Origin of the sequence: Bradyrhizobium sp. LA6.1, assembly GCF_040547805.1 — a bacterium.
Taxonomy (GTDB): Bacteria; Pseudomonadota; Alphaproteobacteria; order Rhizobiales; family Xanthobacteraceae; genus Bradyrhizobium; species Bradyrhizobium barranii.
The window spans coordinates 1-113,156 of the sequence record NZ_JBEPQK010000018.1; the positions used below are offsets into that span (position 1 = coordinate 1).

Annotated in this window: 109 protein-coding genes and 1 pseudogene (1 of these 110 running past the window's edge); 55 read left to right on the forward strand and 55 right to left on the reverse strand. The window is 64.4% G+C overall.

Annotated elements, in window-relative coordinates:
* Positions 1-172 precede the first annotated feature (172 nt).
* A complete protein-coding gene (locus ABIB99_RS33495) occupies positions 173-1,123 on the reverse strand; it encodes a helix-turn-helix domain-containing protein (RefSeq protein ID WP_354179697.1) in 951 nt (316 codons plus the stop codon).
* Positions 1,124-1,360: 237 nt separating this feature from the next.
* Between ABIB99_RS33495 and ABIB99_RS33500 the strand changes: the two genes are divergently transcribed.
* The 3 genes from ABIB99_RS33500 to ABIB99_RS33510 all read left to right on the forward strand — a co-directional run bounded on the left by ABIB99_RS33500 (position 1,361) and on the right by ABIB99_RS33510 (position 5,419).
* Entirely contained in the window at positions 1,361-3,037 is a 1,677-nt protein-coding gene (locus tag ABIB99_RS33500; RefSeq protein ID WP_247311187.1) for a winged helix-turn-helix domain-containing tetratricopeptide repeat protein, read from the forward strand.
* A gap of 240 nt (positions 3,038-3,277) precedes the next feature.
* Complete coding sequence (locus ABIB99_RS33505) at positions 3,278-4,237, forward strand: MBL fold metallo-hydrolase (protein WP_354179910.1); 960 nt, start codon at positions 3,278-3,280, stop codon at positions 4,235-4,237.
* Positions 4,238-4,561: 324 nt separating this feature from the next.
* Positions 4,562-5,419: a hypothetical protein gene (locus ABIB99_RS33510; RefSeq protein ID WP_354179699.1), complete on the forward strand. Its 858-nt coding sequence runs from the start codon at positions 4,562-4,564 to the stop codon at positions 5,417-5,419.
* A gap of 118 nt (positions 5,420-5,537) precedes the next feature.
* Here ABIB99_RS33510 and ABIB99_RS33515 read toward each other — a convergent pair whose 3' ends face one another.
* Complete coding sequence (locus tag ABIB99_RS33515) at positions 5,538-6,242, reverse strand: hypothetical protein (protein WP_208086490.1); 705 nt, start codon at positions 6,240-6,242, stop codon at positions 5,538-5,540.
* 164 nt (positions 6,243-6,406) lie between these two features.
* Positions 6,407-9,913 carry an autotransporter domain-containing protein gene (locus ABIB99_RS33520; RefSeq protein ID WP_354179702.1) on the reverse strand — a complete coding sequence of 1,169 codons (3,507 nt, stop codon included), beginning with the start codon at positions 9,911-9,913 and terminating at the stop codon, positions 6,407-6,409.
* A gap of 718 nt (positions 9,914-10,631) precedes the next feature.
* On the opposite strand from ABIB99_RS33520, the gene ABIB99_RS33525 reads away from it, so the two are divergent.
* Positions 10,632-11,090 carry a hypothetical protein gene (locus ABIB99_RS33525; RefSeq protein WP_354075840.1) on the forward strand — a complete coding sequence of 153 codons (459 nt, stop codon included), beginning with the start codon at positions 10,632-10,634 and terminating at the stop codon, positions 11,088-11,090.
* 1 nt (position 11,091) lies between these two features.
* Here ABIB99_RS33525 and ABIB99_RS33530 read toward each other — a convergent pair whose 3' ends face one another.
* From ABIB99_RS33530 to ABIB99_RS33545, 4 genes are all read right to left on the reverse strand, one after another.
* Positions 11,092-11,913, reverse strand: a complete 822-nt coding sequence (locus ABIB99_RS33530; protein ID WP_354179704.1) for a tetratricopeptide repeat protein — start codon at positions 11,911-11,913, stop codon at positions 11,092-11,094.
* A 32-nt stretch (positions 11,914-11,945) separates the two neighbouring features.
* Complete coding sequence (locus ABIB99_RS33535) at positions 11,946-12,629, reverse strand: substrate-binding domain-containing protein (RefSeq protein ID WP_354179706.1); 684 nt, start codon at positions 12,627-12,629, stop codon at positions 11,946-11,948.
* 18 nt (positions 12,630-12,647) lie between these two features.
* Entirely contained in the window at positions 12,648-13,349 is a 702-nt protein-coding gene (locus ABIB99_RS33540; protein ID WP_354179708.1) for a GrlR family regulatory protein, read from the reverse strand.
* A gap of 197 nt (positions 13,350-13,546) precedes the next feature.
* Entirely contained in the window at positions 13,547-14,581 is a 1,035-nt protein-coding gene (locus ABIB99_RS33545) for a glutamine synthetase beta-grasp domain-containing protein (RefSeq protein WP_063983625.1), read from the reverse strand.
* A gap of 535 nt (positions 14,582-15,116) precedes the next feature.
* On the opposite strand from ABIB99_RS33545, the gene ABIB99_RS33550 reads away from it, so the two are divergent.
* Positions 15,117-15,320: a DUF2735 domain-containing protein gene (locus tag ABIB99_RS33550; RefSeq protein WP_028147811.1), complete on the forward strand. Its 204-nt coding sequence runs from the start codon at positions 15,117-15,119 to the stop codon at positions 15,318-15,320.
* 111 nt (positions 15,321-15,431) lie between these two features.
* On the opposite strand, the gene ABIB99_RS33555 is transcribed toward ABIB99_RS33550, so the two are convergent.
* Entirely contained in the window at positions 15,432-15,758 is a 327-nt protein-coding gene (locus tag ABIB99_RS33555) for an MliC family protein (RefSeq protein WP_063983627.1), read from the reverse strand.
* A gap of 68 nt (positions 15,759-15,826) precedes the next feature.
* Here ABIB99_RS33555 and ABIB99_RS33560 point away from each other — a divergent pair, with 68 nt between their 5' ends.
* Positions 15,827-16,570 carry a tyrosine-protein phosphatase gene (locus ABIB99_RS33560; protein ID WP_063983628.1) on the forward strand — a complete coding sequence of 248 codons (744 nt, stop codon included), beginning with the start codon at positions 15,827-15,829 and terminating at the stop codon, positions 16,568-16,570.
* Between the two features lie 23 nt (positions 16,571-16,593).
* Entirely contained in the window at positions 16,594-17,274 is a 681-nt protein-coding gene (locus ABIB99_RS33565) for an SDR family oxidoreductase (protein WP_063983629.1), read from the forward strand.
* Here ABIB99_RS33565 and ABIB99_RS33570 read toward each other — a convergent pair.
* On the reverse strand, positions 17,271-17,618 hold the full coding sequence (locus ABIB99_RS33570) for a GrlR family regulatory protein (protein WP_063983630.1): 348 nt from the start codon (positions 17,616-17,618) through the stop codon (positions 17,271-17,273). The genes ABIB99_RS33565 and ABIB99_RS33570 overlap by 4 nt on opposite strands.
* Positions 17,619-17,761: 143 nt before the next feature.
* Here ABIB99_RS33570 and ABIB99_RS33575 point away from each other — a divergent pair, with 143 nt between their 5' ends.
* From ABIB99_RS33575 to ABIB99_RS33585, 3 genes are all read left to right on the forward strand, one after another.
* Entirely contained in the window at positions 17,762-18,448 is a 687-nt protein-coding gene (locus ABIB99_RS33575) for a DUF2161 domain-containing phosphodiesterase (protein ID WP_354179713.1), read from the forward strand.
* Between the two features lie 25 nt (positions 18,449-18,473).
* On the forward strand, positions 18,474-18,773 hold the full coding sequence (locus ABIB99_RS33580; protein WP_208086480.1) for a putative quinol monooxygenase: 300 nt from the start codon (positions 18,474-18,476) through the stop codon (positions 18,771-18,773).
* A gap of 85 nt (positions 18,774-18,858) precedes the next feature.
* The gene (locus ABIB99_RS33585) at positions 18,859-19,164 is read left to right on the forward strand and encodes a hypothetical protein (RefSeq protein WP_135216870.1); all 306 of its coding nucleotides are present in this window, start codon (positions 18,859-18,861) and stop codon (positions 19,162-19,164) included.
* 78 nt (positions 19,165-19,242) lie between these two features.
* On the opposite strand, the gene ABIB99_RS33590 is transcribed toward ABIB99_RS33585, so the two are convergent.
* Positions 19,243-19,854, reverse strand: coding sequence for a GNAT family N-acetyltransferase (locus tag ABIB99_RS33590; protein ID WP_354179716.1), 612 nt, complete (start codon positions 19,852-19,854; stop codon positions 19,243-19,245).
* A gap of 150 nt (positions 19,855-20,004) precedes the next feature.
* Positions 20,005-20,406: a PaaI family thioesterase gene (locus tag ABIB99_RS33595; protein WP_028157491.1), complete on the reverse strand. Its 402-nt coding sequence runs from the start codon at positions 20,404-20,406 to the stop codon at positions 20,005-20,007.
* Between the two features lie 119 nt (positions 20,407-20,525).
* Between ABIB99_RS33595 and ABIB99_RS33600 the strand changes: the two genes are divergently transcribed.
* Positions 20,526-21,314: a cobalamin-binding protein gene (locus ABIB99_RS33600; RefSeq protein ID WP_354179718.1), complete on the forward strand. Its 789-nt coding sequence runs from the start codon at positions 20,526-20,528 to the stop codon at positions 21,312-21,314.
* A 180-nt stretch (positions 21,315-21,494) separates the two neighbouring features.
* Here the strand turns inward: ABIB99_RS33600 and kynU are convergent, their stop codons facing one another.
* The 5 genes from kynU to ABIB99_RS33625 form a co-directional block, all read right to left on the reverse strand.
* Positions 21,495-22,697, reverse strand: a complete 1,203-nt coding sequence (gene kynU, locus ABIB99_RS33605) for a kynureninase (protein WP_354179720.1) — start codon at positions 22,695-22,697, stop codon at positions 21,495-21,497.
* A gap of 7 nt (positions 22,698-22,704) precedes the next feature.
* Positions 22,705-23,544, reverse strand: coding sequence for a tryptophan 2,3-dioxygenase (gene kynA, locus ABIB99_RS33610; protein ID WP_014495717.1), 840 nt, complete (start codon positions 23,542-23,544; stop codon positions 22,705-22,707).
* A gap of 34 nt (positions 23,545-23,578) precedes the next feature.
* The gene (locus tag ABIB99_RS33615; protein WP_354179723.1) at positions 23,579-24,388 is read right to left on the reverse strand and encodes a hormone-sensitive lipase; all 810 of its coding nucleotides are present in this window, start codon (positions 24,386-24,388) and stop codon (positions 23,579-23,581) included.
* A 371-nt stretch (positions 24,389-24,759) separates the two neighbouring features.
* Positions 24,760-26,037 (reverse strand): ArgE/DapE family deacylase, encoded by a 1,278-nt coding sequence (locus tag ABIB99_RS33620; RefSeq protein WP_354179725.1) that lies wholly within the window; start codon positions 26,035-26,037, stop codon positions 24,760-24,762.
* A 52-nt stretch (positions 26,038-26,089) separates the two neighbouring features.
* Positions 26,090-26,815: a pyridoxamine 5'-phosphate oxidase family protein gene (locus ABIB99_RS33625; RefSeq protein WP_354179727.1), complete on the reverse strand. Its 726-nt coding sequence runs from the start codon at positions 26,813-26,815 to the stop codon at positions 26,090-26,092.
* A 75-nt stretch (positions 26,816-26,890) separates the two neighbouring features.
* Between ABIB99_RS33625 and pdxR the strand changes: the two genes are divergently transcribed.
* On the forward strand, positions 26,891-28,363 hold the full coding sequence (pdxR, locus tag ABIB99_RS33630; RefSeq protein WP_354179729.1) for a MocR-like pyridoxine biosynthesis transcription factor PdxR: 1,473 nt from the start codon (positions 26,891-26,893) through the stop codon (positions 28,361-28,363).
* A gap of 67 nt (positions 28,364-28,430) precedes the next feature.
* Positions 28,431-28,676 (forward strand): DUF6719 family protein, encoded by a 246-nt coding sequence (locus ABIB99_RS33635; RefSeq protein WP_071914551.1) that lies wholly within the window; start codon positions 28,431-28,433, stop codon positions 28,674-28,676.
* 3 nt (positions 28,677-28,679) lie between these two features.
* Here ABIB99_RS33635 and ABIB99_RS33640 read toward each other — a convergent pair whose 3' ends face one another.
* Complete coding sequence (locus ABIB99_RS33640; RefSeq protein ID WP_063983641.1) at positions 28,680-29,045, reverse strand: hypothetical protein; 366 nt, start codon at positions 29,043-29,045, stop codon at positions 28,680-28,682.
* Between the two features lie 59 nt (positions 29,046-29,104).
* On the reverse strand, positions 29,105-29,269 hold the full coding sequence (locus tag ABIB99_RS33645; protein ID WP_166096179.1) for a hypothetical protein: 165 nt from the start codon (positions 29,267-29,269) through the stop codon (positions 29,105-29,107).
* Between the two features lie 413 nt (positions 29,270-29,682).
* Between ABIB99_RS33645 and ABIB99_RS33650 the strand changes: the two genes are divergently transcribed.
* Positions 29,683-29,886, forward strand: coding sequence for a hypothetical protein (locus ABIB99_RS33650; protein WP_354179732.1), 204 nt, complete (start codon positions 29,683-29,685; stop codon positions 29,884-29,886).
* A 33-nt stretch (positions 29,887-29,919) separates the two neighbouring features.
* On the opposite strand, the gene ABIB99_RS33655 is transcribed toward ABIB99_RS33650, so the two are convergent.
* Complete coding sequence (locus ABIB99_RS33655; protein WP_028157500.1) at positions 29,920-30,468, reverse strand: CreA family protein; 549 nt, start codon at positions 30,466-30,468, stop codon at positions 29,920-29,922.
* A gap of 208 nt (positions 30,469-30,676) precedes the next feature.
* Between ABIB99_RS33655 and ABIB99_RS33660 the strand changes: the two genes are divergently transcribed.
* From ABIB99_RS33660 to ABIB99_RS33675, 4 genes are all read left to right on the forward strand, one after another.
* Positions 30,677-32,296, forward strand: a complete 1,620-nt coding sequence (locus tag ABIB99_RS33660) for a L,D-transpeptidase (protein ID WP_354179734.1) — start codon at positions 30,677-30,679, stop codon at positions 32,294-32,296.
* 110 nt (positions 32,297-32,406) lie between these two features.
* Complete coding sequence (locus ABIB99_RS33665; RefSeq protein ID WP_063983643.1) at positions 32,407-32,973, forward strand: glutathione peroxidase; 567 nt, start codon at positions 32,407-32,409, stop codon at positions 32,971-32,973.
* 166 nt (positions 32,974-33,139) lie between these two features.
* On the forward strand, positions 33,140-34,153 hold the full coding sequence (locus ABIB99_RS33670) for a polysaccharide deacetylase family protein (protein WP_028147793.1): 1,014 nt from the start codon (positions 33,140-33,142) through the stop codon (positions 34,151-34,153).
* Between the two features lie 7 nt (positions 34,154-34,160).
* Positions 34,161-34,712, forward strand: coding sequence for a dihydrofolate reductase family protein (locus ABIB99_RS33675; protein WP_063983644.1), 552 nt, complete (start codon positions 34,161-34,163; stop codon positions 34,710-34,712).
* 182 nt (positions 34,713-34,894) lie between these two features.
* Here ABIB99_RS33675 and ABIB99_RS33680 read toward each other — a convergent pair whose 3' ends face one another.
* Together ABIB99_RS33680 and ABIB99_RS33685 are read right to left on the reverse strand one after the other, a co-directional pair.
* Positions 34,895-35,347: a DoxX family protein gene (locus ABIB99_RS33680; protein ID WP_063983645.1), complete on the reverse strand. Its 453-nt coding sequence runs from the start codon at positions 35,345-35,347 to the stop codon at positions 34,895-34,897.
* Between the two features lie 347 nt (positions 35,348-35,694).
* Positions 35,695-38,004: an NADP-dependent malic enzyme gene (locus ABIB99_RS33685; RefSeq protein ID WP_063983646.1), complete on the reverse strand. Its 2,310-nt coding sequence runs from the start codon at positions 38,002-38,004 to the stop codon at positions 35,695-35,697.
* Positions 38,005-38,250: 246 nt separating this feature from the next.
* Between ABIB99_RS33685 and ABIB99_RS33690 the strand changes: the two genes are divergently transcribed.
* The gene (locus ABIB99_RS33690) at positions 38,251-40,221 is read left to right on the forward strand and encodes an aq_1923 C-terminal domain (protein ID WP_354179738.1); all 1,971 of its coding nucleotides are present in this window, start codon (positions 38,251-38,253) and stop codon (positions 40,219-40,221) included.
* 171 nt (positions 40,222-40,392) lie between these two features.
* Here the strand turns inward: ABIB99_RS33690 and aspS are convergent, their stop codons facing one another.
* Positions 40,393-42,165 (reverse strand): aspartate--tRNA ligase, encoded by a 1,773-nt coding sequence (aspS, locus tag ABIB99_RS33695; protein ID WP_354179740.1) that lies wholly within the window; start codon positions 42,163-42,165, stop codon positions 40,393-40,395.
* A gap of 197 nt (positions 42,166-42,362) precedes the next feature.
* On the opposite strand from aspS, the gene ABIB99_RS33700 reads away from it, so the two are divergent.
* Positions 42,363-43,841: a protein adenylyltransferase SelO gene (locus ABIB99_RS33700; RefSeq protein ID WP_354179742.1), complete on the forward strand. Its 1,479-nt coding sequence runs from the start codon at positions 42,363-42,365 to the stop codon at positions 43,839-43,841.
* Positions 43,842-43,950: 109 nt separating this feature from the next.
* Here ABIB99_RS33700 and ABIB99_RS33705 read toward each other — a convergent pair whose 3' ends face one another.
* The 3 genes from ABIB99_RS33705 to ABIB99_RS33715 form a co-directional block, all read right to left on the reverse strand.
* Positions 43,951-44,484, reverse strand: coding sequence for an REP-associated tyrosine transposase (locus ABIB99_RS33705; RefSeq protein WP_354179744.1), 534 nt, complete (start codon positions 44,482-44,484; stop codon positions 43,951-43,953).
* A gap of 77 nt (positions 44,485-44,561) precedes the next feature.
* Complete coding sequence (locus ABIB99_RS33710; RefSeq protein WP_354179746.1) at positions 44,562-45,173, reverse strand: M23 family metallopeptidase; 612 nt, start codon at positions 45,171-45,173, stop codon at positions 44,562-44,564.
* On the reverse strand, positions 45,103-45,570 hold the full coding sequence (locus ABIB99_RS33715) for a hypothetical protein (protein WP_354179748.1): 468 nt from the start codon (positions 45,568-45,570) through the stop codon (positions 45,103-45,105). The genes ABIB99_RS33710 and ABIB99_RS33715 overlap by 71 nt, the downstream gene beginning before the upstream one ends.
* A 260-nt stretch (positions 45,571-45,830) precedes the next feature.
* On the opposite strand from ABIB99_RS33715, the gene ABIB99_RS33720 reads away from it, so the two are divergent.
* Genes ABIB99_RS33720 through ABIB99_RS33735 form a run of 4 tightly spaced genes read left to right on the forward strand, consistent with a single transcriptional unit; the run spans position 45,831 to position 49,831 of the window.
* Positions 45,831-46,682: a phosphodiesterase gene (locus ABIB99_RS33720; protein ID WP_354179750.1), complete on the forward strand. Its 852-nt coding sequence runs from the start codon at positions 45,831-45,833 to the stop codon at positions 46,680-46,682.
* Between the two features lies 1 nt (position 46,683).
* A complete protein-coding gene (locus tag ABIB99_RS33725; protein ID WP_354179752.1) occupies positions 46,684-47,634 on the forward strand; it encodes a carbohydrate ABC transporter permease in 951 nt (316 codons plus the stop codon).
* Complete coding sequence (locus ABIB99_RS33730) at positions 47,631-48,500, forward strand: carbohydrate ABC transporter permease (RefSeq protein ID WP_085402888.1); 870 nt, start codon at positions 47,631-47,633, stop codon at positions 48,498-48,500. The genes ABIB99_RS33725 and ABIB99_RS33730 overlap by 4 nt, the downstream gene beginning before the upstream one ends.
* A gap of 11 nt (positions 48,501-48,511) precedes the next feature.
* Positions 48,512-49,831 (forward strand): ABC transporter substrate-binding protein, encoded by a 1,320-nt coding sequence (locus ABIB99_RS33735; protein ID WP_166352816.1) that lies wholly within the window; start codon positions 48,512-48,514, stop codon positions 49,829-49,831.
* A gap of 75 nt (positions 49,832-49,906) precedes the next feature.
* Here ABIB99_RS33735 and ABIB99_RS33740 read toward each other — a convergent pair whose 3' ends face one another.
* The 4 genes from ABIB99_RS33740 to ABIB99_RS33755 all read right to left on the reverse strand — a co-directional run bounded on the left by ABIB99_RS33740 (position 49,907) and on the right by ABIB99_RS33755 (position 53,905).
* Entirely contained in the window at positions 49,907-50,728 is an 822-nt protein-coding gene (locus ABIB99_RS33740) for an ABC transporter permease (RefSeq protein WP_014495741.1), read from the reverse strand.
* Positions 50,729-50,738: 10 nt separating this feature from the next.
* Complete coding sequence (locus tag ABIB99_RS33745; protein ID WP_354122119.1) at positions 50,739-51,623, reverse strand: ABC transporter permease; 885 nt, start codon at positions 51,621-51,623, stop codon at positions 50,739-50,741.
* Positions 51,624-51,634: 11 nt separating this feature from the next.
* Positions 51,635-52,699 carry an ABC transporter ATP-binding protein gene (locus ABIB99_RS33750; RefSeq protein ID WP_354179755.1) on the reverse strand — a complete coding sequence of 355 codons (1,065 nt, stop codon included), beginning with the start codon at positions 52,697-52,699 and terminating at the stop codon, positions 51,635-51,637.
* A 66-nt stretch (positions 52,700-52,765) separates the two neighbouring features.
* The gene (locus tag ABIB99_RS33755) at positions 52,766-53,905 is read right to left on the reverse strand and encodes an ABC transporter substrate-binding protein (RefSeq protein WP_354179757.1); all 1,140 of its coding nucleotides are present in this window, start codon (positions 53,903-53,905) and stop codon (positions 52,766-52,768) included.
* 193 nt (positions 53,906-54,098) lie between these two features.
* On the opposite strand from ABIB99_RS33755, the gene ABIB99_RS33760 reads away from it, so the two are divergent.
* On the forward strand, positions 54,099-54,833 hold the full coding sequence (locus tag ABIB99_RS33760) for a FadR/GntR family transcriptional regulator (RefSeq protein WP_199877100.1): 735 nt from the start codon (positions 54,099-54,101) through the stop codon (positions 54,831-54,833).
* 32 nt (positions 54,834-54,865) lie between these two features.
* Here the strand turns inward: ABIB99_RS33760 and ABIB99_RS33765 are convergent, their stop codons facing one another.
* A complete protein-coding gene (locus ABIB99_RS33765; protein WP_354179759.1) occupies positions 54,866-55,855 on the reverse strand; it encodes a zinc-dependent alcohol dehydrogenase family protein in 990 nt (329 codons plus the stop codon).
* A 102-nt stretch (positions 55,856-55,957) separates the two neighbouring features.
* Between ABIB99_RS33765 and ABIB99_RS33770 the strand changes: the two genes are divergently transcribed.
* Positions 55,958-56,857 carry a LysR family transcriptional regulator gene (locus ABIB99_RS33770; protein ID WP_354179761.1) on the forward strand — a complete coding sequence of 300 codons (900 nt, stop codon included), beginning with the start codon at positions 55,958-55,960 and terminating at the stop codon, positions 56,855-56,857.
* Positions 56,858-57,195: 338 nt separating this feature from the next.
* Positions 57,196-58,344 carry a ribonuclease D gene (gene rnd, locus ABIB99_RS33775; protein WP_071914589.1) on the forward strand — a complete coding sequence of 383 codons (1,149 nt, stop codon included), beginning with the start codon at positions 57,196-57,198 and terminating at the stop codon, positions 58,342-58,344.
* 165 nt (positions 58,345-58,509) lie between these two features.
* Here the strand turns inward: rnd and ABIB99_RS33780 are convergent, their stop codons facing one another.
* The 3 genes and pseudogenes from ABIB99_RS33780 to ABIB99_RS33790 form a co-directional block, all read right to left on the reverse strand.
* Complete coding sequence (locus ABIB99_RS33780) at positions 58,510-59,892, reverse strand: aspartate aminotransferase family protein (protein ID WP_354179764.1); 1,383 nt, start codon at positions 59,890-59,892, stop codon at positions 58,510-58,512.
* A gap of 197 nt (positions 59,893-60,089) precedes the next feature.
* Positions 60,090-60,629, reverse strand: coding sequence for an MFS transporter (locus ABIB99_RS33785; protein ID WP_354179766.1), 540 nt, complete (start codon positions 60,627-60,629; stop codon positions 60,090-60,092).
* Between the two features lie 166 nt (positions 60,630-60,795).
* Positions 60,796-61,422: pseudogene (locus tag ABIB99_RS33790) on the reverse strand (MFS transporter); the annotation flags it as partial.
* 191 nt (positions 61,423-61,613) lie between these two features.
* Between ABIB99_RS33790 and ABIB99_RS33795 the strand changes: the two are divergent.
* Both ABIB99_RS33795 and ABIB99_RS33800 read left to right on the forward strand, forming a co-directional pair.
* Positions 61,614-62,324 (forward strand): IclR family transcriptional regulator, encoded by a 711-nt coding sequence (locus ABIB99_RS33795; protein ID WP_354179768.1) that lies wholly within the window; start codon positions 61,614-61,616, stop codon positions 62,322-62,324.
* Positions 62,325-62,419: 95 nt separating this feature from the next.
* Positions 62,420-64,012 (forward strand): FAD-dependent monooxygenase, encoded by a 1,593-nt coding sequence (locus ABIB99_RS33800; RefSeq protein ID WP_354179770.1) that lies wholly within the window; start codon positions 62,420-62,422, stop codon positions 64,010-64,012.
* 30 nt (positions 64,013-64,042) lie between these two features.
* Here ABIB99_RS33800 and ABIB99_RS33805 read toward each other — a convergent pair whose 3' ends face one another.
* From ABIB99_RS33805 to ABIB99_RS33820, 4 genes are read right to left on the reverse strand one after another with little or no spacing between them, the layout of a single operon-like run.
* Positions 64,043-64,213 carry a hypothetical protein gene (locus tag ABIB99_RS33805; protein WP_354179772.1) on the reverse strand — a complete coding sequence of 57 codons (171 nt, stop codon included), beginning with the start codon at positions 64,211-64,213 and terminating at the stop codon, positions 64,043-64,045.
* A 34-nt stretch (positions 64,214-64,247) separates the two neighbouring features.
* A complete protein-coding gene (locus tag ABIB99_RS33810; protein ID WP_354179774.1) occupies positions 64,248-64,811 on the reverse strand; it encodes an isochorismatase family protein in 564 nt (187 codons plus the stop codon).
* A 25-nt stretch (positions 64,812-64,836) separates the two neighbouring features.
* Positions 64,837-65,457 (reverse strand): GNAT family N-acetyltransferase, encoded by a 621-nt coding sequence (locus ABIB99_RS33815; RefSeq protein ID WP_354179776.1) that lies wholly within the window; start codon positions 65,455-65,457, stop codon positions 64,837-64,839.
* Positions 65,444-66,061: a hypothetical protein gene (locus tag ABIB99_RS33820; RefSeq protein ID WP_354179778.1), complete on the reverse strand. Its 618-nt coding sequence runs from the start codon at positions 66,059-66,061 to the stop codon at positions 65,444-65,446. The genes ABIB99_RS33815 and ABIB99_RS33820 overlap by 14 nt, the downstream gene beginning before the upstream one ends.
* A 71-nt stretch (positions 66,062-66,132) precedes the next feature.
* Between ABIB99_RS33820 and ABIB99_RS33825 the strand changes: the two genes are divergently transcribed.
* A complete protein-coding gene (locus ABIB99_RS33825) occupies positions 66,133-67,173 on the forward strand; it encodes a LysR family transcriptional regulator (RefSeq protein ID WP_028147769.1) in 1,041 nt (346 codons plus the stop codon).
* A 20-nt stretch (positions 67,174-67,193) separates the two neighbouring features.
* On the opposite strand, the gene ABIB99_RS33830 is transcribed toward ABIB99_RS33825, so the two are convergent.
* Positions 67,194-68,348: an autotransporter outer membrane beta-barrel domain-containing protein gene (locus tag ABIB99_RS33830; RefSeq protein ID WP_354179780.1), complete on the reverse strand. Its 1,155-nt coding sequence runs from the start codon at positions 68,346-68,348 to the stop codon at positions 67,194-67,196.
* A 372-nt stretch (positions 68,349-68,720) separates the two neighbouring features.
* On the opposite strand from ABIB99_RS33830, the gene ABIB99_RS33835 reads away from it, so the two are divergent.
* A complete protein-coding gene (locus ABIB99_RS33835) occupies positions 68,721-68,927 on the forward strand; it encodes a cold-shock protein (protein ID WP_007591938.1) in 207 nt (68 codons plus the stop codon).
* Positions 68,928-69,021: 94 nt separating this feature from the next.
* Here the strand turns inward: ABIB99_RS33835 and purN are convergent, their stop codons facing one another.
* Together purN and purM are read right to left on the reverse strand one after the other, a co-directional pair.
* The gene (gene purN, locus ABIB99_RS33840) at positions 69,022-69,675 is read right to left on the reverse strand and encodes a phosphoribosylglycinamide formyltransferase (protein ID WP_354179912.1); all 654 of its coding nucleotides are present in this window, start codon (positions 69,673-69,675) and stop codon (positions 69,022-69,024) included.
* 14 nt (positions 69,676-69,689) lie between these two features.
* A complete protein-coding gene (gene purM / locus ABIB99_RS33845; protein WP_354179782.1) occupies positions 69,690-70,763 on the reverse strand; it encodes a phosphoribosylformylglycinamidine cyclo-ligase in 1,074 nt (357 codons plus the stop codon).
* 154 nt (positions 70,764-70,917) lie between these two features.
* Between purM and ABIB99_RS33850 the strand changes: the two genes are divergently transcribed.
* The 4 genes from ABIB99_RS33850 to ppx all read left to right on the forward strand — a co-directional run bounded on the left by ABIB99_RS33850 (position 70,918) and on the right by ppx (position 76,105).
* Positions 70,918-71,460: a CDP-alcohol phosphatidyltransferase family protein gene (locus ABIB99_RS33850; RefSeq protein WP_354179784.1), complete on the forward strand. Its 543-nt coding sequence runs from the start codon at positions 70,918-70,920 to the stop codon at positions 71,458-71,460.
* Between the two features lie 112 nt (positions 71,461-71,572).
* A complete protein-coding gene (locus ABIB99_RS33855) occupies positions 71,573-72,250 on the forward strand; it encodes a P-loop NTPase family protein (RefSeq protein ID WP_063986416.1) in 678 nt (225 codons plus the stop codon).
* 144 nt (positions 72,251-72,394) lie between these two features.
* Complete coding sequence (locus ABIB99_RS33860) at positions 72,395-74,587, forward strand: RNA degradosome polyphosphate kinase (protein WP_063983670.1); 2,193 nt, start codon at positions 72,395-72,397, stop codon at positions 74,585-74,587.
* 15 nt (positions 74,588-74,602) lie between these two features.
* Positions 74,603-76,105, forward strand: a complete 1,503-nt coding sequence (ppx, locus tag ABIB99_RS33865; RefSeq protein WP_041957841.1) for an exopolyphosphatase — start codon at positions 74,603-74,605, stop codon at positions 76,103-76,105.
* Here the strand turns inward: ppx and ABIB99_RS33870 are convergent.
* The 4 genes from ABIB99_RS33870 to ndk form a co-directional block, all read right to left on the reverse strand.
* The gene (locus ABIB99_RS33870; RefSeq protein ID WP_354076017.1) at positions 76,102-77,250 is read right to left on the reverse strand and encodes a PepSY-associated TM helix domain-containing protein; all 1,149 of its coding nucleotides are present in this window, start codon (positions 77,248-77,250) and stop codon (positions 76,102-76,104) included. The genes ppx and ABIB99_RS33870 overlap by 4 nt on opposite strands.
* Positions 77,251-77,280: 30 nt before the next feature.
* On the reverse strand, positions 77,281-79,326 hold the full coding sequence (locus ABIB99_RS33875; protein WP_354179787.1) for a TonB-dependent receptor: 2,046 nt from the start codon (positions 79,324-79,326) through the stop codon (positions 77,281-77,283).
* 623 nt (positions 79,327-79,949) lie between these two features.
* Positions 79,950-80,810, reverse strand: a complete 861-nt coding sequence (locus ABIB99_RS33880) for a TerC family protein (RefSeq protein WP_063983672.1) — start codon at positions 80,808-80,810, stop codon at positions 79,950-79,952.
* A 41-nt stretch (positions 80,811-80,851) separates the two neighbouring features.
* A complete protein-coding gene (gene ndk, locus ABIB99_RS33885) occupies positions 80,852-81,274 on the reverse strand; it encodes a nucleoside-diphosphate kinase (protein ID WP_027535388.1) in 423 nt (140 codons plus the stop codon).
* A gap of 310 nt (positions 81,275-81,584) precedes the next feature.
* Between ndk and ABIB99_RS33890 the strand changes: the two genes are divergently transcribed.
* The 3 genes from ABIB99_RS33890 (at position 81,585) to ABIB99_RS33900 (ending at position 84,149) form a co-directional block, all read left to right on the forward strand.
* Positions 81,585-81,839 (forward strand): hypothetical protein, encoded by a 255-nt coding sequence (locus tag ABIB99_RS33890; protein WP_038931848.1) that lies wholly within the window; start codon positions 81,585-81,587, stop codon positions 81,837-81,839.
* A 216-nt stretch (positions 81,840-82,055) separates the two neighbouring features.
* The gene (locus ABIB99_RS33895; protein ID WP_166096073.1) at positions 82,056-82,229 is read left to right on the forward strand and encodes a hypothetical protein; all 174 of its coding nucleotides are present in this window, start codon (positions 82,056-82,058) and stop codon (positions 82,227-82,229) included.
* Between the two features lie 57 nt (positions 82,230-82,286).
* On the forward strand, positions 82,287-84,149 hold the full coding sequence (locus ABIB99_RS33900; protein ID WP_063983674.1) for an ABC-F family ATP-binding cassette domain-containing protein: 1,863 nt from the start codon (positions 82,287-82,289) through the stop codon (positions 84,147-84,149).
* Between the two features lie 83 nt (positions 84,150-84,232).
* Here the strand turns inward: ABIB99_RS33900 and ABIB99_RS33905 are convergent, their stop codons facing one another.
* The 7 genes from ABIB99_RS33905 to ABIB99_RS33935 all read right to left on the reverse strand — a co-directional run bounded on the left by ABIB99_RS33905 (position 84,233) and on the right by ABIB99_RS33935 (position 94,947).
* Positions 84,233-85,198 (reverse strand): tripartite tricarboxylate transporter substrate-binding protein, encoded by a 966-nt coding sequence (locus ABIB99_RS33905; RefSeq protein ID WP_063986418.1) that lies wholly within the window; start codon positions 85,196-85,198, stop codon positions 84,233-84,235.
* Between the two features lie 177 nt (positions 85,199-85,375).
* Positions 85,376-86,824: an HlyD family type I secretion periplasmic adaptor subunit gene (locus ABIB99_RS33910; protein ID WP_354179791.1), complete on the reverse strand. Its 1,449-nt coding sequence runs from the start codon at positions 86,822-86,824 to the stop codon at positions 85,376-85,378.
* Entirely contained in the window at positions 86,811-88,943 is a 2,133-nt protein-coding gene (locus ABIB99_RS33915) for a type I secretion system permease/ATPase (protein WP_231144892.1), read from the reverse strand. Before ABIB99_RS33915 ends, ABIB99_RS33910 begins: the two co-directional genes overlap by 14 nt.
* Positions 88,944-88,970: 27 nt before the next feature.
* Positions 88,971-91,820 (reverse strand): beta strand repeat-containing protein, encoded by a 2,850-nt coding sequence (locus ABIB99_RS33920; RefSeq protein ID WP_354179794.1) that lies wholly within the window; start codon positions 91,818-91,820, stop codon positions 88,971-88,973.
* Positions 91,821-92,333: 513 nt separating this feature from the next.
* Positions 92,334-92,822, reverse strand: a complete 489-nt coding sequence (locus ABIB99_RS33925; RefSeq protein ID WP_028147753.1) for a hypothetical protein — start codon at positions 92,820-92,822, stop codon at positions 92,334-92,336.
* Between the two features lie 166 nt (positions 92,823-92,988).
* Positions 92,989-93,441 carry a DNA polymerase III subunit chi gene (locus tag ABIB99_RS33930; protein ID WP_014495779.1) on the reverse strand — a complete coding sequence of 151 codons (453 nt, stop codon included), beginning with the start codon at positions 93,439-93,441 and terminating at the stop codon, positions 92,989-92,991.
* Between the two features lie 6 nt (positions 93,442-93,447).
* Complete coding sequence (locus ABIB99_RS33935) at positions 93,448-94,947, reverse strand: leucyl aminopeptidase (RefSeq protein WP_063983678.1); 1,500 nt, start codon at positions 94,945-94,947, stop codon at positions 93,448-93,450.
* A 341-nt stretch (positions 94,948-95,288) separates the two neighbouring features.
* Between ABIB99_RS33935 and lptF the strand changes: the two genes are divergently transcribed.
* From lptF to ABIB99_RS34020, 17 genes are all read left to right on the forward strand, one after another.
* On the forward strand, positions 95,289-96,458 hold the full coding sequence (gene lptF, locus ABIB99_RS33940; RefSeq protein ID WP_354179796.1) for an LPS export ABC transporter permease LptF: 1,170 nt from the start codon (positions 95,289-95,291) through the stop codon (positions 96,456-96,458).
* Entirely contained in the window at positions 96,455-97,552 is a 1,098-nt protein-coding gene (lptG, locus tag ABIB99_RS33945; RefSeq protein WP_063983680.1) for an LPS export ABC transporter permease LptG, read from the forward strand. The genes lptF and lptG overlap by 4 nt, the downstream gene beginning before the upstream one ends.
* Positions 97,552-100,038 (forward strand): LPS-assembly protein LptD, encoded by a 2,487-nt coding sequence (locus ABIB99_RS33950; RefSeq protein WP_354179799.1) that lies wholly within the window; start codon positions 97,552-97,554, stop codon positions 100,036-100,038. Before lptG ends, ABIB99_RS33950 begins: the two co-directional genes overlap by 1 nt.
* Positions 100,039-100,106: 68 nt before the next feature.
* Entirely contained in the window at positions 100,107-101,042 is a 936-nt protein-coding gene (locus ABIB99_RS33955; RefSeq protein ID WP_071914642.1) for a peptidylprolyl isomerase family protein, read from the forward strand.
* On the forward strand, positions 101,042-102,076 hold the full coding sequence (gene pdxA / locus ABIB99_RS33960) for a 4-hydroxythreonine-4-phosphate dehydrogenase PdxA (RefSeq protein WP_354179801.1): 1,035 nt from the start codon (positions 101,042-101,044) through the stop codon (positions 102,074-102,076). Before ABIB99_RS33955 ends, pdxA begins: the two co-directional genes overlap by 1 nt.
* Positions 102,076-102,933: a 16S rRNA (adenine(1518)-N(6)/adenine(1519)-N(6))-dimethyltransferase RsmA gene (rsmA, locus tag ABIB99_RS33965; protein ID WP_135215288.1), complete on the forward strand. Its 858-nt coding sequence runs from the start codon at positions 102,076-102,078 to the stop codon at positions 102,931-102,933. Before pdxA ends, rsmA begins: the two co-directional genes overlap by 1 nt.
* Positions 102,934-102,955: 22 nt before the next feature.
* Positions 102,956-104,014: an alcohol dehydrogenase gene (locus tag ABIB99_RS33970; protein ID WP_135215287.1), complete on the forward strand. Its 1,059-nt coding sequence runs from the start codon at positions 102,956-102,958 to the stop codon at positions 104,012-104,014.
* A 168-nt stretch (positions 104,015-104,182) separates the two neighbouring features.
* Positions 104,183-104,344 carry a Flp family type IVb pilin gene (locus ABIB99_RS33975; protein WP_028147743.1) on the forward strand — a complete coding sequence of 54 codons (162 nt, stop codon included), beginning with the start codon at positions 104,183-104,185 and terminating at the stop codon, positions 104,342-104,344.
* Between the two features lie 72 nt (positions 104,345-104,416).
* Positions 104,417-104,653, forward strand: coding sequence for a hypothetical protein (locus tag ABIB99_RS33980; protein WP_028157550.1), 237 nt, complete (start codon positions 104,417-104,419; stop codon positions 104,651-104,653).
* Positions 104,654-104,895: 242 nt separating this feature from the next.
* On the forward strand, positions 104,896-105,606 hold the full coding sequence (locus ABIB99_RS33985; protein ID WP_071914649.1) for a Crp/Fnr family transcriptional regulator: 711 nt from the start codon (positions 104,896-104,898) through the stop codon (positions 105,604-105,606).
* Positions 105,607-105,654: 48 nt separating this feature from the next.
* Complete coding sequence (locus ABIB99_RS33990; RefSeq protein WP_063983687.1) at positions 105,655-105,870, forward strand: DUF6894 family protein; 216 nt, start codon at positions 105,655-105,657, stop codon at positions 105,868-105,870.
* Between the two features lie 106 nt (positions 105,871-105,976).
* On the forward strand, positions 105,977-106,168 hold the full coding sequence (locus tag ABIB99_RS33995) for a hypothetical protein (RefSeq protein ID WP_063983688.1): 192 nt from the start codon (positions 105,977-105,979) through the stop codon (positions 106,166-106,168).
* Between the two features lie 36 nt (positions 106,169-106,204).
* Positions 106,205-106,381, forward strand: coding sequence for a hypothetical protein (locus tag ABIB99_RS34000; RefSeq protein ID WP_223153591.1), 177 nt, complete (start codon positions 106,205-106,207; stop codon positions 106,379-106,381).
* 60 nt (positions 106,382-106,441) lie between these two features.
* On the forward strand, positions 106,442-106,660 hold the full coding sequence (locus ABIB99_RS34005) for a hypothetical protein (protein ID WP_071914651.1): 219 nt from the start codon (positions 106,442-106,444) through the stop codon (positions 106,658-106,660).
* A gap of 189 nt (positions 106,661-106,849) precedes the next feature.
* Entirely contained in the window at positions 106,850-108,196 is a 1,347-nt protein-coding gene (locus ABIB99_RS34010) for a caspase family protein (protein ID WP_071914653.1), read from the forward strand.
* 28 nt (positions 108,197-108,224) lie between these two features.
* A complete protein-coding gene (locus ABIB99_RS34015; RefSeq protein ID WP_071914655.1) occupies positions 108,225-108,737 on the forward strand; it encodes a hypothetical protein in 513 nt (170 codons plus the stop codon).
* A gap of 151 nt (positions 108,738-108,888) precedes the next feature.
* Positions 108,889-110,136 (forward strand): hypothetical protein, encoded by a 1,248-nt coding sequence (locus tag ABIB99_RS34020; protein WP_135215285.1) that lies wholly within the window; start codon positions 108,889-108,891, stop codon positions 110,134-110,136.
* Here the strand turns inward: ABIB99_RS34020 and gmk are convergent.
* The 4 genes from gmk to fabF form a co-directional block, all read right to left on the reverse strand.
* Positions 110,069-110,728 (reverse strand): guanylate kinase, encoded by a 660-nt coding sequence (gene gmk, locus ABIB99_RS34025; protein ID WP_063983694.1) that lies wholly within the window; start codon positions 110,726-110,728, stop codon positions 110,069-110,071. The genes ABIB99_RS34020 and gmk overlap by 68 nt on opposite strands.
* A gap of 3 nt (positions 110,729-110,731) precedes the next feature.
* Complete coding sequence (locus ABIB99_RS34030) at positions 110,732-111,619, reverse strand: YicC/YloC family endoribonuclease (RefSeq protein WP_063983695.1); 888 nt, start codon at positions 111,617-111,619, stop codon at positions 110,732-110,734.
* A 116-nt stretch (positions 111,620-111,735) separates the two neighbouring features.
* Positions 111,736-113,013, reverse strand: a complete 1,278-nt coding sequence (mltG, locus tag ABIB99_RS34035; protein ID WP_135215284.1) for an endolytic transglycosylase MltG — start codon at positions 113,011-113,013, stop codon at positions 111,736-111,738.
* Between the two features lie 125 nt (positions 113,014-113,138).
* Positions 113,139-113,156, reverse strand: the 3' end of a protein-coding gene (gene fabF / locus ABIB99_RS34040) for a beta-ketoacyl-ACP synthase II (protein WP_135215283.1). 1,248 nt of this gene lie beyond the right edge of the window; the window shows 18 of its 1,266 coding nt (coding positions 1,249-1,266); its start codon lies off the right edge, out of view — the gene reads right to left on this strand; its stop codon occupies positions 113,139-113,141.

The following is a 113,156-nucleotide window of genomic DNA, read 5'->3' on the forward strand; positions in this document are numbered from 1 at the left end:
ATCGCTGCGATCGCGGCCTGAAACGTCCTCGGCACCTAACTCTCAGAACCGACCTCCCGTGAAACTGCTTTTTACACGGCCAAGACCCATAGCGGTCATGGGACCTTCTTTTGCCCGCCTGCATCCGGGAGCCTTTCTCGCAATGATGCTGTTCCCAGCATAGGCAATGCTGTCAACGTGCACGCCGTCGCCAATTGCTCGGGGTGTCCCCGGTCAGCTTCCTGAAGGCGGCGGCGAACGCGGTCTGGGAAGAATAGCCGAGCGCGACCGCGATCGAGAGGACCGACGCGTCGGTGCCGCGCAGCATGTTTTTGGCCTCCTCGAGCCGTTGCTGGCGCCGCCAGGCATGTGGGGAAAGCCCGGTGCTTTCCTTGAAGGCGCGGCAGAAGTGGAATCGCGAAAGACCGGCATCAGAAGCGAGCGCCGCGAGCGATACGTCAGCGTCGATGTCCGAGTGCAGGCGCTCGATGGCGCGGCGCAATACGACCGGTGAGAGGCCGCCCCGCGTCGGCTGGAACGTGGACGGCGCGCCGACATGCGCCGCCAGCAGGCGCGTGGCCAAGAGGTCCATCAGTTGATGCCTGAACAGTGTATCCACGACGACATTGCCGACCACGGCGTCGGTCGCGGTCAGGAGCAATCGGGATGTAATGGGGTCGGGATGCGCCGTTCGCTCCAGCAGATCGGTCGAGGTGGCGCTGTCGACCTCGCCTGCAACCCGCTCGAGCATGGCGTGCGGAAGATAGAGTTGGATGACATCGACAGGTTTCGGAATATCCCACCGGGAGCTCGATCCTTCGGGGATGATGATCACGACTCCGGGACGAAACGTACCGATCGCAACCGCGCTTCCCATCCGCCGCTCCATGCGCTGCACCGTGCCGTTGTAAGCCATGATGACGTGATGGCTCATGGGCGCGACGACGTCGTGCAACGGGTCATGCTTCCAGTGGGCGATTCCGGCGCCGGAGGAATCCAAAGCCATTTGAAATGGCGTGGTCCCGAGCACCCGCGCCATTTCTGCACCGGCGGGAGGGCGCTCGGCATGAGCCGGAGTGACTTGGCACGCATCAGGCGCAACTGACGCGTCCTCCAGGGAAGCGCGCAAGATATGCTTGTTCATGAACGTATCCTCGCACTCGGGAGGCGATGCAGGTGGTAAGCCGTGCCTCGGCTCGGCCAGGTTTGTTGCGTTGATTGCGAACGTCAGTGCGCGTCGAGTGCAGGCGGGCCAACCATTTCTCGAACCCTCGTTCCCGAAGGGTGAGAAAATGTGTACTGTTTCGAACGGAAAAGACCTTGCAGCCGGCCTGAATTGCGATCGAGTTTTCCTTGGCTTCTTGTCCAGGAAGGATCACAAGTGTCGTTTCTATTCGAAGATTATTGTCTCGATGCCAACCGGCGCGAGCTCAAGCGAGGCTCCGAGCTCATCCCCATCGGACCGAAGGTGTTCGACCTGCTGCTCTTCCTGGTCCGAAACCGGGAACAGGTCGTGACAAGGGACGATCTTCTGAAGGCGGTGTGGGAAGGACGGATCGTGTCCGAATCCACGCTGACCAGCCACGTCAATGCCGTGCGCAAGGCAATCGGGGATACCGGCAAGGAGCAACGCCTGATCCGGACGGTTTCTCGCAGAGGCTTCCGGTTTGTTGGCGAGATCACCGAGGAAGAATTGCCCGCGCGAGCCTCGGTCACAGACCCAGGTACGGATCTTGGCGTTCAACATGTAAAGAACATTCAGGAGCCAATCAGGGCCTTTGAGGTCGATGCGCCGACGGAAACGCGAGAGGCTGCGCCAGTTTTTGCTGCTGAGGCCGGGAGTCCGCCTCCGCTGCCCGACAGGCCTTCCATTGCGGTGCTTCCGTTTCAGAATATGTCTGGCGATGTCGAACAGGAATACTTTGCCGATGGAATGGCCGAGGACATCATCACGGCGCTGTCCCGTTTCAAGGCGCCATTTGTCATCGCCCGAAACTCCAGCTTCACCTACAAGGCGCGCGCTGTCGACGTGAAGCAGGTGGGGCGCGAGCTTGGGGTGCGCTACGTGTTGGAAGGGAGCGTTCGCAAGGCGGCAAACCGAGTGCGCATTACGGGACAACTCGTCGATACCGCTACTGGAGCACATATTTGGGCCGATCGGTTTGATGGCGAGCTCGGCGACATCTTCGATTTGCAGGACCAGGTGACTGAAAGCGTTGTCGGGGCGATCGCGCCTGCGGTGGAGAAAGCTGAGATCGAGCGCGCCAAACGCAAGCCGACCGCTAGTCTCGACGCCTATGCCCACTATTTGCGCGGTCTGGCCCGGCTTCATCAGTTTGGTAACCGGCAAGCGAACGACGAGGCATTGCGTCTGTTCAACCGCGCGATAGAGCTCGACCCGGAATTTGCCACCGCCTACGGTCGCGCAGCCTTTTGCTACCTCATTGCCAGGATCAATGGCTGGATTCCGGACACGGCGAACGCGATTGCCGAAGTGAAGAAGCTCACCCAACGGGCAGTTGAGTTGGGCAAGGATGACGCGAACGCGCTCTCCGCTGGCGGGAATGCGTTAGCGTTTGTTGTTGGGGATCTCGGGGTAGGTGCCGGCTTAGTTGATCGCGCGATCGCGCTTAATTCCAATTTGGCTGAAGCATGGAATTTCGGCGGCTGGGTAAAACTCTGGCTCGGCGAGCCGGAATCGGCGATCGAGCGCTTCGCACGAGCCATTCGCCTGAGCCCACTTGATCCGTGGCTGATGGGCATGCGAGCCGGGACCGCGTATGCACATTTCTTTTTGGACCGCTATGACGAAGCGGCATCATGGGCGGCAATGGCATTGCAGTGCAGTCCGGACTATCGACCTGGATTACGTATCACCGCCGCAAGCAACGCAATGGCCGGTCGGCCGGAGCAAGCACACAAGGCCGTGGCTCGGCTGCGAGAACTGAGCCCCACGCTGCGCCTCTCCAATCTCAAAGATGTGCTTGGCCCTTATCGACGTGCTGAGGACGTCGCGCGATATGAGGAAGGATTGCGGCAAGCAGGGCTGCCCGAATGACCATCTCGGCCAAGGTACTCGCCTTGGCAACGAGGTGATCGAATAAGCGCAACTTCCGCTAATGGCCCAAAGCGGACGCTTTGTAGTCTTTGCTCAGATGTCGACTTGTGACCCGGGGCAGACGTCGATCCCTAGCGATCATGACTTGCCGCAGTTACCCCCGTTGACTAGCTTAGCTGCTGGCAAAATGCCCTGTCGTGAAATTTGCAAGACCGATTTGATAGACTCTGTTTGAACAACATGGGTGTCTTCATGGTTCGGCTTCCGGTTATTTTCTTGCTGGGAATTTTCTGTGCGTCACTGAGCAGTTTGAGCGCTTTCGGACAGAGTTGCGGTACAACGCCGCTCGACGTGCAAATCCTCGGTTCTGGTGGCCCCAGAATGAATCCCACTCGGGCATCGACGAGTTATCTGGTCTGGATCGAGGGGCGCGCAAGAATACTCATCGACATGGGCGGTGGTGCTCAACACCGCTTTGGTGAATCGCAAGCCAAACTCGAAGACTTGTGGATGGTCGGAATAAGCCATCTTCATCCAGATCACGTTTCCGACTTGCCAGCGTTCCTTTGGCTGAGCCACGAGGTCCGCAAGGAACCTCTCAAGGTTTTCGGTCCTACAGGCAACGATGCGGCCCCTGACTTTGCGATTTTCCTCAAGAGGCTTTTTGACGAGAAGAGTGGCGCATTTCCAGTGCTCGGATCGGCGTTAGGCGGCTCATACGGGGGCAGCGGCGTGCGGCCCGATATGGGGCGCGTTGTGGCGGGTGGCGTTCGACTTGATGTCGGAGTGATTGACGCTGTCAAAAGCGATCCATCCGTGGTTTTGCAGCGCGAGGGAACGACAGTCACGGCACGGAAAATCCCGCATGGAAATATGCCAACCTTGGCCTATCGCGTGCAGACCGGAAATGTGTCGATCGTGTTTAGCTCCGACCAAAACGGCACCGATCCAGGCTTCGTCGAATTCGCAAAGGGCGCGAACCTCCTGATCATGCATCTTGCAATCGCGCCCGGTGCGAATGTTCCCTTGCACGCAACACCGGCAGTCGTCGGACGCGTTGCCCAAGAGGCTGCGGTCAAGCAGCTCATCGTCAGTCATTTCGGTCTGTTTGAACTCGATGCGGCCTTCGCTGATTTGCGAACTGCCTACAACGGGCCGCTCATCGTCGGAGCAGACATGCAGTGTACGCCAGTGCTGTGAGACCCACGGTCCTTCGCTGGTTGATGTCCGGTTATGGCCCACAGCGGACCTGCCGCTGCCACCCGTCAGGCGTCAGCCTGTGCCCCCTTGGTTGACCTTGCTCAGTGTGTTTCCCGCACCGGCAACTGCCCCCTTGAGCAAAACCAGCTGTAGCTCTTCCACCGGTTGTTGAAAATCGCGGGAGCAACCAATTTACGGATTGTTAGTAGATTCTATCGTAAATGGTTCAAGAAGATAACAACAACCATACCGGGTTCCATTACCCGACCAAATCCATGAATGCATCTGCCCTCCTGATCGCGACGGCCTTTGGCGCAGCATTCCTTGCTGCCCGACATGTTCAATCCGGATGTCGCGCTCAGCATCTTCTCTAACGAGCACATGAAAGCTCGCGCAGCAGTTCGGCACGTGCTGATCGATCCGGACTCGGCCAAATTCAGCGCATTGCGTTCAGTCGAGGCCGACGCGGCGCGATATGTCTGCGGCGCCGTCAACGCGAGAGACAAATCCGGCCAATCCATCGATGCCGCTTTCGTCTACACTGTGGCCGTTGACTTTGCCCGCATCGACGACGACGGCCGGATCACGCAGCTGCGCTCGGGATTTCGGCCTTGCCCCACTGAAAATGACAAGGTCGCGCAGCAGAAGCCTGCTCTTTCGCCTGGCATGCTGTCCGTTGCGCAAACCGTTCAGAAGGTTGCTCCGCAGGCCGGCACCTCAACTGTGTCAGGTCTGACGACGCGTGCACCTGCGGCAGGCGCAACGGCGTCCGGCGGGACCATGGAGCAGCAGCTCCGCGAGCTGGGCGCACGGACTGTCCCGCCTCAATCGGCCAATGGAGCCCAGGCAAACTTGCCGGGAGAGCGTGGGACCGGCAAGGAGAGTGAGTGGCAAGCCGATCAGCCTCCCGTCGCATGGCCCAAATTCCCTCCGGATCACCCTTTGGCGAGGTCAACCCGGAAACGGAGCCCCTCCGAAGCACTCGCCTTGGCGAACGGCGTCGAGGAACGCTGGAACCAAGCCAAGTTGTCCGGAAACGTCGCGATGCGTCCCTCGTCGGAAGAAATCAAAGAGGCGTGTCGCACCTTGCTTGGGATCGATCCCACAGACAGCGAATATCGAAAAGCCTGGGCGACTTTCGTGCACCTGCAAGACATCGACCGCGATGTTGCAATGAAGTGAAGCGGGAGCGGTAGAAGAACTGGCCTTCCCACCTCTCGCCCAAGGACGACGTTCGTCCAGCCCCGCTTCGATGTCACTCTTTTGGCGTAAGCCGACGCGGCTTCTATGAGTGCACGTCCTAGGCCCGCCGCATCAGCTTGAGCGAGGCTGCAAGGCGCAGGCTGCGCTTGCCGGCGAGCGCGATGCCTTCGATCTCGCCGCTCTCCGCCGTGCAGGTCCCGGAGAAGCCGATCCCGACCTCATAGCCGCCAAACACGGGGTTTTCGCCCTTCGCCGGCGTATGCTCCTGGTTCAGCATCTCGCCCTTCCAGCGGCCGTCCGCCGAGGAATAGGAGCCGAGATAGTAGAAGAACGCATCGCCGCCGAGGATGCGGCCGTCGATCAGGAGCATCACGCCCGATAATCCGGCATCGACACCGTCAAGCGCGCGCAGGCTCATCCCATAGAGTCCGTTGGCGATGCCGCCCGGACCGACCGCACCACTCGGAGGCAACCCCTCGTCGTCGAGCCGGGTGAGATTGGCCCAGAATTTGGCGCCCGGCATGGTGTCCGCGCCACCCTCGAGACGGATCTGGTTACCGTGCAGCCGCCCGCGCGCACCGATCGAGGCGATATCGGCTCCCATCAGCGGCTTGTGATTGGGATCCTCGTTGTGCCGTTCGGTGATCACCTCGGCGACGATCTCGCCGTCGCGCTCGACATAGGTTCCAAGGTGCGCGAAGGCCGAATTGCCGCCCAGCATCTTACCGTCATGCAGGCACATGATGCTGCGGCCGAACGCATCGTTGACGCCGTATTCAACCTTGTAGAGTCCGTCCAGCAATTCAATAAGCCCACAAAATCAGAAAAGAATCGCGGGCTACCTAGGCCGTGATCCCATAAATCAGCCGATCGGTCGGCTTGCCAGAGTCCGCTATGCCCCCGATAGCTACCAAATTCCGCAGCACAGCGAAATGATGCGAAGGGCCAAAACCGGAAATCGTCAACTTACCAGGAATACCGCACCACGCCCTTGCCGGCGTAGCTGGTGGTGACGTCGGAGAACTCGCCTTCGAAGGTGGCGGCGGCGGACCAGCCGTTCAGCCATTTCTTCTCGACGGAGGCGGTGACGAGCGCGGAGTCGCTGGCTTGCGCGGCGCCGCCAACGACAAAGGATGCGCCCGGCAATGTCTGGAACGTCGCACCGATATTGCGGCCGGGGTTGAAATCATGCGCCCATGCCAGGCGCCCTCGCAGCGTGAAGATTCCGTCCGCCATCGCATATGATTTGTCGCTGCGAAGGCCGAGCTCGCTGCGCGTATCAGTGACACTCTTCGAGGCGTAGGCGAGCGCAAAGGTGTTGACGCCGGTTACCGCCTGCTCGGCATAGGCAGGCAGGTCGAAGGTGGTGAACTGTCCTGCGGCATAAGGCGTGATGCCCACCCCGCCCATCCATGGGCTGACAAAACGATAGCCGCCTTCGACGCGACCGGACCACGCATTGGCGTTGAACTGCGCGCGCAACTGGTCGATGCCGGCCACCGTCACGGTGCGGTTGGTGGTGATGTCCTGCCAGCCATAGGCCAGTGCGCCGGAGAGATACGCCGCACCGGCATTGTGCCGGATGAAGGCGCCGGCCTGGAACATATCGGATCGGCCAGAGCCGCTATTGACGACGCTGAAGTTCGTACCACCGCCGGCGAGCGCAAAGCCCGCCAGCGTATTCGGCGAGATACGGTAATCGGCGCCGACCGCGATGCCTGCGATGCGGCTGGTCGTGTTGTTGGAGCCGAGTGTCGTGTTGCCGTCCGTGGTCTGCGAGCCGCCATAGCCTGCCGCCCACACGCTCCAGCGCTGCGCGAACGGATCGGCCATGACGGGCGCCTTGGTGAACATCGCATTGGCGTCCCGCGCCGCACCGGAACGCGGTCTGTCCGGCGAGGCGTAGGCCGACGCGCCCGCGGATGATCCCGCTGAAACGCCATCGCCGCGACCGTCGATGAAGGGATCGGTCAGCACCCCCATGAACTGGTTCATTGCGTTGAAGGTCGTCTGCTGCGAGCCGGTCGCGGTCTCGCCGGAGGTTTGCGACAGCGCGGCTGAAAGATTGCTGCCGGTGAGACCAAACAGCGCGACAAAGCCCGGCGGCAGCGCGCCGCCATTGTTGAAGAAGTTGTTGAGCGTGGATGTGACGGTCTGCCCATTGCCCGGCAGCGAGGTGCCGGCGCCGAGCGAGGCCGTGAGGTTCAGCAACACATCGGACAGCGTGTAGCTCAGGCCGACAGTGAAACCGGGCAGGCTGCTGCTCACGCCGCTGAAGGTGGTGCCGCCGAGGCCGCCGGCCGCCGACAGGATGGTGTAGCTCTTGCGGACATAGGTTCCGGGCAGGAAGCTCGTCTGCACGGTGCCGCCGGTCAGGCTCGCGATGCCCGTGACATTGGCGCGGTCGGCGGCCGATGGCGAGACCTCGACGCGGTAGATGCTGCCGGCGCCGAACGCCAGATCGCCGCCGACCGTCAGCGTGCCGATCGAGTTGCCGGGCGCGAGCACGCCGCCGGCGTTGACGGTGGTATTGCCGACGGTGCCGTTGCCGCCGAGCGTGCCACCGGCATTGACCGTCACCGCCGAATTGGCGATGGAGCCGTTGACCGCCAGCGTGCCGCCATTGACCGTGGTCGGCCCGCTATAGGTGTTGGTCGCGGTCAGGATGGTGGTGCCGTTCTCCACCGTCACCGACCCCGCGCCAGAAATGACCGGGGCGAATGTGTAGTTCGAGGCGGTGTGGTTGAAGACGATGCTGCCGGTGCCTGCCCCGAACACGACCGAGGGCGTGGTCAGCGTGCCCGGCGCGGCCGCGGCCTGACCGGAGGCGGCGCCGATATTGAGCGTGCCGGTCGAGCCGAGGTTAAGGGCGATTTGCATGCCCGAAGCCGCCGAGACGGCGCCGCCATTGGCGATCGTCAGCGTGCCGGTGCCGGAATAGCCAACAAAGAGCGAGCCGGAATTGGTCCAGGACGAGCCGGCGCCATCAACCGTCACGGTGCCGGTGCCGGCAAAGAGCCCGAGATAGACGATGTTGGCGTTGCTCACCTTGCCGCCGTTCCGGATCGTCAGCTTGCCGATACCGGAACCGCCGACCCAGAGGTCGCCGGAATTGGTCCAGGACGAGCCGGCGCCATCAACCGTCACGGTGCCGGTCGAATAGTAGCCGAGGAAGCCGTAGTTGTTGCTCACCGTGCCGCCGTTCTGGATCGTCAGCGTGCCGGCGCCGGAATAGCCAACAAAGAGCGAGCCGGAATTGGTCCAGGCCGAGCCGACGCCATCAACCGTCGCTGCGCCGGTCGAGCCGGCATTGAAGCCGAGAACGCCGGTGACGTTGCTCACCTTGCCGCCGTTCCGGATCGCCAGCGTGCCGGTGCCGGACCCGCCGACCACGAGGCCGGAATTGGTCCAGGAGGAGCCGGCACCGTCAACCGTCACGGTTCCGGTCGAGCCGACATTGTTGCCGAGATAGCCGGTGTTGCTGCTCACCGTGCCGCCGTTCCGGATCGTCAGCGTGCCGGTGCCGGAATTGCCGACAGAAAGATCGCCGGAATTGGTCCAGGACGAGCCGACGCCATCGACCGTCACGGTGCCGGTCGAGCCGGTATTGATGCCGAGACCGCCGGTGACGTTGCTCACCTTGCCGCCGTTCCGGATCGTCAGCGTGCCGGCGCCGACATAGCCGACCTCGAGGTCGCTGGAATTGGTCCAGGACGAGCCGGCGCCATCCACCGTTACGGTACCGGTCGAACCGAAATTTTGGCCGAGAACGCCGGAGGCGCTGCTCACCGTGCCGCCGTTCCGGATCGTCAGCGTGCCGGTGCCGGAATTGCCGACAGCGAGGTTGGTGGAATTGGTCCAGGCCGAGCCAGCGCCATCGACCGTCACGGTACCGGTCGAGCCGACATTGGACCCGATCAAGCCGATGTTGGTGTTGCTTACCGTGCCGCCGTTCTGGATCGTCAGCGTGCCGGTGCCGTAATAGCCGACAGCGAACAAGTTGGAAGCGGTCCAGGCCGAGCCGGCGCCATCAATCGTCGCGGTGCCGGTCGAGCCGGCATTGAAGCCGACATAGCCGTTGAAGTCGCTCAAGTTGCCGCCGCTCTGGATTGTCAGCGTGCCGGTGCCGGAAATGCCGACAAAGACAGTGTTCGCTTGCGCGCCGGCCGCTCCGACCACTGTGGCATTGGGCGCGACCGTGTCGATATTCACGTCGACCGCGCTGGTTGGAACGCCGGCCGACCAGTTGCCGGCGGTGAACCAGTCGGTTGAGGTGGCGCCGGTCCAGTCGGTGGCGCGCGATGGCGTCGATGTCGCCAGGACCAGTCCGAGCGCCACCGTGGAGCTGGTGCCCAGCAGGCGACGGGACAACGCGGCCAAGGTCAGCGCCGCAAAGCGGCTAATCGATCGCTTGCGCCCAACAACGGCCGCGCCGGTTTCCAGCGCGCCTTCAGACGCTACAAAATAAGACAACCCAAATCTCCCCGCAGCCCAGATAGCGACGTTTGAAATTCCGTTGCGCCTTTGCGGCGCCCGTCGCGCATGGACCCGTTAAGCGGGGCTCTGCGGTATCAGGTTTAGCGGGGGAACATCGCGGAGTCCGACCAATATCGGTCATCCGACAAAGCGCGCGCCATATTTGGCCGATTGCGTCATTAATATCACAGGAGGAACGCGGACAGGATATGAACGTCACCAGTTGCCTAAGAGGCGAGGTCCGTTGCGGGTCATTCGCGACCGGGTCGAACCAGTTGCAAGTCCGGCCATGTCCGCTATGCCACCGAAAGCGGAGGTAGATTCAGAGCATTAGCGGCGCCTCGCAGGGCCAATGCGGCTTGATGGTATCACCGCGGACATGATTCAAGCTCCGAAACTGGAGCCTCGAATCATGCGCTACGAACTCAGACGCACCGAGGTCATCCGGCTTTTCAGCGCAGGGCCGGGAGCGGAGCCCACTCGCCGCATGATGCCATCATGCCCCTGTTTTGCCCGACGGGTCAATTGATTTTCGTAAAATACGAACTTAGTGATTTCGACGACTTGGCTACTGTGCATGGGGTTGTTTTTGACTTTTTTGTTTCGTGCGATCCCGGGCGGCCCTCCTCATGTTGTGATTCAACGGCCCGTGCCGGAGCTGGTTCATCCTTGAGGCCCCTTCGAACCCGCCGGAGTGAGCGCACGACAAAGCGGCATGAACCAGACAGAGCCTTCAGCCGAAGCGCAGATCGCAGCGATCATCGCCAGCGCTGCAAAGCAGCCGCTGCTCGATGCGGCCTTCGAGCTCTGGTGCCGGCGCTACCGGCTCGACTCACTCGACGGACGCCCGAGCGACGAAGAGGTTCGCGTCAATCGCACGCTCACGCCGGAGCAGTTCCGCGCGAAGTACCGCTACGACCGCGACCACGCCCATGAAGGGCCGATGTTCGGTTATGTGAAGCGCGCCCATCCACGCGCCGATGACGCAGCAATCCGGCAGGCCATCATCATCGCCGTGAAGTTCGAAGATGCCACCTTCGAGCACTTCAACTGGAACGGCGATTTCTGGGAGTGCGTCGTGCGCGCCGTCGCGCGCGCGGCCGCTCAATATCCGGACTTTCTCGAGACGACTTATCGCGACGCCCGCAACAACGTCGCCTACTACTACAAGTGAGCTAGAAGCACAGCGTGGTGACGAGCTTGCCCTGCTTGTCCTTGATCGCATAGGGGCAGCGCAGCCGCTCCAGCGCCTTCTTGGCGTCCTCGTCGCCGAGCGCGGCGGCACGTTCGTAGTAGGTCTTTGCGGCGTCCTTGTCCTTGGCACCGCCGCGGCCTTCCTGCGCGAAGGCGCCCATCCGCTCCAGCGCGCCGGGATGGTTTTGCGCCGCCGCCTTCTCGAACATCGCGCGCGCCGCGACGTCGTCCCTCTCGCCGCCGTTGCCGTTGGAGAGCATCAGGCCGAGCTGGTACTGCGCCTCCGCATTGGTCTCTGCCGCCCTGCCGAGCAGCGCGCGCGCCTGTGCGGGGTCGGCCGGCGCAGCACCGCCGGCGCCGCCGAGCGCGGCAAGATTGCTGACACCGCGAGGATTGCCGGCCTGCGCCGCCCGCTCGAACAGCTTGCGCGCTTGTGCTTCGTCTTTCGCAACACCGGAGCCGGTACCGTAGGCGACGCCGAGCTCGACCATCGCCGCGCTCGATCCCTTGTCGGCCGCCTTGCGCCAGGCGGCGATCGCCTCCGCCGTCTGCCGGTTGGCGGCATAGGCGCGGCCAAGCGCGAACATCGCCCGCCGCGACGACGGTGCGGCCTGCTTGCAGAATTTGACGGCGGTCGCAATGTCGGATGCAGCAAGCTCCGTCACGCCCTTCACATCCGCCGGCTTGTCGGGATCGCTGGGATCGGCGGCCAGCCGGTCGCACAGGACGAGATCGGCCGATTGGGCATGCGCCGATAACGGCGCTGCAAGCGAGAGGAGAATGGCAAGGAGACAAGTCCGCATGGGCGCCACGTTGCGTCTCTGCTCCGGCAAATTCAAGGCTCGAGTCCCGATCGGCGCAGCACCGGGACGACCTCCGGCGATGCCAGATAGCGCAGCAGCCGATCGGCCGCTTCGGCATGTCTGGCGTTGGCCATGCGGCCCGCGGAAAACACGGCCGGTGTCTGCAAATCGTGCGGGATCGGGCCGACGACCTCGATGCCCTCGACCTGCTTCAGCTCACTGATCTGCTGCACGGCGAGGTCAGCCTCGCCGCTGACGAGCCGCTCCGCCGTAAAGCCCTGCTCGACGATGGTGGCCTTGGCGTTGATCTCGGCTGCGATGCCCCATCGCTGGATCAACTGGGCGAAATAGACACCGCTCGCGCCCAGCCGCGAATAGGCGACGGATCGCGCCGCGAGCAGCGTTTTGCGCAATGCAGCTTCGCTGGAGATGTCGGGATGCACGCGCCCTGCCCGCACGGCCATGCCGACGAAGGAGCGCGCCAGATCGGCCGCGCTACCCGCGGCCACGCGGCCCTCGCCGATCATCTCGTCGAGCCCCTCACGGGTCAGGATCACGAGATCGGCGGCCTCGCCGTCGCGTAGCCGTTTCAGCAATGCCAGGGTTGGCGCGAAGTCGGCATCGACATGGATGCCATGAGCGGCCTCGAAGGCGGAGGACAGGCTGCGCATCGCGCCCATCAGGCCGAGCGTCGAGAGCATGCGAATGTTTTCCATGGGCTATTCCTGTCGCGATCAGGCGCGGTGCATCAGCTTGAGCGCGGCGGTCAGGCGCAGGCTGCGCTTGCCGGCGAGCGCCGTTGCCTCCAGCACCGCCTGCTCCGCGTCATAGGTGCCGGAGAAACCGATGCCGACCTCGTGGCCGCCGAAGATCGGATCGTCCTTGGCCGGCGTGTGCTCCTGATTGAGGATCTGGCCCTTCCAGCGGCCATTCGCAGCAGTATAGCTGCCGAGATAGTAGAACGAGGCATCGCCGCCGAGGATGCGGCCCTGATTGAGCAGCATCACGCCGGTGAGCCCGCCATCGACGCCGTCGAGCATGCGAAGGTGGATCGAGTAGAGACCATCGGCGATGCCTGCCTCGCCGACGCCGCCCGCGATCGGCACCTCGTCTTCGGTGATCGGCGTCATCACCGACTGGAACGGCACGCCGGGCAGCTCTTTCAGCTCGCCCTTGAAGCGATAGAGATCGCCGTCGGCCCAGCCTTTCGCAAGCAAGGTCGCATCGTCGGTGCCGGCCATGGCGCGGTAGTTGGGGTCCGGGTTGTGGCGGACCGTCTTGATGACGATGTCGACGCCGGCTTCGGTCCTCTCATAGGTGCCGATATGAGCGAAGGCCGAATTGCCACCAAGCATCTTGCCATTGCCGGCATGCATCACGCTCCGGCCGACCGCGTCGCCGAGCTGAAATCGCACCTTGTAGAAGCCTTCAAACACCAGCCGTGTCCCCGGCCCCGCGCATCCCGGGGCATTCTATCCCGGTTTCGCCGGCGATGGACAGACTTCAAGCCGGCATGGCCGGCAGACCCACAACAACGGCTGTCATCGGAATGCAAAAATCCGCCGGAGCCTTTTCGGCTCCGGCGGATTGAAGAGCAACCCGGGCCAGCCCCCCGGCCCGGGCCGGGAGGATCTTAGGCCGCGGCCTTCTTGTCGGCCGGCACGGACGCGATCGTCTTCAGGATCTGCGAAGCGATCTGGTATGGGTCGCCCTGCGAGTTCGGACGGCGGTCTTCCAGATAGCCCTTGTAGCCGTTGTTGGCGAACGAGTGCGGAACGCGGATCGACGCGCCGCGATCGGCAACGCCGTAGCTGAACTTGTTCCACGGCGCGGTCTCGTGCTTGCCGGTCAGACGCTTGTCGTTGTCCGGGCCGTAGACGGCGATGTGGTCCATCAGGTTCTTGTCGAAGGCCGCCATCAGCGCCTCGAAGTACTCCTTGCCGCCGACCGTACGCATGTACTCGGTCGAGAAGTTGGCGTGCATGCCGGAGCCGTTCCAGTCGGTGTCGCCGAGCGGCTTGCAGTGGAACTCGATGTCGATGCCGTACTTCTCGGTCAGGCGCAGCATCAGGTAGCGGGCCATCCACATTTCGTCAGCGGCCTTCTTGGAGCCCTTGCCGAAGATCTGGAATTCCCACTGGCCCTTCGCGACTTCCGCGTTGATGCCTTCATGGTTGATGCCGGCAGCCAGGCAGAGGTCGAGATGCTCTTCGACGATCTTGCGGGCAACGTCGCCGACGTTCGAGAAGCCGACGCCGGTGTAGTACGGACCCTGCGGGGCCGGATAGCCGGAGGCCGGGAAGCCGAGCGGACGGCCGTCCTTGTAGAAGAAGTATTCCTGCTCGAAGCCGAACCATGCGCCGGCGTCATCGAGGATGGTGGCGCGCTTGTTGGACGCGTGCGGGGTCTTGCCATCGGGCATCATGACTTCGCACATCACGAGCACGCCGTTGGTGCGCGCGGCGTCCGGGAACACGGCGACCGGCTTCAGCACGCAATCGGAGCTGTGGCCTTCGGCCTGCTGCGTGGAGGAGCCATCGAAGCCCCAGAGCGGAAGCTGCTCGAGCGTCGGGAACGACGCGAATTCCTTGATCTGTGTTTTGCCGCGCAAGTTCGGAGTCGGCGTATATCCGTCGAGCCAAATGTACTCGAGCTTATACTTGGTCATTGAGCCTCTCTGTAGATGATGCGAAAGGTGGGGTTGAGAGCCCCCGCACGTTTGTACCCGGCCATCATCGGCCGACCCTCTACAAGCATTTTGCGTGCCAAAAGGCCGCAGCGCGGGAGGTTTTCCACCGCTGCCGGGGTCGGCCCGCCGACGGCAAACCATCCCCGGCGGCGTGCGTCATAGCCGCGCACCTTCGCGTGAAGCTGCACCGCAAAAATCCTGCGGAAAACGCCTGATTCTGGAGCAGACGCACCGTTGCCGGAGGTTGCCGATGAAACGCGCATCAACGTCCGGCAACTTTCGCAAAGTCCTGCGCCCTGCCTAGCAACCTTTGGAATGGCCCAGGCGTTAGCCACCGACACGGTGCCTTAGGGGATGCAGAGGGTCACATGCCTACAGATTAGGCAGCAACTGATTTCCTTTTCAGCACTTTCCAATTCGGGATGCGCGGCCGATATGGAGAATCCAGTAACCACAATCGAACGAGTCGGGCGCACCATGGAGGCCAAGGCGCTTCGACCCAGGAGCAATCGCAATGATGAATAATGGTCTGAATCACGGATCTGCAACGATCTACCAATTCCCTGTCGGGGGCCGCGCGGCTCTCGCCGGACGCCGCTATGGCGACACCCGCCTTCCCGCCGATCATGCTTCGCTTCCCGCGAACGTCTCGATCTGCAGCGACAGCTGGTACCACCAGGATGCGGTCGACGAAGCAAAGCCCAAATGGGAACGCTAATGTTTGTGTTTGGTATGATACCGCCGCGCGCGCGCAAGCGTCCGACGGAAGTTTGAAAAAGGGTCGAAACAACGAGGTTTCGGCCCTTTTTGATTCCTGCTGGACTCCCGGCTAGAGGGCGGGCTTTTCGATCACCGTGCAGGAAGTGACCGGCCGCTTCAGATGCTGGACCGTGGTCGCTCCGGTCTTGCCGATCCTCAGCGTGATCCCTGCCCCCGAATAGCGGGTGCCAGAAAGCGCCAGCCGCTTCTTCAGCGTGACAGGTTCGCCGTCGATTTGGAGGAAGGCGCGTTTGTCATCGTCATAAAATCCCACGATGAACTGCGTACCATCGGCACAGCGATAGGTCCGGAACGTCTGCGCATCCGCCTGTCCCGCACCGATAATTCCGCCCGACAGCATGGTGATCGCCAAAACAATGGCCTTGTGCCGGCCCATGATTGCCCCCTGAATGCACTCAAAGACGCCGCAGTGCGTCCAGTGGAAACATAACCCAAGCTGATCTCATGCCAGATTCCCCTGCCCGCCACCTCGCCCTGCAAGGCGCCAGCAATTTTCGCGACCTCGGCGGCTATCCGACTTCGGATGGCCGCGCCACGCGCTGGCGCCACATCTTCCGCTCCAACCATCTCGGCCAGCTCACGGCCGCCGACGTCGAAATCGTCCGCGCGCTGGGCGTGCGCAGCGCCTTCGATTTTCGCGGCGTCGAGGAGCGCGCGGCCGGCGTCTGCGTCGTGAACGAGATCACGGTGCATTCGCTGCCGATCGAGCCGACCGTGGTGGCCGCGCTGCGCGCCGAGCTTGCCGAGGGCAGGCTCACCGCGCCGGTCGCGCTCGAACTCATGCGGGAGTCCTACCGCAACTATGTCCGCCACAACACGCACAGCTTTCGCGCGCTGTTCGGCCATCTCCTGGAAGACCGCGCGCCGCTGGTGATCCACTGCACCGCCGGCAAGGACCGCACTGGCTTTGCAAGCGCGCTGATCTTGCATGCGCTCGGCGTGGCCGACGAGGTCATTGCCGAGGACTACCTGTTGACCAACCAACACTACAGGCGCGACGCATCGAACGCTTCCGATCTTCCCGCCGACGTCCTTGATGCGATCGGCGGCGTCGAAGCCTCATATCTTGGTGCTGCCTTCGAGGCCGTCTCCAACGAATATGGCGGTCTCGAAACCTACTTGCGCGACGGCCTCAAGCTCGGCACACCGGAGCAAACCGCGCTGAAGGCGCGTTATCTGCAATCGTAAGCGGCCGTGCCGGGAGAACGACGATGCAAGGCAAGGTTCTGATCGTGACGGGCGCGCTCGGCGCCCTTGGCAAGGTTGTCGCCGAGACAGCGTTGGCGCGCGGCGCGCGTGTGGCCGGCATCGATCACGCGCCCTCGCAGATGTCGGCAACGCCCGAACGCATCGAGATCGGCGGCGTTGATCTGTCCGACCCAGCACAAGCGAAGACGGCGGTCGAGGCGGCGGCAAAGCACTTCGGCAGGCTGGATGCGCTGATCAACATCGCCGGCGGCTTCGCGTTCGAGACCGTGGGCGACGGCGACATCAAGACGTGGCAGCGCATGCATGCGCTCAACGTGCTGACGGCCCTCAACACCTCGCACGCGGCGCTGCCGCATCTCGCCGCGTCCGGGGCTGGCCGCATCGTCAATATCGGCGCCATGGGCGCGCTTCAGGCAGGTTCCGGCATGGGCCCCTATGCGGCGTCGAAAGCCGGCGTGCATCGCCTCACCGAGGCGCTTGCCAACGAGTGGAAGGGCAAGGTGACCGTGAACGCGGTGCTGCCATCGATCATCGACACCAAGGCCAACCGCGCCGACATGCCGAAGGCGGATTTTTCCAAATGGGTGACGCCGCAGGAACTCGCCGAAGTGATCCTGTTCCTCGTCAGCGATGCCGCGAGCGGCGTCACCGGCGCGCTGATCCCGGTGAGCGGCCGGGTTTAGTCCGGCACCAATAGCCGCAGATCGCCTTTGAAGCGGATGCTCTGCTTGCCGGCGAGCGCGATGCCTTCGCCATAGGCGGTCTCGCCTGTGTAGGTGCCGCTGAAGCCGATAGTCACGACCTTGCGGCCCCACACCGGGCGCTCGTCGAACGAGGGCGAATGCTCCTCGTTGGTCAACTCGCCCTTCCACTTGCCGTCGGCCGAGGTGTAGCTGCCATAGGCGAAGAAGAATGAATCGCCGCCTCGCATGGTGCCGTCGCGCAGCACCATGACGCCCTGATTGCCGCCCTGGACGGCATCCAGCATCTCGATGCGAATGTGATAGAGGCCATTCCTGATCGTCATCTTCGTAAAGCGCCCGACTGTCCCGGTCGCAGGATAACCGCACCATCGGTTCCCGATCAAATGGCGCAGAGCCACAACTGCGTTCCGGGCTAAACTGGCCGCAACTGATTCTCGGATCGGAACGCAAGACCCGGACGCTTTCCTTGGAAACCGCGCTTTATCTGCCCGTCAAACGCTTCCTCGAAGAGCTCGGCTTCACGGTCAAGGGCGAGATCGGCGGCTGCGACCTCGTCGGCCTCAGCGCGGGCGATCCGCCTGTCGTGGTGATTGGTGAGCTCAAGCTCGCCTTCAATCTCGAGCTGATCCTCCAGGCGGTTGACCGCGCACCGGCCGGCGACGACGTCTGGATCGCTGCAAAGATGTCGATCCGCGGCAAGGGACGCGAGAGCGATGCGCGTTATCGCAATCTGTGCCGCCGCCTCGGCTTCGGTATGCTTGGGGTGACTGAGCGTGGCCAGGTCGAGGTGCTGGTGAAGCCACCGACGGCAGCGCCGCGCCGCGAGCCGAAAAAGCGCTCTCGCCTCGTCGCCGAACATCAGCGCCGCCAGGGCGATCCCGTGCTCGGTGGCAGCACCCGCGCGCCGATCATGACGGCCTATCGCCAGCAGGCGCTGGCCTGTGCGTCGGAACTCGTCGGTGGGCCACGAAAGGTGCGCGAATTGCGCAAGCGCTGTCCCGATGCCGGCAAGATCTTGCTGAACAATGTGTATGGCTGGTTCGAACGTGCGGACCGGGGAATCTACGGGCTCACCGAGGCCGGACACGCGGCGCTGAAACGCTGGCCGCAGGCACCGATGAAAGAAGCGCCCCGCGAGGCATCGCCCCCCTAGCGGAAATCACGTCGGGAGACATCGCATGATCGTTGTGACTGGCAGCGTAACGGTCCGCACCGAGACGTTCGAGGAGGCACGCCGCCTGAGCCTCGAGCATGTTCATCGGTCACGACAGGAGCCCGGCTGCATCTCACATGCAGTGCACGTCGACTGCGAGAACCCGCTCAGGCTGGTGTTCTTCGAGCAATGGGCCGACCGCGCCGCGCTCGTCGCTCACTTTGCGGTACCTGCATCCGGCGAGTTCGTGCGCACCTTGCGCTCGCTGGCCACGGGGCCGACCACGCTCGACCTCTATGAGGCCGACAGGCTCGAAAAGCTGTGAGCGCATAGCTGTGATGCCACACCAAATTCATATTGCAATGCAACATCTCCGGCACTAGGTATCCCGGCATCAAACCGAGGCCGTTATGAGCGCAGACTGGAACACCAAATATGGCACGCGGCGCGTGCGCCACGATCCGCCGACCCTGGACGAGGCGATCTTCGCCGCCGTCGGCATCACCGATGATCATGAGCAGCAGGCCGAGATCGCGGCAGCGCTGATGGGGATGCCGCTCGAAATCGTGCAGGCCGAGGTGAAGAAGCAGGCCCGCACCAACGGCCGCATCACCGCCACGCGCGTGATCGCAGGCGAACAGGGTGCGCAGCGCTCGGTGGTGGTCGAACGCCGTGTCGTCCGCCGCTTCGGCAACGACAAGCGCACCGGTACCTGAGCGCTCAATTTCCTATCCCCAATACGAAAGCGGACCGGTTTTGCCGGTCCGCTTTTTGATTCCAGCCCGCTTTTGGATTTAGGCGGCGCGATTGCCGTACATGCTGGAGATGATCTTCCAGCAGGTCGAGTTGAAGCTGAGAAGCGCGCGGCCAGCCGTGAAGGGCGAGGCCGCGAGTTCAGCGAGCTCGGCCTCGGGCGTCTTGGCGAGATCGATCGTGCCGGTCGATTCGCCATGACGGAATTGCAGATTCGCCCCGAACTTCCTGGCGAGCGCCCGCATGGCGTGATTCTCGGCGCCGGTGGTGATGCGCAGGCGCTTGTAGCCTTTCCAGCGCGCTTCCGCGATCAGCCGGCTGAACAAGATGGTGCCGACGTTCTGGCGCCGCGCCGAGGCTTCCACGCTGAAGGCGACCTCGGGCAGCGAATCGTCCTCCGGCGGATGCAGCTCGGCCGCACCGCGGACCACGCCGTCGACGATGTAGGCGACAATCACGGTGCCGTCCTCGGCGCAGCGGGCGGCGTATCGCTCGATGAAGCTGTCGTTGAGAAAGCCGTTGAAACGGTCGTGCCGACTTGCGGAATCAAGCCGCAGGAGGTGATCGCGCAGAAGCGGCAATTCTTCCTGCTGGCTCAAGGTCCGCACATAGCCCGGAACGGGCGTCGTGCGGGTCGTGTCTTCAAGTACCACGTCAAAACTCCTCTTGGTGTCCCTCGAGGAGGCGTTCGAATCCCTAGGCCCCCAATATTGTGCGTCGCAGCATATTTTTCAAGACGGGAACCTGCCCAAGTTTCAGGCATCGAAGGCGACCAATTCGTTAACAAAATCAAGCCCCCGTAGTCATACGAGGACCAGCTGGGTCTGGGTCACCACGGCAACCAGCTTGCCGTCCTCGGTCTCCAGCCGGGTGCTCCAGACCTGGGTCCGCCGTCCCCGATGGACCGGTGTAGCCGTGGCGATAACCGTGGTTCCCTCCTTCGCCCCGCCGATGAAGTTGGTCTTGCTCTCGAGCGTCGTGGTGCCCTTGGCATCCTCCGGCAGATTGATCACGGTCGCGGCGGCACCGACGGAATCGGCGAGCGCCATCACCGCGCCGCCGTGGATGGTGTGGTGGAGTGTGCAGAGGTCGGGCCTGACCGTCATCCGCGCCACCACGCGGTCCTTCTCGGCCTCGACGAACTCGACGCCCTTGAGCTCGGCAAACGGCATCTTCATCGCTTTAAGTTTCTCGAGCGGCGTCATCGGATCTCCTCCCAATTCATTGTTGTTTCAGCGTGAATTGCTTCGGGCGGCAAAGCAATGACGTCCGAGGTAATGGCCCTGCTGACATCGGCGACGGCATTTGCGCATATGCTCTTCCCATGCGCCACTTCCCGCCCCGCCGCATCGTCTGCCTGACCGAAGAGACCGTCGAAACGCTGTACCTGCTCGGCGAGCAGGACCGCATCGTCGGCGTCTCCGGCTACGCCGTCCGCCCGCCTCAGGTGCGGCGGGAGAAGCCGCGGGTGTCCGCCTTCGTCTCCGCGGACATTCCGAAGATCCTGGCGCTGGAACCGGATCTGGTGCTGGCCTTCTCCGACCTCCAGGCCGGCATCGTCGCCGATCTCGTGCGCGCGGGCGTGGACGTCCATGTTTTCAATCAGCGCGACATCGCCGGGATTTTGGCGATGGTCCGGACACTTGGTGCGCTGGTGGGCGCCGCTGAACGCGCCGAAGGCCTTGCCCGTGATCTCGAACGGCGCCTCGCAGAGATAGCGGCAACACCTCGCCCCTCGGCGCGGCCAAAGGTCTATTTCGAGGAATGGGACGATCCGTTGATCTCGGGCATCGGCTGGGTGTCCGAGTTGATCGAGATCGCCGGCGGTGAGGATGTGTTTCCGGAGCTGCGACATCGGCAGGCGGCAAAGGATCGCATCGTCTCGGCGGAGGCGGTGCGCGAGGCAGCGCCCGACGTGATCCTTGCCTCCTGGTGCGGCAAGAAGGTCGTCCCTGCCCGCATCCGCGCGCGCGATTGCTGGAACGAGATCCCCGCCGTGCGGGATGGTCGCATCGTCGAGATCAAGTCGCCGATCATCTTGCAGCCGGGGCCGGCGGCGCTGACGGATGGGCTAGATGCGATCGTGACGGCGTTGTGGGGTGGACTCAAATAGCTTGATCGCAGCTTTCGTGTCCCGGACGCGCTGCAACGCGTCAGCGTTGCTGCGCAGAGCCGGGACCCATCTCGATACGGAGTTCAGTGCAGCGTGGGCCCCGGCTCTCCGGCGCACCGCACCGGACGATGCTTCGCATCGCCGGGGGCGCTGCGCCGCGTCCGGGGCACGAGACCTTCTTCAGGTCACCGCGTTCACGACCTGATATTCCGGCCGACGCCAGACCTCGCCTGCGATCACCTCCTCGATGATCTCGGCTGCTCGCATGATCTCGCTCTCCCCAATGTAGAGCGGTGTAATCCCGAACCTCATGATGTCAGGCGCGCGGAAATCGCCGATGAGGCCACGGGCGATCAGGGCCTGCATGGCGGCGTAGCCGCCGGCGAAGGCGAAGGAGACTTGTGAGCCGCGGTGCTCGTGCGCGCGCGGGGTGACGAGCTTGAGCTCGGGGCAGCGGCGTTCGACCTCGGCGATCAGGAGATCGCCAAGCGCCAGCGAACGCGCACGGACCTCACGAATGTCGACCCTGTCCCAGATGTCGAGCGAGGCCTCCAGCGCCGCCATTGCAAGCACCGGCGGGGTACCGACGCGCATGCGCTCGACGCCGCCGGCCGCCGCGTAGGCAAGCTCGAACGCAAACGGCTTGGCGTGGCCCATCCACCCCGACAGCGCGGCGCGCACTCCGTCGGCGTGGCGCGGCGCGACGTAGAGGAAGGCCGGCGCCCCGGGGCCGGCGTTGACGTATTTATAGGTGCAGCCGGCGGCGAAATCGGCACCGCAGCCAGCGAGATCGACCGGCAGCGCGCCGGCCGAATGCGCGAGGTCCCAGACCGTGACGATGCCGAGCGCATGCGCCTTCGCGGTCAGCGTCGCCATGTCATGGCGCCGTCCGGTGCGGTAGTCGACCTCGGTGATGTAGAGGACAGCGATCTCCTCCGACAACGCGGCCTCGATCTCTTCCGGCGCCACCAGGCGCAATTGATGGCCGCGGCCGAGCGTCGCGATCAGCCCCTCGGCCATGTAGAGATCGGTCGGAAAGTTTCCGGTGTCCGATAGCACGACCTTGCGCGCGGCGTTCATGTCGAGCGCGGCGGCGAGTGCCTGGTAGACCTTGAGCGACAGCGTGTCTCCGACCATCACGGAGCCGGCTTCCGCACCGACCAATCGCGCGATGCGATCGCCGACACGGCGCGGCTGGGCATACCAGCCAGCCGTGTTCCAGGCGCGGATCAGCTCGTTGCCCCACTCGGCCGTGATGACGTTGCCGACGCGCTCGGCAACGCCCAGCGGCAGCGCGCCGAGCGAATTGCCGTCGAGATAGATCACGCCCTCAGGCAAATGGAACAAGGCCCTGGTGTCGTCGTAGACGCGGAGCTTGGTCATGGGATCTCTACAGAATCGTGCGGACGCGCCAGAGCTCGGGGAACAGCTCGACCTCCAACATGCGCTTGAGATAGCTGACGCCGCCGGTGCCGCCGGTGCCGCGCTTGAAGCCGATGACGCGCTCGACCGTCGTGACGTGGTTGAAGCGCCAGCGCCGGAAGTAGTCCTCGAAGTCGACCAGCTTCTCGGCAAGCTCGTAGAGCATCCAATGCGTCTCCGGCGCTTCATAGACGATACGCCAGGCCTGGAGCACGCCCTCGTTGAAGCTGTGGGTTTCGCGAACGTCGCGCGCCAGCACGGACGCGGGCATCTTGAGCCCGTTGCGGTCGGCGAGCCGCAGCACCTCGTCGTACAGGCTCGGCGTGGCAAGCTCGCCCTCGAGCAGCCTGGTCGTTTCCACATCGTGCGCGTGCGGCTTGAGCATGGCGTGGTTGCGGTTGCCGACCAGAAATTCGATCAGCCGGTACTGACGCGACTGGAAGCCCGAGGACTGGCCAAGCTGCGAGCGGAAACGCGTATACTCGCTGGGAGTCATGGTGCGCAGTACGTCCCAGGCGCCGTTGAGCTGCTCGAAGATGCGCGACATCCGCGCCAGCATCTTCATCGCGGGCTGCACTTCGTCCCTGGCGATGGCGCGGCGCGCGGCGCTGAGCTCGTGGATGGCGAGCCGCATCCACAGCTCCGTGGTCTGATGCTGGATGATGAACAGCATCTCGTCATGGGCCTCCGAGAGCGGATGCTGCGCGCCGAGGATCGCATCCAGCGCCAGATAGTCGCCGTAGGACATACGCCGGGCGAAATCGGTCTCGGCGCCTTCGCTCGTGGGATCGTAATCGCTGGACGTCATGGCAGGCCCTTTCGATCGATCGATCCTCGCCGCGTCAGTCGAGGCCGATCAGGCGCGCGGTGATCGGGGACGACGGATCCTTCAGTCCGTCGATCACCGTAAAATGGTTGAGCCCTGGATCGACGACGAGGCGCGTCGGCACGTCGAAGCCGGTCCAGACATTGGCGATCAGATCGGACTGCCGCATGAATTCGGGCCGCTCGCCGCCGCCGACCCAGGCCGTGACCGGCGAATGTCCCCGCGGCAGGTGCAGCGCCGCGCTTTCAAGCGTCGCCTCCTCCATGGTCATGCGCAGCGTCTCGTTCATCTTCGTCTTGAGCAGCGGTCGCAAATCATGCAGCCCGCTGATCGAGAGCGTGCCGGCGATGCGGTTGTAGACGGCGGGCTCGAGCCGGCTGTCGTTGCACAGCATGCGCGTGACGAGATGGCCGCCCGCGGAATGGCCGGCGAGCCGGATCGGGCCGGAAACGAGCGAAGCCGCCTTGGCGATCGCGGCGGTGATCTCTGTGGTGATGTCGGAGATGCGGGCGGCCGGCGTCAGCGTGTAGCTCGGCAGCGCCACTGTCCAGCCGTGATGCCGCGCGCCTTCGGCAAGATCGGTCCAGGTCGACTTGTCGAAGCGCATCCAGTAGCCGCCGTGCACGAAGACGACGAGGCCCTTGCTGTCGCCGTCTGGCAGGATCAGGTCGAGACGCTGGCGTTCGCCCGGGCCGTAGGCGACGTCCGCGCGGAAGTCTTTCAGGCCGGCGCGGTAAGCCGCCGCCCGCTCCGCCCATTGGGCCGGCATCTTGTCCGAGCCCGGGATATGGGCCGAATTGGCGTAAGCATCATCCCAATCGCGCATCGTGACACCCAAGGATTCGGCCGTCGAACTGGGCGCCAGTCTGCCACCAGTCAGGACGGCGTCCTAGTCTTTCTTTTAAGCTTAAAGTATTTGATCGCACCCGTGTTTCGGGCAGTGGGCGCTCCAACCGAGGTGCCGTAGGGTGGGCCAAGCGACTTGTCCGCCGTAGCTCGAAGAGCGAAGGCGGAAGCGTGCCCACCCCTTCGTTCGGAGTAGAAGAGAGTTGGTGGGCACGGCGCAAGAGCGCCTTTGCCCACCCTACAGAACCGTCCGCCCGCATTGCGAGCGCAGCGAAGCAATCCAGTCTGCTTCCGCAGCGACGGTCTGGATTGCTTCGTCGCAAGGGCTCCTCGCAATGACGGCGGAGAGACCTACGCCTTCTCCACCCCGCACCAATCCGCGATGAACAGGGCCATCGCCTTGGTCGACTTCTTCAGCGACTCCAGGTCGACGAACTCGTTGAAGCCGTGCATCTCGCCGCCGCTCGCGCCGAAGCAGAGGCTGGGGATACCGTGATTGAGACCGTAGAAGCGGGTGTCGGTGAGCGCGGTGAAGACGAGGTCTTGGATTTCGCTGCCATAGACGGTGTTGAAGGCCTTGCCGAACGCGGCCTCGGGCGCCGCGGCGTCGGTCAGTTCATACCCCTCCGACAGGAAACCCGACCATTCGACCTCCGGCGGATTGTTGGCAAGGAAGCGGTGGTTGCGCGCAGCAGCCGCAACGCAGGCCATGATCTCCTTCTGGTGATCGGCGATCGACCAGCCCGGCAGGACCGCGATACGGCAATCGACGTCGCACCATGCCGGCACGCTGGAGGCCCAGTCGCCGCCCTTGATGATGCCGGGGTTGAAGTTGATGGGATGGTTCAGCGTCTTGAAATGCCGATCGGCTTTCGCGCGCTCGTTCCATTCGATCTCGAGTTTTTGCAGCGCCTGGATCAAATGATAGGCCGCCATGATGGCGTTGGCGCCGGAGCCGGCGAAGGCAACGTGGGTCGGATGGCCCTTCACGCGCAGGCGAAACCAGATCACGCCGACCTGCGAGCGCACCATCTTGCCGCCGGTCGGCTCCGGGATGAAGCAGGCGTCGGCACGATAGCCGCGCTGCAATGTCGAGAGCGCGCCGACGCCGGTGCTCTCCTCCTCGATCACGGACTGGAAGTGGATCCGCGCCGTCGGCTTGAAACCCGCCGCCTTGATCGCGTCCAGCGCGTAGAGCGCGCCGATCGTGCCCGACTTCATGTCGCAGGCGCCGCGGCCGAACATCTTGCCGTCCTTGATGACGGGCGAGAATGGCGGCGTGTCCCACAGTTCCAGCGGCCCCGCGGGCACAACGTCGCAGTGCCCCTGGAGGATCAGCGATTTGCCGCCATTCGTTTGCGGGCGGTAGGTGCCCACCACCGTGCGCGCCTTGGAGAAATCGTGCTCGATCGGACCGAAACCACGCAGATCCTTGAGGTCATCGACATCGATGTGCCAGTCGTCGACCTCGTAGCCGCGTTCGCGCAGGAGGTCGCCGATCATGTCCTGGCACGGCCCCTCGGCCCCGCGGGTCGAAGGGATCGCAACGAAATCGCTTGTGGTCGCAAGCTGGGCTTCGAAGCCGACATCGACGGCGTCAAGAATCCTCTGCTGCGTTTCGGCATTCATCAGGCAACTCCAGGCATCCAATTGGTCAATGGTGCGCGCAAGCTAGCCGATTTCAGCCGTTCGGGTACTCCACAAAATAAGCATCCCGCAATGCATCTTCGAGCAGCCGGCCTTCCGAATAGCCATTCAGCGTCGCAGGCCGGGTTACACCATCCAGCAGGCGCGGGCACGGCTCCGGCGCGCCCAAGACGGTGCGCACGGGGATGCGCTCGGCATAGATCGGCAATTCGTAGTCCTCGTCGTCGTCAGCCACACCCTTGGCGCGGACTTTGGCCGAGGCCTCCTCGATCTCCATCGCAATGAAGGAGGTCGCCTTGATCTCCTGCGTGCTGCTCTGACGCAGGCTTGCGGTGCGGTCCGGGAAGAAGCGATCGACCATGGCAATCACCGCCCGCTCCTTCTCCTCGGAATCGGTGACGAGATAGGCAGTGCCGAACGCCATCACGGCGCGGTAGTCGGCGGAATGGTTGAAGCCGCAACGCGCCAGCACGAGGCTGTCGAGATGAGCGACCGTCAGGCAGACGCGCTCGCCCCTGGTCTGGTTGCGCAGCATGCGGCTGGCGCTCGAGCCATGCCAGTACAGCTTCGTTCCTTCGCGCCAGAAGAAGGTCGGCGTGCAATAGGGCTGGCCGTCGATCACATAGGAGACCTGGCAGAGCATCGAGGAATCCAGGATGCGGTGAACGGTGTCGTGGTCGTAGAAGCCGCGGTCGTGACGGCGCTTGACCTGATTGCGCGCTGACGTCGGATAGGAATTTTGGCTTTCAGCTTGGCTCACGGCCGCTCCTGTCGGGATTGGAACAATTCCAGGAGAGTTGTAGCCGCGGATTTGGTCTGCGATAGTGCCAATTCCATGCGAAAAATTCCGACCAATTTTGCCCCCTCGCCGGCCAAGGCCGAACTGCCGCTCGACCTCACCGGCCCGCATATCACCGCGGGCGCGTCATCGGCGCACCGGCTGTACCAGGCGTTGTGCGACATGATCGTCTCTGGCCTCGTCAAACCCGGTGAGCCGCTGCCGCCGTCGCGGACGCTGGCCAAGCAGACCGGCTTCCGCCGCAACGCCGTCGTCACGGCCTATGAACGGCTGATCGCTGACGGCTTTGCCGCTGCGACCGTCGGCTCCGGCACCTTCGTTGCAGCGCGGATACCGGCGCGCGCCGCCGAACCGAAGAAGCCGAAGGCCGTGGTCGAAGCGCCGCGACAGGGCGCATTCTCGCTCGGCTGTACCCATATCGACGAGCGCGCGCTGCAGCGCTTCCGTGCCTTCGTCGGGCGGCGCATGCGCGCGTTCGGGCCCGAGCATCTGCATTATGGCGATCCGCGCGGCAGCCGCGAGCTGCGCGCGGCGATCGCCGATCACCTGCTGTCGGCGCGTGGCCTGCGCTGCGACCCGGATCAGATCATGCTGACCTCGGGCACGCTGCACGCGCTGCGCATCGTGCTGAGCGCGATCCTGAAGCCCAACGACCAGGTCTGGTGCGAGGACCCGGGTTACCCCGCCGCGCGAAACACCATTTGGCATTGCGGTTATCGCGCCGTGCCCGTCCCCGTCGACGAGCACGGGATACGTGTCGCCAAGGGCCGCACCGCCGCATCGTCCGCACGCGCGGCCTATGTGACGCCGTCGCACCAGTTTCCGCTGGGCGTGCAGATGTCGATGCCGCGACGGCTGGAGCTGCTGGATTGGGCGAAGCAGGCCGGCGCCTTCGTGCTGGAGGACGATTACGACAGCGAGTTCCGCTATGACGGCGCGCCGTTGATGTCGCTTGCCGGCATCGATCATCTCCAGCGCGTGATCTATATGGGCACGTTCGCCAAGACGCTGTTTCCGGGCCTGCGCATCGGCTATTGCGCGCTGCCCGAGTGGCTGATCGCGGACGTCACGGCCGCGCGCGCCGCGCTCGACCGCTTTCCCGGCACGCTGATGGAGGGCGCGGTGGCCGACATGCTCAATTCCGGCGCGTTCGCCGCCAACCTGAAGCGGGTACGAAAGCTCTATCGCGAGGCGCGCGACGCGCTGGCTGAGACCCTGGAAACAGCATCCGACGGCGCGTTGTCGGTGCCTGTGCCGTCGCAAGGGCTGCACCTCGTCGCCCGGTTCGATCCATCGGTCGAGCTGTCGGCGGCGGCAGAAGCGAAGCAGGCGGCAGGCGCGGAAGGCTGGCTACTGGCCGACACCTATTCGCGCGCGCGTCCCCTGCCCGGGTTCGTGCTGGGATTTTCCGGCCACGCGGTTCCGCAACTCGTGGCCTCCGCCGAACGGCTCGCGCTGGAGTCGCGTGGCGCCTTGCGCGCGAGGAGCAAATCGGCCCGGCGGGCGTGACGAACGTTCACTATGAGAATCGCCTGCCGCTCCCTACATTGCGGCATCGATGCCGGGACCTCACATCATGCTGCTGCGCCGCGCGACCTGCCTCTCGCTGCTGATCTCGGTCGCCCTCGCGACGGCGGCGCATGCCGTCACTGTCGGACGTGAACAGGACATCACCGATCTCAAGCTCGGCCAGCGCGTGCAAGTGGATGACGGAACCTGCCCCGCCGGGCAGGTCAAGGAAGTGCGCGGTGCGAGAATGACCGACAAGGGCGTCGCGCGGACCATCGCCTGCGTTCCGCGCTTCGGTCCGAAATCGAAGTGATGGTTACGACTTCGCCGGGTCGAACATGCACTGCAAGGTCGGTTTGGCGATCTTGGTGAAGGTCGAGCCGATCTCGCCCTGCTTGGACGCGGGCACCCAATCAGTCTCGATCGTTGGCACGCCGGTCTCGCTGATGCCGCGCAACAGCGCCTCGCGCAGATCGCGGTCCTCGACGGCAGCAACGGCGTGATCATGCAGGCAGCCGCAGACCTCCTCGGGATGCTCCCAGCGCCCGAGCATCCGCGGCGCACACTGACGCATAAACTCGCTGCGGGGATCCGGTAGCCTCGAAGGAGCGCGAACCTGCGCGTGGGCAGCGCTGATCGTCAGAAGCGAAACGAACGCTGCGGCGCAGAATCGGACAATCATGATGGCCTTTATCGGCTGGTTTTTCTTGTGATTTTTCTTTTGATTTTCTTGGCTGTCGATCAGAAACGCGCAGCGACCACGATCGGTTGCGGCGCCGTGGTGGTGACCGGCGAGCCGCTGTACTGGAAGGTGCCGACACCCGGGAGATTGCCGTCCGGCGCCCCCGCGAACGAAGAGCCGGCGAGCACGAAAGCGAAGGCAAGGATGAAGCTGAGCGTGCGCATGATCTCGTGTCCCAATTCCTTGGCCGGCGGTGCGTCGTCGTTGTGAAGCTGATAACCATGCGTCGTTTCGCGCGTGATGCGCCAAAAGCGGAAAATGGTTTCGTCTTTGTGAGAATTGTTTCGTCACGCGCCAGGCGACGAAACATTCAGCGGAAAATCCCAGTCTTTTCAAATGGGTCGCGCCGCGCCTGAAAGTGGCCTTGCAGGCTCTGTCCCTGCTTGGAAGCAGACCCACACTGCGCGCCGTCACACGCACGCCTTCCGCACTTCACATGCATTTTACGTTTTTCTGCTGAAGAGAAGCCCGAACGGGGGCTGGGTTCCGTCGAACCGGGCGCGATTCGACTGCGACCCAAGCCATCGAAACCGAGAAGCCCGGAACCACCGGGCGCGTTCAGTTGAGGGATGCCATCATGACGGCGCAAGATCGCGCAACGCCGCGCGACGCGGACCTGCGGACGGACCGCGCCGACCAGCGACCCAGCCGCGTCGCTTCAATCGGGGCGATGTCGCTGCAGTCGGACCGCGGCCACGAGGCCGCGCCACAAGCATTCGTGCGGCTGACCGGCTCGCATCTCGCAAAACCGCGCGCCAGCCGCACTCTCGTCACCGGGTGAACGCAAGAGCGTCACTGAGTGAACGCACGCGCGTCACTGAGTGAAGAACTCGCCGCACTTCTGGACGTTGGCGTCAGCCGGTCCCCACGGCATGACCGGTACCGTCGAGGTCGAGTTCTTCGGCGAGCCTTCGATCAGCCGGTCCGAATAGACCATGTAGACCAGCACATTCCGCTTGGCGTCACAGCCGCGCACGATCTGCATCTTCTTGAAGAACAGTGAGCGGCGCTGGCGGAACATGTCGTCGCCCTGCTCCATCTTGTTCTTGAACTTGATCGGACCGACCTGGCGGCAGGCCAACGAGATATCCGAGACCTCCTCGGCAAGGCCGAGCCAGCCCTTGAAGCCGCCCTTCTCCGGCACCGTGAAATGACAGGCCACGCCCTCGACCTCGGGGTCGTCGAGGCCGTAGGTCGCGAGCTTGTCATTCGGGCTCATCCATTTGAATACCGTCGAGCGACGGAAGATCAGATCCGGCTCGTCGGCGGCGATTGCAGAACTCGCTGGGACAGCCAGCAACAGGAGGAATAAAGCAAGGCCTTTCAAGCGGATGCCGGAAAGACCGGGGAAACGAGATGACATGAAGTTCTCCGGTAACAAGTCCCGGCAATGTAGGCACGCGACAGCCGGTCAGGAAGACGACCGGCAGCCGTCGCGGCCGCCGTTTACCGCTCCGTGAGGCTTTTTTGCTACGTCATGGACAAAATTCGCTGATGGCAGAACTGCCGTGCTAGTGAACGCGTATCCCCTCTGCGAGACTAATTTCTGAGTTGGATTGTGGATTCGAGGAATGAATAGCGTGAACGGGGCCAGTTTTTCTGCCAGGCCGGCCCGGCTGTGGCAGGTCGCCATTTTGACGGCGGCGGGTGCGATTGGCTTGACCAGCCAGGCGGACGCGGCGTTCTACTACTGGAGCGACTACTCGGACGGGTCCTACGCCGCCCGGCAGGAGCGCTATCCCGACATTCCCCGGCAGAAGCCCCAGAAGCGCAGTACGGCTGGCAAGAAGGCGGTCGTCGCCGAGAAGGAAGCCGGCACCAAGCCGCAAGGTCCGCTCGTGATCGTCGTGTCGATCGATCGGCAGAAGGTGACGGTCTACGACACCAACGGCGTGTTCGCGGAATCCGCGGTGTCGACAGGCATGAAGGGCCACTCGACGCCGATGGGCGTCTTCAGCGTGATCCAGAAGCACAAATTCCACCAGTCCAACATCTATAGCGGCGCGCCGATGCCGTACATGCAGCGGATCACCTGGTCCGGCATCGCCATGCATGCCGGCGTGCTGCCGGGCTATCCGGCCTCGCACGGTTGCATCCGCATGCCGATGGCGTTCGCGGTGAAGATGTGGAATTGGACCAGGATGGGCGCGCGCGTGATCGTCTCGCCCGGCCAGATGTCGCCGCAAAGTTTCTCGCATCCCCTGCTCGCCTCGGTGCGCGTGCCGCCGCAGCCTGCCGTCAGCCTGGAGCCGCAAACCAATGTCGGCGACAAGGCCGACAAGGGCGCCCCACCAACCAAAGTCAGCGAAGCAATGCCTGTCGAGACGAAGACTGCCAGCGCCGAGAGCGCGCTCGAGCTGCGTTCGTCGCTCGGCCATACCGTGATGTCGGATGCGACCACCGGTAATGCACCGGCGCGCGAGGAAGCAGCCGCTCCAGCGGACAAGGTTGAGGCCAAGTCTGAAAGGAGCGCCGAGGCATCTGCCGCGGTCAAGCCGCAGTCGGAAGAAGCAGCCAAGCCCGCAAGCACCGACGCAAAGCCCGTTGGGGCCGCAGAAGCGCCCAAGACTGCAGAAGCGCCCAAGGCTGAAGCCGCCGAGCCCGCGAAGAAGTCCGATGCGCCCGCTGCCGCACCGGCGCTCGCCGCCTCGCCCGACGCAAAGAAGGACGAGACCCGCGTCGCTGATCCTGCGCCTGCGGCGAAGCCGGAGACGCCCAAACGGGCCGGCCAGATCGCGGTGTTCATCAGCCGCAAGGATTCCAAGCTCTACGTGCGGCAGAACTTTGCGCCGCTGTTCGAGGTTCCCGTCACGATCGCTGCGAGCGACCGGCCGCTCGGCACCCACGTGTTCACCGCCGAGGTCGACAAGACCGACACCAACGCGCTGCGTTGGTCGGTGGTGTCGCTGCCGGTCTCCGCCCGCGCCGCCGCGCGCGAAGATGACAGCCGCGTGACACTCCGCCAGCGTGGCGCCGCCGTGATCCCCGTCGCCGCCAAGCCCGTTACAGCCAAGCCCGTGGTCATGCCGGACAGCCCGGCCGAGGCGCTCGACCGTATCTCGATCCCTGCGGACACCATGGCGAAGATCAACGAGATGCTGACATCGGGCGGCTCGATCATCGTCTCCGACCAGGGCATCAACCAGGGCGAGACCGGCGAAGGCACCGACTTCATCGTCCGCCTCTACTAGAGCGCTTTCGAGCGAAGTGGCGCCTTGCCGCGTCCGATAACGCGGTGTTGACCAGGCGCGTCGCGCCGACGCAGTAAGGTGCGTCCCGGATCACGTCGGGGGACGTTGCCATGCTGAACCGCAGGACCATGCTCGCCGCGCTTGTCGCGACGACCGCGTCTGCTGGACGCAGCCGCGCCGATGGCGGCATGAGCCGGATCTCGGCCTATGCGTTCTCCTTCCCTGCATTATCAGGCGACGACATCCGCCTTGCCGCGTTCACTGGCAAGCCGCTGCTGGTGGTCAACACCGCTTCGCTCTGCGGCTACACTCCACAATACGCGGGCCTGCAAGAGCTCTGGAGCGAGTTTCGCGAGCGCGGGCTCACCGTGATCGGCGTACCCTCCAATGATTTCGGCGGCCAGGAGCCAGGCGGCACCAGCGAGATCACGGAGACCGCACACCACCAATACGGCGTTACCTTTCCGATCGCGGCCAAGGCCGTGGTGGTCGGCGCCAAGGCGCATCCGTTCTACAAATGGGCGGCCGAGGCGCGCCCCCGCGACGTTCCGCGCTGGAACTTCCACAAATACCTGATCGGGCGCGACGGCTACATTGCCGAGGTGTATCCGTCTGCGGTCGATCCGACGGACACGCGGGTCAAGACAGCGATTGCGAAGGCGCTGGCCGACAGCTGACACCCGCAAGCCCGCATCCGGTTGGGCACAATTGTGGCGGGGTGCCAAACAGCCGTTGCAATGACGAGGGCCCACCATCTAGGCTAGGACGATCAAGGGGCAGGATGGTTTTGCCAGAGGCGAAAAGCTGCGGCGGAACAACGGGATCAATCTCGAGGACAACACCATGCGTGTGGCGGCAGGACTGATTTTGGCAAGCGCGATGTCGGTTGCGATGGCAGGCGCAGCGTGGTCGCAGACCCCGGCCGCAAAGCCCGCAGCCGCCACCCAGGCGGCACCGGCTGCAGCCCCCGCCGCGGCACCGGCGCCCGCTCCCGCGGCGGCAGCCGCTGCGCCGACGCAAGCGGCCTTCCCGCCCCCGCCGAAACAGGCGCCCCAGCCCGCCCGCGCGGCCTGCAACACGCCCGGCGCGCTCGGCGTCGCCCGCACCGTCGAGATCGACACCACGGGTGGTCCGGGCTTCGGCTTCGAGCATTTCAAGGAGCTCGACTTCCTGCGCGACAAGGAGGTCGTGCTGACCTTCGACGACGGCCCCTGGCCGAAGAACACGCCCGCGGTGCTGAAGGCACTCGCCGACGAATGCACCACCGGCATCTTCTTCTCGATCGGCAAGCACGCGACCTATGAGCCGGAGATCCTGAAGCAGGTCTATGCGGCCGGCCACACTGTCGGCGCCCACACCTGGTCGCACGCCAACCTCAACAACAAGAAGCTCACGGAAGCGCAGCGCAAGGAAGAGATTGAGAAGGGTTTCTCGGCGGTGAAGTGGGCGCTCGGCGGCATCTCGCCCTCGCCGTTCTTCCGCTTCCCGGCGCTCCAGCACCCGCCGGAGATGGTCACCTATCTCGGCAACCGCAACGTCGCGATCTTCTCCTGCGACATCGACTCGTTCGACTTCAAGGCGTCGAAGCCCGAGAAGGTGATCGAGACCGTGATGAAGAAGCTCGACACCAAGGGCAAGGGCATCATCCTGATGCACGACTTCCAGAAGCACACGGCGGAAGCCCTGCCCGAGCTGCTCAAGCGCCTGAAGGCCGGCGGCTACAAGGTCGTGGCGATGCGCGCCAAGTTCCCGGCCTCGACGCTGCCCGAATACGACCAGGAGCTGCTCAAGGACGTCAAGCTGCCGACGGTGAGCACGCGCCCGGTCAATTCCGTCGTGACGACGGTCTCGGAATAGACCGCAATTGTCTTTCCGGTTTGAGGGTTACGTCATCATATCGGCGGACGGCATGCTTGCCGATCCGTCGCACATCATGCCCTCAACGTTGGTGTTCGAAGGCGACAAGCGCTTTTTCGAGCAAGCGCTCGATCGAGCCGCGGTCGTCGTGCACGGCGGACACTCGCACGAGCAGCAGCAGAATTCGCCGAAGCGCAAGCGGCTGATCCTCACCCGCAAGATCAAGGCACTCACCGTCGACCCGGAGATGCCGAACGCGACGCTGTGGAATCCCGAGCATGCGAGCTTCGAGGAGGCCTGCGCTTTCGCCGATGTCGCCTCCGGCACGGTCGCAATCATCGGCGGCCCCGTCGTGTTCGACATGTTCATGGACCGCTACGACACGTTCTGGCTGTCGGAAGCACCGCATGTGCGGTTGCCCGGCGGCGAAGGCTGCTTTGTCGGCGTGCCGGAGCGGACGCCGCATGAGGTGCTGGCGTCACACGGGATGAAGCCGGGGGCGCCGTATCTGCTCGACGCGGCGCATGACGTCACGGTGACGCCGTGGCGTCGAGTCTAGCGCAGGCGATCTGCGCTACGGCGTCGGAAGGTGATAGGCCAGCACGCCGCGCAGCGTGTGCACCGTGCCGCCCGCGCTCAGGCTGGTCATGAAATCAGACGCCAGATCGTCTCGCGCCCCGAGATGAGTGACGCGATATTCGGCGCGGGTGGAGATGCTGTCGGACGAGCCATCAACTCGCTTTACACGTCGCCGTAGGCCGTCTCGGCTGAGCGCGTAGCGCGGCCGTAGCCCATGATCATGAACAGCGCGCCGATGATCGAGAGATTCTTCAGCGCATCGACCACCATCCTGGCGTTGTCGGGCGCGGCCTGATTCCAGAAATCGGAGAACAGGACGGTCGAAACCGCGATGTAGATGATCATGAGCAATGCGAAAAAGCGCGCGCCGAAGTTCAGCGCAATCATCAGGCCTGCAATGATCTCAAGCCCGCCGCCCGCGATCGCCAGCAGTTGCGGCGTGGTCATGGCGGTCGCCGTCTCGATCTGCTTGGTGTAGGACTCTATGACTTCCGGCACCACCACCTTGGTGGCGATGAAATCGGCCGTCGCCTGGAGGGGAAAGAACTTGGTCGCGCCCGTGTAGATGAACAGCACGGCGAACAGGATTCGCCCGAAAGTCACGAACGCTGGCATGATCGGCCTCTTGGCTCAGGCTTTTTGAAAAAGGCGTCTTGACGAGAGCACCGGGCGATTATGAAGAGTCGTGCGCCGGTTTACAAACGGGGAAATGGCGAACTGCGAGCAATTCAAAGTTGGCGACGCGGGCGGTGCGCCTTCTCCCCTTGCGGGAGAAGGTGGCATAGGCGGCCTGCGGCCGCCGTTCTTAAGAACGCCGAAGCGAAGCTTCGGCTATGGCGCCGGATGAGGGGTATCTCCGCGAGCTCAATAGCGGTGGGACTCGTGGATAGAGCCCCTCACCCGTCTCGCCGCTAACGCCGCGATCCACCCTCTCCCACAGGGGGAGAGGGTAAGACGGCATCTTACGTAAACAACGTCGGCTGCTGCCGTGCAGCGCGCTCCTGCGCTTCCACGACCGCAACGGCCGTCATGTTTAGGATGCCGCGCGCGGTCACCGAGGGCGTGAGGATATGGGCGGGGCGCGCCGGGCCGATCAGGATCGGGCCGACGGGGAGCGCATCCGCCAGCGACTTGATCATCTGATAGGCGACGTTGGCGGTGTCGAGGCTCGGCATGATCATGATGTTGGCCTCGCCCTCCAGCTTGGAGTGCGGCAGCACCATTTTCCGCGCAGCAGCTGAAAGTGCCGTGTCGCCCTGCATCTCGCCGTCGGCCTCGATCTCCGGATGCTTCTCCTTCAACAGCTGGGTCGCTCGGCGCATCTTGCGCGAGGATTCGGTGTCGTAGCTGCCGAAATCCGAGTGCGAGACGAAGGCGATCTTCGGCTTGATGTTGAAGCGCTGGACGTGGACCGCCGCCAGCGAGGCGATCTCGGCGAGCTCCTCGGCGCTCGGATTGGGCCGAACTTGGGTGTCGGCGATGAAGAAGGCGCCCTTGCTGGTGATCAGCAGCGCCAGCGCCGCATAGTCGATGATCCCCGCGGAGAAGCCGATGATCTCGCGGACATGGCGGAGGTGGTGCATGTAGCGGCCTTCGACGCCGCAGAGCATGGCATCCGCCTCCCCGCGCATGACCGCGAGCGCGGCGATCACCGTGTTGTTGGTGCGCACCACCGTGCGCGCCGCATCCGGCGTCACGCCGCGGCGGCCGGCGACCTCGACATAGGATTGCACATAGGAGCGATAGCGCGGATCGTCTTCGGGATTGACGAGGTCGAAATCCTTGCCTGCCTTGATCGACAGGCCGAAGCGCTTGATGCGCGCCTCGACGACCGACGGACGCCCGACCAGGATCGGCGTCGCCAGCTTCTCCTCCAGCACCACTTGCGTGGCGCGCAGCACGCGCTCGTCCTCGCCTTCGGCGTAGATCACGCGCACCGGCTGGGTCTTGGCCTTGGCGAACATCGGCTTCATGACGAGGCCGGAGCGGAAGGCGAAGCGCTCGAGCAGCGCGGTGTATTCGTCAAAGTTGGTGATGGGGCGCGTCGCGACGCCCGACTCCATCGCCGCCTTGGCGACGGCGGGCGCGATGCGCAGAATCAACCTGGGATCAAAGGGGCTCGGGATCAGCGAGCCGGGGCCAAAGCCCTGCGTTTCGCCGGTGTCAAAGCCCTGCGCGACCGCATCCGACGGCGCCTCGCGCGCGAGCTGCGCGATGGCCTCGACGGCGGCGTGCTTCATCTCCTCGTTGATGGCGCTGGCGCCGACGTCGAGCGCGCCGCGGAAGATGAAGGGGAAGCAGAGGACGTTGTTGACCTGGTTCGGATAGTCGGAGCGGCCGGTGCAGATCATGGCGTCGGGGCGCACCTTCCGCGCCTCCTCCGGCATGATCTCCGGGGTCGGATTGGCGAGCGCCATAATCAGGGGCTTGTCGCCCATCGCCTTGGCCATCTCCGGCTTGAGCACCCCTGGTGCCGACAGCCCGATGAAGATGTCGGCGCCGCCGATGACGTCGCCCAGCGTGCGCTTGTCGGTCTTCTGCGCGTAGACCGCCTTCCAGCGGTCCATCGTGGTGTTGCGGCCTTCATGCACGAGACCGTCGATGTCGCAGACCCAGATGTTCTTGCGCTGCGCGCCCATCGACACCAGAAGGTTGAGCGTCGCGATCGCGGCGGCCCCTGCCCCCGACGCGACGATCTTGACGTCGGACAGCTTCTTGCCGTTCAGCCTGAGACCATTGGTGATGGCGGCGGCGACGATGATGGCGGTGCCGTGCTGGTCGTCATGAAAGACCGGGATCTTCATGCGCTCCTTCAGCTGCGCCTCGATCTCGAAGCATTCCGGTCCGCGGATGTCCTCGAGATTGATGCCGCCGAAGGTCGGCTCGAGCGCCGCCACGGTCTCGACCACGCGCTCGATGGTGTCGGCGGCGATCTCGATGTCGAACACGTCGATACCGGCGAACTTCTTGAACAGGACCGCCTTGCCCTCCATCACCGGCTTGGAGGCCAGCGGGCCGATATTGCCGAGGCCGAGCACCGCGGTGCCGTTGGAGACCACCGCGACCAGATTGGCGCGGGTGGTGAGCGTGGCGGCCTCCGCCGGGTTCTTGGCGATCTCGGTGCAGGCGGCAGCAACGCCCGGAGAATAGGCAAGCGCGAGGTCGCGCTGGTTGGCGAGCGGCTTGCTCGCCTGGATCTCGAGCTTTCCGGGGCGCGGCAGACGGTGATAGGCCAGCGCCGCCTGGTGGAGATCATCAGAATAAGACGACATGCGGTGTCTCGCCTCGCGTTACCGGCTTCAAAATGCCTCATCCGGAGCCGTCGCCCAAGCGGACGGTATTTCCGGGTCATGGAAACGGGATGAAGCACGGCGGGCGCCCCGGTGGCAACATCCGATTACGGCCCCATCAACAGGGCGCATGGTCAAATACCTGATAGCGCTAGCTTTCCCTAGACCGCGCGGCATTTCCCGAATATGGCAGGTTGCGCAGTGCAAAACGGGCAACTGGAGCTGGGAATGAAGCGGATCCTGATCGGCCTGATCGTGGCAGCCGTGCTTGCCGCGGGCGGATGGTTCGGCTTCAACTTCTATGCCCAGCACCGCGCGACCAGCGAGGTCGAGGCGGCGTTCGAGCAGATGCGCCAACAGGGCGGCAAGGCGAGCCACGGCAAGATCACGTTCGAGCTCGCGACCCGGACGCTGACGATCGAGGATATCGCGGTCACTCCCGGCAACCTGCCGCAGGCGCAGATCAAGATCGCCGGCATCAAAGGGACGGGCGTTCGCCTAGTCGACGATATCAGGTTTTCGGCCGACAGCATCGACATCACCGGTGTTGAGGTCGCACTGGACCAGGCTCCCCCGGCAAAACTGAAAGTCTCCTACAAGATCCCGCAATTGACGATGCGCGACTACGCCGGTCCCGTTCACGCCGCGGCTGCGCCAGCGGACAACTCCCTGATCGAGATGTACCGCTATGCGCTCAGCCAGTACACGGGCGTCACGGCCTCGTCGCTTACGGCCCCGACACTGACGATGAGCTTCGATTCCGGCAACGCTGCCGCCGGCAGCGGCGAGTTCACCTATTCCGGGCTGGCGATCCAGAACCTCAAGCACGGCAAGATCGATGCGATGAAGGCCGACCGCGCCGTCATCTCGGTCGAGGTGAAGCAGCCAGGCAAGCCGGACAAGCTGACAGGCGAGCTTTCGAACATCATCGTCAACGATTTCGATGCCACCGCGATCCTCGCGGCGCTCGATCCGCAGACGAGCGGCGACGACAACTATCGCCGGGTCTACCGGCAAGTCTCGGCAGGCCCGTACACGCTCAAATCGGCACAGGCGATGCGCGTCGATATCGACGGCTTCGCCATCGAGGACATCGCCGTGCAGCCGTCGAAATTCCGGCTGGCCGACGTGCTCGCCGCGCTGCCGCAGGATCAATCGGCGCCCCAGACGCCGGCGCAGGCGCGCGAGCTGCTGGAGAAGCTCGCCGGGGTCTACGAGGGTGTTCGCATCGGCAAGGCCGAGATGGGCAAGACGTCGATCGGGACGCCGCAGGGAACGGCCAAGATCAATGCGGTCAGGTACCGCGAGGGCGAGTTCGCCGTCGAGGGCGTCGATACGCCGTCGCCGCAAGGGCAGTTCAAGATGGAGCGCTTCGCGCTCAAATCGTTCAGCATTACGAACCTGATGCGCTGGGCCGCTGGCCTTAGCAATCCCGGGCAGGCGCCCTCGCCCGACCAGATGCTGGGCCTGTTCCGGGTGCTCGAAGGCGCCGAGATCAAGGGCGTGGTCTCGCCCTACAAGAACACGCGGCAGCTCATCACCATCGACACGATCAGCCTGAACTGGGGCCAGCTGGTCGGATCGATCCCGAGCAAGGCCAATCTCGTCGTGAAGATGGTCACGCCGACCGATCCCTCCAGTCCGGCGCAACGGCCGCTGATCATGGCGGGCGTGGACAAGCTCGCGATCGACCTCGATCTTGGTGCCGCCTGGACGGAGTCCTCGGGCGCTTTTGCGCTCGCGCCTGCCACGATCGATCTCGGCAACCTTGCGAAAGCTCAGGCCCGCTTCGCACTCGCCAACGTGCCGCGCGGCGTGTTCACGGCCGATCCGGTGCAGGCCGTGGAGCAGGCGGCGCAGGTCGAGACCGGTGCGATCGAGCTCTCCCTGCGTGACAGCGGCGTCGTCGATCTCGTCGTGGCGCAGTTCTCGCGCATGCAGAATGTCAGCCGCGACGCCGCCCGCAGCGCCATCGCCGAGATGATCCGGGCGCAGGGTGAGAAGGTCACAGCCGCCAATCTCGATGCCAAAGCGGCGGTCGATGCACTCGCCGGCTTCGTCGAGACCTCAGGTCAGACGCTCACCATCAAGCTCACGCCGCTCGGCAAGCTGCCGGTGCTTCAGCTCATGGACGCGCTGAACGGCGAGCCGATCGTCGCGCTGGCCCAGTTCAGGATCGAGGCGTCGACGGGGCTGTAGGGGCGAGCGGCGGTGCGCTCCCTCGCCCCGTTCTTACGGGGAGAGGGTTGGAGTGAGGGGCTGCTTCCGCGAAGAAGGTAACAAAGTGACTCGTGGAGAGTCCCCCTCACCCGCCTCGCATCTTCGATGCGATGCGGCCTCTCCCCGCACGCGGGGAGAGGCGAAGAGGGATCACTTCTGCGGCAGGTTCACCCGCACATGCAGCTCGCGGAGCTGCTTGGTGCTGGGTTCGGACGGTGCACCCATCAGCAGATCCATGGCCTGCTGGTTCATCGGGAACAGCGAGATCTCGCGCAGATTGTTGGTGCCGCACAGAAGCATCACGATGCGGTCGACGCCCGCGGCCATGCCGCCATGCGGCGGCGCGCCGTACTGGAAGGCGCGGTACATGCCGCCGAACCGGTCGACCACTTCCTGCTCGCCGTAACCTGCGATCTCGAACGCCTTCACCATCGCTTCCGGCACGTGGTTGCGGATGCCGCCCGAGGCGATCTCGTAGCCGTTACAGGTGATGTCGTACTGGAACGCCTTGATGGTCAGCGGGTCCTGGCCCTTCAGCGCGTCGAGACCACCCTGCGGCATCGAGAACGGGTTGTGCGAGAAGTCGACCTTCTTGTCGTCCTCGTTGTACTCGTACATCGGGAAGTCGACGATCCAGGCGAGCTCGAACCGCTCCTTGTCGGTGAGGTTCAATTCCTCGCCGACCTTGTTGCGGGCGAGACCTGAGAATTTCCAGAACTTGTCGGGGTCGCCGGCGACGAAGAAGGCGGCATCGCCTTCCTTGGTGCCGATCTGCGCGCGGATCGCAGCGGTGCGCTCAGGCCCGATGTTGTTGGCAAGCGGGCCAGCGCCCTCGCCGCCCTCGCGCCACATGATGTAGCCGAGACCGGGTTGGCCTTCACCCTGCGCCCACGAGTTCATGCGGTCGCAGAACGCGCGGCTGCCACCGCCCGGCGCCGGGATCGCCCAGACCTGGTTCTTGGGGTCTTCGAGCATGCGCGCAAAGACCTTGAAGCCGGAGCCGCGGAAATGCTCGGAGACGTCCTGCATCTCGATCGGGTTGCGCAGATCCGGCTTGTCGCTGCCGTATTTGCGCAGCGCTTCGGCGAACGGGATGCGGCGCCAGTTCTTGCTCACCGGCTTGCCCTTGGCGAACTCCTCGAACACGCCGGTGATCACGGGCTCCATCGCCGCGAAGACGTCTTCCTGCGTGACAAAGCTCATCTCGACGTCGAGCTGGTAGAACTCGCCCGGCAGGCGGTCGGCACGCGGGTCCTCGTCGCGGAAGCAGGGCGCGATCTGGAAGTAGCGGTCGAAGCCCGACATCATCAGCAGCTGCTTGTACTGCTGCGGCGCTTGCGGCAGCGCATAGAACTTGCCGGGATGGATGCGCGACGGCACCAGGAAGTCGCGCGCGCCTTCCGGCGAGGACGCAGTCAGGATCGGGGTGTTGAACTCGAAGAACCCCTGCCCCTCCATGCGCCGACGCATCGACTTGATAATTTCGACGCGCGTCATGATGTTCTGGTGCAGCTTCTCGCGGCGCAAATCGAGGAAGCGATACTTCAGGCGGATGTCTTCGGGATATTCCTGATCGCCGAACACCGGCAGCGGCAGGTCGCCGGCCGGACCGAGCACCTCGATCTCGCTGACATAGATCTCGATCTTGCCGGTCGGCAGATCGTCATTGTCGGTCCCCTCGGGGCGGCGGCGGACCTTGCCGTCCATCTTGACCACGAATTCCGAGCGGAGCTTTTCGGCCAGCGCGAACGCCGGCGAGTCCGGATCGACCACGCACTGGGTCAGGCCGTAATGGTCGCGCAGGTCGATGAACAGCACGCCGCCATGGTCGCGAACGCGATGGACCCAGCCCGAGAGGCGAACTGTTTCGCCGATGTTGCTCTCGCGGAGCGCGCCGCATGTATGTGACCGGTAGCGATGCATGGTCGTCCCAAAATCAATGTCGGAGGGGTCGAATCGGACGGCCTGAGACGACCGGTCCGAAGTTGCGGCAGGGTTTACCCGACGAGGCCGGAGGCGGCAACCAAGGGAACGGGCTGTTTTGGGGCCGAAGCTCCCATTTTTGGCCGATTGGGCCCCAAGCCTTTGCCATCAGGCGTTCCCCGCCTATCTTTACCTCCATGACCGTTCATTTCCCCTTCCAGAACTCGTATTCGGCACTGCCGGACAGCTTCTTTGCCCGGGTCGCGCCGACCCCTGTGGCCGCCCCCCGGCTGATTAAGCTGAACCGCCCGCTGGCGGTCCAGCTCGGGCTCGACCCTGACCTGCTGGAGACCCCTGAGGGTGCCGAAATCCTGGCCGGCAAGACGGTTCCCGTCGGCGCCGATCCCATTGCCATGGCCTATGCCGGCCACCAGTTCGGGCAATTCGTGCCCCAGCTCGGCGACGGCCGGGCGATCCTGCTCGGCGAGGTCATCGACAGAGACGGCGTCCGCCGCGACATCCAGCTCAAGGGCTCGGGTCCCACCCCGTTCTCCCGCCGCGGCGATGGCCGCGCCGCGCTCGGGCCGGTGCTGCGTGAATACATCGTCAGCGAAGCCATGTTTGCGCTCGGCATCCCGACCACGCGCTCGCTCGCCGCGGTCGTCACCGGCGAGCACGTCATCCGCGAGACCGCGCTGCCCGGCGCGGTGCTGACGCGTGTTGCCGCGAGCCACATCCGTGTCGGCACCTTCCAGTTCTTTGCCGTCCGCCGCGACACCGGCGCGATCCGCCGGCTCGCCGACCACGTCATCGCTCGTCACTATCCGGACCTGCTCCATGCAGAGCACCCCTATCACGCCCTGCTCGCCGGCGTCGTCGCGCGTCAGGCCGATCTCATCGCGCGCTGGCTGCTGGTCGGCTTCATCCACGGCGTGATGAACACCGACAACAGCTCCATCTCCGGCGAGACCATCGATTACGGCCCCTGCGCCTTCATGGATGCCTACAACCCCGCGCAGGTGTTTTCGTCGATCGACGAGATGGGCCGCTATGCCTATGCCAACCAGCCGCGCATCGCGCTGTGGAATCTGACCCGGCTCGCCGAATGCCTGCTGCCGCTGTTCTCCGACGACCAGGAAAAGGCAGTCGCCGAAGCCCAGGACATTCTCGGCGCCTTCTCAGAGACGTTCAGCAACGCCTATCAAGCAGGCCTGCGCAAGAAGGTCGGCCTGTTCACGGAACGCGACGGCGACGAGGCGCTGATCCAGGACCTGCTGGACGCCATGGCCAAGAACCAGGCCGACTTCACCCTCACCTTCCGCAAGCTCGGTGACGCCGCAGGCAACGAGGCGGGAATCGCCGACGTCCGCGCGCAGTTCATGGACCCCTCAACCTTCGACGACTGGGCCAAACGCTGGCGCGAGCGCACCGCGCTGGAGCCGCAGGCCGCAGCCGAGCGGCAGGCCGCCATGCACGCCGTCGACCCGATCTTCATCCCGCGCAACCACCGCGTCGAGGCCGTGATCCAGGCCGCGGTGAACAACGACGACTACGCGCCGTTCGAAGAGCTGGTGACGGTGCTGGCCAAGCCGTTCGAGGACCAGCCGGACTATGCCGCCTACGCCGATCCGCCGCTGCCGGACCAGCGGGTGCTGCAGACGTTCTGCGGGACGTAGGTGCGTAGGGTGGATTAGCCGAAGGCGTAATCCACCGCTTCTCTCAACCAGACGAGAGTACAGAGGTGGATTACGCTTCGCTAATCCACCCTACGAGCTAACGCGATCGTCACGCCCGCTCACCGAATTCGCCCGCGATCTTGGCGTCACCGCCCCAATCCTCGGGAAATAAGCCAGCCCGCACATCGCGGTGAAATGACGAGTACCGCCAATCGCAAGCCTTCGAGACATGACCGTGCTTGACGGGATTGTAATAGCAATACTCGACGTGGCGAGCGTAGTCGGCTTCGTCTCGGATCAGATGCTCCCAGAACCGGCGTTGCCAGATGCCGCGTTCGTTTCGCGCTGCACGGACAACGCTCAGCCGCTCATTCGCTGGGAGTGCTTCGGCAAATCGCGTCTTGATCAGCCTCCAGCGGACCGAAAAATTGGCATCGTCCGGTGGCAGCTTCCAGATCGCGTGGAGATGATCCGGTAAAACTACGAAAGCATCGATCTCGAAAGGATGGCTCCGGCGCGTTGCGGCGACCGCGTCCCGTAAGATTTCGATGTGGTGGGTCAAAAGAGCTTTCCGCCGATCGAGCAGGTTCACGGTGAAGAACCAGCCCCCTCCGGGGATGAATGCGCGGCGGTAGTCGGACATAGACCATCGATAACACAGCTTGAAGTTGGCTCACAGTGGTGGATTACGCCTTCGGCTAATCCACCCTACGCACCTTCTTACTTCGTCGCCTGCCTGATCCCGCCGAACGACGCCGCGTCGAACTTCTGCGGATCGACGGGATCGTAACGGGACCACTCCATGTCGGGCACGTTGGCATACCGCTCGGCCCAGGCCTTGTTCGTCGTCGTCGTGCCGGGCGCGACGGGGCGGATCTCGAAATGCAGCACTTTGTTCGGGCCGATCTCGCCGATCGTGTCCTTTGCCTTGACGCTCGCGCCCACCGCAAGCGCCTCTCCCTTCGGCCCGACGATGCGGCCAAGCTGGACGTAGCGCGTGTAGACGACGCCGCCATTGGGATAGGTGTGCTTGAGCACGACATAGCGGCCGCAACCGCCGATCACGGGCAGGTCGGCCGGCGCCTGCTCGCTGGTCTCGATCTTGACGACGACGCCGTCCGCCATCGCCGCCACCGGGCCGACTGCCTTGTCGGAGGTGAAATCGACACCGGGATGCTCGTCCTGGGTCCAGCATCCACAGGAGGTCATCGTCTTGTCTGCAGGCTTGTCGGCGCGCGGAAAGCTGCGCGGGGTGAGGAATTCATTGACCAGCAGTCCCGGCCCTTCGGGGGACGTGAAGGCATGGATCGCATAGAGCGAGCTTGTCCCCAACCGGCACCTCCGCCGGCAAGAAGCCGTAGACCACATCCTGGATGAAGACCTTCAGCTCGCGCCCCTTGGCGGAGCGGACCGTGATGCAGTTGGTCGCCTGCAAGGCGTCGGCGTCGGTCTTGGGCATGCCGCTCATGATCAGCGATCGCTTGAGCGCGCCACTTGCGCACGGCTCCCCGTGGGAGGCCAGCGTGACGTCGAGCTTCAGCGGCGACATCGGGTAGACGTCGAGGCCGGTGGCCGGTCGCCGCCGTGCCAGGAACTCGTCGAGATCGGTCTCCTTGTAACGGGCGAAATTGAATTCGGCGCGCGCCGCATCGGGGACGGCGGAGAGGACGACAAGCAGCAGGGAGACGGCAAGCAAACCCAGCTTGGGGAGGCCACGCGGCGGCAACATTTGGAGGTCTCGTGATGCAAATTCGGTGAGCAGTATGAGCAAACCACGACCGCATCTTCGCGGCAAGGTAGACCGCATCTTGCGCCTCAATCGTGAGAGGTCATTCGACCCCAGAGTACGCTCGCCCGGTCGTCCCAAGCATGTCCACACCTTCCACGCGCCGTAGGAACCGCTGTCATCAAACTGAAACACTGGCGCTCTAACGGCCTGTCAGGGACGTCCTGCCGGAGGCGCCCATCCTCCAACAGTCCTGACGCGCCATGCCCTTCAAATTCATCCACATCACCGATACGCATCTCGCGAACCCCGGCCTGAAGCTGTATGGCCTCGATCCGCGCGCCCGGCTGGACGCGGCGGTTGCCGACATCAACAAGCACCAGTCCGATGCTGCCTTCGCGGTCGTGACCGGCGACCTCACCCATTGGGGCGAGCCTGAATCCTACGCCAATTTCGCCGACGCGATGGCCGCGCTGAAAATTCCGTACATCGCCATGGTCGGCAATCACGACAAGCGCGTGGCCTGCCTCGACGGCCTGAAGGCCGCCCCGCGCGACCCGAACGGCTTCGTGCAGGGCACCCGCACCACCGAGCACGGCCTGTTCGTCTTCCTCGACACGCTGGACGAGACCAGCCACGCCGGCGAGATGTGCGCCAAGCGCCTCGGCTGGCTCGCAAGCACGCTGGCGGCCGCGCCCGCCGACATGCCGTTCGTCGTCTTCATGCATCATCCGCCCTTCCCGGTCGGCGTCCACGCGATGGACGAGATCGCACTGGCGCAGAGCGCCGAATTCGCCGAGGTGATCGCGCCCTATCGCTCGCGCATCCGTCACCTCTTCTTCGGCCACGTGCACCGGCCGATCTTCGGCAGCTACGGCAATATCCCGTTCTCGACGCTCCGCGGCACCAACCACCAGGTCTGGTTCGAGCTTGACGCTGCCGCGACCGACCATCTCGCCAGCCATGAGCCGCCGGCCTATGGCGTGGTGCTGATCGACGGCGAGAACCTGGTCGTGCACAGCCACGACTTCCTCGACACCAGTCTGCGCTTTCCATTCGCCGCACCGACGGGAATGAACGACCGCGACTATGCGCTCAATTTCCCGGCGCGATGAGATGAGCCTCGCTGAACCCGCGGCTCTCCCGGTCGCGACTTCGGCGGCACCGCGTCTGCACGTCCTGAAGCGGTTTGTAGGCCGCTTCAACGCCTCGCTGCCTGCCTATCTGTTGCTTCTGCCATCGCTGGTCTTCCTCGCACTGTTCACCTATGGCGCGATGGGTCGCGTGCTGATCGACGCGCTCTACCAGCGCGCGACGCCGAAGGCACCGGTCCGCTTCGTCGGCCTCGACAATGTCAGTGCCGTGCTTGCCGATCCCGCCTTCACCGGCGCGGTCGTCAACAATCTCGTCTACGCCATCGGCACGGCGATCCCGAGCATCGGACTTGCACTGCTGTTCGCGCTGGCGCTGTCGCGCACCAATGCGGTGAGCAGCGCGCTGCGCGCCGCGCTGTTCCTGCCGGTGCTGATCCCGATGGTCGCGGCCTCCGCGCTGTTCCTGTTTATCTTCCTGCCCAATGTCGGCCTGCTCGACTATTACATCGGCCGCCTGCTTCCGGTGGTGCCGAACTGGCTCGGCGACCCCGACATCGCACTTTATGCGATCATGGTGATCACCATCTGGAAGAACGCCGGCTACTACATGCTGTTCTTCCTCGCCGGCCTCCAGGCCGTGCCCGAGGATGTCATGGAAGCCGCGCATCTCGACGGTGCCGGCCCGTTCATGCGGCTGCGCTACATCATCCTGCCAGAGCTCAAGCCCACCTTCCTGTTCGTCATCGTCATCGCCACGCTCAACGCGGTCACGCAGGTCGACCACGTCTTCGTCATGACCAAGGGCGGACCGTCGAACTCGACCAATCTCGTGTTGTTCTACATCTACCAGCAGGCGGTCGAGCATTACGACATCGGCAAGGCCTCGGCGGCAACGCTGCTGACGCTTGCGGCGCTGATGGGCCTCACCGCGCTCTCCTTCCGGACGATGGCCAATCGTGAGGGCGGAGCATGACGCTGATCGACTGGCTGCTTAGGGACGCCCCGCTCGCCACGCGCCGCGAGATCACGCCAAAGCTCGGCTTTCTGCTGACCGTGCTGCTCGCGATCGTTTGGCTGATCCCGTTCCTGTGGATGGGCGTGGCGACGCTGCGCCCGGCGTCGGACGGCATCAACGTGATGGCCGAGCTGATCCCGAGCCTCAAGCCCACGCTCGACAATGTCAGGGATGCCTGGGAGATCGGCGATTTCCCGCGCTACACCCTCAACACCACGATCATCTGCACCGGCATCCTGCTGGTGCAGTTCGTCACGATCACGCTGGCCGGCTTTGCCTTTGCGCGGCTCGAATTCGCCGGCAAGACGCTGATCTTCTACCTGTTCCTGATGCAGCTGATGCTGGTGCCGGTGCTGCTGATCGTGCCGAATTTAAGCCTGGTGGCGCAGCTCGGGCTCTACGACACGCTCGCCGGCGTGATGATGCCGTTCTTCGCCTCGGCCTTCGGCACCTTCCTCATGCGGCAGGCTTTTGAAGCGATTCCGACCGAGCTGGAAGACGCCGCCCTGATCGACGGCGCCAGCCTTCTCCAGCGCATCCGCCACATCTACGTGCCGCTGTCGATGCCGAGCTTCTCGGCCTTCGCCATCATCTCCGTCACCAGCCACTGGAACGACTTCCTGTGGCCGCTGATGGTGATCAATTCGCCGGACAAGCGGCCGCTCACGGTCGGCCTGTCCGTCTTCACCGCAACGGCCGAAGGCACGCAGGCCTGGGGCACGATCGCCGCCGGCACGCTCATGGTGATCGCACCGCTGCTGATCACCTTCCTGATCTTCCAGAAACGCTTCATCAGTTCTTTCGTCACCTCAGGCATCAAATAGGAGATTTTTCGATGCTGTTTTCCCGCAGGCTCATGCTCGGCCTTGCTATGGCAGGCGCCCTCGCCTTCCCGGCAATGGCCGAAGGTCCGACCGAGATCGACCTGTTCTTCCCCGTTCCCGTCGACGGCAAGCTCGCCCGCGACATGGGCACCTTGATCAAGGAGTTCAACGAGACCCATCCGGCGATCAAGGCGACCGCGGTCTACACCGGCTCCTATGACGACACGCTGATCAAGACGCGCGCCGCCATCAAGGCCGGCAAGCCGCCGTCAGCCGTGATCATGTCCGCGAACTTCCTGCTCGACATGCAGATCGAGAACGAGCTCACCAATCTCGACAGCCTGATCGCCGCCGACGGCACCACCAAGGACCAGTTCCTCGGCCAGTTCTTCCCCGCGCTGCAAGGCAACGCGGTGATCAACCGCTCGGTCTACGGCGTGCCCTTCCACAATTCGACGCCGCTGCTCTACATCAACGCCGACAAGGCCAAGGAAGCCGGCCTCGATCCGAGCAAGCCGCCGCAGACCTGGGCCGAGCTCACCGACTGGGCCAAGAAGCTCACCAAGCGCGAAGGCGACAAGGTGACCCAATGGGGCATCGCGATCCCCTGCGCCTATGACTATTGCGGCTGGATGATGGAAACGCTCACCATGACCAATGGCGGGCGCTACTACAACGAGGAATTCGGCGGCGAGGTCTATTACGACACGCCCTCGATGCTGGGCGCGCTGACCTGGTGGAGCGACCTCGTCTACAAGCACAAGGTCCACGCCCCCGGCGCGACGCCCGGCCCGGCCGTCAGCACCTCCTTCATCTCCGGCAATGCCGCGATGATGATGCTCTCGACGGGCTCGCTGACCTATGTGCGCGACAACGCCAAGTTCAACTACAAGGTCGCGTTCATCCCGCGCAACGTCCGCAACGCCGTGCCGATCGGCGGCGCCTCGCTGATCGTTCCGGCCGGTCTCGAAGCCGACAAGCAGAAGGCCGCCTGGACCCTGATCAAGTGGATGACCTCGCCCGAGAAGAGCGCCTGGTGGAGCCGCGCCACCGGCTATTTCGCGCCCAACATGGCCGCCTACAAGACGCCCGACATGGTCGACTTCCTCAACAAGAACCCGGACGCCAAGACCGCCGTCGAACAGCTCGAGGTCGCCAAGCCGTGGTTTGCGACCTACAAGACTGTCCCCGTCCGCAAGACGCTCGAGGACGAGGTGATGCTGGTCCTCAACGGCAAGAAGCAGCCGAAGGAAGCCCTCGTCGCCGCCCAGAAGGCCGCCGACGAGACGCTGAAGCCGTACAATGCGGAGACCTCGCTGAAGCTACCGTAAGGCCAGCGATCAGCCAAACAAGCTCGGCGCTCCACGGTGTGGGGCGCCGAAATCATTTCAGGGGCCGTGATTGCGTCAGTTGCGCCTGCCGTCGAGCCTGAACACCATCTGCGTCGGACGCACGAACCGCAATGCAACCAGCAGCACGGCCATGACGGTGCACATGTAGATGACAGCCATCGCATCGATCGAATAGACCGGCCGCACACCGCCAGCGAAGACGTTGTAATACAGCGCGACGACCAGGGTCTGTGATCCCCCGCCCGCGAGCAGAAACGCCAGCTCGAAGTTCGAGATCGTATTCACGAGAACCAGCAGGCCCGCTGTCAAAATGCCGGGCAGCATCAGCGGCAACAGGATGCGGCGGAATATCTGCAGCCGGCTCGCGCCGAGCATCTGGGCCGACCATTCAAGGTTCAAGCTGATCTGCTCGAAGAACGGCAACAGGATGAAGACCGCAAGAGGAACCATGGGGACGAGCACGGCGAGAATGACGCCAATGACCGTCCCGCCGACACCAAACCCATAAAGCGTCGTGGCAAGCGGAATGCCGTAGGTCATCTGCGGGATCAGCAGCGGCAGGAAGTAGAGCAGCAGCAGGACCGGCTTGGCGTTGAAATTCCGCCGCGCCAGCACGTAGGCGGCCGGAAATCCGATCGCGAGCGCGATGAAGACCACGGCCAGCGCGATGAACAGCGTGATGAAGAGAACATGGGAGAGCTCGAACTCCCGCCAGGCGTAGGTAAACCAATCCGTCGTGAACGCCGGCGGCAACGGCTTGCCGAACCAGCGTTTGGCGAACGAGCTCACCACGACATGCGTCACGATGCCGAGCAGGTTCAGGATGAACCCCAGCAGGAACAGGTAGATCGCCAATTTCCACATCCGTCCGCGCATCTGCTTCCCCTCAGCGTTTGCCGACGCCCATGGTTGTTGCAATCGTCATCCGGCGGCGCACCAGCACGATGACCACCAGCGCCGCGAGCTGGCAGAGCCCCATGATGACCGCGATCGCGGATGCGTAGGACATGTCATATTGCTCGAAGGCCTGCTGGTAGGCCGCGATCGAGATCGTCCGCGTCGAACCGGCCGGCTGGCCAACCATCACCGCGGATGGAAACACGGCAAAGCTCATCACGAAGACGAGGGCAAACGCGATGATCAGGCCCGGTGCGATCAACGGGAACATGACGCGCCGGAAGATGGTCCAGGGCCCGGCGCCCAGCATGCGTGCGGAGCTTTCCAGGCTCGGGTCGATGCCGGAGATGTAACCGAGCAACATCAGGAAGCAGAACGGAAAGTTCTGCATGAACAGCGAGAAGGTGACGCCGATCGAATTATGCGTCAGCTCGAGCGGGTTCTGGATCAATCCGACCGCAAGCAGCAACTGGTTGAGCCAGCCATTGTGGCCGTAGAAGCCGAGGATCCCTTCCGACAGGAAGACGACACCGAGCGAGATCGGAAGCACGAGAATGGTCGTGATGGTGCGCTCGAACCAGATGCCACGCCGCATGCCGTATGCGAGGAACAGCGCAACCGACACGACCGCGACCGTCGTCGGCAACGCCAACATGAAGGTCGTCTTGATCGTATTGTACTGGTAGGCGTCGTTGAAGAACGCGACATAGTTCGAGAATATCCCGGCGTCGCGCTTCTTCGGCTGCAGGCTGATGTAGATCCCGTAGAGGAACGGGTAGACGAACATCGCGAGCACGTAGAGCAGCGACGGCGCAAGACAGAGGATCGCGACGAGGTCCAGTTCGCTGCGAGAATCAGAGCGGATGCGGGCCACGATCTGTCCCCTCACTCGCGACGCAGCAGGACGAATTTGTCCGCCGGCAAGGTCAGATCCAGCATCTCGCCCAATACGAGCTTCTCGTGCGAGCGGACCCAGAGCCTTGCGTCGCCATTGAGCGCGATCTCGGCCTCCTGCTCGCGTCCGAGATACTCGACCAGCTCGACCTTGCCGCGCAGCACATTGACGCCATCACCAGACTTGCCGAGACGCACATCTTCCGGCCGGATGGCCAGAACGGCGTGCTCGCCCGGGCGGAAGCTATCCCTGGCCCTGGCCTGCAGGATTTGTCCCTTGAAACCGGCTTCGATCATACCGCCCGCTTCCTTGCCGAGCGTCACATCGAGGAAATTTCGAAAGCCCATGAAATCCGCCACGAAGACGTTCTTGGGACGGTCGTGGATTTCCTGCGGCGTCCCGACCTGCATGAGCACACCTTCGCGCAGCACGACGATGCGGTCGGAGAGCGAGAGAGCTTCGGCCTGGTCGTGGGTGACGTAGATAGAGGTCAGGCCCAGCTGTGCGTGCAGCTGCTTGATCTCGGCGCGCATCTCGACGCGGAGCTTTGCGTCAAGGTTGGACAACGGCTCGTCGAACAGCATCAACCGAGGGTGCAGCACAAGAGCGCGCGCGATGGCGACACGCTGCTGCTGTCCGCCCGAGAGCTGACCGGGATAGCGGTCTTCATAACCGGCAAGACGCACCAGACCGAGCATGTCCCGCACGCGCTGCTCGATTTCCGCAGACGGCCGCTTCTGGAGAGAGAGGCCGAAGGCGACGTTGCCGAACACAGTCAGATGCGGAAACAGCGCGTAGTTCTGGAACACCATGCCGAACCCGCGCTTTTCGGGCGAGACATCGTCAATCCGTCGTCCGTTGAGATGGATCTCGCCGTCGCTCGGCGGCACCAGGCCTGCGATGATGCCGAGTGCCGTGGACTTTCCGCACCCGCTCGGCCCCAGGAAGGTGACGAACTCGCGGCCGCCGACCTCCAGCGGAAAGTGGTCGAGCACCACCTTGCCGCCATAACGCTTGGTGATCGACATCTGCAGCTTATCGATAGAGTCGGCCATTCCCCGCCCCGCATACGCGCGCGAGGGCCGCACCTGCGCGCCCTCGCATCTTGGTCCCGGTTGTTGTTATTTCTTGACCTGATCGGCGCCGACCTCACGGTCCCACCGTTCCATCGCGTAGCTCAGCTCGGTCACGCCCAGCGGAGGCGATACCTTCCATTTGGTCCCGATCTGATCATATTCAGGACGCCAGAACTCCTTCACCTCGTCCTGGATATCCTTGGGCGCCGATGCGAGGGCTGCGGCCTTCACGACCGGCCCGATGAAGGCCCTCCAGGTGAGCGCCTGCTGCTCCGGCTTCCACATGAACTTCATGAGGTCGACGATGACATCGACCTGTTCCTGCGGCACGCCCTTCGGGATGCACCAATAATGGCCGTCCACCACGAACGTCGTGTTCTCCAAAATTGCGATCTTCGAGTCCGGCGGGATCACGCTCTGCGCGCGCGGCTTCATGTCCCATTCCATGATCCCGGCGATCATCCAGCGTTGCCCCTGGGCGAATTCCTTCAACGTGATCGCGGTACCGGTCGGATAATATTCGACGGACTTGCCGAGCTCTTTCAGGAAATCCCAGCTCTTGTCCCAGCCCTTTTCGGGGTCGAGCGGCTTGGAGTCCCCAAGAATGAAGGCAAAGCCCTGGAGGATCGCGCGGCCCGGCCCGCTGTTCGCCGGACGCGCATACATGAATTTGCCCGGGTTCGCCTTCACCCAAGTCAGCAATTCCTGCGCGGTCTTCGGCGGGCTCGGCACCTTCGCCGGATTGTAGATCAGCACCGGTCCACCGGCATTGCCGACTGACGGAATCAGGACGCCCTTGCCCTCGTCGTAAAGCGCCTTGCCCGCATCGGTGAGGCCGTCGCGCGGAAAGCTCTTCTGATAATCGGGGATGGCGATGAGCTGGCCGTTCTGGGCCAGCAGTGCGCCGCCATCCTGCCCGGTCAGCACCAGATTGATATCGAGGCGTCCGGCGTCCTGCTGCGCCTTGATCTTGGCCGGAAGCTCCGGCGCGGGCGCGCGCTGGATTCTGATCTCGCTGACCTTGTCCGGATTCGCCTTCTTGTAGTTCTCGATGATGGTCTGCACCGAGGCCAGGTCACCGCCGGTATCGATGATCGAAAGACTGACCGGAGCGGCCAGGGCTCCGCTGCAAAGACACGCCCCCAACAGGGCGGCGACCATTGGGGTTGCTGACCTCGGTTTCATTCTCGCCTCCCACGCGCTTTATTTTTTGCGCAACTTGTTATTTATTTGTAAGGCAAGCATCGACGAAATCTTCGCTGGTTGTCAAGCGGTCTGTTCTTCAGCTGTTTCGAACTGCCGGCCGAGCGCCTTGTGCACGGACTGAAATGTCAAAAATTTGTTTGGAAGCCGAACGCAAAACCGGGCGGAGCCGGACTTGAAAAAGCCTGCGATGAAATCCGCGGAGTTGCCGCTGTCGTCCTCGACGGGACGATTGAGCGACCGGATCTACGACCATGTGCTCGGTCAGATCGCGATCGGCATCCTTCCCGTGAACTGCCGGCTACCGCCCGAGAATGGCCTTGCCGAACTCCTCGGCGTTTCGCGGCCCGTCGTTCGCGAGGCGCTGACGCGATTGCGCGACGACGGGCTGATCGCATCACGCCAGGGCGCGGGCTGGTTCGTGACGCGGCGCCCGGCCGCCAATGCCTTCGACTTCGCGCCTGTCAGCAGCATCCCCGACATCCAGCGCTGCTTCGTGTTCCGGATGGCCGTCGAGGGCGATGCCGCGGCCCTCGCCGCACGCAACCGGGACCGGCAAAGCCTGCGCCGCATTCAGCAGGTCCTGACCAGGCTGGATACGATGGTCGCCCAAGGGCGCGAGGGCGGCCTTGGTGTCGAGGAAGATCTCCTCTTCCACCGCACGATTGCGGAGGCGAGCGGCAACCGGTTCTTTGTCGAGACGCTGACGTCGTTGAGGGAGCAGATCGCCATTGGCGTCAATCTCAACCGCAACCTGTCGCTCATTCAGCCGCGCGGTCGCATTCTGAGGGGACAGCAGGAGCATCGCCGCGTGTTCGAGGCCATCGAGGCACAAGACGAGGACGGCGCCCGCCGCGCCATGCGCACGCATGTCGAAAATGCCCGCAAGAGAATATTCGAGGGAGGCTGATCGCCGCGACGTGAGCCACGCGCCGCGCGCGGTTAGATCGTCACCACGATCTTGCCGAACTGATTGTTCGACTCCAGGAAGCGATGCGCCTCGACGATCTCCTCGAACCGGAACGTCCTGGCGATCACCGGCTTCAAGCGGCCGTCTGTTAGGCCGTCGAGGATGAACGCCTTTGCCCGCGCAAGGCGCACGGGATCGCGGATGATCTCGTGCACGAGGTAGCCGCGCAGGACCAGACTCTTGGTCAACACGTTGAAGAGCGGGAACGGCGTCGGCGCGGGGCTCAGCCCGCCATACTCGATCAGGATACCGCCCGATGACATCGCCGCAGTCAGCGGCTCGAATGCCGGACCGCCGACGGCGTCAAACACCACGCGGACGCCGCTCGCACCGGCGATCTCCGCGAGCCGCGCTTCGATGTCCTCCTCCTGCGAGGCGATCACGTGGGCGGCGCCGGCACTGCGCAGGGCGCGCCGCTTGGCCGAGGTCCGCGTCAGGGCGACCGGGACAGCGCCGATCCGGTTCGCGATCTGGATGGCCGCAAGCCCGACGCTGCTCGACGCCGCCGTGATGGCGACGACATCCCCTCGCCCAAGTCCGGCGATGTCGACCAGCGCGCCGTAGGCCGTCAGATACTGCATCCACACCGCGGCCGCGACCTCGAAGCCAAGCTCGGGGGGATGCTTCACGACGAGCTCGGCCGGAAACGTCGCGAGCTCGGCATAGGCCGGCCATCGCACCATCGACAGCGGCGGCACAATGCTGACCGCCCCTCCCGGCGCAAAGCCGGCCACGCCTTCGCCGATGGCCTCGACGATACCCGCCGCCTCCAGGCCAAGGCCGGACGGAAATGTCGCGGTCTCGATATAGCTGCCCGTCCGCAACAGCGCCTCCGCACGGTTGAGACCGAGCGCCCTGACCCGGATCTGAACCTCGCCCTTCGCCGGCGGTGGAACGTCAACCGTCTCGATGCGCAGCACTTCGGGACCGCCATGCCGGTGAAAGCGAACGACGCGCGCCATGGAACACTCCAAAACAGTTGAACTGAATGGAGCTATGCCGATCCCACCGAAGTGGATAAATGGCCCAAATACGCGAACAGTCGAAACCAGGAGTTTTCAATCATGGACCGCCTGACCAGCATGGCCGTATTCGTCCGGGCCGTCGAACTCGGCTCGTTCGCGGCCGCGGCCGACGCCCTGGAGATGTCGGGGCCGATGGTCGGCAAGCATGTGCGCTTCCTCGAAGAACGCCTCGGAATCCGCCTCCTCAACCGCACCACGCGGCGCCAGAGCCTGACCGAGGCTGGCCAGGCCTATTACGAGCGCTGCCGCGCGGTGCTCAGCGAGGCCGAAGCCGCCGACGCCGTCGTGGCCGATGAACTCTCCGCGCCGCGTGGCAGGCTGCGCGTGACCATGCCTGCCCTGCTCGGACGGCACTGCATCGCCCCTCTGTTGATGAAGCTCGCGCGAAAATATCCGCATCTCGATCTCGACCTCTCCTTTGGCGATCCGATCGCTGACATCATCGAGGCCGGCTATGATCTTGCGATCCGGACCGGCGATCTCGACGACCAATCCGGTCTGATCACGCGGCGCATCGCAAGCCAGCGCATGGTGGTGTGCGGCGCGCGGTCCTATTTGCGCGCCAACGGCAAACCGAAATCGCTCGACGATCTCGCCGCGCATCAGGCGATCATCTATCGCCGCTCTGGACGCGTCCGGCCGTGGCTGTTTCCGCAAGCCGACCAGCCGGCACGCGAGATCATGCCTTCAGGCAGGCTGAGGCTCGACGATATGGAGGCGATCGCGGACGCCGCCGCACAGGGCATGGGACTCGCCTGGCTACCTTATTGGCTGGTCCGCGAGCGTCTCAACAGCGGCGCGCTGGTCGGCCTCCTCGAAGGCCAACCCGAATTCCTCTACGACTGCCACGCGCTGTGGCCCCGTTCGCCCCGGATTCCGCCAAAAGTCCGTGTCGCTGTGGACGCGCTCGCCGCCGCCTTGCCGAAGCTCATGGGGTGATCGTTAACCCCCTGTCCACCATCCGGCTTGCCGTGCGGCCGGTAACCACGAGCATTAACAGACCCTCAACGTACCCCCGACAAATCTATCAATGTTTCTGGAGATTTCGCCGTGGATCTGTTGGTTTTCGAGTTCCTGGGGCTGGCGCTGGTCGCCATGTGCGTGGTCGTGGTGGCGCTGCCCTGCGCGCGCAAATCCTCGCACCGGATCCGTTACGAATAGGAATTTCGTCGGAAACAGGCGATTCCGGCCCGATGCAAGGCTCGAATTCGCTTAGAGCCCCTTGACATCACAGCGCTTTCGGCAGAACGGCTGATACCAAGTGTCATGGGCCGTTCATGGATTTGATTACCACCACCGCTGACCTCGCGGCTGCCTGCAGCCGGCTGGCCAAGCACCCCGTTATTACAGTCGATACCGAGTTCCTGCGCGAAACCACCTACTACCCGCTGCTGTGCGTGGTGCAGATGGCCAGCCCCGAGGAAGCGATCGTCATCGACACCCTGGCCGAGGGGATCGACCTCAAGCCGTTCTTCGACCTGATGGGCAACGAGGGCGTGCTGAAGGTATTCCATGCCGCCCGCCAGGACATCGAGATCATCTGGCACCAGGCCAACATCATCCCGCACCCGGTGTTCGACACCCAGGTCGCGGCCATGGTGCTCGGCTACGGCGACAGCATCGCCTATGACGCGCTGGTCGAGAAGGTCACGGGCCACCGCCCGGACAAGACCCACCGCTTCACCGACTGGTCGCGCCGGCCGCTGACGAAAGAGCAGATGCACTACGCGGTGTCCGACGTCACGCACCTGCGCGACGTGTTCGCCGCGCTCGATGCCGACCTCAAGAAGCGGCGCCGCAGCGAATGGGTCTCCATCGAGATGGAGGTCCTCACCTCGCCCAGGACCTACGACTTCCATCCCGAGCGCGCCTGGGAACGGCTGAAGACGCGGGTCCGCAAGCCCAAGGACCTCGCGGTCTTGATGGAGGTCGCGGCCTGGCGCGAGCAGGAAGCGCAGAGCCGCGACGTGCCGCGCGGCCGCGTGCTGCGCGATGAAGCCATCAGCGACATCGCGACCCACGCGCCGAACACGCTGGAGAAGCTCGCCCATCTGCGCTCGGTGCCGAAGGGGTTCGAGAAATCCAAATGGGGCGCGGACATCGTCGCCGCGGTCGAGCGCGGGCTGGCGCGGGATTTCGCGACGCTGCCGAAGCTGGAGAAGCCGCGCAACAACAACAACGGCGCCGCCATCGTCGAGCTGTTGAAGGTGCTGCTGCGCATGACCGCGGAGCGCCACGCGGTCGCCAGCAAGGTGATCGCCACCGTCGACGATCTCGAAGAGATCGCAGCTGACGACGAGGCCGACGTCCCCGCCTTGCGCGGCTGGCGCCGCGAGCTGTTCGGCGATGCCGCGCTGAAATTGAAGCGCGGCGAGCTGGCGCTGGCGATCGAGAAGGGCCGCGTGATCGGGGTTCAGCGGACGTAGGCGGCCAGCGAGATCATCCCGAGCGCCGACGGAGCCAAACCCTCATCCTGAGGAGCGCGGAACGCGCGTCTCGAAGGATGAAGGCCCGGCCCTTGGCCTCGCCCTTCGAGACGCGCGCAAAGAGCGCGCTCCTCAGGGTGAGGGTCAGCTAACTCCGATGCCGCTCTACGCCGGCGTCAGCTTCGCCACTTCCGGCTTCATGTCGTTCAGCACGCCCGTGATCGCCGCGATCAGCTCGTCGATCTGGGCCTTGGTGACGATCAGCGGCGGGCAGATGGCGATGGCATCCAGCATGTTGCGCGAGATCACGCCGCGCTCCTGGAGCATGCGGCTGGCGATGCCGCCGACGGCGCCGGGCGTGCTGGCGGCGGTCTTGCGTCCCTTGTCGAGCACGAGCTCGATCGCCGCGATCATGCCGACGCCGCGGACCTCGCCGACCAGCGGATCGCTGGTGAGCTCGCGCAGCTTGCCCTGCATGTAGCCGCCGAGCTCGGCGGCGTGCGCGACCAGGCCGCGCTCCTCGATGATCTTGAGATTCTCCAGCGCAATGGCCGAACCGACGGGATGGCCGCCCGCAGTGAAACCGTGGCCGAGCACGCCGATCTTGTTGCTCTCGTCCGCGATCGGCTCGAACATGCGATCGTTCAGGATGATCGCCGACAGCGGGAAATAGCTCGAGGTGATCTGCTTGGAGACCACCATCACGTCCGGCTTGATGCCGTAGGTCTCGCAGCCGAACATCTTGCCGGTGCGGCCGAAGCCGCAGATGACCTCATCTGCGACCAGCAGGATGTCGTACTTCTTCAGGACGGCCTGGATCTTCTCCCAATAGGTCGCCGGCGGCACGACGACGCCGCCCGCGCCCATCACCGGCTCGCCGAAGAAGGCCGCGATCGTATCCGGGCCTTCCTTCTGGATCAGCGCGTCGAGTTCCTCGGCCCGGCGCGTCGCGAACGCCTCCTCGCTCTCACCGGGGGCGCCGTCCTTGTAGAAATGCGGCGAGCCCGTGTGCAGGATGTTGGGCAGCGGCAGATCGAACGAGCGGTGGTTGTTCGGCAGGCCGGTGAGGCTGGCGGACGCAATGGTGACGCCGTGATAGGCGCGCATCCGGCTGATGATCTTCTTGCGCTGCGGCTGGCCAAGCGAATTGGAGCGATAGGCGATCAGCTTGAGGACGGTGTCGTTCGCCTCCGAGCCGGAATTGGTGAAGAACACCTTGCTCATCGGCACCGGCGCGAGCGCCACCAGCTTCTCGGCGAGGTCGATCGAGGGCCCGTGCGATTTGGCGGAGAACGTATGGTAGAACGGCAGCGCCAGCATCTGCTTGTGCGCCGCCTCGACCAGCCGCTTCTCGTTGAAGCCGAGCCCGACGCTCCACAGGCCGGCCATGGCCTCGAAATAGCGCTTGCCCGACGCGTCGAACACGTAAGGACCCTCGCCGCGCTCGATCACCAGCGGACCGGCCTGCTGATGCGCGCGCGCGTTGGTATAGGAATGGAGTTGGTAGGCCACATCCCGGGCCTCTTGCGAATTGGGCAGCATGGACATTGCGGGATTCCTCAACGGTGCGTCATTGGAGGTCATGACGCAGACCTGTCCAAACGACGAGCTTGTCCAAAGAAAACGTCGACATCTTGGCTATTGCGGCAGGCCGCAACTTGCAACGTCATTTCGTTGGCAACAAGCGCACACGAGCGTTGCAGGAAAGCAGCGCTGGCACTTCGGCACAGGAGATATCGCCTCGGCTAGCCTCGCCGTGCCAGCACGAAGGCCGCCCCCGCGGCGATCAATGCCGGGACGGCCGCAGCGCCAAACAGCGGCTGCGGTCCCATGTCGCGGGCCAGCATGACGCCGCCGATCAGAGGCCCCACGATCGAGCCGATGCGGCCGATGCCCAGCGCCCAGCCCACGCCGGTCGATCTGATCGCCGTCGGATAGAAGGTCGCCGTCAGCGCGTTCGAGGCGATCTGTCCCCCGACGATGCAAAATCCCGACGCGAAGATCGCGATCGTGACCAGCACGATCGAATGGCTGGCCATGCCGACGGCCGCAACCGCGACCGCCGCCCCGAGATAGGTCAGCGACAACGCGCGAAACGAGAAGCGGTCGATGAACTGGCCGAGCGTGAACGTGCCGACCACGCCGCCGACCTGGAGCATCGCACCAATCGCGGCCGCCCCCGAAACCGACACGCCGAGATCGTTCAGCACGGTGGGCAGCCAGTTCGACAGCAAATACAGGTCGAGCAGGCTCATGAAGAACACGACCCAGAGCAGAACCGTCACCGATGCGCGGCCCTCTGCAAACAAATGCGCGACGGGCAATCCCGACAATTTGGGCTCCTGGACTACGAATTTGGCATTGCCGGCGAAGGATACCCCCCGGGGCCATCTTTTGCAGGAGGTTCGCCACCTCGCGGTCGCGGCCGCCCATCATCGCCAGGAACCGGATCGACTCGGGCAACGCCTTGAAGAGGAAAGGCAGAAGCAGCAGCGGCACGAGGCCGCCGACGAGGAACACCGAGCGCCAGCCGAAAGCGGGGATCATGGCGGCTGCCAGCAGCCCGCCCAGGGCCGCACCGATCGAAAAGCCTGCGAACATGATCATGACCATGGTGGCGCGGCGGCGATGCGGGCTGAACTCGGAGGTCAGCGCAATCGCATTGGGCATTGCACCGCCGAGACCAAGACCGGTCAGAACGCGCAACGCGATCAGCCAGGTCGTGTCCACCGCGAACACGGTGAGCAGCGTCCCGATGCCGAACACCAGCACGCTTGCGAGGATGATGCGGCGGCGACCGATCCTGTCGGCCATCGGACCGAAGATCAGGGCGCCGATCATGAGACCCAGAAGCCCCGCGCTGAACACCGGTCCGAGGCTCCCGCGTGCCAGCTTCCATTCCTGCGCGACTGCAGGCGCGACATAACCGATGGCCTGGGTGTCGAAGCCGTCGATGAACAGCACCGCGGCGCAGACGAGCAGAACCCGGATCTGAAAGGCGCCGACCCGCTGACGATCGACATAGGCGGGAACGTCGACCGTGCCCGACACGATCCCATCCGTAGCTGTGACGGCCATGCCCAACCCCTCCCCGGCAGCTCATGCACTATTATTCTTCTTAAAATCTCTTATAGTGAGATTATAACGAAGGCAAGCCACTGCCGTGCCGCCGTTTTGCGGCCGACGCGAATGCGGGTATCACGGCGAATACGCGAAGCTGGATCGAATCTCACTTGGTCAAAGCAAACAGTCAGGATCGGGTTCTTGCCGTGCTCGATCTCTTCACCGAGGCACGGCCGCAATGGTCGCCCGAAGAGCTCATGAAGGAGCTCGGCTACACAAGGCCGACGCTGTATCGCTATCTGAAGAGCTTGAAGGACAGCGGCTTCGTGATGCCGACGCGCGGCGGCCGGTTCGCGCTTGGCCCGCGCGTGGTGGAGATGGACTATCTCAGCCGCCGTTCCGATCCGCTGATCGCAGCGGCCACCCCGCATCTGGAGCGGCTGTCGGCCGCGCACCCCTGTACGGCCCTGGTCGTGCGCTGGTACGGCGAAAAGATGCTGTGCGTGGCTTCAATCGCCTCCGTCGTGAATCCCGTGAGCAGCTATCCGCGCGGCCGACCGATGGCGATGGGACGCGGCGCAATCGCGCGCTCGATCATGGCCTTTCTGCCCAAGCAGCGCGTGATGCCACTGGTGACGCGCTATGCCGCCGATCTGCGTAGTGTCGGCGTCGGCGACACCTCCGACGAAATCCTGGCAGCGCTGAAACGCGTGCGGCGCGCCGGCGTCGCCGTTGCCTTTGGCGAAGTGACACCGGGCGCGGTCGGGATCGCCGCGCCGATCCTCGATGCGGGCTACCCGATCGCAAGCCTCTGCATCACGATCGCCGGACCACATGCCAAGGGCGAGTTGATCGATCGCATCAGCGCGGAGGTCCGCGAAGCGGCCCGGCAGATCTCCGAGGCTTCGACAGAATAATCTCATTATTTGAGATTTCACTTGACGAGATCTGTGCGACATCTCATGAGGACGAGCGATCGCGCCTCGCGCGATGACAATCGTGGGGAAGCGATGTGAGGCAGGCTTCAGCGGATAGCAACGCGCCCGTCGTGATCGTCGGCGGCGGACCGGTCGGGATGGGTCTGGCGATCGGCCTTGGCCAGCGCGGCATCAAGACCATCGTCGTGGAACGCCACGAACAGCCGCAGCCGATCCCCAAGGGACAGAACCTCACGCAGCGGACGATGGAGCATTTCCATTTCTGGGGCGCGGAGGCAGCGCTGCGCGCGGCCCGCACCATTCCTCCCGACTACGGCATCGGCGGAATGACCAGCTACGAGACGCTGCTCAGCGGCTACAATTACAACTGGCTGCAGCGCGAGCTCGTCCGCCCCTTCTATTTCACCGACAACGAACGCCTGCCGCAATACGCGACCGAAGCCGTGTTGCGGCAACGGGCGGCACAGCTTCCCTCCATTGACCTGCAATACGGCTGGACCTGCCGGGATGTCCGGCCTGACGCCGAGGGCGTGGGCCTCGACATCGAAAATCGCGACGGGATGATGCAGAGCCTTCGCGCCGACTACGTGATCGGCTGCGATGGCAGCCGATCGATCGTGCGCGAGCGCGCCGGCATCACCCAGACCCGCTCCGACCACGATCGGCTGATGGTGCTGCTGGTGTTTCGCTCCGTCGAATTGCATCGACTGCTCGAGGCCTTTCCAGGCAAGTCGTTCTACAGCGTGTTGCATCCGGACCTCGAGGGCTATTGGAAGTTCTTCGGCCGGGTCGATCTCGGCAGCACCTGGTTCTTCCATGCCCCCGTTCCCGCGGACACCACCGCCGACAATTTCGATTTCCGACGCTTGCTGCACGATGCCGCCGGCGCACAATTCGACATCGAATTCGAGCACATCGGATTCTGGGATCTTCGCTTCACGGTCGCGGACAGCTACCGCGCCGGCCGCGTCTTCGTCGCCGGAGATGCCGCGCACAGCCATCCGCCCTACGGCGGCTATGGCATCAACACCGGCTTCGAGGACGCCGCAAATCTGGCGTGGAAGCTCGCCGCGACGCTGCAAGGCTGGGCGCCAGCCGGTCTGCTCGACAGCTACGATGCCGAGCGGCGTCCGGTGTTTGCGTCCACTGCGCGCGATTTCATCGAGACTCCGATCTTCCGCGACCGCGATTTTCTTCGCCGGCACGATCCGGCGCGCGATCGGGCGGATTTCGAGGCCGCCTGGCACGAGCGGCACTCCGGCGCGCGCGCCGAGGTCAACGCCTTCGAGCCGAATTACGAGGGGTCACCAATCGTCTTTGGTCCGGCCGGCGCTGTCTGCAGCGCGATCGGCTCGCACGCCTATCCGGCGCGCGCAGGTCATCATCTCACCCCGCAACCTCTGTCGTCAGGCAACAACGTGTTCGAGGAATTGGGCGACGGCTTCACCTTGATCGATCTGACGGACGGCGCCGCGGCAACAGCTCTCGAGCAAGCCGCCGCGCGGCTTGGCATCCCGCTGAGGGTGATCAGGGACACCGCATCAGGCGGACGCGAGAAATACGAGGCGCGGCTGATCCTGGTGCGGCCCGATCAATTCGTCGCCTACGCGGGCGACAGCGCTGATGACGCATCCGATATCCTGATGCGCGCCATCGGCCGATCCTGAGAGAAACGCTTTCGCCGCAGGCCCACAACCCTACGCCGCGCCGTCGTCATCCTCTTCGTCGGCAGCGCGAGCGGCTTCCCTCACCTCCACCAGCGCCATCGAGAGCAGATAGACGGTCGTGGGCAAGCCGACGCGGCGCGCCGTCTCCACGGCACGCGACAAATCGCTCGCCAGCTCCTTGAGCTCGTCCCCCCGTGACAATGTCCCACCCCATCCATCCGCCGACCACGGCCGCCTAGACCGCGATGGCGCCGCTGGTTCTGATCAGTTCGGCGCTGGCATGGACTGTAGCAAAATTCCCGATCACATTCACCACCGACTGTTTGTAGACGGCGGCATCGCCCGTGCCCGGCTGCCGGCAGGCCACGGCGTCAGTGACGATCTGGTAGCGATGGCTGCGGTGAAACCCGTCGACGGCGGTGGCCAGGATGGTTTCGTCCAGGGAAAAGCCGACCAGAATGCAGCGCACATTGCGGATATTGGACATGTAGTCCACGAACCGCGAAGAGCTGTAGGCCGACGGCAGCGGGTGCTCGAAAGTCATTTCGCCGGGTCGCGGCTTCGCCTCCGCGATCCAATCGGTCAGCCTGGATGCCGGATTGAACCACGCCGCCTGGGCGATGCGCTTCAGATGCATCACCGGCCAGAGATTGGTGCGCCACAGTGTCAGGAGCTCCAGGCAGTGCACGGTGGCGGCTTCGCCGTCGAGGATGACATGGCGACGCCCGGGGGTCAGATATTCGACCTGGAGATCCGCACAGACCAGGATCGACGGATCATCGGTAATGGAAGCCAGCATTGTCTTGCGCAGAGCTGCACCAATTTCAGTGATCGGCGAGTGCGAGGTCCCGTAGCGGCGAGGTCACCGCCCGCCCCGCGGATGCGTCGAGCACGCCGGGCCGGTCCCAATCGCCCTCGGGACGGATGATCACATAGGGATCGCTGTCCAGCGTGATGGCGTCCGGCCCCGGCTCGATCTCCAGCAGCATCTCCGTGTAGGAGAAATCCGAGAAGGTGATCTTGCGGTTGTGACCGAGCGGCTTGGCGCCGAAATGAGCCCAGAAATCGACCAGCCGGTCCTGCGCCTGGCCGTAGATCTTGCGAAAGCCCTTGCGCTTCACATAGTCGACGCTCGCCTGAACCAGCTTGAACGAGACGCGCGAGCGCCGATATTGATGACGCACCGCGAGCCGCTCCACCTTGGCGAAATCCCCGAAGAAGCGTACCCGCAGGCAACCCGCAGGCTCGTTGCCGACGTAGCCGATGAAGTGCGCTGCGACCATGTCGTTGCCGTCGAACTCCTCGTCGAACGGACAATCCTGCTCAGCGAGATAGACCGCCGCGCGAATGGCGGTGACCAGCATGAGGTCGTTGGGATCGCGCGCGAGGCGAATGGTGATGGCGCGGGAGTCGGGCTTGGCGAGGGGCATCCTAGTGCCGTGCATCTGCAAAACTCCTTGTTTGGATGATCGCGCCCGGCATCTGCATCGGTTGCCGATGCCAGGGCCGCTCGTAACACCAGAGATCGGGCTGGAAGCTCGGGACGGGGTCGAATCCCGTCGCCTTCATGATGTCGCGTCCGGCCACGGTTGACGGCTGCGCATAGCAATCCGCGCCGCGAAACCTTACCTGACGTAGATGAGCCGCGGCCTTGCCGAGACCAGCGATACCCCGGCCTGTCGCCGCGATCGCCCAGATGTAGATCGCTGCAACGTCTTCCTTCGCGGAAGCGAGATAGCGCGTCTCGGGTGCGGTCAGGCAGATCTCGTCGAGCAGCAGCGCATCGTGTCCGCGGTCGTTGAGGAACAAGAAGGCCATGCCGCCGACCAGATTGCCCTTGCGACTGAACGTCAGGATGCTCTGAGGATCGAACGTGAAATATCGCGCAAGCTCTGCCGTTCCGATCTGCACACCCGGTACCAGCCGGTGCGCCATTTCAGAAAGCGCAGCAATTTCGGAAGATTGCGCACATCGGACATCGACGTCCGGACTGAGCGGCAATGCATCGAAATCATGCCTTGCGGCAAAGGAGCCCCTTTCCATACTCATGTCACCCCTCTATCGTTCGAGGATTTAGTGCCCCGCTATGACGATGACCTTAGCGGTTGGGGATCTGGCGTATGCAGCAGTTATTGCACCGGGGTGCTGCTTTGATGCAGCACCGTGAAGAAGCCCTGGACGCGTCCTGGGACGATTTGAAACTCTTTTTAGCGTGCGCAAAATATAAAAGTTTCCGCAACGCGGCCGAAGAACTCGGCCTCACCTCCACCACGCTGATGCGCAGGATCGACCGGCTCGAAGAGAGCATCGACTGCAAGCTGTTCCTGCGCGACCAGAGCGGACTGACGCTCAGCGATGAAGGCGCTGCGATGATCGCCGACGTCGCGCATATGGAGCGTCATGCCTTCAACGTCTTCCGGCGTGCCTCGCGATCGTCGAACGACACGTCAGGCACCGTGCGTGTCGCGGTGACGGAAGGCCCCGGCAATTTCTGGATCCTGCCGCGGCTGATCGATTTCCAGAAGACCTATCGCAAGATCACCGTCGATCTGCGCTGCGCGATGGAGCAGGCCGACGTCGCCCGGCTTGAATCCGACATCGCGATCCAGCTCGAGCCGCCGACCAATCCCGACCTGATCGTCGCCAAGCTCGGCCGCCTGCACATCTATCCCTTCGTCTCCAGGGAATACGAGAGCCTCTACGGCGTGCCGGCGTCCCTCGCCGAGTTGAAGAACCATCGCATCATCAAGCAGAGCGCGCCGCAGGTCGACGACGGCGCCTACGCGCGCGTGCTTGGACTGAAGTCGCTCGAAGGCATCGTCGGGATCAAGACCAACTCTTCGGTCGGCGTGCTCTATGCGGTGGAGCGCGGCGCCGGCATCGGCTTCCTGCCGACCGTGTCGATCGCGCTCGGCGCACCGCTCGTTGCCGTCGATCTGGGCGTCAGCCACCACGCCGATCTCTGGCTCACCTATCACAAGGAATTCCGCAACTCCGAGCGCCACAAGATCGTGGTCGACTGGCTGAAGAAGATCTTCGATGCCAAGACCTATCCCTGCTTCCGCGACGAGTTCATCCATCCGAATGCGCTGGTGCCAATGATGACGGCCGCGCGCGAGGGCTTTGGGCTAACGGGTTATGTCGCGGCAACGCCGACGTAGACGCAGGGCGCGCTTCGCCCTCACCATCTGTATTCGAAGCCGACCGTGCCCTGATGCGACGTCAGCTCGTTGCGGAACTTGCCGTCATAGTTGATGTAGAGCCGCGCGACGCTGGTGAGGCTGAGCGAGGCCGAGGCGCCGGCATCCATGCCGTAACGGCTCTCCCCGATGCCGGGAACGACGATGCTCTGGGTTCCCAGGCTGACCTGCACCGATCCCAGGTTCTGGTAGAAATTGTCGACGAACTTGCCGTAGGCCGACAGGTCCAGGATCTTCTGGTCGTAGATGAAGTAGCGCCCGATCTCCGCGCCGATCATCACGCGTGCGCGAGAGAGTGCCGTGGAGCCGACGTTCAATGGATCGAGCCCTCCAGCCTCCTGGAACGCAGCGCTGGTGGCGCGCACATATTCGAGCGCGCCCTTGGGTACGACGCGCATCTGGTCCTGGGTCCAGTAGTAGCTGATCTCGGTCAGGCCACCGTCGATCGCAGCACGATAACCCGCGGTCGCAAGACCAACGCCGGTGTCCCTGCTGGAACGGACCTTGCCGAAACCGTGCACCACCGCGAATGCCCAGGTCCACGGTCCCTTGTCGACCGAGCCGTTGAAACCGATTTGCGTCAGGTCGAGCGTCGCCGACTGGAGCGCCAGCGGCACGTCGATGTCGGTATGGCTCTGGTCGACGGAGAAGCCGAGGTTGACGCCCGGCGCGACCCGCGCGCCGAAGCCGGCGACGCCGCCAAAGGTCTTGCGCTTGTCGCCGACGAAGTCGCCTTGCGCGTCGGTCCGGACCGAGATGCCATAGCCTTCGAACCAGGTGCGGTAGAGCGGATCCTCCGTGCTCGCCGAGGCGCCGCCCCCACCGGGATTGGTGCGCGATGCACGGTTGACGCCGCTAGAGGCCTGGTTGCCGAGCCGCTCCAGGAAATTGGAGCCAAGATTGAGCGCACTGTTGCCGGCCGACTGGTCGTAATTGGTCGCGGTCGGCATGGGGGTCGGTGACGCCGTGGGTGTCGGGGTCGGGGTCGGCGTGGGCGTCGGACTCTGCGCGAAGGCTGATGTCGCCGACATGGTCACGACGAGTCCAAGCGCCGTGACGAGCGCAGCCGCGATCCGGCGGACACGGCCCAGCCCAACCGTCTGCCGTGTCCCGGAGAGCTGCAGGGCGCAGCGCATGACGACTAATCCCGAAGCAAAGTGGCGGAGCGCAAAAATGCAACACGAACGGCGCGCGCTTGCGGCGATTTGTGCCGAACTGCCACGCAGGGTCAACCGGTTGGCGCGCTGGAGCGGGGCTATTGCCTCGATTGTGGTTCCCTTGCCACAGGTCGCAAATTGCAGAGAGCGACACCCGCCGCGATCTTGAAAGCCGTGCGCCGCTTGCTAACGCGCGAATTTCATGTTGCAATATTGGACACAATCGGAATTGGCCGCTCGGCTGTGCGTTTCGCGACATTGAGACTCGAACAGACTATCGGAAGCCCGTTTGTGGCGTGGCACGCGAAACTGCGGCCGCGTCTTTTTTGTATCTAGTGGAGGAGATGAGCGATGCCGCAAAAGGGCACCGTCAAATGGTTCAACCCGACCAAGGGCTATGGGTTCATCAAGCCGAACGGCAGCGATAAGGACGTGTTCGTCCATATCTCGGCCGTCGAGCGTGCCGGACTCTCGACCCTTAATGAGAACCAGGTGGTTGAATACGACCTCGTGGAGAACCGCGGCAAAGCATCCGCGGAGAACCTCAAGGTCTCCTGATTTCTCTCAAAGCTTCGCGCGAGAGATCATGACGATGCCCCCGGCTCTGCCGGGGGATTTTGTTTGCGAAGACGAAACACGGTGCGACGGCGCTTCAGCGCACCACTGGCGAAACCAGGAAGTTCTCCGACGGCCCGCTACCCGCCGTCTTGCACACATCGCCCTCGATCCGGACCTTGCCGGTCGCAAGCAGCCGCAGCGCTTCCGGATAGATGCGGTGCTCCACCTCGAGAATGCGCTCCGACAGCGTAGCGCCCGTGTCGTGGTCGCTGACGGGAACCGCGCCCTGCATCACGATCGGGCCTGCGTCGGTCTCGGGGATCACGAAGTGCACTGTCGCGCCAGACAGTTTGACGCCGGCGCGCAAAGCCTGACCATGCGGGTCCAAACCCGGGAACGACGGCAGCAGCGAGGGATGGATGTTGAGCATCCGCCCGTACCAGGCCTTGGTGAACTCGGCCGTGAACAGGCGCATGAAGCCGCCGAGACAGATCAGCTCGATGCCGTGCTCATCGAGCGCGGCCTGCAGCAGCCTTTCGAAGCCGGCCCGGTCCTTGCCGAACGGTTTGCTCTCGATCACCAGCGTGTTGACGCCGCTCGCCTTGGCGCGTTCGAGCCCCAGAGCGTCGGCCTTGTTCGAGATGACGAGCGAGATTTCCGCCGGAAAATCCGGTGCAGCAGCGGCCCTGATCAGCGCGGACATGTTGGAGCCGCGGCCGGAGATCAGGATGGCGACGCGCCGCTTCATCACAGCGCCAGTCATCACGGTGCCAGGTCGAGGTGGCCGTTATAGACGACGCGATGCTCGCCCTCGGCCGGAATCACGGTACCAAGCTGCGCCACCGTCTCACCGGCATCGCTGAAGACCTGCACGACCTGATCGACCTTGTCGGGCTCGACGATCGCGATCATGCCGATGCCGCAGTTGAAGGTGCGCAGCATCTCGAGCTCGGCGATGCCGGCTTGAGCGGCCAGCCATTTGAACACCGGCAGCACCGGCAGGCGCGCCAGATCGATGCCGACGCCGAGATCTTTCGGCAGCACGCGTGGAATGTTGTCGGTGAAACCGCCGCCGGTGATGTGGGCGAGCCCCTTTACCGCGCCGGTCTCGCGGATCGCGCGCAGGCAGGATTTGACGTAGAGCCGTGTCGGCGTCAGCAGCGCGCCGCCGAGCGTCATGACCGGCGCGAACGGGGCCGGCGCCTCGAAGCTGAGGCCGGACTGCTCGACGATCTTGCGCACCAGCGAGAAGCCGTTGGAGTGCACGCCGGACGAAGCAAGGCCGATCACGGCATCGCCCGCGGCGATGTCCTTGCGCGGCAACAAGGTACCGCGCTCGGCGGCGCCGACGGCAAAGCCGCCGAGGTCGTAGTCACCGTCCTTGTAGAGGCCGGGCATCTCGGCGGTCTCGCCCCCGATCAGGGCGCAGCCGGATTCGCGGCAGCCTTCGGCGACACCGGCGACGATCGAGGCGGTCGCCTCCGGGTCGAGCTTGCCGCAGGCGAAATAGTCGAGGAAGAACAACGGCTCGGCGCCCTGCACCACGAGGTCGTTGACGCTCATGGCGACGAGGTCGATGCCTATCCCGCCATGCAGGCCGGTCTCGATCGCGATCTTGACCTTGGTGCCGACGCCGTCGGTCGCGGCGACCAGGACGGGGTCCTTGAAACCGGCCGCCTTGAGGTCGAACAGGCCGCCGAATCCGCCGATCTCGGCGTCGGCGCCGGGCCGCGCGGTGGCGCGCACCATCGGCTTGATCAGATCGACTAGGCGGTTGCCCGCGTCGATATCGACGCCTGAATCGGCGTAAGTGAGGCCGTTTTTGCGGTCGGTCATGCCCGATTTCCAGTGGGTTTGCGGCTGGTTACGTCGAATTCCGGGGACGCGCAATGGCAAGCGTGGCGCCCCGCCCTATACTATGTAGATATCAACCGGTTCAGCCTTCAAACGGGCCGGATTCGAGGTCAGGCCGGGTGCCAGGAAGCGCCGCGTGAGTATTCCGAATATCATTACCCTGGGCCGCATCATGCTGGTCCCAATCATCGTCTGGGCCATCGTGTCGAGCCAAATGGAGGTTGCGTTCGCCGTCTTCCTCATTGCCGGCGTCAGCGACGCGGTCGACGGCTTCCTCGCCAAGCGCTTCAACATGACGAGCGAGCTCGGCGCCCTGCTCGATCCGCTCGCGGACAAGGCGCTGCTGGTCTCGATCTATCTGGCACTGGGGATCTGGGGCGACATCCCGCGCTGGATCGTGATCCTGGTGGTGTCGCGCGACATCATGATCGTCGCCGCCGTGATCGTGTCCTGGCTGTTCGACAAGCCGGTCGAGATGAAGCCGTCGAAGGTGTCGAAGCTCAACACCGCCGCCCAGGTGGCCTATGCGGCGCTGGTGCTGGCCTCCCTGGCCTTCGGCTTCAAACCGGCGCCTTATGATATGATCCTGATGGGCCTCGTCACGGTCTTCACGCTCTCTTCCGTGTCGCTCTATCTCGTCGAGTGGCTGCGGCACATGAGTACGATCGGAGCCAAGTAGCACGATCGAGGCCAAATGAGCCGGGATGCGGCCCCGCAAAAGGCCAACTCCCGCTCGATGACGTCGAATCTCTTCAAACGAAGCCGGCGTGCCGGCACGGAGCACAGCAAGCGTGGCAGGCCGCGTTCATCCCCGACAATTGGCATTCTCGCTTCCGCACGCGGAAAGCCTCAGCCGGGATAATTTCCTCGAAGGCCCCGCCAACGAAGCCGGTCTTGCCCTCATCGACGCCTGGCCTGAATGGCCGAACCGGATCATGTGGCTGGCCGGCCCGGAAGGAAGCGGCAAGAGCCATCTCGCCGCGATCTGGGCCGAGGCTTCCGGCGCCCGCTCGACCACAGCCAATGGGCTGACCGCCGAAAACGTCCCGGGCGCGCTCGCCACCGGCGCGCTGGTGGTCGAGGATCTCAGGGCAAAAGAGCTCGACGAGCGGGCCCTGTTTCATCTGATGAACCTCGCCCGCGAGGATGGGGCCTACCTGCTCTTCACCGGCCGCGAGGTACCGGCGTCGCTCGAGATCGAGCTGCGCGACCTGCGCTCGCGGCTGCGCGCGGTGCCTGTGATCTCGCTGCTGCCGCCCGACGACCAGCTCTTCCGCGGCCTGATCGTCAAGTTCTGCGCCGACCGCCAGCTCGCCGTGGATGAGAGCGTGGTCAGCTACCTCGCTACCCGCCTGGAGCGCTCTTCGGCGGCCGCACGGGAGGCCGTTGAGCTGCTCGACAGCGAGGCCCTGCGCCTCGGTCGCCCCGTCACGCGGGCGCTGGCCGCCGAGCTGCTTCGGGACGCCTGACCCTTCCGCCCTGGCTCCAAGGCCGCTTGACGCGGCGCAGCGGCGGAACATCAATGTCATCGAAACGTCATCGGACTAACACATGCTCCCGCCGGTTTTGCGCATAAGTCGCAAATTGGGGCGAACTGGATGGATCGACTTCTGATGGACTCTGCGCAAGCTGTTGAAATTAAAGAAAAAGCCCCGGAGACCGAGGGCCTGCCGGCGATTGCCTCAAGTCCCGAGCGCTTCATCAATCGCGAGCTCTCCTGGCTGCACTTCAACCGCCGCGTCCTCGAGGAAGCGGTCAATCCCAGCCACCCCATGCTGGAGCGGGTGCGATTCCTGTCGATTTCAGCGAATAACCTCGACGAGTTCTTCATGGTCCGCGTCGCCGGCATCAAGGCCCAGATCCGCGAGGGCATCGCCGAGCGCAGCCCCGACGGCCTGACGCCGTCCGAGCAGCTCGCGCTGATCAACCGCACCGTCTCGCAGCTTGCCTCCGACCAGCAGGCGATCTGGCGCGACCTGCGCGGCACGCTGGCCGACGTCGGCATCGTGCTGGTCGACGGCAAGGACGTCACCAAGGCGGAACGGACCTGGATCGAGGACTACTTCCTCAACAACGTGTTTCCGCTGCTGACCCCGCTCGCGATCGACCCGGCTCACCCCTTCCCGTTCATTCCGAGCCTCGGCTTCACCATCGCGCTCCAGCTGACGCGCGCCGCCGACGGCAAGCAGATGAACGCGCTGATTCGTATGCCCGGCAAGATCGACCGCTTCATCCGGTTGCCGGCCGAGGGCAAGGTCGTGCGGCTGATCTCGCTCGAGCAGGCGACCGGGCTGTTCATCAACCGCCTGTTCCCCGGCTACAATCTCCACGGCCAGGGCGCCTTCCGCATCATCCGCGACTCCGAGCTCGAAATCGAGGAAGAGGCCGAAGACCTCGTCCGCCTGTTCGAGACCGCTCTGAAGCGCCGCCGCCGCGGGTCGGTGATCCGGCTCGAGATCGACGGCAAGATGCCGGAGGAGCTGCGCAGCTTCGTGCAGCATGCGCTGTCGGCCGCCGACGACGAGGTCTTCCTGGTCGACGGCGTGCTCGCCATGAACGAGCTCTCGCAGCTCACCCGCCTCGACCGGCCCGATCTCGAATTCACCCCTTACGTACCGCGCCATCCCGAGCGCGTGCGCGAGCATGGCGGCGACATCTTTGCCGCGATCCGGCAGAAGGACCTCGTCGTCCATCATCCCTACGAATCCTTCGACGTGGTGGTGCAGTTCCTGCAGCAGGCCGCCCGCGATCCCGATGTCGTCGCGATCAAGCAGACGCTCTACCGCACCTCCAACAACTCCCCGATTGTGCGCACGCTGGCGGAAGCCGCCGAAGCCGGCAAGTCCGTCACCGCGCTGATCGAATTGAAGGCGCGCTTCGACGAGGAGGCCAACATCCGCTGGGCCCGCGACCTCGAACGCGCCGGCGTGCAGGTCGTCTACGGCTTCCTCGAACTGAAGACGCACGCGAAGCTCTCGATGGTGGTGCGCCGCGAGGGCGGCGGCCTCACCACCTACGTCCACACCGGCACCGGCAATTATCACCCCGTCACCGCACGTATCTACACCGACCTCTCCTACTTCACCTCGGATCCGACCATCGGCCGCGACGCCGCGCGCGTGTTCAATTTCATCACCGGTTATGCCGCGCCGAGCGATCTGGAAAAGATGGCGGTGTCGCCGCTGACGTTGCGCAAGCGCATCATCGAGCACATCCAAGGCGAGACCGCGCATGCGCGGCATGGCCGCCCCGGCGCGGTCTGGATGAAGATGAATGCGCTGGTCGACCCCGACATCATCGACGCGCTCTACGAGGCCTCACAAGCCGGCGTCCAGGTCGAGCTCGTCGTGCGCGGCATCTGCTGCCTCAGGCCCGGCATTCCAGGCCTGTCGGAGAACATCCGCGTCAAGTCGATCATCGGGCGCTTCCTGGAACACGGCCGAATCTACTGTTTCGGCATGGGCCAGGGCCTGCCGAGCGCGAAAGCGGCTGTGTATATCTCCTCGGCCGACATGATGCCACGCAACCTCGACCGCCGCGTCGAGGTGCTGTGTCCGCTGCAAAATCCCACGGTGCATCAGCAGGTTCTCGAACAGATCATGGTCGCGAATCTGAAGGACAATGAGCAGAGCTGGCAATTGTTGCCGGACGGGTCCTCGACGCGTATGAAGACCGCGAAGGGCGAGGAGCCTTTCAACGTCCACAACTACTTCATGACAAATCCGAGTCTATCTGGCCGTGGAAAGTCGCTCAAGGAATCCTCGCCGCGCCGTCTCACGCGCCGTAATGAACGTCATCAATCTTGATCCGGGATCGAGGACGTGAAGCGGCCGCGTAAGCGCGGCTCGAGCGTCGCGGTCATCGATATCGGTTCCAACTCTGTCCGTCTCGTCGTCTACGAGGGACTGACGCGGAGCCTCATTCCGATCTTCAACGAGAAGACGCTGTGCGGCCTCGGGCGCGAGGTGCAGAGCACGGGCCTGCTTGCTCCCGATGCCGTCGACAAGGCGCTGACCTCGCTGAAGCGGTTCCGGGCGCTGTGCCGCGTCATGCAGGTCGGTCGCGTGTTTGCGATTGCGACCGCAGCCTGCCGCGATGCCTCCAACGGCCCCGACTTCATCGCGAAAGCCGAGCGCATCTGCGCCGTGAAGATCGAGATCCTGTCGGGCCCGCGCGAGGCGCGGCTGTCGGCGCTCGGCGTGATCTCCGGCATCCATCATCCCGACGGCATCGTCGGCGATCTCGGCGGCGGCTCGCTCGAGCTGATCGACGTGCGCAAGAACAGCGTGCGCAGCGGCGTGACGCTGCCGCTCGGCGGCCTCGCGCTCCAGGACCTCGCGCACAAATCGCTCAAGCGCGCCGACCGTATCGTGCGCGAGGAGCTCGACGAGGTGCCGCAGCTCACCGCCGGCCGCGGCCGCACCTTCTACGCCGTCGGCGGCACCTGGCGCGCGCTCGCGCGCATCCACATCATCCAGAGCGGCTATCCGCTCCAGGTGATGCACGGCTACTCCATTTCCGCAGCTGAAGCGCTCGACTTTTCGCGTCGTCTCCGCCGGCTTGCGGCCGCCGACATGCTGGCCGACATCGAGATCGTCGCGGATGCCAGGCGCCCGCTCCTTACCTATGCGGCGCTGGTGCTCGAGCACATCATCCGCGTGGCGAAACCCAAGTCCATCGTGTTCTCGACCTTCGGCGTGCGCGAGGGCCTCTTGCACGAGAAGCTGTCGGAATCCGAGCGCAACAAGGACGGGCTGATCTGCGCCGCGGAAGAGCTCAATCAGCTGCTGTCGCGTTCGGCAAAGCACGCCCGCGAGCTGATCGCCTGGACCGACCGCCTCGCGCGCGTGGTGAAGCTGCGCGAGACCGAAGAGGACCGCCGCTTGCGCCACACCGCGTGCCTGCTCTCCGACATCGGCTGGCGCGTGCATCCCGACCATCGCGGCGAGCAGACGCTGAGCTTGGTCGTCAACGGCAATTTCGGCGCAATCACCCACACCGAGCGCGCCTTCGTCGGCCTGTCCGTGTTCTACCGCTATGCGGGCCTGAGCGAGGAGAACCAGCCGCCGGTGACCATGCAGGAGCTGCTGACACCTGCCCAGCTCGAACGCGCCCGTCTGCTGGGCGCGGCGTTCCGCGTCGCCCATCTGATCTCGGCGGCACGTCCGGGTGTGCTGCCGGCCACGCATTTCCGCAGCCAGGGCCGCAATCTGATGCTGGTGTTCGAGCACCGGCTCGTCGACCTCGTCGCCGACCGCGTCGGCAGCCGCTTCCGCGCCCTCGCCCGCCTGATCGGCCGCTCCGGCTCGATCGTGCGGCGCTAGACTCGCCAGCCGGTCCTAATCCTCCCTGGACGCTTCTTGAGCCACATGATCGCGCCGCTGATGAACAGGGCGAGAGGTGCGAAGCCGGTTGCGAACACGAACAGGCGCCCGATCAGCCCGAACGTCGCGCCGTTATGGATCCAGAGCTGTTCGGCCAGATAGCGATCCCCCATCGACATCGCGGCCGAAGTGCGATCGTGCACCACTGCGCCACTCCATGGATCGAGCCAGATCGCCCCCCGGGCACGTACCGCGGGATCAGCACCCGCGGCCCGGAACTGCACCCGCCACGTGTTGCGCGTTTCGGTGGGCGGGCTCAGCATGGCAACCGCCATGCCCGGCTTGGCCGCTTGCGCGCTCCGCATGATCGCATCGGGTGATAGCGGCGGTGTCCCCGTGGGGGGCGGCGCTTCGATCCGCGGCGACGGATCGGCTGTCGGTTGCGACACAAGGCCAACGATGGGACGCACGACGTCGGGAAAAATAATCCCGACGCCGGTCATCGAGATCACCGTGAGCGCGAGCAGCGCCCAAAAGCCGGCCGTGCCGTGGACGTCGAAAACAAATCGAAGCAGCGAAACGTCCTTCCGGACCGACACTGATCGCCAGAATCGACCCGGCCTCGGCCACCACAAGATGACGCCTGACATGGCCAGGCCGAGCAGCATGAACCCGACAACGCCGACCAGCTCTTTGCCCCACCACTCGTAGAGCAGCAGCGTGTAGTGCAGACGATAAACCTTGAGGGAGAACGCGTTGACGTAGTCACGCCGCCCGAGCACCTTCCCGTTCGAAGGATCGACCATGGTCGTCCAGCGATTCGGGTAGCGGCCTTTCGCAGTTTCATGCGCATGTATCACGACCCAGACCGGCCAGGTCCGATCCGGCGCGAGGATCGTGGCAATCGGCGCGGGATCCGCTGCCGCGGCCGCGCGCATCACCTCGCTCAACGTAGCCTCTCGTTCCCGACCTGCGGGAGTGTAAAGCGCCGGGTTCAGGGCGGCGTCGATTTCCCGATAGAAGACGATGAAGCTACCCGTGAGGCCGATCAGCACCACGACGATGCCGCCGAGCAATCCGAGCCATCGATGAGCCCACAGAAGCCCACGCCGTGCGCGTCCGGTGAGGTTCGGGGCCGGCAACATCGCCGTTGCACGCGTCAAAGCCGACCCGCCTCAGAAATCCGTCGACATCGACAATAGCAGGGTTCTGGGTACACCTTGCGACAATGCGGAGAAGCTCGCCACGCCAGCCCAGTAATTGGTATCGAACACGTTCTGAACCAGGGCCCGAAGCGTCACCGGCCGGTTGTTGATCCGCGTGTTGTAGCGGGCACCCAGGTCGAGCCTCGTCCAGGCCGGAACGACCTGCATGTTCGCCGCATCCAGATATTGGTGTCCCGTATAGATGGTGTTTGCGACCAGCGTCAGTCCGGGCGCGAACGGGGTGTCCCATTCAGCGGACAGGTTTGCCTGCACCTGAGGCACACCGATCGGCGTCTTGCCGAGATTGGTTGGCGTGCTTGTCTTTGTCAGCTCCGCATCGATCAACGTCACGCCGCCAAGGACCCGTATGCCCGGCTGCACCTCTCCGAATACGGTGAACTCCAGGCCGCGATTGCGCTGTTCGGCGTCCGCCCGGAAGATCTTGTCGACGCCCAATTGTCCCGACGGCTTGGTGATCTGGAACACGCTGATCGTGGTGGCCAGCATTCCGAAGTCGACCTTGACGCCTGCCTCGTGCTGCTTGCTGAAGTAAGGCGCAAGAACTTCCCCCTGATTGCTCGCGGTCGTCGGTGCGACGTCGCCCTTGCTGAGCCCTTCGATGTAGTTGGTGTAGAGCGAAACGTTGCTCCAGGGCTTGACGACGAGGCCGACCATCGGCGTGAGCGCCGTCTGGTCATAGGAGGACGTGACCGCTCCCGTGTTGGTATTGAAGTTGTTGGACTTCACCCCCTGCTGGCGCACGCCGACGGTCAGCTGAAGGCGCTCCTGAAAAACCGACAAAGTGTCAGCCAGCGCAAGGCCGGTCAATTCGGTATCCGAAAGCTTCGGAACAGTCGAAGGAGCAGCAACGAGCTGCTCAGGACGGGCGATCGGCGCATAGATGTTGGACAGAACCGGCGTCCCGGACACAGAGCCCCGTGAGATCTGATCCGTGTAGTAGCTGCCCTGGAAACTCACGGCGTGACTGATCGCGCCGGTTTCAAACCGGGCGCGCACACCGGCGTCAGCGACATTCCTGTCGATATCGAATTTGAAGCGTCCCGGTGTCGACGTGGTGTTGCCGGCCGCGTTCAGGATCGTCGGCGTGCCGAACAAGCGATCGACCTGGGTCCTGCCGCCACCGCCGTCGGCGAACACCGTCACGGAATCCGTCACATCGTATTCGGCGCGCGCCAGCAGCGAGTTGTCATGAACCTTAGCCCATTCCCAGGCCTGCGTGACATTGCGCCTCCCGACCGGCGCGGTCGGGACAGCTACGCCTGTTGCGACCAGAAACGGTCTCGTGGGCGCGTCGAACTTTTCTTCCTGATCGATGAAGTCGAGCGATGCTCTGAATTTCTCACCGCGATAATCGAATGCGGCGGCGCCGACATGCGCCTCCCGGTTCTGGTTGTCCAGCGGCGTATCACCATTGTGATAGCTGCCATTGACGCGAATTCCGAATTCGCGGTTCTCGCCGAACCGTCGGCTGACGTCGAGATGCGTGCCGAACTGGCTGTTCGTCGCGTAGTCGGTCGTAACCCGTGTGAGATCGACATCAGAGGCACGCTTCGGGACGATATTGATGGTGCCCCCGACGCTGCTGTTCGGGGCCATCCCGTAAAGCAGCGCGGTCGGGCCCTTGATGATCTCGATCCGTTCGACGTAGTCGGTGAAGACACGGTAGTTCGGCGCAACACCGTAGACACCGTTGAAGGCAATTTCTCCGACATTCCCCTCGCCGATCGGAAAGCCGCGGATGAAGAAGGAGTCGAGAATGCCGCCGGTCTGACCGGTGAAACGGACCGAAGGGTCGTTGCTGACGACGTCGGCTATCGTGCTGGCCTGTTGATCTTCGATTTTCTTCGCCGTGTAACTGGTGATGTTGAACGGCGTGTCCATGAAATCCCTGTTGCCCAGCAAGCCGATCTGGCCTCCGCGGGCGACCTGCCCGCCTGAGTAGGAGGGCGGGAGTGCGCCGGGCCTTGCGGCAGCGGGCTTCGCTTCCGCCTGCATCCTGGCCCGCTCATTCGCGGGCGCGCTTTGACGGCCCGCCCTTCGACTTGGGTTCAAACGCGGGCGTGCACGCTGCTTCGGCACGTCGGCAGTGACGGTCACCGCCGGCAAGGCTGTCGCCGTCTCCGGCGCAGCGCTTTGCGCGCTGGTGCGGTGAAGGAAGCCGTCGCCGAACAAGGCGATGGAGACCAGAGAGGCCGCGAAAGCCGTCGGTCTGGAGAACTTCGGATGGGATTTGACGGTAGCGGCAAGAATAGCAACAGGGCGGCAGGTGGCACTCGAAGACATTTCTCAACAGCTTCCGGTTTGACAGGAATAAATACCGGAGCGACGTGCCGCGGCACGAGCCGCCAAGTCAATAAAAACGCCTTTATTTTCAGTAGTTTATAATAAGTCAAAGTCTAAATCGCGCAGAGGTTGAGAGCGCTGTGGGTCACCCACGAAGTGCCGGACCGCACTGTGCGTGACCGCTTGACGCGCGAGTCCGCCATGAGGCGGCAATGCTCGCCGGCGTGCGGAGCTATGATGACCGGTTCAGTGGGGACGGCGACTGCCGGAATGATCGCGCGCAACACCTCTCCCCGCCGGGAAGAGGCAAGCAAAACCAGATCATGCCGCAGAGATTACTCTGCCGAAGCCTTGGCGTGGCGCTCGGAGGATTCCAGCGCGGCCGCGCTCAGGCTGCGCCGGCGCCAGATGCTGCCGACGACCAGCACGACGACGACGCCGAGAGCTGCGCAGAGATATTCGCCGCCTCCGCCGCCATGGGCGAATTGGGGCGGGATGCGAAGTGCGCCGAGCATGCTGTCCAGCGAGGCACCGAGCGGGCCGTCGAACAGCGTGTGCAGCTTCGGCGCGATGCCGGGATCGGTCGCGATCACCTCGCCCGAGATCCAGCCGAGCAGCGCTGCACCCGCCCAGACCAGGACCGGCAGCTTTGCGAGCAGCGCCATGATCAGCGCCGCACCGGCGACGATCAGCGGCACGCTGATGGCGAGACCGAGGATCAGCAGCGGCACGCTGCCATTGGCGGCGGCGGCCACCGCAATGACGTTGTCGAGACTCATGACGATGTCGGCGACGACGACGATCTGCACCGCTTGCCACAGATGCGAGGCGGACTCGACGCCGTCCTCGTCCTCGTTCTCCGGCACCAGGAGCTTCGCCGCGATCACGATCAGCGCGAGACCGCCGACGAGCTTGAGATACGGTAGCTCCATCAGGCTCGCGACGATGCCGGTGAAGATGATCCGCAGCAGCACGGCTGCGCCGGCGCCGAAGATCATGCCCCACAGCCGGTGCCGCGGCTTGAGGCCGCGGCAGGCGAGCGCGATCACCAGCGCGTTGTCGCCGGAGAGCAGGATGTTGATCCAGATGATCTTGGCGACCGCAACCCAGAAGGTCGGTTCGGCCATCTCGTTGCGAAACTGGGTGAAGAATGCCCCGATCGTTGCGGGATCGAAGATCTGCCAGAGCCAGTTCACAATACGTCCTTTCGCCCCGTCGATATTAACCTATCGGCTGATCAGCCGACGATCTCGTTGCCCGAGAAGAACTGCGCGATTTCGATCGCAGCGGTCTCCGGCGCATCCGAGCCGTGAGCGGAATTCTCGCCGATCGACTTTGCGTAGAGCTTGCGGATGGTGCCGTCGGCGGCCTTGGACGGATCGGTCGCACCCATCGCGTCGCGGTACTTGGCAATGGCGCCCTCGGCTTCCAGCACCTGGACCACCACGGGGCCCGAGGTCATGAACTCGACGAGCTCGCCGAAGAACGGGCGCGCCTTGTGCACGGCATAGAAGGTCTCGGCCTGTTCCTTGGTCATGCGGATGCGCTTCTGCGCGACGATGCGCAGGCCCGCCTTCTCGATCACGGCATTGACCGCACCGGTCAGGTTACGCGCGGTCGCATCGGGCTTGATGATCGAGAAAGTGCGTTCGATGGCCATAATCTTGTCCTTGAGAAGAAAGCGGTGGTTCGGAGTTGCCGGGCTTATATCGGCGCCATCGCCGGACGGCAAGCGACCGCAAAAACGGCCTCACAGGCGCTTCGCCGCAGGGCCCGCCCCGGATTCCAGCATGGATTACAACGATTTCATCCAGATGAACCCAATCTGAAACCCCCGTCAGGGTTCGGTTCAGCTTCGCCGGCGTAAGGTCGGGCCTATCGAAACCGAAGGCCCGATCATCAGGCAGACCGTTTCGGCGGCCTTTCCATCGACGCGATAGCCCCGCGCCGGCAGTCTTTAGGAGATCACCATGTTGAGGAAACTTTCGCTTGCCGCTGTCGCCGCGGTTGCGCTGGGTGCCGCGCTGGCGCCGACCTCCGCCTCCGCTCACTGGCATGGCGGCTGGGGCTGGCACGGCGGCGGCGGTGGCTGGCATCACGGCTGGGGTGGACCGCGCTTCTATGCCGGCGGCCCCGTCTCCTACGGTTATGGCGGCTGCTACGCGCGCCGGCTGGTCCCGACCCCCTGGGGACCCCGCTGGCGGCTGATCAACCGCTGCTACTGAGCCCGACAGCACCTTCCTGAGGTACCTAGGCCCCCCAGGTACCTTCCAAGCGAAGCCCCGGCGTTCCCCTGCGCCGGGGCTTTGTATTTCGGCGGATATTGCCCGGCTTCATGCAATTTTTACTAGAGTGCCGGGCAATGTCCGCGAGCGGCGAAACCATTTGGGGGGCCAAGGACTTGGTAACGTGTCATCACCTTGAGAAGACGGAACCCCACAATGGCTGGCCTTTTTGCCAATGACAGCGAACAGATCGACCGGCGCACCAGCCGCTCGATCTGCGATGCGGTGGGCGAACGGCTTCAGCAGAGCCTGCGCCCCGAACCACGGCTCCCGACGCATCTCGAACAGCTCCTCGACGAGTTGAAGCAGCGCGACCGCGATTCGCACTGACGTGAGGCTCACGCAAAAACGGGTTGCGTTCGACGCGCCTTGCGGTGACAAGGCCGCATGCTTGCTATCACCGACCTCTCCATCCGCCTTGCCGGACGCCTTCTGATTGACCAGAGTTCCGTGCAGATCACGCCCGGCGCGCGCGTCGGCATGGTCGGGCGCAACGGCACCGGCAAGTCGACCCTGTTCAAGGTGATCCGCGGCGAGCTGGCGGCCGAGCACGGCACGGTCACCCTGCCGCCACGCTGGCGCGTCGGCAGCCTCGCGCAGGAGGCCCCGAACGGCCCCGAAAGCCTGATCTCCGTCGTGCTCAAGGCCGACCTCGAACGCGACGCGCTGCTTCACGAAGCGGAGAGCGCGACCGACCCGCACCGGATCGCCGAGATCCAGACCCGCCTCGTCGACATCGACGCCCATTCGGCGCCGAGCCGCGCGGCCGCGATCCTCTCCGGCCTCGGCTTCTCCGCCACCGACCAGCTCCGCCCCTGCGCCGAATTCTCCGGCGGCTGGCGCATGCGCGTCGCGCTCGCCGCCACGCTGTTCGCCGCCCCTGACCTCCTGCTGCTCGACGAGCCCACCAACTATCTCGACCTCGAAGGCACGCTGTGGCTCGAGGATCACCTTGCGCATTATCCGCGCACGGTGATCGTGATCAGCCATGACCGCGACCTGCTGGAAAGCTCGGTCGACCAGATCCTGCATCTGGAGCGCGGCAAGCTCACGCTCTACAAAGGCACCTATTCCTCCTTCGAGGAGCAACGGGCCATGCGCGAGCTGCTCGATGCCAAGGCGGTGAAGCGCCAGGAGGCCGAGCGCGCGCGGCTGCAGGCCTTCGTCGACCGCTTCAAGGCCAAGGCCTCGAAAGCGCGCCAGGCGCAATCTCGCGTAAAAATGCTGGAGCGGCTGAAGCCGATCACGGCGCTGGTCACCCAGGACGTGCGCGAAATCAGCTTTCCCGCGCCGGAGAAAATCCTGTCGCCGCCGATCATCGCCGCCGACAACGTCGTGGTCGGCTACGATCCGAACACGCCCGTGCTTAACCGCGTCACCTTGCGCGTCGACAATGACGACCGCATCGCGCTCCTTGGTTCCAACGGCAACGGCAAGTCGACGCTGGTGAAACTGCTCGCGGGCCGCCTCGCACCGTTCTCGGGCAAGGTGACGCGTGCCGACAAGCTCTCGATTGCCTATTTCGCCCAGCACCAGCTCGACGAATTGAACGAGGATGCCTCGACCTACGACCACGTCCGCAAGCTTATGGGTGAAGCGCCCGAGGCCAAGGTGCGCGCACGCGCCGGCGCCATCGGATTCTCCGGCAAGGCGGCCGATACCAAGGTCGGGAAATTGTCTGGCGGCGAGAAGGCGCGCTTGCTGCTGGGGCTGGCGACCTTCTTCGGCCCCAACATGATCATTCTGGACGAGCCGACCAACCATCTCGACATCGACAGCCGCGCTGCGCTTGCGGAGGCGATCAACGAATTCCCCGGCGCCGTCATCATGGTTTCGCACGACCGCTATCTGATTGAGTCCTGCGCCGACCAACTCTGGATCGTCGCCGACCGGACCGTGACCAATTACGACGGCGACCTCGACGAGTATCGCCGCCTGGTGCTGTCGGCGCGCAATGGCGAGCCCGTCCCGCGCGAGCGTAGCGCCGCGAGCGAGAAGCCGCAGCGCCCGAGATCGGACAATCGTGGCTCGCTGAAGAAGCGCATCGCGGAAGCCGAGAGCGAGATCGCCCGCGTCAGCGAGATCATCACCAAGATCGACACCGCGCTCGCCCTGCCCGACATCTTCACCCGGGATCCCAAGCAGGCCGCGCAACTGTCGAAGGCGCGCGCCAACGCCGCCGACGCGCTGGCGCGCGCGGAGGAACTGTGGCTGGAGGCGAGCACGCAGTTCGACGAGGCGGCGGGCTAGACTCAAAATCTGAAAAACAACCCCATGCACAGTACGGGTAATAAATTACCTGCATGCAAGCCGCTGAGCAGTTGGCCCTTTACTCAATCGGCATACTGCCCCGCTGCCTTGATGATCGGCGCCCAGCGGTCGACTTCGCTGGTCAGCATCGCCCCGAGCGCCTCCGGCGTCGCCTTGTCCTGAGGGACCGGCTCGGTGTTGATGTCGTTGAACCGGGCGATCAACGCGGGATCCCTGAGCGCGGCCTGGAGCACCGCCGTCAGCTTCTGAACGACCGCGGGCGGCGTGCCCTTAGGGGCATAGAGGCCATGCCAGACGCCGAGCTCGAACCCCTTGAGGCCGGCCTCGTCGGCGGTCGGCAGATCGGGCAGGCTCTTCAGCCGCTCTTTTGTGGTGACAGCGTAGGCCTTGACCTGCTTGGCCGTGATCGGCCCGGTCGTGTTCGTCGCCTGGTCGCAGGTGAGATCGATCTGCTTGCCGAGCAGATCGTTCATGATCGGCCCATTGCCCTTGTAGGGCACCGTGGTGAGCTGCTTCTGGATCGCCGTCATGAACAGCATGCCGCACAGATGCGATGCCGCACCTAACCCGGCATTGGCGTAAGTCAGCTTGTCGCCCTGCTGCTGGGCGTAGACGACCAGTTCCTTGAGCGTGTCGGCCGGGAAGTCCGGACGCGCGATGATGGTCATCGGCGCATTGGTCACGAGCCCGATCGGCGCAAAGGCCGTCTTCGTGTCGTAGCTCAGGTTGCGATACAGTGTGGCCGCGGTCGAAATGCCGACATGATGGACCAGCAGCGTGTAGCCGTCCGGCTGGGCGCGCGCGGCGCGCGTCGTGCCGATCGTGCCGCCGGCGCCCGTCGCGTTCTCGACGATGATCTGCTGCCCGAGGGATTTCGCCATGCTTGCTGCGGTCAGACGCGCGATGGTGTCCGTCGGTCCACCCGCGGCGTACGGCACCAGCACGGTGATGGGCCTGGACGGATAGTCCTGGGCGACCGCCGCGCCGAGCGACAGAAGCAGAGCCGACACGATCGTGATGAAACGCATGTTCCCTCCAAGATTCTTTATCGCGCCATAAAAGCGCATCCCCGGCCGCACGGCCATCAGGAAAGCGACCTCTGCAAAAGTGTCGCAATCACGATGATCCGCGCCGAGAATGGCGACGTCGCCGGCGAGACGAATGGTGGGCAGGCGTGATACAGCTCCGCTGGAGCAAAATGGGATCTACCGCTCCCGCATGATCTCCTGTCGGTAGCGCTGAAGCGGAGACAACAGGTAGCTCAAAATGGTGCGCGAGCCGGTCCTGATCTCCACCGTCACGGCCATTCCCGGTGACAGGCTGACGAGGCGATCGTCCACCTGCATTTGCGTACGATCGAGCGAGATGCGTGCGCTGTAGCTCAGCTCCTGCCCGTTAGGCTCGCTGCTGTCGCGCGGCGTCCCGAGCGCGCGGTCGCTTCCCGGCGGACGGTCGCGGATGATGGCGTCCTGCGAGACGCTCAGCACCCGTCCCTCCAGCAGGCCGTAGCGGGTGAAGTTGAAGGTGTCGATCTTGACGGCGGCATCCTGCCCGGCCTCGACGAAGCCGATGTCGCGGTTGGAGATCATCGCCTCGACCTCGAGCCGCGTATCCGATGGCACGATCACCAGCAGCGATTGCGCGGGCGTGACCACGCCGCCCACGGTGTGGACCGCAAGCTGCTGCACGACGCCGTCGACCGGCGAGGTCAGCTGCTGCAGCCGGGTCCGCTGCTGCGCCTTGATCAGATCGCGCGCGACGCCATTGGCTTTCTGCTCGCTCTTGGCGAGTTCGTCGGACAGGCTCTTGCGATACTCAGCCACGGCCTGGGTGCGGGTCTCCCGGATCGCGGCGACGGCCGCCTCGGCTTCCTTCAGATGGCTGCTCTGGACGCGAAGCTCCTCCTGCTGCTCGATCAGAAGCTGAAGGGTCTCGTAATAGGTCAGCTTCGAGCCGATTTCCTTCTCCATCAGAATCTTGCGGATATCGACGCGCTGCTGGGTGACGGGGAGCAACGCATCCAGCTTGTGGATCGTCGCCGCAATGGTCTGATGCTCGGCCTCCTTCTGCGCCTGCTGGCGCGCAAGCGACGCCAATTTGGCGCGATGCTCGCTGACCTGATTGGCAAGAAGCTGCCGCTGTGTCGCGACCAGCGAGGGATCGGCATCCGCAGGCGGGACGAGATCGGTGGAGGCATCTTCGCCGCTTGCCAATGCGGCGCGGAGACGCGCCATATTGAGCCGTTCGGCCATGAGATCGTCATGCAGGTGATCGCGCTCCGCGGCATTCACGGTCGGATCGAGCTCGATCAGCACGTCGCCCGATTTGACCGCCTGCCCGTCCTGTACGTGGATGGCGCGCACCACCCCGGTCTCGAACGGCTGGACCACCTTGCTTCGCCCGCTCGACACCACCTTCCCGGTTGCGGACGCCACGATGTCGATCGTGCCCCATGCCGACCACGCGAGTGCCGCGCAGACAAGGAGCATCAGGGCGATCGCGATGGCCCGGCCGATCGGTGACGGTGCTGCCTCGGCAATCTCCAGCGCCGCGGGCAGGAAGGCGATCTCTTCAGTGCGCCGCCCCTTCGCTTTCCGGAAGGGAACGACGGTCTGCTCCGGCCGCGGGGCCGGCGCCGCGCTAGCCAACCTCATAGATCCCTCCCTGGAGACGATGCAGGGCCGCGTATCGGCCGCCGGTCTTGATCAACGCGTCATGCGTGCCGTCCTCGACCAGACGGCCGCGCTCGAGCGTGAAGATGCGATCGGCGCCGCGGACGGTGGACAGCCGATGCGCGATGATCAGAACGGTGCGGCCCCTGGCGATCTCCTTCATGTTCTCATGGATGATCCGCTCGCTTTCATAGTCGAGCGCGCTGGTCGCTTCATCGAAGATCAGGATGCGGGGATTGGTCACCAATGCGCGGGCGATCGCGATGCGCTGGCGCTGCCCGCCCGAGAGCGTCGAGCCGCGCTCGCCGACGACAGTGTCGTAGCCTTCGGGAAGCTCCAGAATAAACTCATGCGCGCCAGCAAGTTTTGCTGCGTCCATGACGCGGTCCATTGGCAGGGTCGGATCGGCCAGCGCGATGTTGTCGCGCACCGAGCGGTTGAACAGCATGTTGTCCTGGAGCACCACGCCGATCTGGCGGCGGAGCCAGGCCGGATCGGTCATCACCAGATCCATTCCGTCGATCAGCACGCGGCCGCCTTGCGGAACGTAGAGCCGCTGCACCAGCTTGGCGAACGTGCTCTTGCCCGAGCCCGACGATCCGACGATGCCGACGGTTTGCCCGGCCGGAACATCGAACGAGACGTCATGCAGGATTTCCGGCCCATCGAGCCGGTAGCGGAACGACACGTGCTCGAACCGGATATTGCCCCGGATCGGCGGCAGCCCCGCACGCGCCGCCGAATAAGCCGGCTCAGCCGCGCTGTTGAGGATGTCGCCAAGCCGCGCGATCGAGAGCCGCGCCTGATGAAAATCCTGCCAGACCTGTGCCAGCCGCAGCACGGGCGCCGAAACGCGCCCCGCAAAAATGTTGAAGGCTACGAGCTCGCCGACGGTCAATGCATCGCCGATCACGAGGCGCGCGCCGACATAGAGAATGGCGGCGGTCACGACCTTGCTGACGAACTGGACGAGTTGGCTTGCGGTGTTGCCGAGGCTGGTGACGCCGAAGCTCGCCGAGACATAGCCGGCGAGCTGCTCTTCCCAGCGGCGTTGCATCTGCGGCTCGACCGCCATCGCCTTCAGCGTCTCGATGCCGCTGACGCTCTCGACCAGAAAAGCCTGGTTCTCGGCGCCGCGGCGGAATTTCTCGTCCAGCCTGCGGCGAAACAGCGGCGTCGCCACCGCCGAGATCGCGATGTAGAACGGGAACGATGCCAGCACGATGCAGCTCATCAACGGCGAATAGGCGAACATCACCGCCAGGAATACCGAGGTGAAGAACAGGTCGATGAGCAGCGTCAGCGACGAGCTGGTGATGAAGTTGCGGATGTTCTCGAGCTCGCGAACCCGCGCCACGGAATCGCCGACACGCCGCGCCTGAAACCATGCCATCGGCAATGCCAGAAGGTGATGGAACAACCGCGCCCCCAGCTCCACGTCGATGCGGTTGGTCGTATGCGCAAACAGATAATTACGCAGGATACCCAGCACCGTGTCGAACAGCGAGACGACGACGAGACCGATGACGAGCACGTCGAGCGTGGACAGCGAGCGGTGGACCAGCACCTTGTCGATCACGACCTGGAAGAACAGCGGTGAGACCAGCGCGAAGAACTGCAGAAAGAACGAGGCGGCCAGCACCTCGCCGAACAGCCGCCGGTATTTGCCGATCGCGCCGATGAACCAGGTGATATCGAAATGGCGCCCGAGGTCGGAGAGCCCGGCGCGCCGGGCCATCAGGATCAGTCCGCCGTCCCAGATCGCGCACAGCTCGTCGCGCTCCATCAGCACCGGGCGCTGGGCCTGCGGCGATTGCACCAGCACCTTGTCAGCGGAGGCCTTTGCGATGACCATGAAGCTGCCATCGCGCAGCACTGCGATCGCCGGCAGCGGGCTGCCCGACAGACGACTCCACTGCGTTCGATAGGTTCGTGCCTTGAGGCCGAGAGATTTGGCGCAGCGGATGATCTCCGCTGCGCCAAAGATAGCCGTTCCGGTCCGGTGCCTGAGCTGGTCGCGGTCGGCCGCAACACCCTGCAAATGCAGCAGGGTGAGCAGCGCGTCCAACCCCGTATCGGTCGAGACCGCGTTCGTGGTCATGGGCGTTCTCCGGGCCGGAGCCTAGTGTCAGGCGTGCTGCGGCGGTGCGAGGGTCTGGCTCTGCGCCGCGTGTGGATCGGGCAACGGCATCTCGCCGTGACCGTCACCTGCCGGAACGAGGTTTGCCGCCATGGCCTGGTTGAGCAGCATCGCGGCCGCCATCGCCCCGCCCCCGTTGATGACGACGTTGTTGCCGGGGCCACCGTCGAGGACGTCCTGTCCGCCGCCACCGATCAGCACGTCGTCACCCGCCCCGCCCGCGAGCGTGTCGTTGCCGGGGCTGCCGATCAGGACGTCATCGCCATTGCCGCCATTGGCGACGAGCTGGATGCCGCCGTGCAGACCGGAGGCCGTGATGACGTCGTCGCCATCGAGGCCGTTGATCACGATCCTGTCACCTGTGCCGGCATCGGTGATGTTGATGTCCTGGCCAAGCCCCGACACCGTAATGATGCCGTCGTGCTCGGTCACCGTGATGACGTCGCTGCCGCTGGTTCCGTTGATCGTCACGGTATCCGCGGCGCCGTCATTGGCGCCGAGGTCGAGGTTGACCTGATTCACGCCGGTCCCGGAGAGGTCGCCGACCGTGATGTTGTCGGCACCACCGAGGGCGTTGAAGTTGATATGCTCGACGCCGTTGAGGTCCATCGCGATGGCAGCAACATCGCGGGTGAACAGCACCCGGCCGCCATTGGCCGAGATGTTGATGTTCTCGTTGATGTTGGCGCCGTTGAACAGCAGCGTATCGGTACCCTTGCCGCCTTCGACAATGTCGCTGCCGTCGCCGGGATTCCAGACGAAGGTATCATCGCCAGCGCCGAGAAGAGCGACGTCGTTGCCGCGGCCGCCGTTCACAATGTCATTGCCGGCACTGCCGGTGATGGTGTCGTTGCCGTCACCGCCGTTGATGTTGAGGCTGAACGGCTGCCCCGCCTTGATGGACGAGGCATTGATGACGTCGTTACCGCCTCCGCCGTTGACGGTCAGGACGTCACCGGCATCGGCGTGAGCGATGGTCACCTGCGCCGCAAGGCCGTTGACAACGATCGATCCGCCAGCGGTCGTGACCGAGATGTTGTCATCGCCTGCGGTGCCGTTCACGGTCACACGATCTGCCGCACCGTCACCACTCTGGCTGCCGGGGCCGGCACTGAGGTCGATCGCCACCTGCGTGACGCCGGTGCCGGAGAGATCGTTGACGGTGATGTTGTCGGCGCCGCCGGCGGCAGCGATCTGCACATGCTCTACGTCGTTGAGATCCATGGTGATGGCACCGACGTCGCGGGTGAGAAGCGCGCGGCCGCCATTCGCCGAGATCGACATGTTCTCCGCGACATTGGAGCCGTTGAACACCAGCGTATCCGTTCCCGCGCCACCTTCGACGGTGTCGCTACCGTCACCGGGATTCCACGTGAAGAGGTCGTCGCCTGCGCCGAGAAGAGCGACGTCGTTGCCGCTGCCACCGGTGACCTTATCGTTTCCGTCGCCGCCGATCAGGGTGTCGGCGCCCTGACTGCCGGTGATGGTATCGTTGCCCGCGCCGCCGTCGATGGTCAGCCCAATCGCCGCAGCAAGTAGCGATGCATCGATGACGTCGTTGCCGCCGAGCGCCTGGATCACCAGCCGGTCGTTGGCAGCTTCCGCATTCGCGATCGTCACGACTTCGGGCAGGCCCGTCACCGTCACGGTCGTCCCGTTGGACGTGACCTCGATGTGCTGGCCGCCGTTAGTGCCGTTGACGGTCACCGTGTCGGCCGCGCCGTCGCCTTGCGTGCCGCCGGGAACGGCTCCGAGATCGACCAGCACCTGCTTGACGCCGGTCCCGGAGAGATCGCCGACGGTGATGTTGTCGGCGCCGCCGCGTGCATCGAATTCGATCTGCTCGATGCTGTTGAGGTCCATCGTGATGTTGGCGACGTCGCGGGTGAAGCGCACCCGGCCGCCATTGGCCGAGATGTTGATGGTCTCGTTGATGTTGACGCCGTTGAACAGCAGCTTGTCGTTGCCCGATCCGCCTTCGACCGTGTCGCTGCCGTCGCCGGGATTCCAGATGAAGGTGTCGTCGCCCGTCCCTAGTTGCGCGACGTCGTTGCCGCGCCCGCCATTGACGATGTCGTCGCCGCTGCCGCCGATCAGGAGGTCATTGCCGTCGCCGCCGGTGATCCTGTCGTTGCCGGCGCCGCCATCGAGCGTCAGCGAGATCAGGCTGGCGAGTCCATTGCTTGCGGTGATGACGTCGTCGCCGCCGCCGGCGTGCAGCACGAGATTCTCCGTCGTGCCGATGTCGAGCGAAAATGGCGCGGCGCCTGTCCCATCGAATCGCACGCGCGTGCCGTTCGCCGTGATCGTGAACGTCTCCGGGTCATTGCTTCCGTTGACCTGCGCGGTGTCGTTGCCGTCACCGCCCTCGAACAGGTTGGTGCCGCCCCCCGGATTCCAGATCATGAGGTCGTTGCCCGCTTCGCCGAACAACTGGTTGTCGCCGCTGCCGCCGTCCAGCGTGTCGTTGCCCGCGCCGCCGAACAGCAGATCGTTGCCGCCGCCGCCCTTGATCGTATCGTCGCCGGCCTGCCCAAACAGCAAATCGGCACCTGAGCCGCCCGTGATCCTGTCATTGCCGTCGCCGCCGAAAATGTGCACCGCGGGCATTGGGCCGTTGGATTCGTTAACGGTGATCGTGTCGTCGCCGCCCTGACCGAAGATGTCGATCTCATTGGTGTTGGCCACGGTGGGATCGCCACCGATCGTCTTCACCTGCCCGTTATTGATGAGAATGCGGCCCGACTTGTCGCGGCTGATCACGACGCCGTTATTGGCGCTGTCGCCGAAAATGGTGAGCTGGCCCGTAACCGGGGAGAAAACAGAGGTAGTAGACATCCAAATATTCCTTCGATCGATCTAGCCCCTCCCCTCGATGCGTAGCAGTGGTGCGGATGTCTTACTTGAAGCACTGCTTTAGACACGCGTGATTATTCTGGAGATTTCCTCCAGTTTTCCTCCGGGCTGGTTTCGACAGCGGATGCAAACGCTCTCACATCACGAATTGCCGATCACTTATAACGGCAGCGTGACTTTCGAAGGCGCGCGCGAGTCCCACCAACACATTGATGCGCGCGCAGAAGCCACAGCTCGAAGCGACGACGCATTCGTTTTGATGAGATGGCGAATTCGATCGGTGCTCTCGTGCGCCGGACACAGCGCAGCACGATAGTGGTGCGCTGCTGAGCCGGGGCTCATGATCGAGAGAGACTGGATCGAGAGAGACTGGATCGAGAGAGACTTGATCGAGAGAGACCTGGTCCCGGCTCTGCGCAGCAGCCCATAGCGCGTCGAAGACGCGCGTGAACGCGCTGATGGCGCTGCAGCGCGTCCGGGACGCGAGAGTTCGCCTTACGCCGACTTCTTCTTCGGCTTCGGCTTGGTCGCCTTCGGCATGACAGGCGCTTCCGGCGTGCCCTCGATCGAGGACAGACGGCCGGACGTGAAGGTGTAGATGCCTGCGCGCGGACCGGTGCTCCAGGTGACCACGGCAACGCGCCGACCGGCGGCATCACTGGAGAGATTGACGGTCGAGGGCGCCCCGATGCCGCGCACCACATCGCATTCGGTGTGACCGAGCGCGACCGTGCCGCCCATGGGCGCCGGCGCCGTCGTCGAAGCATTGGCGTCAGCCGGCCCAGGGGGCGGCGTCATGCCGGGACAGGCGCCGTCGGCGCTGACCAGATCCTCGGCCGTCACGGGCTTGTCGGGGGTCAGTGGTGGCGATTCGATTGAGATGCTCTTGATGAACAGGCGGCTCGGCGTGTTGAACCACTGGGCATCCTTGGACAACAGGTCGGTCCCCGAGCAGCCCGCGAGCAGCGGTGCTACGGCAGCCAACGCAACTATGAGCGAGCTGGGAAGCTTTTGATGTCGCACGATAAACTAAATTCCCCGCATGAAGGACCGGCCCTAAGCGATTGTCCCAACATCACTTTGCGGCACGAAGGTGACAAAAGCCAGCATCGCCCGAAAAGTGCAAATTATCATTAATTGCAGACGACCGCTAATTCCGGCGCTGCCAACGGCCCCGTTCGTCGGCCTGCCAATAGGTGACATCAAATCCCCGCGCCTTGCAATCCGTCCAGGCGCTCCGGGCAAACGCCAGCGCATCCGGATCGTCGCCGTTGAACAGCAGCACCATGCGTTCATAGCCCTGCGCGTCCTGCGGCAGCGCGGCATTGTCGACCAGGAAGCGGACATTGGCGCCGTTGGGATTGTCCTCCTCGATCGCCAGCACGATCGGCTGATCGGCGGCATCGTTCACGCGCCATGTCGCGTGCGGCAAGAAGGAATCGTCGCGGTAGGTCCATAGGTGCGCGTCGAGCGCGTCGGCGCGCTCCGGCGAGGTCGACTGCACCACGACGCGCCAGCCGCGCTCGAGCGATTTCTCGAGAAGCGGCGGCAACACGTTCTCCACCGTCATGTTTTGCAGATGGTAGAAAAGGACTTCGGTCATCTCAGATCATTTGCGCTCGTAGTGGTCGGCGACCAGACGGTCGAGCAAACGCACACCGTAACCGCTTCCCCAGCTCTGGTTGATATCGGTCTTCGGCGCGCCCATCGCGGTGCCGGCGATGTCGAGATGCGCCCAGGGCGTGCCGTCGACGAAGCGCTGGAGGAACTGCGCCGCGGTGATCGAGCCGCCATGGCGGCCGCCGGTGTTCTTCATGTCGGCGAACTGGGAATCGATCAGCTTGTCGTATTCGGGGCCGAGCGGCATGCGCCAGACTTTCTCTCCGCTCTCGATGCCGGCCGCGAGCAGACGGTCGGCGAGCTCGTCATTGTTGGAGAACATGCCGGCATGCTCGGTGCCGAGCGCGACCATGATCGCGCCGGTCAGCGTCGCCAGATCCACCATGAATTTCGGCTTGGTCTTTTTCGCGACGTACCAGAGCACGTCCGCCAGCACGAGGCGGCCTTCGGCGTCGGTGTTGATGATCTCGATGGTCTGGCCCGACATCGAAGTGACGATGTCACCCGGCCGCTGCGCATTGCCGTCGGGCATGTTCTCGACGAGGCCAATGGCGCCGACCACGTTGGCCTTGGCCTTGCGCGCGGCGAGCGCGTGCATCAGGCCGACGACGCAGGCGGCACCGCCCATGTCGCCCTTCATGTCCTCCATGCTGCCGGCCGGCTTGATCGAGATGCCGCCGGTGTCGAAGCAGACGCCCTTGCCGACGAAGGCGACCGGTGCCTCGCCCTTCTTGCCGCCGTCCCAGCGCATGATCACGGTGCGGCTCGGCCGCGACGAACCCTGGCCGACACCGAGCAGCGCGCCCATGCCGAGCTTGTCCATCGCCCTGACGTCGAGCACCTCGACCTTGACGCCGAGCTTGCGGAGCAGGCCTGCGCGGCGCGCGAACTCCTCGGGGAAAAGCACGTTCGGCGGCTCGTTGACGAGGTCGCGCGCGATGATCACGCCGTCGACGACATGGCCGGCCGAGGCAAACGCCTTCTTCGCCGCGGTGGCATCGCCGACCGCAAGCGAGACGTCGGCGCGCAAGCCGCCCTCCTCGCCGTCTTTCTTTTTCGTCTTGTAGCGATCGAACTTGTAGGCGCGCAGCCGCAGGCCCGAGGCGATCGCAACCGCCTGCTCGCTGGTCATGGCGCCATCAGGAAGTTCCGCGATGATGGTCATGGCAGCGGCCGCGGCCGAAAGCTTGCTCGCCGCCACGCCGCCGAATTTGAGGAAGTCGTTCGCCTTCAGGCTCGCCGCCTTGCCGGCGCCGATCACGACCAGGCGGGTGGCCTTCACCCCCTCCGGCGCCAGGATGTCCAGCGCGGCGCCGCTTTTGCCCTTGAAGCCGGCGGCGGAGGCCGCCCGCTTGACCAGCTCAGTGGCGCCACCGAGTGCCTTGGCCGTCGCCGGACCGAGCTTCAGAGTGTCGTCGCAGAACACGACCAGAATGCCACGGGCGGCAGCAGACAGCGGGACAAAGCCGACCTTGATGGCATCGGACATGGGTAACTCCTTCAAAACATCGGGCTTTTCGTCGCTGGGCGGACCCGGCCACGGGCCGGAGCTGAACGACGATTCACTGGACTTTCCCCACTATGGGCCACCGGCGCGGTGGCTGCCAAGCACCCCCGTGGCCGCCGGGCCACAACGAGGGAAATATTAACCATATATTGACGGCGCCACGGGGCAGCCATTTTGTTGATGGATCAAAGGGATGGTAGTGAGAGAGTAAGCCGGTGGAAGAGGTGGTTGGCCGACCTTGGGGATCTCCTGATCGGGGATTGGTTGGGCAGCCGAACTTCCGGCCTGCATTGGGGCGCTGGTGGGGATTCGTGCGGTAGCGCATGGGGTCAATCGATAGGTATATCTTCCGCACGACGCTGGCGTCGTTTGCGCTGGTCCTGGTCAGCCTCACCGGCGTGATCTGGATTACGCAGGCGTTGCGCGGCATCGACCTGATGACGAGCCAGGGTCAGACCATCCTGACCTTCCTCGGCATCACCAGCCTCGTCGTGCCGGCACTGGTCCTGATCATCTCGCCGATCGCGCTGATGATCGCGATCTCGCACACGCTGAACAAGCTCGCGACCGATTCGGAGATCATCGTGATGAATGCCGCCGGCTTCTCGCCGTTCCGGCTGTTCTATCCGTTCTTCTACGCCACCTGTGTCGTGGCGCTGCTGGTCGCCTTCATCGCGGCCTATCTCGCCCCCGACGGCATGCGGCGGATCAAGCAGTGGGACGCCGAGATCACCGCCGACGTGCTCACCAACATCCTCCAGCCCGGCCGCTTCGCCCAGCTCGACAAGAACCTCACGATCCGGATCCGCGAACGCCAGCCCGGCGGCATCCTCGCCGGGATCTTCATCGACGATCGCCGTGATCCTAACGAGCGCGTCTCGATCGTCGCCGAGCATGGCGAGGTCGTGAAGAACGACAACGGCTCGTTCCTGGTGCTCAAGGACGGCAATCTCCAGCGCTTCGAGGCCGGCAAGCGCGATCCCGCGCTGGTGGCGTTCGGCCGCTACGGCTTCGACATGTCGAAATTCTCGGGCCAAGGTCACGACGTCACCCTCGGCATCCGCGAGCGCTATCTCTGGGAGCTGTTCTCCCCGTCCGAGGACGATCCGGTCTACAAGCAGATTCCCGGCCAGTTCCGCTCGGCTCTGCACGACAGCCTGCTGGCGCCGATCTATCCCTTCGCCTTTGCCGTGCTGACCTTCGCCTTCCTCGGCGCGCCGCGCACCACGCGCCAAAGCCGCAACTTCTCGATCGGCGGCTCCGTGATCGCCGTGTTCGGCCTGCGCATGGCGGGATTCGCCTGCTCGGTGATGGCGGTGAAGTCGCCTGGCCCAGTGCTGTTCCAATACGCGATGGTCCTGGGCGCCATCGGTGTCGGGCTGTGGTTGATCATCGGCGGCATCGTGGTCGAGCCGCCGCCCCGCCTCATGGAGGCCATCAACAGGTCGAACGCGCGCATCGCGCGGCTGTTCGGGCGGCCGGTCGCCGCATGAGCATGCTCACCAACACCCTCGGGCGCTATTTCGCCGGACGCTTCGTCGTCGCGGCGCTCGGCGTGTTCGCGGGCATCTTCCTGCTGCTGGTGCTGGTCGACTACATCGAGATGGTGCGCAAGACCTCAGGGCTCGCATCCGCCTCCGCGATCATGGTGGCCGAGACCTCGCTGTTCCGGGTCCCGCAATTGCTGGAGAAGCTGACGCCGTTCTGCATGCTGATCGGCGCCATGACCTGCTATCTCGCCCTCTCCCGCCGGCTCGAGCTCGTGGTCGCGCGCGCCGCCGGAATCTCCGCGTGGCAATTCATCTCGCCGGCTCTCGGCAGCGCGCTCCTGATCGGGGTGATCGCCACCGTCGCCTACAATCCGATGTCGGCGAACCTGCGCGAGCTGTCCAAGCGCATGGAAGCCGAGCTGTTCGGCTCGGCCCCCGGCGGCGGCATCCAGGACGCCTCCGGCTTCTGGCTCAACCAGGTCACCAATGACGGCCAGGTCATCATCAACGCGGCGCGCAGCGAGCAGCAGGGCGTCCGGCTGACCGGCCTGACCCTGTTCCGATTCGATACGGACTGGCATTTCAAGGAGCGGATCGAGGCGCGCGAGGCGGCGCTGGAGTCCGGTCACTGGCTGTTCAAATCGGTGCGCCGCTTCTCGCTGGATTCGCCGCCGATCGACCAGGCGACGTTGGAGATTCCGACGACGCTGACCGAAGCCCAGATCCGCAACAGCTTTTCCACACCCGAGACTGTGTCCTTTTGGCAACTACCGAGCTACATCCGCTCCTCGGAGAGCTCGGGCTTCGCGACAGCCGGCTATCGACTCCAGTATCACAAGCTCCTGGCACAGCCGTTTTTGCTGGCCGCCATGGTGATGCTGGCGGCTTCCGTGTCGTTGCGTTTCTTCCGGATGGGCGGCGTGCAGAAGATGGTTTTGAGTGGCGTGGGCGCAGGCTTTCTGCTCTACGTTTTGTCGAAAGTGACTGAAGACTTGAGCAAGGCTGAGTTGATGCATCCGATCGCTGCGGCGTGGTTGCCCGCGGTGGTGGGCGGCCTCACCGGCTTTTTGGCCTTGTTGTATCAGGAGGACGGTTAGTGACTGCCGTCCATCGAGGGCTCGTGTCTCGTTTGACGCAGCGTACTGTGGTGCGCGCGAACGGATACGGCTTGTCCATTCGCCGGCTCCTGCTGGCTGTCGCCGCCGTGGCGTCGCTCGGCGGGCTGATGGACGTTGCGGCCGTGACGCCGGCCTCGGCTCAGAGCTTCACCTACAATCCGCTGCCGCCGCGTGCGAAGCCGCCGAAGGTCGCCAACGACAACCAGATGCTGGTTCAGGCGACCGAGGTCGACTACGACTACAACAATTCGCGCGTCTCCGCGGTCGGTAACGTCCAGCTGTTCTACAACGGCACCAGCGTCGAGGCCGACAAGGTCATCTACGACCAGAAGACCAAGCGGCTGCACGCCGAAGGCAACGTCCGCATGACGGATGCCGACGGCAAGATCACCTATGCCGAGATCCTGGATCTCTCCGACGACTATCGCGACGGTTTCGTCGATTCGCTGCGCGTCGACACCGCCGACCAGACCCGCATGGCCGCGAGCCGCGCCGACCGCTCCAGCGGCAACTACACGGTGTTCGAGAACGGCGTCTACACGGCCTGCGCGCCGTGTAAGGACGATCCGAAGAAGCCGCCGCTGTGGCAGGTCAAGGGTGCGCGCATCATCCACGACCAGCAGGAGAAGATGCTGTATTTCGAGACGGCGCAGCTCGAATTCTTCGGCGTGCCGATCGCCTACATGCCCTATTTCTCGACGCCCGACCCGACCGTGAAGCGCAAGACCGGCTTCCTGATGCCGGGCTTCACGTCGAACACGCCGTTCGGCTACGGCGTCGAAGTTCCGTTCTACTGGGCGATCGCGCCCGATATGGACATGACCTTCAGCCCGCGCATCACCTCCAGGCAGGGCGTGCTGTTCCAGGCCGAGTACCGCCAGCGCCTGATGGACGGCGCCTACCAGATCCGAGTCTACGGCATCGACCAACTCGACCCCGGCGCACTCGCCGGCCAGCCCGGCGACCGCCAGTTCCGCGGCGCCGTCGACACCAAGGGTCAGTTCGCGCTGAACGACAAGTGGGTCTGGGGCTGGGACGGCGTCGTCATGTCCGACTACTACTTCTTCTCGGACTACCGCCTGTCGCAATACCGCGATCCGCTGGGCTCGTTCCTGTATCTGCCGACCGACGCATTGTCGCAGCTCTATCTGACCGGCGTCGGCAATCGCAGCTTCTTCGATGCGCGCACGATGTACTGGCTGAGCTACTCGGGCAACCAGAGCCAGGTGCCGATCGTCTATCCCGTGATCGACTATTCGAACGTGCTCAACTATCCCGTGTTCGGCGGCGAGTTCAGCTACAAGACCAACTTCACGAACCTGTCGCGTGACACGGCGGTGTTCGATCCCATCACCACGCTCGCCAATACCAACAGCCTGTGCACGACGACGTCGGCCGATCCGCTCGCGCGCACGCCGTCGCAGTGCCTGCTGCGCGGCGTCCCCGGCACCTACACCCGCCTCACGGCGGAAGCGCAGTGGCGCAAGTCCTACACCGACCCGTTCGGCGAGATCTGGACGCCGTTCGCCATCCTCCGCGCCGACGCGATCAACGCCTCGATCTCCAACCAGCCGGGCGTGTCGAACTACCTGCCGGTCGGCGACACCCAGGCGTTCCGCCTGATGCCGACCGTCGGCCTCGAATACCGCTATCCCTTCATCAACGTTCAGCCCTGGGGCTCGACCACCATCGAGCCGATCGCGCAGGTCATCATCCGGCCGAACGAGACCTATGCCGGCAAGTTCCCGAACGAGGACGCCCAGAGCATGGTGTTCGACACCTCGAACCTGTTCAGCGTCGACAAGTTCTCCGGTTACGACCGCGTCGAGGGCGGCGGCCGCGCCAATGTCGGCGTGCAGTCCACCACGCAGTTCGACAAGGGCGGCGCCGTCAAGGTGCTGTTCGGCCAGTCCTACCAGCTGTTCGGCCTGAACTCCTACACGGTCCAGGACACCATCAACACCGGCCTTGATTCCGGCCTCGACAAGCCGCGCTCGGATTACGTGGCGAGCGCCAGCTACTCACCCAACAGCACCTACACGTTCAGCGTCCGCTCCCGCATGGACGAGCAGACCTGGAACGTGCAGCGCTTCGAGGCGGAAGGCCGCGCCAACTTCAATCGCTGGTCGGTCAGCATGATGTACGGCAATTACGCCGAGCAGCCGGAGCTCGGCTATCTGACGCGGCGCGAGGGCATCCTGACCTCGGGCTCGATCAAGGTCGCGGCCAATTGGGTGGTGACCGGCTCGGCGCGCTGGGACCTCGAGGCCAACAAGATCAACCAGTATGTGCTCGGAGCGGGCTATGTCGACGATTGCTTCGTGCTCGGCGTGAACTATGTAACTTCGTATAGTTACTCTGCGGGCACGGCGCCGCCCGTGCTGAACCACGCGTTCATGTTCCAGATCGGCCTGCGCACGCTGGCGACCTCGACCGGGTCCAGCTCGTCCGCCGGCTACCAATGAACCGTCTGAAATGACGGCCGGGCTCTCCCGATCGCGAGCTCATCCCGGCTGACATGCGAGCGATAATCATGACGACCCAATTGCCTGTTTTTCGCCTCCTCCTCGCCATCGGTGCCGGGTTGATCCTAACCGGCCTGCCCGCGCCGTCGCGCGCGCAGAACATCGTCGTGATGGTCAACGGCGACCCGATCACCGATTTCGACATCGAGCAGCGCTCCAAGCTCGACCAGCTGACGACCCAGAAGACCCCGAGCCGGCAGGAGGTCATCAACGAGCTGATCGACGACAAGGTGAAGCTCAAGGAAGGCAAGAAATACGGCGTCGACCCCGGCATCTCCGACATCAACCAGTCCTACGAGGGCATGGCGCAGCGCATGCGCATCACGCCGGATCAGCTCACCAAGTCGCTCGAGGTCAAGGGCGTCCGCCCCGAGACGCTGAAGGGCCGCATGAAGGCCGAGATGGTCTGGACCAGCCTCGTACGCGGCCGCTTCAAGGAGAAGCTGATGGTCGGCGAGCGCGACGTCGCGCAGGCCGTGCAGGCCCAGACCGGCGACAAGCTCCAGATCGAGGGCACCGAGTACAAGATGCAGCCGATCGTGCTGATCGTGCCGCGCGGCTCGTCCCCGGCGTTCCTGGAGACGCGGCAGAAGGAAGCCGAGACCTATCGCTCGCGTGTCGGAAGCTGCGAGGAAGCCAATTCGCTGTTCCGCTCAACGCCGAACGCCACCATCCGCGACACCGTCACCAAGACCACCGCGGAACTGCCCGACGCGCTTCGCAAGGTGCTCGACGACACCCAGATCGGCCACCTGACCGCGCCGGAGGTCACCAAGGCGGGCATCGAGATGGTCGTGCTGTGCTCGCGCAAGCCGACCATGATCGACACGCCGAAAAAGCGCGAGGTCCGCGAGAAGATGTATTCGGAGAAATACGAGAAGACCCAGAAGGCCTATCTCGATGATCTCCGGAAAGCGGCGATGATCGAATATCGCAACCGCTGATGGCCAACTTCGCCTTAGAACCTTCCATCAAGCCTTCGAAGCCCCTCGCCCTGACCCTGGGAGAGCCCGCCGGCATCGGCCCCGACATCACGATCGCAGCCTGGCTCAGACGCCGCGAACTGAACCTGCCCGCCTTCTATCTGCTCGGCGACGAGGCCTTCGTCGCTCGCCGCGCCAAGGCCCTCGGCGCCGATATCCGGATTGCCTCGGTAAGCGCCGGCGAGGCCGCAGCCGCGTTCACCGAGGCCCTGCCCGTGGTCGCAACGGGCGAGAGTGCAACAGCCGAGCCCGGCAAGCCCGATGAAGCGAGCGCGCCGGCCGCGCTCGCTTCGATCCGGCAAGCGGTCGCCGACGTCCGTGAAGGCCGCGCCGGCGCCGTCGTCACCAACCCGATCGCCAAGAGCGTGCTCTACCGCTCAGGCTTCCGCCATCCCGGCCACACCGAATACCTCGCCGAGCTCACCGCAAAGAACGGCCGCGTGCCGCAGCCGGTGATGATGCTGTGGTCGCCGCGGCTCGCCGTGGTGCCCGTGACCATCCACGTCTCCTTGCGCGATGCGCTGGCCCAGCTCACCAGCGAGCTCATTGTCTCGACCGTGCGCATCGTCGCGACCGAGCTGAAATCCCGCTTCGGCATCGAAAGGCCGCGCATCGCGATCTCCGGCCTCAACCCGCATGCCGGAGAGGACGGCTCGCTCGGCCACGAGGAGCAGACCGTGATTGCACCAGCGCTCAAAGCGTTGCGTAGCGACGGCATCGAGGCGAAGGGACCGCTCCCTGCCGACACTATGTTCCACGAGGCCGCACGCAGCACCTATGACTGCGCCGTCTGCATGTACCACGACCAGGCGCTGATCCCGATCAAGACGGTCGCCTTCGACGACGCGGTCAATGTCACGCTCGGCCTGCCCTTCATTCGCACCTCGCCCGATCACGGCACCGCCTTCGACATCGCCGGCACGGCCAAGGCCAATCCGGCAAGCCTGATCGCCGCGCTCAAGCTCGCAAGCCGCATGGCGGCTGCGCAAAGCTGATGAGCGCGATCGACGACCTCCCGCCGCTTCGCGAGGTCATTCGCCAGCACGCACTGTCGGCACGCAAATCGCTGGGGCAGAACTTCCTGCTCGACCTCAATCTCACCGCGCGCATCGCGCGTGCCGCCGCGCCGCTCGAGGACTCCACGATCGTCGAGATCGGTCCCGGCCCGGGCGGGTTGACGCGCGCGTTGCTCGCGCTCGGCGCCAAACGCGTCATCGCCATCGAGCATGACGAGCGCGCGATCCCTGCGTTGGAGGACATTTCCGCGCACTATCCCGGCCGGCTCGAGATCGTGCATGGCGATGCCATGACCTTCGACCCGCGTCCGCTGCTCAATGGCGAAAGAGCAAAGATCGTCGCGAACCTGCCTTACAACATCGCGACCCAGCTCCTGATCGGCTGGCTCACGACCGACCCCTGGCCGCCCTGGTACGACATGATGGTCCTGATGTTCCAGCGCGAGGTCGGTGAGCGCATCGTGGCGCGCGAGGACGAGGAGGCCTATGGCCGCCTCGGCGTGCTCGCCAACTGGCGCTGCGAGACGAAGATCCTGTTCGACATTTCGCCGTCGGCCTTCGTGCCGCCGCCGAAGGTCACCTCCTCCGTCGTGCGGCTGGTGCCGCGCGCAGAGCCCCTGCCTTGCGATCGCAAGCTGCTCGAACAGGTCGCAGCCGCCGCTTTCGGGCAGCGCCGAAAAATGCTGCGACAAAGCCTGAAATCGCTTCAAGCGGATCCCGCTCGCCTTGCCGCCGCCGCAGGTGTCGATGCGACGCGCCGTGCCGAGACCATTCCGATATCAGGCTTTGTTGCCATGGCACGTGAATTGGCGGATATACGAAAGCAAGCTGGATAACAGGAATTTCGGAGGAAGGAATATGGCGTTGATGCGTCGGCAGTCCCTGGTCAAGTTCGATGCGCCCTTGTGCGAGACCATCGTCGACACGCCGAAGCCGAAAGGCCGCGAGGTGCTGGTGCGCATCGAGCGCTGCGGCCTCTGCCATTCCGACCTGCACATCCAGGACGGCTATGCCGATCTCGGCGGCGGCAAGAAGCTCGACACTACGCGCGGCATGACGCTGCCCTTCACGCTCGGCCACGAGATCGCGGGCGTGGTCGACGAAGTCGGCTCGGACGTGCCGGCGAACCTTGTCGGAGCCAAGAAGGCGGTGTTCCCGTGGATCGGCTGCGGCCAGTGCCGCGACTGCGCCAATGGCGACGAGAACCTTTGCGCGAAACAGCGCTTCCTCGGCGTCTCCATCGACGGCGGCTTCGCCACCCACGTGCTGGTGCCCGACGCAAAGTACCTGCTCGACTACGATCCCCTGCCCGTCAACCAGGCCGCGACCCTGATGTGCTCCGGCGTGACCGCCTACGGCGCGCTCAAGCGCCTGGTCGACCGCCCGCGCCAGCGCAATCTGCTGCTGATCGGTCTCGGTGGCGTCGGCATGATGGGCCTGTCGTTCGCGCAGGCGATGTTCAAGCAGCCGATCACGGTGGCCGATCTCTCGCCGGCCGCACGTGAGACCGCGCTGAAGAACGGCGCAGCCGTCGCCTACGATCCGTCCGAGCCCGACGTGATCAAGCGCATCCTGAAGGAAACCGAGGGCGGCTTCGACGAGGTGGTCGATTTCGCCGGCAATGAGAAGTCGATGGCCTTTGCCGTGGCGGTCGCCGCGCGCGGCGGCAAGGTCGTCGTCTCCGGCCTGATGGGCGGCCAGTTCACCCTGCCGATGGTGCAATGGGTCTACAAGCGCCTGACCGTCGAGGGCTTCATGGTCGGCACGCTCGCGGAAGCCCAGGAGCTGATGGCGCTCGCCCGCGCCGGCAAGATCAAGCCGACGCCGATGCGCGAGGAGCCGATGGGCGACGTCCAGAAATGGATCGACGAGTTGCGCGCCGGCAAGGTCGTCGGCCGCATTGTGCTGAAGAACTGACGCGCAGGAAAATCCAGGCAGGCTTGGCGGCGAGATGAGATCTCGCCGCCGCGTTTTCCTCGGCCGAATTAACCCGGAATTGACGCAAGCCCCGGTTCCAAACAGGGGAACCGGCACGTCGCGAACTAAAGTCCTCGCCAGCTTTCTCTTTGGAATTCTGGTGAGGCCATACAGACCATCCGCCGCTTCCTGGCCGATGAAACCGGCGCCACTGCGATCGAGTACGGCCTGATCGCAGCCGGCATCGCGCTCGCGATCATCGCCGTGGTCAACAATCTCGGCTCGTCGTTGAAGTTGAAGTTCGGCTCGATCAGCACCTCGCTGAAGTAGCGAGAATCCAGCCCGCGCGCTGAAGGCACGTCGCCGCGCGGAACGGCTGCGGCCACACGGCGTTGGCAGCGCATGTCCATTCGTTGCACCGTCGAAAGCGCATTCTTCATCGCCTGGAGTTTCCTGGAGCAGAGCGGCGAGCTCGGACCTCCGGACGAGACCGCGAACACCATTCTGGATGCCATCGAAGCGCAGCTCAGGACCGGTGAGCGGCGGCAGTTGATGCTCGCCAACAAGGCGATCGGCGCCTACCGCAAGCAGGTGGCCCAAAGCCGCCTCTTGGCCGAACGCCAGATCCGTCTCGGATAAGAGCCCGCGGCGCCCCACAAGCGCTGGCTCATTTGGAAATTCCGTAGTTCTCCGGATGAGAACAAAGTTCGCAGCGTGTCCTGCGGGCAACGCTGGACGGCGCGACGCCTCGCTGCTGCGAACTTTTCGGTTTCCCGCAAACACTTGTGTTCACTTTGGAACTGTCGGTTCCTGCGCGGAAACGTAGGGTTTTTCCTGGAGACGCCGATTCCCGGCCAACGAAGAGCCCAGAGACAAGAAGAGTGACCGGCCGGCCCAGGAACGATCTGTTGCGAACGCTCAGCGCCCAGGATTTCGAGCTGCTCGCGCCGCACCTGCAATCGGTCGAGGTCGCCGCGAACCACGTTCTGCATCACGCCGGCGACGGCATCTCCGTGGTCCACTTCCCCTGCGGCCCTGCGTTCGTGTCGTTCGCGGTGCCGGTTGAGGATGACCGCGAGGTCGAAAGTCTCCTGGTGGGCCGCGAGGGCGGGGTCGGTCTTTCCGCAGGCCGCAGCCCGTCCCCGGCCTTTTCCCGCGTCGTCGTGAAGGTCGGCGGCACGCTGGTCCGCCTGCCGCTGCGCGCGCTCGAGCAGGCGCAGCAGCGATCGCCCAGCATGCATGAGATCTTTTCGCGCTACGCAGCCTGCCAGTTCGCACAGCTGCTCCAGACAGCGGCCTGCAACGCGGCGCATTCGATCGAACAACGCGCGGCGAAATGGATCATCGCGGCCCGAGAGCATATCGGCAGCGACGAAATCCGCCTCACCCATGAGCAGCTCGCCGGCATGCTCGGCGTCTCCCGCAGCTATGCCAGCCGCGTCATCCAGACGTTCAAGGCCAGGCGCATCCTCGCGACCCGCCGCGGCGCCATCCTGATCCTCGATGCGCCAGCGCTCGAGACAAGCGCCTGCACCTGCAACGGTGCGGTGAAGAAGCACTTTCGCGAAGTGCTGGGACGCGCGGCGGGCTAGAACGATCCACGCAGCCGGAACATATTCGCGTGGCCTGCATTGCCCGACATGGCGCGGTACTTCTTTCATTTCGAGGGCCAGCAACCTCACACCGACACGACCGGTGAAACGCTCCTCGACGACGATGCCGCCTGGCGCGAAGCCGTCCGCCTCTCCCGCGACGTAGAGCATGCGCTGCGCCCCGGCGACAGCTGGACGCTCAGCGTGTTTGACGGAAGCGAGCCTGTCTTCGTGCTTGCAATGGTGACACGGCGGTTTCGCTGACAGCCCTTCCCGTCGCCTCCGCACCAATCACATCAGACCACCAATTGGAACGCCGCGAATGTCCCATGCGTTGGCATCTCGTGAGGCAACGACGGAGTCAAAGCCCATGACGAAGCCGCTGACGAAAACGGTCAAGCCTGTTCCCGCGGAGAACCAGAGCCACAAGGGTCCCGGCAGCACGCCGTCAATTCCGCTCGACACCACCAAGGGCCATCGCGACGACGAGAAGCAGAACATTCGCGAACAGGCCGAGCACGGCAACATCACCCAGAACACCACGAACAGGCGCATGGGATAGTCAGGACCAGGGGGATCGAAGAGAGGAGACACGAACTTGGTCAATATCGGCAAATGGTACGATCCGATATCCGAGCGCTGGATCGCACCACGTGAATCACGATTGGAGGAAAAATCCTCTCATGCACGCGAGAACCACGTCCTTGAGCTGCAGCGAACCATCGAAGTTCAGCGCATCTGGCGCGCACTTGTCGATTGCTGCGCCCGCGACTGATGCTCTTGCGTGCACGCCGCGGCGGAGTAACCGCCGCCGGCCGCGCCGTTGTATCCCCGCATGAACGATCCCGCATCACCCGCAGGGCCCGTCGCAACCGCGATGCGCTATCTGTCGACCATCGTCGGCTGCGCCTGCCTGCTGCTGGCCGCGATCTGCATCGCCATCGCCTGTCAGGTCTTCATCCAGACCGGCGTGTTCGCGCAGTCCTACGCGATGGTGGGGCTGATCGGCACTGCGCTGGGGTGTCTAGCGCTGACGCTGGCGGTCTGGAAGTAAACACCGATCCATCCCTCATCATTCCGGCGTGCGTGGCCCGGGGTGGATGCCCGGGACAAGCCCGGGCATGACGGCCTGTAACGCTCCCATGCGATTGCCCTGCACAGAATGTCGCACCGCTTTTCGCCGGGGCGCCGGGCTGGTAGATTGGCGTCATTGCCTTGAAGAGTTTTCGCTTTGGGGGTTTTCATGCGCGCGAGGATTTTCAATCGCGTCGTGGGGCTGGCGGCGCTGGCCGCAGCCCTGCTTATCGCCGGGGCGGCGCCGGCCTCGGCCGAGAAGCGCATTGCGCTGGTCGTCGGCAACTCCGCCTACAAGAACATCACACCGCTCGACAACCCGTCCAAGGACGCGAGCCTGATGTCGGAGACGCTTGCCGCGCTCGGCTTCACACTGGTCGGCGGGCGCGCCCAGCTCGATCTCGACAAGGGCGCGATGGACATCGCGGTGCAGAGCTTTGGCCGGCAGGTCCAGGGCGCCGACGTCGCGCTGTTCTATTATGCCGGTCACGGCGTGCAGGTCGCCGGCTCCAACTATCTCGTGCCTGTCGGCGCCAATCCGACGCGCGAGGCCGATGTCGATTTCCAGATGACCGACGTCAACCTCGTGCTGCGGCAGATGCAGGGATCGGGCACGCGCCTCAACCTCGTGATCCTCGACGCCTGCCGCAACAACCCGTTTGGCTCGCGCGGCCTGCGATCCTCCGACGGCGGCCTTGCGCAGATGCGCGCGCCGGAGGGCACGCTGATCTCCTACGCGACGCAGCCCGGCAACGTCGCGCAGGACGGCAGCGACGGCCACAGCCCCTACACCAAGGCGCTGGCGGCGACGGTCCGGACCGCGGGCCTCGACGTGTTCCAGACCTTCAACCAGGTCGGCCTCGCCGTGAAGCGCGCCACGTCAGGCGCGCAGCAGCCCTGGGTGTCATCCTCGCCGATCGACGGCACCTTCTATTTCGTACCGCCGACGCAAAGCCCGCCGCCGCAGGTCGCGGCGATGCAACCCGATCCGCTGCCGGCGGATCGGCTGCGCGCCGATCCCGATCGCGTGCCGCTGCGCGATGCCGCACTGCTGAGCGAATTGAGCGAGCGGCTCTACGAGCTCAATTTCGATCCTGACACGCCCGATGGACTGACCCGTGCGATCACCAAGCTCCAGCAGAGGATCTCGATGGCGCCGACGGGCGAGGCAACCGAAGGCCTGCTGCTGCGGATGCGCAAGATGGAGGATCTGAAGCCGTGGGGCTCGATCGTGTACGGGCCCGACAGCAGCAAATGGGGCATATCGTGGAACCACGCCTCGCGGCGCGCGGCGGTGGCGGATGCGCGCGGCAATTGCGCCGGTGCCAAATGTCCGATCGAGCTCTCCTTCTACGGCAACCGCTGCGGCGCGTTCGCGATATCAGACAAGTCCTGGTCGCTGGTCCAGCGCGACAGCATCCCGCACGCCAGGGATGCCGCGCTTGACGAATGCGGCAAGGCTGGCAAAGCTTGCCGCATTATCGGATCCGTCTGCGCCGACGGCTCCGGCCGCTGATACCTTTTTCATTTCGGATTGTTTCCTCATGCCCAATGCCGTTGTCCGTACGATCACCCTTGCGTCCCTCCTCAACCTCGCCCTCGCCTCGTCGTCCGCCTTCGCGCAGTCTGGCAGCGCCGGCGGCTCAATCGGCAACGACGAAAAGTCGTTGTCCGGCTCGCGCCAGGATACTTCTTCAGGCCGCTCGGCCGAACCGGCGGCGCCCTCACGCCGGAGCAAGCCGGCGACCGAGGAACGCTCGTCGCCTCGGCGAAGCGGAGGTGGCGGTGGAGGTGGCGGCGGTGGTTTCGACGGTGCCTGGGCGGTCGTCAGCATTGGTTGCGGCGGCAGCACGAGCGGCGCTGTCGTCGTGAGCTCGGGCAAAATCATCGGCGAAGGCGTTCGCGGAACCGTCAGCCCGGGCGGCTCGGTCAGCACGTTCGGCCAGGGCCAGGGCGTGACCTTTACCAGCACGGGCCGGCTCGCGGGCCGCAGTGGTTCCGGAACGTGGCGACGCTCCGACGGCTGCGGCGGAACCTGGAGTTCGGCGAAGCAATAGCCCTCGAAAACGCCTGAATTCGCGGCGGAACGAACGCCGCGCAGGCCCGATTCAAGCCACATCCTCTCCGGATTTGCGGCTCATTGCCACCCAAGTCTTTGATGACAAAGGGAAGGTAAAGAGTTGCGTTATGCGTAATCGGGAGACCAGGATGGGCAACCGCACCGCGAAGTTCATATCTGCGCTTGTCGGCAGCATCATCGCCGGCGCACCACTGGCCGCCGTGTCGCAGAATGCGCCGGAGGCAACGAGCTCGGCAAATGCCGCCAGCGACTGCCTCGCCTCGCCAAAGGGCGTCGCGCCGCAGGGGCAGCATTGGTACTATCGCCTGGAGCGCGGGAGCAAGCGGCAATGCTGGTATCTGCGCGCCGAAGGCAGCAAGGACAGCGCCAAGGCCGTGCAGACCGCGCAGGCTGCGCCCGATGCACCGACGGCAGATTCAGCAGCGCCGCAGCAGCAGCACCCAGTGCAGGACGCACGCGCCGAATATCTGACGCCGCAGGGCAATACCGCGCCGACGCCGCCGAATGCGCCCGCACCAGCGAAACCGGCGCCGATGCAACAAGCTGCCACTCCCTCCGCCGACAGCAACGCGCAGCAGCCCCCGGTCGCCACGCGCTGGCCCGATGCCTCCGCCGCGGCTCCGTCGCCCGCACCGCAGGCTGCGCCCGCTCCTGTCGCCTCGCCCGCACCGCCGAGCGCGAAGCCGTCAAAATCCCCCGCCCCGGTCGCGCTTGCCGCGGCAGATGCCACCACCGATAAAGCGACCGGCTCGCTCCAGACGCTGCTGCTCGTGATCGGTGGCGCGCTGGCGCTCGCCGGCCTCCTCGCCAGCATCATCTATCGCTTCGCAGGCGGACGACGCGTCCGCGTCCAGGATCGTCGCGTCAATTGGGACAATCGGGAGCCGCACGACGACGGCCGCGCACCCTGGCTCGAGGCGATGCCGACTGCCGCGCCGCGCGCGCAGCAGCCGCGCCCGGTGGATTTCGATGCCGCCCGTCCCCAGGCGGCCGCGCGTCCCCAAGCTGCCCAGCGCGAAGCCGCGCAGCCCAAGGCCGCGCAGCTCAAGGCGATCGATCACGCGATCGATGCCGTCGATCAGCGGGCGCCCCAAGCCCGCAACGAGGTCGCAGAGCTCGACGAGGCCAACATGTTCAACGGAGAGTTCGAGATCGAGGCATCGGCCCCCCGGCTCGCGGCCAACGACATCAATGACAAGGGGGCGGCCGATCGCGATGACGACGTGCAGATCGAGGACGCCGTCGACGTCGACGTGATCACGGCGATGCTGGAACGGCTGGCGCAGGAAGGACCGCGCCTCGCGAAGCCTAACCTTGAAGCTGGCCTTGCAAACCTCGTACGAAACCAACGAGGCCAGTCCGCCGCTCGCGCTTGAGGCGCTCGGCCTTCAGGATCGACTGCACTTCGGCAAACGCCTCGTCGACCGCGTGGTTGATGACGATGTAGTCGTACTCGGCCCAGTGGCTCATCTCGTGGCTGGCGCGGCTCATGCGCTTGCGGATCACCTCGTCGGAATCCTGCGCGCGCGAATGCAGCCGCTTCTCGAGATCGGCGGCCGAGGGCGGTAAAATGAACACGCTAACGACGTCCGCGCGCGCCTTCTCGCGGAGCTGCTGCGTGCCCTGCCAATCGATGTCGAACAGCACGTCCTGCCCGGCCGACAGCGCCGCCTCGACCGGCGCACGCGGCGTGCCGTAGCTGTTGTCGAACACCGTCGCCCATTCCAGCAACTCGTCGCCCTTCACCATCGCGCCGAACCTGGCCTTGTCGACGAACAGGTAGTCGCGGCCGTCGACCTCGCCCGGCCGCATCGCCCGCGTGGTCGCGGAGACCGACATCCGCAGGCCGGGCATGCGGTCGATCAGCAGACGCGACAGCGTCGTCTTGCCCGCGCCCGACGGCGAGGACAGCACGAACATCAATCCACGCCGCTCGACACCGTCAGTTCCGTGACCGCCCGTCGTCATCGATCACTCCAGATTCTGGACCTGTTCGCGGAATTGCTCGACCACGTTCTTCATGGCCAGGCCCGTATTGGTCAGCTCGATGTCGTTCGACTTCGAGCAGCAGGTGTTGACCTCGCGGTGAAACTCCTGCGCCAGGAAGTCGAGCTTGCGGCCGATTGGGCCGCCCTTGCCAATCAGCTCGCGCGCCTGCGCGATGTGCGAGGCGATGCGGTCGAGCTCCTCGCGGATGTCGGCCCTGGTGGCGATCAGGATCGCCTCCTGCATCAGGCGGTCGGAATCGAACCGGTCGGAGGTGTCGAGCAGGGTCGCGATCTGCTCGGCGAGCCTCGCCTTGATCGCCTCGGGCTTGCGGCCCGGCGCAGCTTCCGCCTTCCTCGCCAGCACTTCGACCTCGTCGACCCGCTGGGTCAGGATCTGCCCGAGCGACGTGCCCTCGCGCTTGCGCATCTCGACGAGATCGGCGAGCGCCTTGTCGAAGGCCTCCGCGGCGGCGGCACGCGCGGCCTTGTCCTCCTCCTCGTCACCCTCGGGCTCGGCAACCTCGACGACGCCCTTGATGGCGAGCAGGCCGTCGACGCTCGGCGCGACCGCATCGACCTTGCCGGCGATCATCGCGGCCGCCTTCAGGACGGCATTGAGCACGTCCTCGTTGACGCGGACGGAAGCTGCGGCGTTGGCGCGCTTGACGTTGAGATTGGCGTAGACGGTCCCGCGCGACAAAAGCTCGCCGGCGCGCTTCTTGGCGTGGGCCTCAAGCTCGTCGAACCCCTGCGGCAACCGCACCCTGAGGTCAAAGCCCTTGGCGTTGACCGACTTCAATTCCCATTCGAACGTATACGGCCCGCTAGCGCCGTGGCTTCGGGCAAAGCCGGTCATGGACGACAGCGCCATCAGGTCAATTTCTCCGGAAACTCAGGATTCGCGAGGCCCATCAGGCCACGCGAATCTTAAGACTATTTTGCGGGAAAGTGGAATCCGCAAAGTCCGGCAGGCAGATCTGCGCGAACCTAGCGCTGGACCACCGGCGGCGACGGCTGCACCGCGCCCTGGCGGGCGGGCGCGGGATTGGCGGGGCGAGCGGCTGGCGGCTTTTTCTGCTGATTGGGCCGCGCCGGCGTGGTCGCGGTCGGCGGATCCGCGGCCGCGCCGGGCGCGGCGGCCGCCGGCGGCTGCGCATCCTCGGCCGGCTCGACCGTGTCGTTCTGGATCTGCTTCTCCATCGCGCGGAGCTTGGCGACGTTCTTCTGGTGCGCGTCGTAGGTCTCGGTGAAGGCATGCCCGCCGGTGCCGTCGGCGACGAAATAGAGGTCGCGGGTGCGGGCCGGGTTGGCGGTGGCTTCCAGCGAGGCGCGGCCGGGGTTGGAGATCGGGCCGGGCGGCAGTCCCTCGATCACATAGGTGTTGTAGGGCGAAGGCTGCGTGATCTCGCTGCGCTTGATCGGACGGCCGAGCGTACCCTTGCCGCCGACCAGGCCGTAGATGATGGTCGGATCGGACTGCAGCTTGATTTTCTGCTTGAGCCGGTTGGCGAATACGGCAGCGACACGGCTGCGCTCGTCCGGCTTGCCGGTCTCCTTCTCGACGATCGAGGCCAGCGTCACCAGTTGCTCCGGCGATTTCACCGGAATGTCCTGGCTGCGGCGCTCCCAGATCTCGGCCAGCACGCGCTTGTGCGCCTGTTGCATGCGCTGGATCACCTGATCGCGCGGGGTCCCGCGCGGGAACTTGTAGGTCTCTGGCAGCAGCGTGCCTTCACGCGGCAACTCGCGGACGCTGCCGGTGAAGATGTCGTTGTCGGACAGCCGCGCCACGATCTGCTCGGAGGTCAGGCCTTCCGGGATCGTGACGGAATGCTGCACCACCTTGCCCTCGACGATGGTGGCGATGACGTCGCGCAAGGAGGCGTTCTTCTGGAACGAATACTCACCCGGCTTCAGGTCCGAGCTCGCCTTCAGCGCGGCGACGCTGGCGATGAACACCCACGGATTGACGTCGGCCACGCCTTCCCGGTTCAACGTCTCGGCGATGTCGCGCTTACCGGCCCGCTGCGGGATGTTGACGATCTTGTCTTCCTTCAGCGGCCCCGGCGCCTCGAGCAATTGCCGGCCGTAATAGTAGACGCCGCCGGCGCCGAGCATGGCGATCAGCAGAAGGGTGATGATGGCGTTGCCGACGATCACGAAGGGATTGCGCGCCCGGTCCGATCGCCTCGGCGGCGGCGGAACCTGCTCGGGCTCCAGCGCTGCCCGCGGACTCCGGGGCGAAATGGGCGGCCTTTCACTCATCGAAGCAACCTGAATCCTGCCGGTTCAATCGCGGCCAGACAATCGCTTGTCGAGCCAATGCACGCGCCCACGGGGTATGACTATCGCTGAATACGGCAAAACGGTGGATTCGTTTCAAACGCAAACTAATGAACCAGGCGGCG

Excerpts from the sequence above, each read along its gene's own strand:
- ABIB99_RS33870 (WP_354076017.1), bottom strand. The coding sequence starts at position 77,250 with ATGTTGCCGGCCCCGAACCTCACCGGACGCGCACGGCGTGGGCTTCTG.
- ABIB99_RS33670 (WP_028147793.1), top strand. The coding sequence starts at position 33,140 with ATGCGTGTGGCGGCAGGACTGATTTTGGCAAGCGCGATGTCGGTTGCG.
- ABIB99_RS33615 (WP_354179723.1), bottom strand. The coding sequence starts at position 24,388 with ATGCGCGATTGGGATGATGCTTACGCCAATTCGGCCCATATCCCGGGC.
- kynA (WP_014495717.1), bottom strand. The coding sequence starts at position 23,544 with ATGACGTCCAGCGATTACGATCCCACGAGCGAAGGCGCCGAGACCGAT.
- ABIB99_RS33895 (WP_166096073.1), top strand. The coding sequence starts at position 82,056 with ATGGCTGGCCTTTTTGCCAATGACAGCGAACAGATCGACCGGCGCACC.
- ABIB99_RS33900 (WP_063983674.1), top strand. The coding sequence starts at position 82,287 with ATGCTTGCTATCACCGACCTCTCCATCCGCCTTGCCGGACGCCTTCTG.
- ndk (WP_027535388.1), bottom strand. The coding sequence starts at position 81,274 with ATGGCCATCGAACGCACTTTCTCGATCATCAAGCCCGATGCGACCGCG.
- ABIB99_RS33765 (WP_354179759.1), bottom strand. The coding sequence starts at position 55,855 with ATGGCGCGCGTCGTTCGCTTTCACCGGCATGGCGGTCCCGAAGTGCTG.
- ABIB99_RS33730 (WP_085402888.1), top strand. The coding sequence starts at position 47,631 with ATGACGCTGATCGACTGGCTGCTTAGGGACGCCCCGCTCGCCACGCGC.
- ABIB99_RS34005 (WP_071914651.1), top strand. The coding sequence starts at position 106,442 with ATGAACGATCCCGCATCACCCGCAGGGCCCGTCGCAACCGCGATGCGC.
- ABIB99_RS34030 (WP_063983695.1), bottom strand. The coding sequence starts at position 111,619 with ATGGCGCTGTCGTCCATGACCGGCTTTGCCCGAAGCCACGGCGCTAGC.
- ABIB99_RS33700 (WP_354179742.1), top strand. The coding sequence starts at position 42,363 with ATGACCGTTCATTTCCCCTTCCAGAACTCGTATTCGGCACTGCCGGAC.
- ABIB99_RS33570 (WP_063983630.1), bottom strand. The coding sequence starts at position 17,618 with ATGACGATCAGGAATGGCCTCTATCACATTCGCATCGAGATGCTGGAT.
- ABIB99_RS33690 (WP_354179738.1), top strand. The coding sequence starts at position 38,251 with ATGAAGCGGATCCTGATCGGCCTGATCGTGGCAGCCGTGCTTGCCGCG.
- purM (WP_354179782.1), bottom strand. The coding sequence starts at position 70,763 with ATGACCGACCGCAAAAACGGCCTCACTTACGCCGATTCAGGCGTCGAT.
- ABIB99_RS33585 (WP_135216870.1), top strand. The coding sequence starts at position 18,859 with ATGAGCGCAGACTGGAACACCAAATATGGCACGCGGCGCGTGCGCCAC.
- ABIB99_RS33665 (WP_063983643.1), top strand. The coding sequence starts at position 32,407 with ATGCTGAACCGCAGGACCATGCTCGCCGCGCTTGTCGCGACGACCGCG.
- ABIB99_RS33860 (WP_063983670.1), top strand. The coding sequence starts at position 72,395 with ATGGACTCTGCGCAAGCTGTTGAAATTAAAGAAAAAGCCCCGGAGACC.
- ABIB99_RS33980 (WP_028157550.1), top strand. The coding sequence starts at position 104,417 with ATGTCCATTCGTTGCACCGTCGAAAGCGCATTCTTCATCGCCTGGAGT.
- purN (WP_354179912.1), bottom strand. The coding sequence starts at position 69,675 with ATGAAGCGGCGCGTCGCCATCCTGATCTCCGGCCGCGGCTCCAACATG.
- ABIB99_RS33830 (WP_354179780.1), bottom strand. The coding sequence starts at position 68,348 with ATGCGCTGCGCCCTGCAGCTCTCCGGGACACGGCAGACGGTTGGGCTG.
- ABIB99_RS33810 (WP_354179774.1), bottom strand. The coding sequence starts at position 64,811 with ATGCTGGCTTCCATTACCGATGATCCGTCGATCCTGGTCTGTGCGGAT.
- lptG (WP_063983680.1), top strand. The coding sequence starts at position 96,455 with ATGAGCATGCTCACCAACACCCTCGGGCGCTATTTCGCCGGACGCTTC.
- ABIB99_RS33715 (WP_354179748.1), bottom strand. The coding sequence starts at position 45,570 with ATGTTGCCGCCGCGTGGCCTCCCCAAGCTGGGTTTGCTTGCCGTCTCC.
- ABIB99_RS33890 (WP_038931848.1), top strand. The coding sequence starts at position 81,585 with ATGTTGAGGAAACTTTCGCTTGCCGCTGTCGCCGCGGTTGCGCTGGGT.
- ABIB99_RS33750 (WP_354179755.1), bottom strand. The coding sequence starts at position 52,699 with ATGGCCGACTCTATCGATAAGCTGCAGATGTCGATCACCAAGCGTTAT.
- ABIB99_RS33645 (WP_166096179.1), bottom strand. The coding sequence starts at position 29,269 with ATGCGCACGCTCAGCTTCATCCTTGCCTTCGCTTTCGTGCTCGCCGGC.
- ABIB99_RS33525 (WP_354075840.1), top strand. The coding sequence starts at position 10,632 with ATGAACCAGACAGAGCCTTCAGCCGAAGCGCAGATCGCAGCGATCATC.
- ABIB99_RS33920 (WP_354179794.1), bottom strand. The coding sequence starts at position 91,820 with ATGTCTACTACCTCTGTTTTCTCCCCGGTTACGGGCCAGCTCACCATT.
- ABIB99_RS33620 (WP_354179725.1), bottom strand. The coding sequence starts at position 26,037 with ATGAATGCCGAAACGCAGCAGAGGATTCTTGACGCCGTCGATGTCGGC.
- ABIB99_RS33905 (WP_063986418.1), bottom strand. The coding sequence starts at position 85,198 with ATGCGTTTCATCACGATCGTGTCGGCTCTGCTTCTGTCGCTCGGCGCG.
- ABIB99_RS33735 (WP_166352816.1), top strand. The coding sequence starts at position 48,512 with ATGCTGTTTTCCCGCAGGCTCATGCTCGGCCTTGCTATGGCAGGCGCC.
- rnd (WP_071914589.1), top strand. The coding sequence starts at position 57,196 with ATGGATTTGATTACCACCACCGCTGACCTCGCGGCTGCCTGCAGCCGG.
- ABIB99_RS33495 (WP_354179697.1), bottom strand. The coding sequence starts at position 1,123 with ATGAACAAGCATATCTTGCGCGCTTCCCTGGAGGACGCGTCAGTTGCG.
- ABIB99_RS33820 (WP_354179778.1), bottom strand. The coding sequence starts at position 66,061 with ATGAGTATGGAAAGGGGCTCCTTTGCCGCAAGGCATGATTTCGATGCA.
- mltG (WP_135215284.1), bottom strand. The coding sequence starts at position 113,013 with ATGAGTGAAAGGCCGCCCATTTCGCCCCGGAGTCCGCGGGCAGCGCTG.
- ABIB99_RS34015 (WP_071914655.1), top strand. The coding sequence starts at position 108,225 with ATGCCCAATGCCGTTGTCCGTACGATCACCCTTGCGTCCCTCCTCAAC.
- ABIB99_RS33875 (WP_354179787.1), bottom strand. The coding sequence starts at position 79,326 with ATGCAGGCGGAAGCGAAGCCCGCTGCCGCAAGGCCCGGCGCACTCCCG.
- lptF (WP_354179796.1), top strand. The coding sequence starts at position 95,289 with ATGGGGTCAATCGATAGGTATATCTTCCGCACGACGCTGGCGTCGTTT.
- ABIB99_RS33780 (WP_354179764.1), bottom strand. The coding sequence starts at position 59,892 with ATGTCCATGCTGCCCAATTCGCAAGAGGCCCGGGATGTGGCCTACCAA.
- ABIB99_RS33835 (WP_007591938.1), top strand. The coding sequence starts at position 68,721 with ATGCCGCAAAAGGGCACCGTCAAATGGTTCAACCCGACCAAGGGCTAT.
- ABIB99_RS33725 (WP_354179752.1), top strand. The coding sequence starts at position 46,684 with ATGAGCCTCGCTGAACCCGCGGCTCTCCCGGTCGCGACTTCGGCGGCA.
- pdxA (WP_354179801.1), top strand. The coding sequence starts at position 101,042 with ATGGCCAACTTCGCCTTAGAACCTTCCATCAAGCCTTCGAAGCCCCTC.
- ABIB99_RS33530 (WP_354179704.1), bottom strand. The coding sequence starts at position 11,913 with ATGCGGACTTGTCTCCTTGCCATTCTCCTCTCGCTTGCAGCGCCGTTA.
- ABIB99_RS33825 (WP_028147769.1), top strand. The coding sequence starts at position 66,133 with ATGCAGCAGTTATTGCACCGGGGTGCTGCTTTGATGCAGCACCGTGAA.
- ABIB99_RS33640 (WP_063983641.1), bottom strand. The coding sequence starts at position 29,045 with ATGATTGTCCGATTCTGCGCCGCAGCGTTCGTTTCGCTTCTGACGATC.
- ABIB99_RS33815 (WP_354179776.1), bottom strand. The coding sequence starts at position 65,457 with ATGCACGGCACTAGGATGCCCCTCGCCAAGCCCGACTCCCGCGCCATC.
- ABIB99_RS33910 (WP_354179791.1), bottom strand. The coding sequence starts at position 86,824 with ATGAGGTTGGCTAGCGCGGCGCCGGCCCCGCGGCCGGAGCAGACCGTC.
- ABIB99_RS33580 (WP_208086480.1), top strand. The coding sequence starts at position 18,474 with ATGATCGTTGTGACTGGCAGCGTAACGGTCCGCACCGAGACGTTCGAG.
- ABIB99_RS33505 (WP_354179910.1), top strand. The coding sequence starts at position 3,278 with ATGGGTGTCTTCATGGTTCGGCTTCCGGTTATTTTCTTGCTGGGAATT.
- ABIB99_RS33770 (WP_354179761.1), top strand. The coding sequence starts at position 55,958 with ATGGACCGCCTGACCAGCATGGCCGTATTCGTCCGGGCCGTCGAACTC.
- ABIB99_RS33685 (WP_063983646.1), bottom strand. The coding sequence starts at position 38,004 with ATGTCGTCTTATTCTGATGATCTCCACCAGGCGGCGCTGGCCTATCAC.
- kynU (WP_354179720.1), bottom strand. The coding sequence starts at position 22,697 with ATGACCAAGCTCCGCGTCTACGACGACACCAGGGCCTTGTTCCATTTG.
- ABIB99_RS33660 (WP_354179734.1), top strand. The coding sequence starts at position 30,677 with ATGAATAGCGTGAACGGGGCCAGTTTTTCTGCCAGGCCGGCCCGGCTG.
- ABIB99_RS33990 (WP_063983687.1), top strand. The coding sequence starts at position 105,655 with ATGGCGCGGTACTTCTTTCATTTCGAGGGCCAGCAACCTCACACCGAC.
- ABIB99_RS33740 (WP_014495741.1), bottom strand. The coding sequence starts at position 50,728 with ATGCGCGGACGGATGTGGAAATTGGCGATCTACCTGTTCCTGCTGGGG.
- ABIB99_RS33930 (WP_014495779.1), bottom strand. The coding sequence starts at position 93,441 with ATGACCGAAGTCCTTTTCTACCATCTGCAAAACATGACGGTGGAGAAC.
- gmk (WP_063983694.1), bottom strand. The coding sequence starts at position 110,728 with ATGACGACGGGCGGTCACGGAACTGACGGTGTCGAGCGGCGTGGATTG.
- ABIB99_RS33720 (WP_354179750.1), top strand. The coding sequence starts at position 45,831 with ATGCCCTTCAAATTCATCCACATCACCGATACGCATCTCGCGAACCCC.
- rsmA (WP_135215288.1), top strand. The coding sequence starts at position 102,076 with ATGAGCGCGATCGACGACCTCCCGCCGCTTCGCGAGGTCATTCGCCAG.
- ABIB99_RS33705 (WP_354179744.1), bottom strand. The coding sequence starts at position 44,484 with ATGTCCGACTACCGCCGCGCATTCATCCCCGGAGGGGGCTGGTTCTTC.
- pdxR (WP_354179729.1), top strand. The coding sequence starts at position 26,891 with ATGCGAAAAATTCCGACCAATTTTGCCCCCTCGCCGGCCAAGGCCGAA.
- ABIB99_RS33545 (WP_063983625.1), bottom strand. The coding sequence starts at position 14,581 with ATGACCAAGTATAAGCTCGAGTACATTTGGCTCGACGGATATACGCCG.
- ABIB99_RS33955 (WP_071914642.1), top strand. The coding sequence starts at position 100,107 with ATGACGACCCAATTGCCTGTTTTTCGCCTCCTCCTCGCCATCGGTGCC.
- ABIB99_RS33635 (WP_071914551.1), top strand. The coding sequence starts at position 28,431 with ATGCTGCTGCGCCGCGCGACCTGCCTCTCGCTGCTGATCTCGGTCGCC.
- ABIB99_RS33995 (WP_063983688.1), top strand. The coding sequence starts at position 105,977 with ATGACGAAGCCGCTGACGAAAACGGTCAAGCCTGTTCCCGCGGAGAAC.
- ABIB99_RS34010 (WP_071914653.1), top strand. The coding sequence starts at position 106,850 with ATGCGCGCGAGGATTTTCAATCGCGTCGTGGGGCTGGCGGCGCTGGCC.
- ABIB99_RS33600 (WP_354179718.1), top strand. The coding sequence starts at position 20,526 with ATGCGCCACTTCCCGCCCCGCCGCATCGTCTGCCTGACCGAAGAGACC.
- ABIB99_RS33650 (WP_354179732.1), top strand. The coding sequence starts at position 29,683 with ATGACGGCGCAAGATCGCGCAACGCCGCGCGACGCGGACCTGCGGACG.
- ABIB99_RS33595 (WP_028157491.1), bottom strand. The coding sequence starts at position 20,406 with ATGACGCCGCTCGAGAAACTTAAAGCGATGAAGATGCCGTTTGCCGAG.
- ABIB99_RS33560 (WP_063983628.1), top strand. The coding sequence starts at position 15,827 with ATGCCAGATTCCCCTGCCCGCCACCTCGCCCTGCAAGGCGCCAGCAAT.
- ABIB99_RS33550 (WP_028147811.1), top strand. The coding sequence starts at position 15,117 with ATGATGAATAATGGTCTGAATCACGGATCTGCAACGATCTACCAATTC.
- ABIB99_RS33935 (WP_063983678.1), bottom strand. The coding sequence starts at position 94,947 with ATGTCCGATGCCATCAAGGTCGGCTTTGTCCCGCTGTCTGCTGCCGCC.
- ABIB99_RS33565 (WP_063983629.1), top strand. The coding sequence starts at position 16,594 with ATGCAAGGCAAGGTTCTGATCGTGACGGGCGCGCTCGGCGCCCTTGGC.
- ABIB99_RS33970 (WP_135215287.1), top strand. The coding sequence starts at position 102,956 with ATGGCGTTGATGCGTCGGCAGTCCCTGGTCAAGTTCGATGCGCCCTTG.
- ABIB99_RS33915 (WP_231144892.1), bottom strand. The coding sequence starts at position 88,943 with ATGACCACGAACGCGGTCTCGACCGATACGGGGTTGGACGCGCTGCTC.
- ABIB99_RS33680 (WP_063983645.1), bottom strand. The coding sequence starts at position 35,347 with ATGCCAGCGTTCGTGACTTTCGGGCGAATCCTGTTCGCCGTGCTGTTC.
- aspS (WP_354179740.1), bottom strand. The coding sequence starts at position 42,165 with ATGCATCGCTACCGGTCACATACATGCGGCGCGCTCCGCGAGAGCAAC.
- ABIB99_RS34020 (WP_135215285.1), top strand. The coding sequence starts at position 108,889 with ATGGGCAACCGCACCGCGAAGTTCATATCTGCGCTTGTCGGCAGCATC.
- ABIB99_RS33555 (WP_063983627.1), bottom strand. The coding sequence starts at position 15,758 with ATGGGCCGGCACAAGGCCATTGTTTTGGCGATCACCATGCTGTCGGGC.
- ABIB99_RS33535 (WP_354179706.1), bottom strand. The coding sequence starts at position 12,629 with ATGGAAAACATTCGCATGCTCTCGACGCTCGGCCTGATGGGCGCGATG.
- ABIB99_RS33755 (WP_354179757.1), bottom strand. The coding sequence starts at position 53,905 with ATGAAACCGAGGTCAGCAACCCCAATGGTCGCCGCCCTGTTGGGGGCG.
- ABIB99_RS33655 (WP_028157500.1), bottom strand. The coding sequence starts at position 30,468 with ATGTCATCTCGTTTCCCCGGTCTTTCCGGCATCCGCTTGAAAGGCCTT.